This is a genomic window from Pontibacter sp. SGAir0037 (genome assembly GCF_005491705.1).
GTDB lineage: Bacteria > Bacteroidota > Bacteroidia > Cytophagales > Hymenobacteraceae > Pontibacter.
This window is the reverse complement of sequence record NZ_CP028092.1, coordinates 3,862,430-3,976,490: the sequence shown is the minus strand read 5'-3', so window position 1 is coordinate 3,976,490 and position 114,061 is coordinate 3,862,430. Positions and strand designations below refer to the sequence as shown.

Below are 114,061 nucleotides of genomic sequence, written 5' to 3'. Positions count from 1 at the left end.
ACCAATAATCATTTAAAGCCAAAACTATGAAACAGTTTAAGCCAACCAGTTGGTCTATCGATAATAGAACCAGTATCTATATCATTACCATTATCATTTCACTGGCGGGTATATTTTCTTATATCGGTCTGCAGAAAGAAAACTTTCCGGATATAGTTATCCCTACTGTTTTTGTGGGTACTATCTATCCGGGTACCTCTCCGTCTGATATCGAGAACCTGGTAACACGCCCAATCGAGAAGCAGCTGAAAGCTATTTCGGGGGTTAAAAAGGTTAGCTCCAACTCCATTCAGGACTTCTCTATGATCACTGTAGAGTTTAATACCGACGAAGAAGTATCGGAGGCAAAGCAGAAGGTAAAAGATGCTGTAGACAAAGCTCGCACCGACCTGCCTACCGACCTTGACCAGGACCCGAATGTGCAGGAAGTGAACTTCTCTGAAATGCCGATCATGTATATCAACGTGTCTGGTAACTATAGCCTCGACAGGTTAAAGAAGTATGCAGAAGATATTCAGGACCGCCTGGAGGCAATGCCCGCTATTACAAGAGTAGACCTGGTGGGTGCGCTGGACAAAGAAGTGCAGGTAAATGTAGACATGTACAAAATGCAGTCTGCCAAAGTTACTTTCTCTGATATTGAGCGTGCCATTTCGATGGAGAACATGACCATCTCCGGTGGTAACATTACAGTAGGAGAAATGAAGCGCTCAGTACGTGTGGTAGGCCAGTATGTAGACCCGAACAAGATAGGCGATATTGTGGTGAAATCGGTGGCCGGCGCTAATATCCAGCTGAAGGAAATTGCACAGGTGCAGGAAGGGTTTGAGGAACAGGAAAGCTATGCCCGTTTAGACAATGCCCCTGTAATAACCTTAAACGTGATCAAGCGAAGCGGCGAAAACCTGATAGAAGCTTCAGATAACATTAATGCAACGCTGGAGGAAATGGAAGGAGCCGTGCTGCCGGCAGATCTGAAAATTACCGTAACAGGCGATCAGTCTACCATGACGCGCCATACCCTGAACGACCTGATCAATACCATTATTATCGGCTTTGTGCTGGTAACCGTTATCCTGATGTTTTTTATGGGAACCACCAATGCAGTGTTTGTGGGTTTATCGGTTCCTATTTCTATGTTTGTGGCGTTTATCACGTTTTACTTCTTCGGCGTGTCGCTAAACATGATCGTGCTGTTCGCCTTCCTGCTTGCCTTGGGAATAGTGGTAGACGACGCTATTGTGGTAATAGAAAATACGCACCGTATCTTTCATCAGTCTAACCAGGGAGTGGTTAAGTCGGCTAAATTGGCCGCTGGGGAGGTATTTGTGCCGGTGCTGGCAGGTACACTTACGACTATTGCCCCTTTCTTCCCGCTACTGTTCTGGCCTGGTATTGTTGGTAAGTTTATGCAATTCCTGCCTATTACATTAATTGTTACTTTGCTTTCTTCGCTGCTGGTAGCCTTTATTATCAATCCGGTTTTTGCAGTTTCTTTCATGAAGAAAGATGAACAGAAAGAGGTATCGCCAAAAGCACGCAGAACCTTTGTTATCTCGATGCTGGTTGCACTGGCAGTAGCAGTGCTATGCTATATAGCCGGATTCTACGGAACAGCCAACATACTTGTATTGGTGCTGCTGCTCATCGCCCTGAACAAGTATGTGTTCACTGGTTTGATTGATAAGTTCCAGAACCGCGTGTTGCCGAAGTTTATGAACAGCTATGAAAAATTGTTGCGCTGGGCATTGGTTGGCTGGAGGCCTGTAGGTGTGTTTGTGGGCATTATCGGTTTGCTTTTCCTGTCTTTTGTAATGGTTGGAATCCGGTCTCCAAAAGTAGTTTTCTTCCCGGATAGCGATCCGAACTTTGTATACACCTACATTCAGATGCCAGTTGGTACGGATCAGGTGGTTACCGATTCGATCACCAAAGTGGTGGAGAGCCGCATTTACAAAGTAATAGGAGCCCGTAATCCGGATGTGGAATCTGTAATATCTAACGTGGCCATTGGGGCAGGCGACCAAAACGACCGTAGTGCGACAGCACAATCCCATAAAGGCAAGGTTACTGTGGCCTTTGTAGAGTACATGGATCGTGTGGGTGATAAAACCTCTGCTGAGTATCTTTCAGAAATTCGTGAGGCAGTAAAAGGTATTCCGGGTGCCGACATTACGGTAGATAAAGAGCAGAACGGCCCGCCAGTAGGCAAACCTATCAGTATAGAAATCGCAGGCGAAAACTTCTCAGAACTGATCATGCTTTCGAAGAATGTGGAGAAGTATATCAACGATCAGCAGATTGGGGGAATAGAAGGTCTGAGATCTGACCTGGAAGACAGCAAGCCTGAAATTGTAGTGAATGTCGATCGTGAGCGAGCCAACCGTGAAGGTATCTCTACGGCACAGATTGGTTCCGAGCTTCGCACAGCTATCTTCGGTAAAGAGGCTTCTAAATTTAAATTAGAGGAGGATGAGTACCCTATACAGGTGCGGTATGCAGCGCCTTATCGCAAAAACATTGATGCTCTGCTGGATATGCGTATTACCTACCGCGATATGAACTCAGGACAGGTACGCCAGATACCGCTTTCTTCTGTGGCAAATGTGGCATACTCTACTACTTATGGGGGTATTAAGCGCAAAAACCTGAAGCGTATGGTTACGCTGGAGTCGAATGTGCTGGCTGGCTACAATGCCAACGAAGTAGTGGCTACAATTGAGCAGGCACTGCAGAATTTCGAAACTCCTGAAGGTTACGAAGTGAAAATGGGTGGGCAGCAGGAAGAACAGCAGGAAACAGGTATGTTCCTGATAGGTGCTTTAGGCGCTGCTTTCTGCATCATCTTCTTAATCCTGGTTACACAGTTTAACTCGGTTTCTAAGCCTTTTATCATTCTTTCAGAAGTGCTGTTCAGTATCATCGGGGTGCTTTTGGGCTTCTCTATTTTCGGTATGGATGCCTCAATTGTAATGACAGGTGTAGGAATTGTGGCTTTGGCAGGTATTGTAGTAAAAAATGGCATCTTAATTGTGGAATTTACTGATATACTTCTGGCCGAAGGTAAAGAACTAAGAGAGGCTATTGTAGAAGCAGGTAAAACACGTTTGAACCCTGTTTTGCTGACAGCAGTGGCTACTATATTAGGATTGGTGCCTTTAGCGTTAGGTATAAACCTTAACTTTTATACATTATTTACAGAATTTAAACCACATTTCTTTATGGGCGGTAACAGTGCCGCTTTTTGGGGACCACTGGCATGGACAATTATTTTTGGGCTAAGCTTTGCTACTATAGTAACCCTGTTAATTGTTCCGGTTATGTACCTGCTGAACGAAAAAGTAAAAGACAGAATCATAGGCAAGAAGAAGAGAGCAGATGCTCTTCAGGTGAAACAAGAGGAATTACCAGTTAACGGAAAAGTTAGAGAATACATTTACTAATATGATAGTTACCAACAAAGCTATAGAGAAGGAGGTTATCCGTATCATTAGCAGAACAAAAGAAATAAAGCCTACACGCTTACAGGCAGAAGCCCGCTTATCCCAGGATTTTGGTTTTGATACGCTTGATCTGGTGGATATTATCCTGGAGCTGGAAAAAAACTTCGGTATTACAATTCCGGATGAAGTTCCTATTAATACTGTAGGCGACTTTATTGATTATGTAGCAAGTAATACCATGCGTGCTGCCTGCTAAAATAAGTTGAAACTATAAAAACAGCGCGCGCAAGGGGTATCCCTTGCGCGCGCTGTTTTTATAGTTTATAAGCGTTGAAGGCGCTTTCTGATTAAGTAGGTAGGTAGAGTTGTATAATAGGCAATTGGTTTAATAAATAGAAATACGGAAAGCTTTTAGTTTCTGGTCAAGGACTTTAGAATTCACACACACCTTCTCCAGAAGAGCCCAGAAGCCCGGACCATGGTTTTTCTCTATCGTGTGTGCCAGTTCATGCAAGATTACATAGTCGCAGAGGGCCTCTGGCAGGCGCATCAGGTGCAGGTTCAGATTAATGTTGTTAGTATATGAGCAGCTGCCCCAGCGCGATTTTGCGTTTTTGATGAACACATTCTGGTACTGAAAGCCAAATTTCTTTGCAAAGTACTCTACACGCTGTGGCAAATATTGCTTCGCCTCGCGTCTGTATGTTTCTTCAATCGATTTACGAATAAACTTCTGCACATCGTTATCCTGCACATCTTTAAAAGCAGGATAAAAAACGTTAATGTACCCGTCCTGAATAACGCAACGCATATTGTACTGTGCATGCGTTAACAATCTCAAAGTATGGTAACGGGTTTTAAATTCCTGGTCAGGATGGTAGGTCGTAACTTTCTCCTCATGCTGCTGCATGCGGGCCTGGTGTTCTTTGATCCAGTCAGCTTTGGTATAGATGAACTGCTCAGCTTTCTCAAAACTAATGCCCGGAGGAACAGCTACACGAATACCTTTTAAAGGCCTAACGCTAATACTAACACGTTTGGCTTTGTCGCTTCTTTCAATAAGAACCTTTCCGATACCCTCGATGTGCAGGTTAACGGAAGTTAAACGTAAAAATTGTGAAGACACTTTGGCTAAAAGTTTAAGTACAAATTTTAAAATCAAATATAAGTAATAATTTTCTTATAAAACCAATGGTAACAGTGCTTTTATCTGATTTTATTTAAATTTATGTATGTGAATTGTACTATATTTTGGAATATAAGACTTCTAATAAATACGCTATTTTTAACTGATTTTTTCAAAAAAACTTTAAAAAGTACAATAAAAAGAGCAGCAGAAGCCATTGTTATAGCCTCTGCTGCTCTTCCTGTCGGTTAAAAAATTATCGTATGTTTCCGCCGGTCGGTCCTTCGTCGTTGTCAGATTTAGGCATGCGGGTACTATCTCTAGTAGCCGATCTCAGGGTAGGCTCACGGGTATTGGTAGCTGTTCCTTTGGCATCGGTAGTATGGCCCTGAGAAGAATGTTGCCTGGAAGGATGGTTCCCTTCTTCACTTTCCTCTTCTCCCTTCGCTTCTGCTCCGGCGTGGCTGGCAAAGGTTTTTACCTCTTTCTTGCCACGGTTAGCAATCGCTTCGTCGCCTGTCTCTTTCCAGTAATCTTCGTTCTCTTCCATAGTTGTTTGTTTTATGTGTTCGGGTTCTGATTCACCTCAACAGTGCCCGCAGCTTGGTTGCTGCTTTTTGGAGTGCCGAAAGAGGCATCCGCATTTTGTAAAGGATCTGTTTGTGGTGGTGTAGCCGGTTCTGTAACCGGTTCTGATGCAGAGGGTGCAGGTCGGCTGGCTTCCCAGTCCTTAAACTTGTCGAGCTCTGTTTTTATACTTGCCATAAACCAGGCTAACAGACTGGCGTCGTCGAGCAGGCCAATTACAGGTATAAAGTCAGGTATCAGGTCTATCGGGCTCAGGAAGTAGATAAACACAGCTATACCTCCTATAATAGTTGCGTTCGGGATGCCCTGGTATTCACCGGAAACAGCGGCTTTGATCATGCGGGAAAGCAGGAGCAGGCTCTCCCAAACTTCGGCTGCCAAATCTCCAACGCTTTTCTTGGCGCTTGCCTTCTGAAACGCGTCATTCAAAAGCTGCGTTATTTTTTTCGGATGCTTTAGGTATGTTTCTGCCTTTTTTAGAAAGCGCTCAAAAAAGGGGCTTTGTGCTACTCGTTTACCGTCGGGTCGCTGATTCTGATTCTCCATCTGGATGTTTGTGCTATAAATTGTATATTCCTATTAGTGTGCATCTGCCATAAATCAGGCAGCGCTTAAATCAGGTGCAATTTGGTTTATCTTGCACCAACTTTCCTATACTTTATACGAGGAAAATTGTTGTATAGCATAAAAGGCCAGGAGGTGCTGTAGTCTGAGCTACAGCACCTCCTGGCCTTTTATGATGAAAAAGATTTGCGAATTAATTTACTCTGCCAGCTGCGAAATAATAATTTCTGTAGTAAGGCTCCTGCAAAGAATTAACCATTACGCCGCCGTTTGTGGCGGCATGTATAAACTTCCCTTCTTTCAGGTAAATGCCAACATGGAAAATAGGTAACTTAGGGCCTCTTCGGAAGAAAACCAGGTCGCCTGTCTGGATGCTGTCTTTCTTGATGCGTTGTACATCCTGAAACATAGAGCTGGAACTTCTGCTCAGATCGATGCCATATACTTCTTTATAGATAGTTGTTACAAAGCCAGAGCAATCGGTGCCTTTCTTAGAGCTGCTGCCATAGCTATAGGGAGTACCAACCCATTTCGAAACAGTTTCTATTAGTTTCTTATTATTGCTAGGCCGGAAACGCAACCCCAACTTTTTTGCAAAGTAGCGGGGTTCTTCTGGTTCCGGAACTTCTGCAGGTGCCGGAAGCTGAAATTCCAGGGTGCGGATAACGTCTTCCGGTGAATTTATAGCGTATGGAGTAATGATATTAGCTTCTGGAGATGCTGCTTCGGATGGTGTTACTTCGTAGAAGTAGGATAGCAGGAGCGATGCAAGGGCAAGGGCGCTCAATATGATAGTCTTCGTCATAGGTTTAGCATGTTTTTACCTGCAAGTGCGGGTAAATCGGTTCACCGTTACAGCTCAGTACCTGTTTAGGAATAGTACTTTAAAGCTAACGCAAGTTGTTCTGGATGTTGCCACATCTTAAACAGGTACAAACTTAAGTACAAATGTGCTAAAAGCCAAATTTAAAAAACCAGAAGTAATTGCTGACAATGAGGGGTTTATCAGGTTTCTGAAATAATGATAGCTGCTTGAAGGCCTTCTCCGGAGCAGGAATCAGTAAAATAGAATACAATTTAAGCAAATAAGGTAATGGACTTTAAAATAGTAGAAAACTCTTTATTTGCCCGTGTGGCCCGAATGGTGCTTAAAAGCAGCAATGTGGCGATGGTACTCGGTAATAAGATTCACCTGAGTGGAGTGAACGGGGAAACGTTTTTAAAGCATGAGCAGTGGGTAGCGCATGAGTTATGCCATATCAGGCAGTTTAAAGAACATGGCTATGCCCGGTTTCTGTGGCTTTACCTGCTGGAATCTATGCGCAAAGGATATTACCAGAACAAATATGAGGTAGAGGCTCGTGAAGCAGCTCTAAACTACAAAAGACTTCACCTTAATAAGAAAGGATTGGCCTCTGATCCATTTAAGCCAGCCGTTGTTCCGGTACCGGCAGACAAAAACCATAACGGCGACATAAGCAGAAACACTCAGTAAGATTTTATTTTATTGGCTATCGGAGACGAAGACAATACCTGATTCTGAGACTCCTTTACAGGCAGGTTTTCCATACTTGCCGCTTTGTTGGTAGATGGAGCGTTTTTTCTGAATGTCTTACCTAAATAGCGTAACAATATGGCTTCTGGCACTATTTTCCCTGCTAAGGCCATAATTTTATTTTCCCAGCCAGGTATGATCAGGAACTTGCGCTGTAGCATCTTATCTATGGCTATCTCGGCTACTTCTTTTGCACTTTTGGTAAAGTAGCGAGCTTTCCAGCCAAGGTTGCGGTTGGTCTCCTGTACCTGGTCGTTGGTGGCCGTAGGGCCGGGGCAGAGGCAGCTTACCATTACCTGGTCGTTTTCGAGCTCGAAGTATAAAGACCTGCTAAAAGAGTATACAAAGCTTTTGGTGGCAGAATAAATGCTTTTGTAAGGGAGAGGGAACATGCCTGCAATGCTGCTCACATTTAAGATGTAACCATTGCGGCTTTCTTTTATCTGGCGCAGAAACAGCCTGGTCAATCCTACCATCACGTTCATGTTCAACATCATCTGGTATTGTATAGCATTGTAGGAACACTCTTCAAAAGCGCCTACATTTCCGAGCCCTACGTTATTGATGAGCATGTTTACATGCCAGTTTTCTTTCCGGCTGGTTTCGTAAATGGCAATGCTGGCTTCGGGATCGGCCAAATTAAGCACAATTGTCTGCACCTGCACACCATACTCCATTTTCAGCTGCTGGCTGTAAGCTTCCAGTCCTGAATCCGGCAAAGCAACCAGGATCAGATTCATGTTGCTAGAGGCGCATTTCTTCGCTAATGCTTTGCCTATTCCCGAACTGGCTCCCGTGATAAGTGTGTAATGTAGATTCTTCATGCTCGTTGTTTAACCAATTTAGTGTTCGCTTTATGCCCTCATCCAGTGGCGTAATGGAGTACCCTAATTCATTTATTGCTTTCTGGCTGGATACTTCCCAATGGTAAAGGTATTTTCTCACCCATTTTGGGGTTATAAGGGGTGCTTTCCCTGTGATGGAGGTCCACAGTAGCATTAGCTTACTGGTGAGCAGCATTACGCTCAGTGGCAGGTGAATAAATCGCTTTCTGATCCCGGACAGCCTTGCCAGTTTCTCGAAGAAAGTGTCGTATGATGCGTTTTCACCTCCCAAAAGATATATTTCGCCCGGGGTGCCTTTTTCACATGCCAGCAGGTGCCCTCTCACCACATCATCTACATACACATAGTTACCTTTGCCACTGCCATCGCCTGGTATCCAGCGCCAGCTGCCCTGCACGTATAGCCTGATCATTTTAGTAACGGCATTACTCTCGCTTCCAAAACCTGGCCCGTATACCCTCGAGGGGTTTACTACCATAACATCTAATCCATTACGGGCATATTCCTGGCAGATTAATTCTGATGTTCTTTTCGTTTCTTCATATTCACTAAAAGGAGGAAGCTCCCGCTCTGTTGCTTCATTCACAGGCTCGGCTCCGGAAGGACCGAAAACGCCGGCTGTAGAAGTAACCACCACCCGCTGCACTTTATTTTTAACGGCGGCTTTCAGTACATTCTCTGTGCCCTGCACATTTATCTGTTCGTAGGTAGCAGGGTCTGCAGCCCATACACGGGCATAAGCTGCCAGGTGGAAAATAGCATAGCACCCTGCAGAACCACTTTCCAGGGCATCGGTATCCGCCAAAGTTCCTTTAATGAAGTTTATATTCGGATGCTCCAGGTGCTGCGCTTTTTCAGGCGATCGCACTAATGCATTTACGGTGTGTCCGGCCTCTGCTAATAATAGGGCCAGTCGCTGGCCAATATAACCTGTGGCGCCTGTAATGAAATACTTCATGTATTTTCTTACTCTGTTAAGAGGATAAATGTTAAAGATCTTTTAGCGGTAAGAGTTTTTAGCCATGCCTTTCTGGCATCAGCTACCAGGTAAGAAAAAGCTAAAAGCTTGTAAAATAGAAGGTAATAGGTTACTACCTATTTAATAATTTTTTCCGGATAAAACTATGCTTTTTATAGATTTCTGGATGCGGGAGACATAAAAAAGGCAGGGGCGAAATATCTGCTCAGAACCTTTCGCCCCTGCCTTTTTTGTAATGTAAGTGAACTCAGGCTTCGCGCCACTTAATGGTGCAGCCAATTGCCTTGGTGCTTGGCTGGCTGATTTGTTTACCGGCTACCAGTTCATCTATTGCCGTTTCAGCATATCTTTTCTGAACCTTGTCGGCTTCTCGTGAATTATCATCAATGGCTCCGATATAGGCTACCTTAAAGGTATTATCTTTCTGCCTTTGTACAACATACACATGTGGTGTGCGGCTGGCTCCGTAGGCTCTGGTAATTTCCTGGGTTTCGTCCTGCAGGTATACAAACGGAAAACGCTTGTCTTTGGCGCGTTGCTGCATATCGGCATAGGAGTCTTTAGGAGATGCCGTTACGTCGTTTGGATTGATGGCGATAACAGGATAGCCTTTGGGCGCATATTTTTTGTGAAGGGCGATAATGCGGTTTTCGTATGCCACGGAATAAGGGCAGGTATTACAGGTAAAAGTAACAATAAAGCCTTTGGCATCTTTGTAATCGGCCATGGATACCATCTTGCCGTCTACATTCTTCAGTTTAAAGTCGCGGGCTGTATCGCCTACCTGGTAGCCTGTTTCGGCCGGAATGGCAGAGAGTAGTACGCTTATCAAAAGCAGGCATACTACATAAACGAAAGGTAATCGGACATTTTTCATAGACTTATTTATGGTTTATGTTGTTGAATCAGCTGCTGTAATTGTGCTTCTTTCATTTCCCCCTCAAAAAAAACGTACTGCTTCCGCTTGTTATTAAACATTATGGTGGCAGGTATAGCACCAGTCCACTTAGGCTCCAGCTTATCTATCCAGGAGTTGCCGTCTACTTCATCCAGTAGATACAAACGCGACTGCAGGTTGCGCTTCTTTACAAAGTTGGTTACCTTCTTGTCCAGGTCCTGCACTGCATCCATACTTACCAGTATTACCTTTACCGGCTGATCTTTGTATTGCTGATTGGCAGCCTCGAAATAAGGTAACTCTTTTACGCAGGGGCCGCACCAGGTAGCCCAGAAGTTTACAATGTATAAGGTGTCGCCTGGAGCCTGCCGTAGCTTCTCCAGTCCTTCATATTTAATTACTTTTACCTCCTGTGCAGAAACATGGAATGTAATCAGAACTGTAAGTGCGGCTGCCAACAGTAAAAACCTGGATTTTAAGATCGCTATCATATTTAAAAAACGGAATACTAGATTAATGTATTGTTTAAGCCGGATTAAGTTCCTGTTACCCAGCCTTCGGGAAGTAATAAAGTAATATGCAAAGAGTTTTGCAGGTTTCAAAAGCAAAAGGCTTAAGACGTAAATCATTAGCCTACATGAAGATCTATGATTTTAGCTTACCGCCAGTTTCGCTTTGGCCTTCTTCTTATTTCTCTTTTTAAGCTTGTTGATCCAGATAAAAGTGCCAGTTACAGGAAGAGTGGTAGCGATAAGGCAGGTAATGAAGTAAAGGATTTTAGAGAAAGTACCGAACACATCGCCTAAGTGGAGTGGCCTGATCAGCGTAACAACTTGCTCGTTAAAGGGTTTGTCTGCAAATATCTCTGCCTTCAGAACTTCACCGGTATATTGGTTTAGCTGTATTTTATCAGAAGCAGCCAGGGCAAAGAAACCAGTTTTATTTTTAGCCACTAGATAAGAGCCTGCAGAGTCGGCCGGGAAAGATACCCGCACATCTCCTTCATAAGGCAGTTCCGTATTCGCTTTCTGAATAAAGTCTGTTAAAGTCAGGGTCGTAGTTCCTGCTTGTGCCGGGTCAGAAGGCAGTGGTTTCTCGCCTCTGCCTTTAAAAACTTCGGCTCCCATCACACTGCTAACCCCCTCCTTGTACCACTCAAATGACCAGCATAAGCCAGTGAGACTCATTATGAGTAGCAGCAGGAATGCGTAAAAACCTAGGGTATTGTGTAAATCGTGGTTAATGCGCTTCCAGTTGGCATTAGTTTTCACTTTTAAATTTTGCTTCCAGTTCTTCAGTTTCGCCGGAAACCACAATACGAGGCCAGACAGCAGCAGGAAGGTGAAAATTATAGTTGAGATGCCTACAATTATCCTGCCTGTGTCTCCTTCTATCAGCAGCCAGCGGTGTAGCTTCATTACTGTTGTAAAGAACTCAGAGGTCGGGCTATCAGTGCTTCCTTTCACAACACCCGTGTAAGGGTCTACCAGATATGTTTTTGGTCTTCCGCCACCGCCATGGCCTCCACCCTGTGCGCCTGCTGGTTTGCCCTCCTGGCGTATGCCTACCTGGTATGTGCTGGCTTTATTTTCCGGAATCGAAAGAGACACCACTTTGCCTTTCAGTTCTTTTTCCAGTTGCTGAACCAATAACTCGGGCTTGAGCGGCCGCGCATCAGCTGGCACATGCGCATGGTATTTTTCCGGTTCTGCCATTTCCTCAATCTCTGTGCGGAAAGTATATACAGTACCGCTCAGGCACACAATAAACAGCACTAAGCCACTGCCAATGCCCAGCCATAAGTGCAAATCGTTGAAAAACTTCCGGATTGAATACTGCTTTTTCATACGAATGGTCTTAATCTGATTAAAGCCTGATATAATTATGGTAACTGCTTGCTGTTAGGCATGAGCAGCTACAGGTTAATCTAAGTGAACTGTTAGGCTAGATGTAGCGCCTATAGTAGCGGGTTTGCCTGCTGTTTCAAGTGTGAAAGAAACAATTTCGTTGCCCAATAGCGTAATGCCCGGCTGCTTGTTTACTGTAAAGGTTACCTCACTGCTGCCGGTAGGAATGGTTAAAAATATGGTACCGTTTACCTCCTCCGGGTTGGTGGTGAAGTCTTCGTTGTAGGTAAGGCCATTTGCCTGATATCTGACTGTTACAGGTATATTGTCTTCTGCCGGCCTTTCCAACCGGAGCTTTATGGTTGCCTGGGTCGCAGCAGAAGCAATAGTCAGCGTATTGGTCTCAAATTGTAAAGGGTTTTCAAATTCTTCTTTCTCACACGAGCTAAGTGCCACTGCAAAAATCAAAATCAGGATAAAAGAGAATAGTCTGTTCATGCGCAGATACTTATTTAGAATGATAAATCAGCGCTCTCAGCGACAGGGATGCTAAGGAAGACGCCGATTGTTTTACATCTTCAAATTTAAGTTTATTTAGACTGAATACAAACTGTGTAAGTCTAAATTTCCCTGTACATAAAAAAGCAGCTCCTACCTGAATGGTAAGAGCTGCTCTGTATTCTCAGGAAATAACTGCTATTAGAAGCGGTATGTAACTATACCTGAAAAGCTTCTTGGGTTAGTCTGGTTTATCCAGGAAGTACGGTAAGCATTGTAGCCAATTTCGTTTGCAATGTTATCAGCTAAAAGTCTTAAACCTATATGCTTATTAAAGTTATAGCTTGCCTGCAGGTTAATAGTGGTGTAGGCTTCCACGTCAAAAGGTTTCTGCCCAGGTACAATGCCCTGGTGCGTTACAGTTCTGGCCCAGTCGTTGTTAGGGCGTTCTCCTACGTAATATACACCACCGCCAAGCGATAAGCCGTTCAGGATGCTGCCTCTTACAGTGTAGTTGGCCCATAGGTTAGCCGTGTGTTTCGGTGTATTGTTAGGTGCCGAGTTATAGTAGTAAGAAGCGTGCTCTTTGTACTTGGCATCTATCAGGGCATAACCTGCAATTACCTCCAGGTTCTCCAGTAAGCGGCCTGTCAGTTCTGCTTCTATACCTTTGCGTTCGTCGTTACCGCCTTTCTGGAAGTAGCCTGTTTCGTTCCAGTTGATGTCGTACACAGGCATGTTCATGTTTCTGTTGTTGATCTTGTAAAGCGTCAGGTTAAATCTTAAGCGGTTGTTAAGCCACTCTGATTTAATGCCTGCCTCCACCTGATCGATTCGTTCGTTGCCAAGAGGCTGCCCGTTTTCATCTACACGTGTGGCACTTCTTGGGTCGGAGCTGTTGGTGTAAGAGGCAAACAGGTTAATTCCTTCTGTCGGAGTAAGCATGATACCTAACTGCGGGTTAATAGCATCGGCTCTGGTAACACCTGTTTCAGCTCCGCCACCGGTATTTTCAGAAGAACTATAGCGAAGGCCTAAAAACAGTTTCGACCAATCTGTAACTGAAATAACATCCTGCGCCATTAAGCCATAAGAAGCATTTCTGGTTATAACAGGGTTGTTGGTGTTAAGGCTGAAAGCTGCCGCGTCTGTGCGTGCAGGTGTAACTACCTGGCCTTCTGCATTTCTTACAGCAGGCACATATACAAAGCCTCTGCCCGGCAGCTGGTTATTGATCGGAGAGAAAACATCAATTATATCTATGTAATTCAGATTCCCCATTGAGCCATTGGCCGTTTCTAAATAAGTGGTTCTAAAGTCTATACCAACCTGGAAAGTATGCTTGATAAAACCTGTGTAAACATCTTTGCCGATCAGGTCAAACTGTAGAACAGAGTTATTGTCTACTCTGGAAGAAGAACCTAGTGTTCTGTAACGAAGATTAAGGTCGGAGAGCCTTGGTAAACCTGATCCGCCGGTACCAGAAGATAAGCTGGCACTTACAGAGTTATTATCCAGGTTAGATACAAAATAAGCTGCTCTTACATTAATCTTCTCGTTTAATTGTCTTGTAAAGCGTGCGGTGTAAGTTGCATTTCGGGTAATGGCGCGGTCAGAGTCAAAGCCTAGGAACTGATCGTAAGGCAAACCGTAGATAGCATTTACATCGTTGGTAGCCAGGTTAATGGTACCCAGGTCTGGTGTGCGGCTGTCGTTCAGGAAGTCCATTTCTAAAGTGAAGGCAGTTTTATCGTCAGGTCTCCACTCCAGTGATGGGTTTATGTAAAATTTCTCCAGCGAAATGCCTTTTCTGTAGCTATCGGAGCGCTCGTAAGCACCTGCCAAACGGAAAGCAACTGTTTTAGATTCGTTGATAGGGCCGTAAACATCGAAAGTTGGTCTTACCTGTCCCCAGCTTCCTACACGCAGCGAAACGGCACCGCCTTGTTCGAATTTAGGTGTTTTGGTAACAATGTTAATAATACCGCCAGGGCTGCCTAAATCTGTTGCAACACCTTGTGTAATGGCTGCCGCTCCTTTTAAAACCTGCATACTCTCAACACCTGCTACGTCGGTAAGTACACCAATACCACGGAAATCTGAATTAATGCGTACACCGTTTTTCAGGATCGGAATACCACGAAAACCTCTCGAAGACATACTTTCGCGCTGGTTGCCATAGGTGGCGTAAGTATACACGCCCGGTACGTTACGGGTTGCATCGGAAATGGTAAGTGCACCCTGCTGCTGTATAAGCCTGTCGGAGATAATAGATATACTCTGAATCTGGTCGCTCGGCCTTAAAGGCAGCCTGGTAATGGTTTCGAGTTTCTCCGGCTGAGTGTCTTTCGCACCGAAAACTTCGACTTCAGCCATTTCATTAGAACGTGTAGGCAGGTTAAAGCTGATTTCAAGGACTTCATCTGCTCTTAGTTCTACTCTGCGGGTAATGCTCTGGAAGCCGATTCGAAATACTCTTGCCTGGTAAGTACCTGATGGTACGTTTAGAATTTCAAAATTCCCGACCTCATCTGTATAAGCGCCAAAGGCTGTGCCTTCCAGTACAACATTGGCCGTGGCAATTGCTTCGCCACTTTCGGTGGTAACGGTGCCCCGGATGGTAGAAGCGTGGCGGTTATTATAGTTAGGACGTTGTGCCCACACGAACTGGGTTAGCAGAGCGCACAGGAGGAATAATGTAAATCTTTTTGCCATTGTAACAGGGTTTTATGTTTTGCCATTAACTTGTTAAGCCTTGCCGATTCCCAGACCTGTGCTTGCTGTGCAGAGGGCTCATTCAACAAAGGGTGGTACAAGAGATGCAGAAATTTTATTTAGACTTATTCTAAACTGGTGCAAACTTAAGGCTTTGTTTAGAATAGTTCCAAATAACTTGTATTAAATTTTATCGATTTTACTGTGTGTGAAAAGTTGAAGTAATTAAATGCTTGATATGCAAAAGTTTAAATATTGATATTGAGTTGAAAAAATCTTTTCCCGGTTGATGCTGTGTAAGAAAAGTAAGAACTCTGAAGAAGAGGGTTATAAGAACAGGAGGAAAAGCATGCTAAGTAAATGCAGCGCTTTACTGTATACCAGATCGCCTTACCAATGGCTATACTGGAGCCGGATTAACCATTTAGGTTTCGAACCGTTATTTATAAATGTGTTTAAACCTAAAGACGAATTTAAAATGGCAAATACATTAGAAGGAAAAAAGATAGCAATATTAGTTGAAGAAGGATTTGAGCAGGTAGAGCTAACAGAGCCTAAAAAAGCTTTGGAAGCTGCTGGTGCCATCACTCATATTATTTCTCCAAACAAGAACAGCGAAATTAAAGGCTGGAACCATACTGAATGGGGAGATAAGTTTAAAGTTGATAAAAAGCTGGCAGATGTGAAGGCCGAAGACTATAACGGCTTGCTGTTACCTGGTGGGGTTATGAACCCGGATAACCTGCGTGTAAACGACGAAGCCGTTGCTTTTGTAGATAAGTTTATGGAAAGCGGTAAGCCTGTGGCAGCAATATGCCACGGCCCCTGGACGCTGATTGAAACCGGTAAAGTGAAGGGGAAGAAAATGACCAGTTATCCTACACTTAAAACTGACTTAAAAAATGCAGGTGCCGAGTGGGTAGATCAGGAAGTGGTCGTAGATAACGGACTTGTTACCAGCCGTAATCCGGATGATATTCCTGCTTTCAACAAAAAAATGATAGAAGAGTTTGCCGAAGGTCGCCACGACCGGTAAGCGTAATGATTTACAAAAAGCCGTACCTGCAGCATGAGCAGGTGCGGCTGTTTTGTTTATTGCTTTGCCACGATATCCAGCCCGATATTCACATCCGAGTGTATGGTCTGGTTGCCAAGAGTCTGATCAGCTCTGTAAATTAAGCCCCACTGCGTGCGATCAATGTTAAAATTGGCTTTAGCTTTTAAGGTGTTGTCCTCTACAGTAACTCTGGCTGGAAAAGTGATGCTTTTCTTTTTTCCTTTAATGGTCAAGTTACCGGTGATGCGGTGCGTTGGGTTTTTTATGCGAAGCTCGCTATAACTACTGGAGCGGGTAGTATTATTCTGATTTGCTGCAGTGCTGTCGTAAGGCTCTGATGAGGTAAAATCAAAAGTAGCCGTGGGATGTGATTTTACATCGAAAAAATCTGGTGAGCGGAGGTGAGTGGTTAGCTTTTTATTGCTGGCTGCATCTATTGTTTTATCGGTGGAGCGTGTGGAGGCTATGTCCATGATAATGGAACCACCTGTCATGCCTTTTTCAGAAAGTAAAATCTCTCCTGACTGGATCGGGATGACACCATTGTGCCTGCCTGTTACTTTTGCTCCGATCCAAGTTACAGAACTTTTAGTTGTATCAATTTTAAAAGTGGATACCGAAAAGCTGTCTGCACCTGCATTGCCTAAGTTCTCTATGGCTTCGCCAATTTCAGCTTTGTCGGTTTTAATGCTGGTATCGCAGGAGGCCAGTGTGAGTAAGGCTATAAAAAACAGAACGAGTCTGTGCTGTAAATTAAGTTTGGTAGTGTTCATAGGGCGTAGGGTGAACAGCTATGCAGTATAGCTGTTGGCATTGGTTAGAAATACAGATACGATATATTGTAAAGGAATGATTTTAATTATTTTTTGAGTCATTGCATTCTCCAGGTGAGGGAACAGGCCATCTTTAGCTCTTTTTGCCCTATTTTCAATAAATACATAGTCTAAAATTTATACACAGCAAAATTATGGCTAAACAGGTTTTTGTTATGCTTTTATTAAGAAATTGTATGTGTATTAACAGCAAATTAACAACTGGTGGTGGATAAACATGTTGAATCAACAAAGTTATCCACATTTATCAACAGCTAAAGCTACTTGTAAACACAGATTTTTGAAAGGTTACACCAACTTATGCACCTTATTTTTGAGACAAAAAGTTGAAAGAAGATTGGTTGTAAATTGCACTATTATAGTAGATAAAGCTACAGGTACTTATTTTAAATTACTTCCTAAACCTCTGCTGGCTCGTAATTGTTAGCTATGTGTATGTTGAAAATAGCCTGGTCCGAAATATTTGCTCATTCCCTGCCAGAAGGCCATCGTTTTCCGATGGCCAAATACGATCTGTTGCCTGAGCAACTGTTATATGAGGGTACTATTGTGCAGGATAACCTGTTTGCGCCAAAGCCACTGCCACAGAAGTATATTCTGGAGACACACGATGCAACCTATTGGCAGCGCCTTAGCAACCTGCAGCTTTCGGCTTCAGAAATAAGGAAGACCGGCTTTCCGCATTCCAGAGAACTGATAAACCGGGAAGTAGTTATCATGAACGGCACGGTGCAGGCCGCACTATTTGCACTGGAATTCGGTATAGGTATGAACATAGCCGGTGGAACGCACCATGCTTTTACAGACAGAGGAGAAGGCTTTTGCCTTCTGAATGATATTGCCATCGCCGCTAACTTTCTGCTCAACCATAAAAACATTAAAAAGGTATTGGTGGTTGATCTGGATGTGCATCAGGGAAACGGAACAGCCCAGATTTTTGAGCGGGAGCCAAGGGTGTTTACCTTTAGCATGCACTGTGGCCATAACTATCCATTTCATAAAGAACGATCTGACCTGGATATACCTTTAGAAGTAGGCACAGACGACCAGACATACTTACACATTTTAGCTGAAACTCTTCCCCGCCTGCTGGATGAGCAAGAGCCTGATTTTGTGTTCTTTCAATCCGGAGTAGATGTGCTGGCTACAGATAAATTAGGAAAGCTGGGTATGAGCATTGCCGGATGCAAAGCACGGGATAAGATGGTGCTGGAGCTATGCCATAGAAACAGATTACCTGTAACAGTGAGTATGGGCGGAGGCTACTCGAAGCAGATTGCGCATATTGTAGAGGCCCACGCCAATACATTCAGGTTGGCACAGCATATTTACTTTTAATGCGCCTGCGGTTTTAGCTTTAAAACTAATCCCTTGTTTTAAGCTTATCGTCTTTTGTTTTTCTGCCCGGGAGAATCAGTTTTAAAAGGAGGTATACTACAGGTGCCAGAGCCAGAACGAGTATAACATATATAATCAATTTCAGCACTTTAATAAACACAGAAACAGCTAAGGCTGAAATGACCAATGATATGATAAATAAAAGCCAGAAGTTGAGGGTACTTTTGTTCATAGCAAAGGCTTAAGTTTTATAGCTTATACACCAGGTCGGCTGTATTGGGTTGCAGCTATTTTTGCATTAACACCTGCCATCTGAATGCCCACATCCAGCGAAGGCTATAGTTGGCAACCTTTGCCTGTTGTAATAAACTGATAATTTCCCGTTTTTTAAAAGCACGCCATACCGATAAGGCGGCATCGTTTCTTACTAACGGTGAGCGTGAGAATACAGCTGTAATATATTTAATAGAATAGTAGGCAAACCAGTGCCGGTGCAGGTCGTTGATAATTACTGCCAGCTGTGATTGCCTGTGCAACTGCTGAAACATGTAAATCAGTTGTTCATCTGTAAAATGGTGGCAAAACAAGCTGCAAATGGTTATGTCGTAAGGTTGCTGCGCGAAGGCATCAGAAAACACATCGTGCTGTTCGAAGCTTATTTCTGGAACCCCGGCACAGCGTTCGCGGGCATACTGTACAATATAATCGTTGGCATCTATACCTGTTAAACGAACGCGTATGCCTTTGCGTCTGGCCCACCTGGCTATGTGCAACAGCGTGTCACCACCGCCGCAACCTATATCGGCAATGTGTAAAGGCTGTGGCAGGTGAGCTTTTTTACGGGTTAATTTATTTAAGGCATTCAGCACCACCTTATGCCCTCCAAGCCAATTGTTAATCACCTCCAGCTCCTCCAGCGTTTTGCGCATATCTTCGTTTGAGAGGCTGAGGTCGTCCATCAGTTCTGCTTCATTAGATCGTTTCTCCAGCATAGCGTACCTTTAATAACATAGATTCTAATGTAAGGCCGGGGCCAAAAGCAAAGCTGAGTACCGATTCATCTTTTTCATGTGGTGTCAGGCTCTGCATCAGCTCTTGCAATACAAACAGCACCGTGGCCGACGACATATTGCCAAAGTCGCGCAGCACCTGGTAGGCAAAGCGATTATCTTCTCTTGTTAAGCCCAGCTCAGCTTCTATTGCTTCTAAAATTCGCCTCCCGCCCGGGTGGATAGCATATAGTTTAATTTCAGAAATTGAAGTTTGCAGCCCTTTCAGCAGCTTGTTTGTTAAACTTCTTATGCCTGATTTTATCAGATCTGGCACATAAGAGGAGAGGGTCATTTCAAAGCCTGTGTCGCCAATATGCCAGGCCATGTCTTCTTTGCCTGCCGGTGCCAGGTCGCAATGGAACGATTGCAGCTCCAGGCTCAGCTGCCCGGAAGGTTGCCCCTGCATCAGGACGGCAGCCGCACCGTCTCCGAAAATAGCATTCGAAATTAAATGGTCCTGCTCTGTTTTCTTTTGAAAATGAATCGTGCAGAGTTCAGTGCAAACAAGTAAAACGTTAGCCTGTTTGTTCGCTTTGCAAATTGCATCTGCCAGCTTAATGCCGTTAAAGGCGGCGTAGCAACCCATAAAGTTCACGGCAGTACGTTGCACATTGCTGGGTAACTGCAGGCGCTCCACCAGTTCTATATCCAAGCCTGGCGCATACATGCCTGTGCAGCTTATTGTAATCAGGTGTGTGATTTCCCGGGCAAGTACAGTTGCTTTTGAAAGGCAGTTCTGAATAGCCTCTTCCGCCAGTTGTACGGCATATTCGCGATACACATCCATGCGCTTCTCTACCGTTGGGAAGGGTTCCAGCGTGGGGGTATTCGGGTAAAAAAGAAATTCTCCGTTCTGCTTGGTGTAATCATCAAGTACACTGTAGCGGTGCTCGATGCCTGACACCCGGTAAATTGCTTTTAATTTTCTGCTTTCCTGTTCGTCCATCTGAAGTGCGGTAGCCATAAATTCTGCTACTTGCATCTGAGGTATTTTATTAGGTGGATTAGCTGTACCTATCGCGCATATATAACTTTTCATGTATCTGTGGTCCTGTTTTGGGCTTTTGCTGCAGATGTTGTGCTTGGGCGTGTCTCAATTTTTAACGCTCGATCGGGTAAAGCTGCTCTGTAATCAGCCTTTGCTGTTGGTTGCCTCCTCTCGCAGAATGCCTCCAGACACACTCAACCTGTCAGCAAATTTTAGTACGGGAATCTGACTGTAAATGATATAGCCTTTGTATTTTTTGTATTATTAGAAGGGTTGGCCATGGGTGTTGCGCATAATAGCCTGTACCACAGCCGGAGAGTATTTTAGTGCACCTACAGCTATTTCGGATAGGGTGGTGCTGCCGAACAGGTGCTGTACAGCCCGTCCCACTTTTAGCCTGTTTTCAAAAGCTGCTTTCCAGTTCAGGCTGTATTGCTGCTCCAGCAATTGCCTGTTGCGCCCGCTCTCGAAATAATGCAGTACGGTTTCTGCTGCTATTTTGCCTGCGTGTATGGCTATAGCCATGCCGTTTCCGCAAAGAGGTGTAATCATACCGGCTGCATCGCCACACATAAGTATATGATGCTCAATGCAGGATTTGGTCGCAAAAGATACTTCGTTTATTACTTCCGGCTGATCATACAGAAACTCGGCCTCGTTCAGAATCTGCCGGAGCAAGGGGTTCCGCGAGAGCACTGCTTTTTCCATGGCCTGTATAGTGCCGTGTTTTTTAAGATTCTCCCGTGTGGTGAGGTAGCAAAAGCAATAGCGGTTATCTTCTATTGCTGAAATGCCGGCGTAGCCATCCTTGAAATTATGCAAGGCGATCAGGTCTTTGGGGTAGTCCAGCTGTATATGGTACTTAACACCGATGTAGGGAGATCGGTGGTGGAAAAAAGGCCGGTTTAGCTGGCGGTCCAAGTTGGTGCGTTTGCCGTATGCACCCAGCACTATGTCGGCTGTAATGGTCTCTCCGTCAGATAATTTAAGGTTAAAGGAGTCTTGTGCAAACAAAACTTCCTGAACTGTAGTATGTAACTTAAAGCTCACTCCGCGTGCTTGCGCCAGCGTGTACAGGTAGTGATCAAAAGTGTAGCGGCTAAGGCCGAATCCTCCTAAATCCAGAGCTGCTTCTATGGTTTTACCTGCCGGTGATGAGAGCATGAAACGGGAAATGGTGGCAGGCTGAAGAGGTGCAGGATCGGCATGAAGCGATTTTAGGTAGGGCAGTACTTCGTTAGAAATATACTCCCCGCAAACTTTATGAAACGGGTATACTTTCTTCTCGATCAGAGTAACAGGTATTCCTTTGCTGGCCAGATGAAGGGCAGCCACTAAGCCAGCCAGTCCACCTCCTATAATTGCTACACTCTTCAAAATTTTTATATATATTTAGTGCAAAATTTATGTTGTAAAAATTGGTGAATGCACCCTTTTAATAGGGTAAAATGCAAGAACAAATAAATGTTGCCTGCGTTTTAATAATGGAATGACATTTGTAGTATAGGAATAAAAACATTACTTAATTATATATGAAACAGTTTATACTTTTATTCTTTGCCTGTTTGACTGTGCTGCTTGTGCAGGCACAGGTAAGGGTGCCTGTTGTAGGGCAAGTGCCGCAGACAGAAAAAGAAAGTGCCCTGGCTGTTGAACAGGAAGAGCAGGATATTTCCGTGTATCCTAATCCTAGTACGGGAATTTTTACTGTTTCGCTAGCTAATACAGATGCAAAAACAGCTGAATTGCGCATCATGAATGTAATCGGGAATGAAATATACCGGGAGAAGCTTGTTCGGAACGATGCACAGTTTTCTAAAACAATAGACCTGAACAGCTTTGCAAAAGGTTTATACTATGTGAAACTGGAGGCAGATAACTTTAGCGCTATACGGCGTGTAGTGGTAAAATAGATATTGTACTAGTGTGAAAACAGGAAGGGCAGCCTAAAAGCTGCCCTTCCTGTTTTAAATATACTTTCAGCTTATTCGGGAAGTATTGCTTTCGCAATAAAGCCTGTTATCTCTGTTGTGTCTTTGGCTATCCGGGCTTTTATAAATATGGCATCTGTTGTGTCTAATACCTGTATTTCCTGCGAAGCATCAAACCTAACCAAAGATGTACTTTCAAAACTGGGCTGGTTATAAAGGTCACCGCTGATAAGTGGTTTGGTGGTAAACATAACATCCGCAGGCACCTCTGATCCGTCGGCAGTTGTTACAAGTTGATTGCCGTTCTGGCCACAGCTGCTCAACACCAGCATTGCCAGTAAGCCGATCAGAGATAATGCTTTCATGGTAGTCTTACTTATGATTTAATCATACCATACAGCATTCAGGCTGTTTGAGTTTACTTCTGCTTTGCGTATTTCTTTAGAAGCGCCTGGCTCTTTAATCCGGAAGGTTTGATATCTGCTTTTTTCCAGTTGCCATCTGCTTTAGCGCTCGGAAGCAGAATAGAGCAGGTTTCATCTTTATCAGATACCGACCAGGTTATCCAGCTAAGCTTGTTTTTTTCTGCCCATGCTATCCATTTCTGCCATTCTTCTTCGTTTAGAGGCCCATCTCCGGTAGCTTCCATACCAGCAGATTCCGAAATAAAGAGCGGCAAGCCTTTGCTAAGAGCATAGTCGCCGCGGTCGCGGAGCGATTGCTTATGAGTGGCTGCATAAAAATGAAGCGTATACATGATGTTGTCAACACCTGTAAGAGGGGCGTCCGCAGCAATATGCACGTCCTGGTCCCAACGTGGCGTACCTACCAGTATAATATTATCGGGATCAATTGCCCTGATCGTAGAGATAACTTCCGTAGCATACTGCTTTATCTCCTCCCACGACTCTTCATCCGGCTCGTTGAATACCTCATAGATCACATGTGGGTTTTGTCCGTAGGTCCAGGCCATTTCTGTAAAGAATTCTTTTGCTTCTTTCAGGTTGATGTTGTGGCTGTGCCAGTCGATGATCACATAAATATCTTCTTTTATGGCTGCCTCTACTACCGCTTTAATTTTTTCTTTAGACCACTCCGGCTTCTCCAGATAGCCGTTTCTGGGCTCTACACCCATAGCGGCACGCACTACTGTGCTGTGCCAGTCTTTTTTTAGAGTCTTAACTGCGCCTGCATTGTAAAAGCGGGGCCAGAAGTTATGCCAGCCAAAGCTCATGCCCCGCAGTACTATATCATTTCCGTGCTGGTCTTTCAGTTGGGTGCCATCCACTTTTAATTGCCCATGTTTCCGAACTGTCTGGGCATTTGAAATCAGGCTGCCAGACAGGAAAAGCAGCATGGCAAGCATTAGCGATAATCTCATGTTAATTCTACGATTGTATTATCAGCTAAGGTATAGCGGTGGCAACTTAAAAGAAAGCGCGTAGTTTGACGGTATTTATCATTTATTAGTACAATCATTTCACTACCTGTACCTTTTCGGTAGCGTAGGCTTTTGATTTGCTCTTTACTGCAGCTTTTCTCTCTTTTTTTCTGCGCCCCCACCAGAGCATAAATCCTGTAACCGGCAGGCTGGAGGCAAACAGGCTGGCAAAGAAGGCAATAATTTTTCCTGCGATGCCACCTATTGCTCCTACGTGTACATCGTAGTTCATGCGCATGATCTTATCGGCCACAGTCGTGTTTTTAAAGCGCCCGTATGCGTGTGTAACCGGAATCTCCTGCAAGGTATACTGGTCGTAGTACTGGTAGTCAGATTTCCAGTACGTGCCTGGATCGGGGTTAATGGCTGTTTCGATAGAACCTTCTTTGCCCTCCGGCACGTGCACTTCCAGGCTGGCTTTGGTGTTGCGCAGCTCCGGGTATTTCATTTGCCAGAGGCGGTCCATAGCCGGTACGGTGCTGCTGGCAACGGAGGTGGTGTCGGAGTGTGGTTCGTAAAACTCTACCATCTGCTTTCCTCCTGAAGCTGCCCAGTACACCGATTTGGCAAACCACTGAAAGCCCATAATCAGGCCTGTTATGGCTATGAAAATACCTATCCAGGTCATGTAAAAGCCAAGCACATTGTGCAGGTCGTAATTTACCCGGCGCCACTTTGCATTCCACTTGATAGAAAAGCGCTGCTTTCGGGCAGCTTTATTTTTGGGCCACCACAGCACCAGGCCGGTTATCATCAGGATCACAAACAGCAGTGTGGCAGTAGCCAGAATGGGTTGCCCGATGTGAGGGGGGAGCCACAGGTAATAATGCCCCATAATCACGATCCGGAAAAAGTCCTGGTCCATGTTCTTTACCTTCAGTACCTGCCCGGTATAAGGGTCCAGAAAAACAATATGATAGTATTCCGGATCAAAGCTAAAGTAGCTTACCTGCGACGCCTTGCCTTTGGTATAACTCACACTATGTGCCTTCAGTCCGGGCAGTTCCAGGTCGGCAATGGCTTTAAGCTTTGAGGGTGGGAGCAATGCCGTTTCCTGGGCCTCCACAAATTGGTAAGGCTGTGTGGCATTTTCAATTTCTTTCTGGAAGGCAAGTATACAGCCCGTGATACCCAAAAATAGCACCAATAGCCCGGATGCAAATCCGAGCCAAAGGTGTAGTTTTCCAATGATTTTTTTGACTGTCATGCCTAGAATCTATAGCCTATACTTACACGATAATTTCGGGGAGCTTCTGTTTGCCAGTAGAAGCTGTCGTTGGTGCCATCATAGTTGAAGTCGTAAGGGCCACCTGAGTAGAGGTATTTATCTAAAATGTTGTTAACATTTACACCGAGACTGATTTTTCTAAACTGATAAGAAACGGCTCCGTCTAATCTGAAGTAGTCGGGTAGGGTGGAGTCTGAGCTCCCGTTAACAAACCAAGGATAGCGGCCCAACTGCCACTGGTAACCTGCCGAAAAGCCTAAGCCTTGTAGTTTGCCCTTATACAATCTGTAAGAGAGCCAGGTATTAGTAATGTGTCTGGCGAAACCAGGTACATAATTTCCTACTAGAAGAGGATCTATATCTTTTGTGATCTTAGAATCAGTATAAGCATAGTTGAACATAGCGCTTAAGCCTGGTGTTATGTCTCCTCTGATATCAAACTCAACGCCTTTTGTCTGTGTCTGTCCAAGCTGCAAAGATAAGGTTTGGCTTGGATCGCTAGGATCTCCGATAAGCTGGTTATTTTTTGTTATCTGATAAACGGAGACTGTTGAATTCCAACGGCCGCCAAACCAGTCTCTTTTAGCACCTACTTCTAAATTATTTCCTGTAATTGGTTTTACTGTTGCTTCGTTAGCTAGTTTGCCAATTTGTGGGATAAAGGCCTGATCGAATAAAGCGTAGACAGTAGTAGCCTTATTCAAGGATGCACTTACACCTACACGTGGTGTAAACTTCTCGTTATTAACGATAGAAGTATATTGATTAGTTTCTGCTTTAGTATAACGACCAGCCAATGTTAGTCGGAGGTTATTTTGAAAGAAGCCGAGCTCGTCCTGTACATAAATAGCACCGTATTTCTGGGCCAAGATATTTCCACCAGCACGCTCTTCAAGTGATTTAGAACGATCTATAACTGGAATAGCATCAGTACCTAATCCATACACAGGTGCGTAGATATTGAAAGGTGTCCCAGAATCCAGCACGAAATACTGGTTCCAGTCTGCCAGGTACTTTTTATTGCCTAAATCAAGACCTCCTAATACCTTATGCGTAACAGCACCTGATTTGAATTCTCCATTTATAAACAGCTGTCCAAACTTGCTTATATTTTGTGCGTCCCAACTGCTAACTGTTCTTTGCATATCACCGTTGGTTGCCACACCTGTTGCCCAAAGCGAACTACCAATTTGGTTATAGTTAAAGTAAGCCGTCTGAGCTGTCAGCTTCCATTTGTCATTAAACTTGTGTTCAAAAGTAAGGAAGGCGCTGTTATCTCGCATATCTGATGGTTTCAGGTTTGGATCTGCAAGGGTGAAATTACGGGGAAGATCTTCAAAGCCCCGCGCAGAAAACACATAAGCAGAACCAATAGTTGACATGCGGGAGTACTGGTGCGTATATTCAGCCGTGAGTGACGTTTTATCGCTGAACTTGTAGGTAAGAACAGGAGCTATGGAGTAGCGGTCGTTATACTCAAAGTCTCTCCAGGAATCTTTTAGCTGCCCCATTACATTCAGGCGATACAGAAGTTTACCGTCAGCTGATAACTGCCCATCTAAATCGGCCGTTGCTCTGAAAGTATTAAAGCTACCAAAGGTAAAGTTTACTTCCTGCCGTGTTCTGCCTGTTGGCTTCTTGGTTACTACATTGTAAAAACCTGCCGGATCTCCATTTGCCAGCATAAAGCCCGCCGGACCTTTCACAAATTCTATTCTTTCTACAAAAGACATATCTTCTGATAAAGGCCCCCAGGTAGACTCTATATTCATGCCGTTTCTGAAAGGAGCTACTCTGGCACCGCGCATGTTTACACGGGTGTAGTTGCCCCAGTGTTCCAGCATTGTAACACCGCTTACGTTCCTGGATACTCCTTCTGACATATCAAATATTTGCTGCCCTTTAATCAGGTCACTTGATATAATTTGTATGTTCTGAGGCGTTTCCAGTATAGGAGTAGTTAAGCGGAGTGTTTCAGAGGGGTTGTCTACTTTAAAGGTTCTCCTGCTGCCTGCTATCACTACTTCCTGTAGCTGAGAAGCACTTTCGTTCAGGGTGAAGTCTACTGTAAAAGTTGCTTCATCAGGCACAGCTACTACTTTCTCTATCGTTTGAAGCCCTATAGCACTAACCCTGAACGTGTAGGTGCCAGGCTTTACTTTTTCTATTTTATATATACCGTTTTTGTCAGTTGTGGAACCCATGCCTGTTCCTCTCAAACTTACAGATACTACTTCTGCTGCTGTTCCATCTGCAGTTGTTACGCTGCCTCCTACCGTTACCACTCCCTGGGAGAGGGCATGTGCAGAGGCCGTAATTATAAAGAGTAGAGTTATAAACGATAGCTTCATGTTATTTAGATTGATTATAAATTGTTGCAAAGGAATATAGGAAAGTCCAATATTCAAAGCTTATTTGTAATTAATCTAAATAAATTTTTTAACAGAGTCTGTACAGCTATAAACAATAGAGAAGAGGTACTAAGCTTTGTGTTTTTGCGTGAAGTGTTTGCTCTTCATATAAAATGGAGGCTTATTGGCATGAGTAAATACAGAAGCAGGACACACTACTGAACTTCGTTCTCAGAAAATACAGCACATGAGCTTAATAGACAAAATTGCCTGGTTAGAAATAAAGAACGGCCGGATTTTGAGCACCAGGAGCAAAGACAGGGCAAAATATTATATTCCGGGAGGCAAAAGAGAAGCAGGCGAAACAGACCTAGAAACGCTTTGCAGAGAAATAAAGGAAGAACTGGATGTTGATCTGATCAAAAGCACAGTATCCTTTAAGGGCGTTTTTCAGGCGCAGGCCGATAACCACGCGGAGGGGGTGCAGGTAAAAATGACCTGTTATGCCGGAGCATACAACGGAGAAATAAAAGCTGCCGGAGAAATAGAAGAAGTGGTATGGTTAAGCTACCAGGACAGAGGCAAAGTATCGCCAGTAGATATGCTTATTTTCGATTGGCTTCACGAGCAGGGCTTACTTGTATAGCAACAAACCCTAAATAAAAACTAGAATGCTTGGCTATGACTAAATCAAAGCTGCGAAAGTGAGGTGCTTTCAGGAAAAATCAGAATAAAAGCTCTACACGGGAGCTTTAGAGTTATATACTACCTGATGCCTGTCTCTAGCCATTTAAGCGCTTCGTCGGAGCTTGTAAAATTCTTGAATGCAATAGCAGCGGTGTTGTTTGTTTTTACAAGTTCCTGTACCTGGCCCTCTCTGATGATATTGGAGCTTTCCAGTCTGGCTAGCTTCTCTAGCCTTGTCTGCAGCATTTCTTTCGCAAATTCTGTAGACAGCACTGTATACTTCTCATTGTCTATACTTACAACGGTTTTTCTGGAGTCGATTAAAAGCCTTTTTACATCATAGTAGCGGATAGCCTTTATAATTTCAGACAAAGATTCTTTTACTTCTGCCAATGTATAATTATGGACATCCGGCCATTCCACGGTCAGCACGTCAGAAGAGGGATTGTAATCAAGTCTAATAAACGTGCTTGGTATAATCATTCTAATCTTTCTTTCTCCTGTATCAACTGTAAAGATATTTAAAAGATTCCAGTACCGATTGTGCACCAGGTTTATTCTCTTTCGCTGAAGGTAGCGCATATAACGTTACTTTCTGCCGCACCTGCTTTAAATCAGCTGGTTATCAGAAAGTTAAAATGTAAAAAGCCACTGCAAAAATTTAATTTACAGTGGCTTGTGGCCGCGCCGGGACTCTCACCTTTTTAACGTTGCTTATTCATGCTTTCTTTAGATTATCGCTAAATATTTATTTATAGGGCAATTATGAGGATTAGAAAGTAATTGAAAGTAAGTAAAGGTAAAGAAAAGTAAATTTTACCGTCCGATATATTTCCGAAGTTTCGGACAATGCGTATCTTTAAGTTATAACAGAGGCAACTGTATGACACTAAATTTTTACTTGGATAAGCCGAAGTCCGAAGGGGATACGGCTATCTACCTGTACCTGCGTACCGGTACTCAAACAATCAAGATAAAGACGGGGCAATACATTACCCCCAGGCACTGGAATACTAAGGCGGATAAAAGCGGCAACCACGTGAAGCGGTCATATATCGGCAGCCTAGAGTTTAACGGTTGGTTGGCTGGATTCAAGGCAGACATCCACAAGCTTTATAACAAGCTTACCGCTGGGAATAGCGCAGTCACTATGCAGGAGCTCAGAGAAGCAATCGAGGATTTCCAGCTTAACAAAGAGCCCGCTGCAGCCTCGGGCTTCTTTGACCACTTTCAAAGTTTTATCGATATAAATACGACTGAACGCAGCAAAGCTACTATTGCAAAATACAAGGTTGTGAAAAAGCACCTGGAGAAGTTCTGCAAGGACCAGCGATATAGCTTAAGCTTCGATACTGTTAATTTACACTTTTTCGACTTGTTCAAAACTTTTGCAATCCAGACACTCAAGCATACCGATAATACGCTTTGGAAGGATTTCGCCATTGTAAAGACTTTCATGAATTGGGCACTGGACCGGGGCCTACACCAGAACCTTATTTATAAGAAGTTTAAAGCACCACAAAAAGATGCTGAAACCATCTACCTAACTGAGGCTGAGCTGATGACATTGTATAATGCGGATCTGTCAAAGGATAAAAAGCTTGACCAGGTGCGTGATGTTTTCTGCTTTGGGTGCTTTACCGGGCAGAGGTACTCTGACATAGCAAATCTTAAGCGTACTGACATCAAAGGAGACCGTTGGGTGCTTCGTACGGTAAAGACTGATAAGCCGCACCAGGTACCTCTAAATGCGTTCGCTCTGGCCATACTTGAAAAATATAAGGATGAACTAAAGCCTCTGCCTGTGATCAGTAACCAAAAGACAAACGAATATCTGAAGGATCTAGGGGAACTGCTGGAGATCGATGAGCCTACAACCTTATATAAGCGCCGTGGGAATGAAAAGCTATCTAACATGCAGCCTAAGTATAAGTTCATCGGTACCCACACTGCCAGGCGTACCTTCATTACTCTGTCTCTTGAGAAGGGTATGCGGCCGGAGGTGGTAATGCGTATTTCCGGCCACTCCAATTACAGCTCCTTTAAGAAGTATATCAAGCTTTCGGAGAAGGTAACAGAGCAGGAAATGAATCAGATCTGGCAGTTGCCGGCGCAAATGAAGGTGGTATCTTAATTTGGGATGTATGGAAAAATATAATGTAGGAGGGCTCATACAGTCAGATTTTGAGCACATAGTTAACTTAAATGACTTCTTTACCACTCAACCGTTAAGCATATATAGTAAAGTTAACATGGCTATATATGATGAGTTAAACATGATCCGGGTGAAAGCAGGTTTTAGGACAGGCTTTTGGGAGCCATTAAATTTTTTTAATACACTTTACGATCAGTTTTATATTATCATGGAATATTACCTAGAACCATATACCGTTTTAGGTCATCTCTATAGTTTAGAATTAGATACATATCAACTTGCTTTCCTGTTTAGTTCTTTAAGTAAGTTTCAAGTCATACAATACAGTGTTACTGAATCCGCAACTACTGAAGAAATAGAGCAGTGCAAACAGGCAATGCTTTTTATGTTGTTTCTGGTTGGTAAAGAATGCGATAGGCTATGGGATTTTATTCAGGAGGGGCAAAATGATAAAAGTAGATATGCTTACACATTTGAGTTAACAGAACCTGTGTTGGAGCATTTTACGACCTTGCAAGAAAAAATTAACTTCCTGCATAGCCAAATAGATTGCTGTGAGCAGGAAGTAGCTCAGGCACCAGAGAAGTTTACAGATAACGGACGTGTATATATTGAAAGATGCCTTCTCAAAATTAAGTACTTTAAAAGGCTAATGGCAGAAGAAAACAAAACTTATACTGTTGATAGGGGCGAAGAACAACTAGCAGGGGAAGAATACCCTCCTAAAGAAGATCCTTCTTTTGAATGGCTTTTCAGAGATAAGGGAAAAATAAGCCCATTAATTAAAGCACTCCAGGCAAGAGGTTGTTTAGATAAGAATGAGTCTTGGATAGATGAGCCTACTCACATTGTACGTCTTTATACAGCTTTATTAGATGCTAAAAGAATAAAGGAAATCAAATTGACACCTTTAGGTCGTATCTTTTGTAAAAGATTTAAAATTGAGCCTAAAGCTTTTAGTGATAGGACTGCACGAACAAGAGTATATGATGATATATATGATGAATTTTTTAAGTTAAGTACTAATATTTGATATTGTTTACTTCCGATATTTGATATTGTTTACTTCCGATTACTTCCGATTACTTCCGTTCGGAAAGTGCGGAAGTAATCGGAAGTAAAGATTAAATTCCTTTGCCTCATAACCTAACTTAAATAGTTATGAATGTAAAGGAATTTTCTTTTATAGCAACACTTTCTCCAGATGAGCGACAATTGTTAGTGCAGGAAGTTGTGGAAGCGCTTACGCCATTATTGTTAGCTAAAGCAGATGCTACAATACTTGAAACTGAGCAACCAATCTCTAAGGTTGAGGCATGCCGCTTGTTACGTTGTTCCCAACCTACAATGACGAAATGGATGGCTGAGGGAAAAGTGCCGTTTTATCGTAAAGGGCGCCGTGTTTATTTCTTCAAGTCTGAAGTATTATCCTCTCTTGAACAACCATTTAAAAGAGCATAGGAGGCCATATGGGAAAAGGATCATGTTTGCAGCAGAAAAGGGGGCGATATGAATAAGGTATCAATCTTCCCTAAAATCAATGTTACAAGGAATGGGTCAGATGTAGAGTTGCTTTCTATTTTAAATGATATCTGTGATGGGCGCTGGCGGGAAGTAATAACAACTTTAAGGAATTTAAAGACCGAGGAGGAACAGAAGCAGTTCAAAAGTGACATGCTCCCTTATTTTACGGTTTCGGGCACATTTAGGCATAGAGACCAAAAGGGCTTAGAGCAGCATAGTGGTTTCGCCTGTCTTGATATTGACAAAAAGCAAAACCCAGGGGTTAATTTCAAGGATCTCCGTAAAGTAATTGAAAAGGATAACTATACTTATTCTTGCTTTCTGAGCTGCAGGGGGTGGGACGGCGGTCTTGCAGTAATTGTAAAGATCCCCACTAAATACCACGAAGCCAGTTATCGTGCTTTAAAGGAATATTTTGAAACAACATATAGTATTGCGTTAGACAAGACCTCTAATGTTGCCTGGCCACGATATGTGAGCTATGATCCTGAATTATATCTGAATCATGATAGTGAGACTTTCGAAGAACTGCAGGAGGAAGAAGCTGCGTTAGTAGAAAGCCAGACCAGTCCATGCAAAGCCCCTATTTACCCAGCACCTACAAGGCCGACTAATTATGGGCACACAGCATTGCAAACCGCAGTTAGGAAAATACTTGATGCTCCACAAGGATCAAAGCACCATATGCGTAGAGATATGGCCTATTTATGTGGGGGGTATGTTGCTACTGGTCTTCTCTCAGAACATGAGGCGCAGCAGGCATTAGAACAAGCTATCATGCATACTAGCCCTAAGTCTGCATGGAAAGTCGCTTTTGCTACCGTTAGGTCTGGAATAAAAAAAGGGCAGGAAAAACCGATTCTCCCAGAGCCTTTGGCCTATATTGCTTATGAAAGCAAGTCGCACGGCGACCAAAAGGAGTTGGTGGCGCAAAAGATAGCAGTTAGTCACGGAGGCAATGCCCAAGCAATACAGGCGGCAGTGGAAGCAATTTATGAGGAACGGGAAGAAACGATTCTTGCATTCTGGGATGTGCTTTATGATGAGAAAAAGGACATCTATAAGTTGCATTTATCCCACGTTAAGTATGCTGAGTTCCTTGATGGGGCCGGATTCCGGAAGTATCGAAGGGGCAAAGATGTATCTATTGTTCGGGTGTCGAACAACATTGTTTCAGAAGTGGTCATGGACCAGATTCAGACATTCATTTTGGACTATCTGAATGAGCTACCTTTTCATTTCGACCATGTGTTTCGCTCACAGGTTATAGACCAGGTAATGCGGGAGCACCGGCATTTCTTCGACGAGCGCAAGATGGGGTTTCTTCGTGAATTGCAGGATGAGTTTCTTCGGGATGATAAAGATACGGCTTACTTTTTCTATAGGAATGGCTTTGTTACAGTAAAACCGGAAGCTATCTCTTTTGCATCTTATACAGAGCTCCCAAGCTTTATATGGCAAAAGCAGATACGCGATAGAGATATTCAGCTCATGCCTGCGGATGAGGTAGGCAATTGTGATTTTAGTAGGTTCCTGTATAATTCATCGGGTCAGAATCAGGAGCGATTACTTTCTTTGTATACACTTATAGGTTATGAGTGCCATGGGTATAAGGACCCATCAAACACAAAAGTTGCTATTCTTGTAGATCAAGCGATCAGCGAGAATCCGTCCGGCGGTACAGGTAAATCATTAATTTTTAAAGCAATTGGTAAGGTAGTGCCCATGGTGCTGGTGGACTGCAAGACTATGGATTTTAAAGATAAGTTCTGGTCTCAGGAGGTTAATGAATTTACCCGTGTTGTTTTCTTTGATGATTGGGACGGACGGCGCTTACCTTTTGATAAGCTTTTTGTAATGGCCACTGGTGAGATGAAGATAAACCGGCTCTACCAGGGGCAAACAAGTTTAGCTTATGAGACCTCTCCTAAGATTGGGATTACCACCAATGATATGATCAGTGGTGCAGGAGATAGCCATGCTAGGCGAAAGTTCGAATTTGAGATAGCACCCTATTATAGTAAAGACTTCAATCCTAAAGACGAGTTCGGGCGCAATTTTTTTGATGACTGGGAAGAAAGCGAGTGGAATTCCTTTGATAACCTAATGATGGGATGTTGTCAGTTATTCCTCAAGCGGGGACTATTAGAGCCTGCTCCAATAAATCTCAACAGGCGCAAACTTTTGCAGGCCACCAGAATAAGAGGTCAACAAACCGGTTTTGCCTCTTTTATGGATGCAAAGCTTAAGGATGATAAAGGGTTATGGCTCTGGGCCGGAGGGGAGTATGTTATATCTAAACCAGGAACTTTTGAGGATTTCAAATCGCAGGAAGGTATCCCTGACGGAGCCCTCTCTGCAATGGAATGGGACAAGTGGCTTAAACTATATGCTCAATTTGAGGGGCTGGATGTAGATACTAAGAAGGAGAAGAGAGACGATATAGGCAATAAGTTCAGAGCTGCTATATTTAGCCAAAAAATCCTATAATGAAGTTGCGACACATCTTGCGACAGATAGCTAAGGGTGCGACAAACTTTCCTTAGTGTGTCGCAGGTGTCGCAGGTTTGGATATTAATGTCGCAGATAAATATGCACAACCTGCGACAGCAAAAACCTCAATTTAAATAAATAGATGAATCTACTTCTCCATTTGTCGCAAGGTCGCAACTAGAATATGAAAAAATTTAATGATCCATCGAAATTCTAAAATAACCAATATTTAATTGTATAAAATAAAGATAGATGGTGAGATAATAATTATATAAAGAAATAACACCTAAAGGTTGCGACACTGCGACAAAGTTTATAAAATACAAATCATTTGCAGTCAAATGGAATCACTTACACTAGCCAAACCGCTAACAATTATTAATAGAATTTCTTTTGATAAGGAGTTCAATAAGTATCCGGATCCTTTCCCAAGATGGGGAAGAGAAACCCTCCAAACGCTTAAGGACTCAATAAAAGAATGTGGTGCGCAGGACTCTTTTCTCATAAAAGTAGCCAATCAAATAAGTCATTTTGAGTTTATTCATGAAAACGAGGACGGCTTTTTCTACAGTCATGAGGTAACTTATAAGCATTAGAAACGATATAGTATCTGTTTTAGCGCGTTCTATAATGCCTAAGTCCCTTTTCCGCAGCCCTGTGGAGGGGCTTTTTTTATTTTAGGTTATTATGAAAGAGCAAGGGGAAATAACAACAGATCAATTTAGATATCAAGCAGGAAGACCCAAACCCGGGAACAATACAACCAAACAAATATTTTGCTTGAAATCAGGGTATGGTGTACAACTGGTACTCTTTACAGATTTGCTTCCTAATGGTAAAAAGCAAGAATCAAACCGACGTACCTATACGACTCATGATATCAGAATGGTTAAGCAGGACTACACCCACGGCTGGATCAAAGGCCCCGAGATGGCAGAGAAGCTGGGTGTGCCTTACCCTTCTTTCAAGCAATTTGTTAAGCGCAACCCTGATCTTAAGAAAGGATACCATACCAAGCTAAGTCCCTTTTCCGCAACTTGACAGAAATGCCTTTTTATTTTCGGGTATTATGGAAGAGCAGAAGAAACTCACCGCAAAAGAGCAGCGCTTCGTGGAGGAGTACTGCAAGGATTGCAACGCTACGCAGGCCGCCATCAGGTCGGGCTACAGCCAAAAGTCGGCATATTCGATAGGTTGGGAAAACCTGAGAAAACCTGAGATTTCTGAAGCGGTAAAGGCAAGGCTCAATGAGCTCGCCTTGCCTGCCGAAGAGACAACAAAGCTGATAACCGACATTGCCAAGGGTGACATAAAGAACTATTACACCATCACGGAAGTGGAAGAGTCGACGCGCATAAAGGTGCCGCTTTCCCATGTGATCGAGAGCATCCGAGAAGAGATGGCATTCGAGGAGGAGTACGCCGCCCGCGCTGAGCTGGACGAAGATGAGCTGAAGAGCCACAAGGCAGCGCAGGCCAAGCGCCGCCGGCAGATCATTCGCCACCATTTGGAGCTAGAGCGAGACCCGCAGGCCACTGGCTATGTGCAGGGTCCACCGCAGAAGGTGAAGCGCACTGAACTAGACATGGTGAAGTTGATAGAAGATAAGCAGGCTGGGCGCATTAAAGCTATTATCCCCTCAGAACACGGGCTGAAGGTGGAGCTATATCCAGCGGATGCAGCTCTTGACAAGTTGGCCAGAATGCATGGTCTTTACGAAAAGGACAACAACCAGAACATCAGTCTCACTTGGCACGAGGAGCGCACCTATGAAGCTAACGATCAAGCAGACTAGAGCACTCGACATATTGGAGGACACCACCACCACGGAGCTGCTGTACGGCGGCGGCGCGGGCGGTGGCAAATCTGCACTGGGGTGTTACTGGCTGCTGAAAAATTGCCTTCGCTATCCTGGTACCCGCTGGCTGATGGGCAGGTCGAAACTCAAGAGCTTAAAGGAAACCACCCTCAACACTTTCTTTGAAATCTGTAAGCTCCAGGGAGTGAGTACCTCGGTTTACCGATACCACCAGCAGGACAACATTATTTATTTTTCCAACGGATCCCAGATCATTCTGAAGGATTTATTCCTGTATCCCAGTGACCCGAACTTTGACAGTCTGGGCTCGCTTGAGATCACAGGAGGGTTTGTTGATGAGTGTAATCAGATTGTGCAGAAAGCATGGCAGATTGTTAAGTCTCGTATTCGTTACAAGCTTGACGAGTTCAACCTGATACCTAAGTTGCTCGGCAGTTGCAACCCTGCGAAGACGTGGGTTTACACTTACTTCTACAAGCCATTCAAGGAAAAGGCACTGGAGCCTTTTAAGGCCTTCATTCAATCTTTGCTTTCCGATAATCCGCACGTCTCGAAACACTACCGTGATAACCTGCTGACACTGGATAAGGCTAGCAAAGAGCGTTTGCTGTTTGGTAACTGGGAGTACGATCAGGACCCCGCTAAACTCATGGATTATGAAAAAATTATTGACTGCTTCACGAACGACTTTGTGCCTGGTGGCAAGAAATACATTACTGCTGATATTGCTCGCTTTGGAGCTGACAGCTCTATCATTCTGCTATGGGATGGCTTTCGTGTCGTGGGAATTAAGGTGCTTAAAGGTGCATCGGTCACTGAAGTTGCAGCGGCTATACGTGAAATGGCGAGACAGCATCATATACCGCTATCGCAGGTTGTTGTCGACGAAGACGGTGTGGGCGGTGGTGTTAAGGATATACTGCGTTGCAAAGGTTTCCTGAACGGAAGCAAGGCACTGCAGGGGGAGAACTACGCCAACCTGAAAAGCCAGTGTTACTTCAAAATGGCTGAGCGTGTGCAGGCGGACGGGCTGTATATCCAGTGCGAAGATCCAGCGCTTAAGGAGAAGATCATTGAGGAAATGGAACAAGTGAAGCAAAAGGATATGGATAAGGACGGCAAGAAAGCAGTGATTCCTAAAGAGGAAGTGAAAGAAATACTTGGTCGTTCGCCTGACCTTTCCGATGCGCTAATGATGCGCGAAATTTTTGAATTAACTAAGTCATCTTTTGGATACGCATAATGAAGAAACACAAACTAACCCCCGCAATGGACGACGCTTTGAAGCAGTTTGCTGAGCGCCTGCCGGTACCCGAAACCAAATACCGCACCCCTCAGAAGGGGCACGTGCTGCTGGCCGACGACCCGAACCTGTTGGATGCTAAGGGCAATCCGCTGGATCCGGAAAAGGAGTATTACATCGGCTCGCCCACCAACGCCACCAACCACCTGCGCAGGCTCCGCAAGGCGTTCCGGGATGGCGGCAAAGATGCGGTGGTGGAGTACCTGCGCCCTTACGAGAGCTTTCTGGCGCAAGAATAAAAACCCCTATTGAGGAGGGGCTTTTATATCTACTTTTTGGGCTTTGATGGTGGTGTTGGTATCCTGGGCGGTGGCGGTAATGGTGTCCCTTTGGTCCCTGGTTTGGGTTCGCTCGGTTTTGGCAGTACTGGTCTGGGTGGAGGTGGTTTGGTCATTTTTTTGAGGGTTTAAAACATTTGTAGATGAAAAATAAATAAGAGAACATACACCAACTAAAAGAGTTATTAGTGGAGCATATGTTGTAAAATTTGAATTGTCGTCAAATCTTTTGGTGAGGTCATAGTGGCTTCGAAACATTTCCATTACTTCATCAGAACTCTGCTCAATTTGTCTCAATTTTTTTAATCTATCTTTTGCTGATAAAGTCTCTTCATGGTCATTAAAGTCTAAATTACTATACTCATTAGATACCTTTACCCAAGAGCGTTCAACAACGGTATGCACGTGTATTGACCATATAGTAGATGCAAGGCTTAACAGGAGCGTCAAACCAAGGAAAATCCATGGTGTTACAAGATATTCAATATTGATAGGATTGTTGCCAACAATTTTTTCCATCAAAGCCATTGATAAAACTAATCCTCCTGATGATATCAATATTAGTGTTTTCTCATACTGTTCATGAGCTTTTAAGAGCCCACTCCTTAACTGATCACTGTAATGTTTGAAATCTATTTTTAGATCTTCTTTACTCATAGCCTAAATATTTATAAGCAATATAATTAAAATATTATATATGAAAAACATCACCCTAACCGACGACACTGGCACCATCATCACCGGCCAGATACCACAAGGCTGGCACGAGGTGCCGCTCTCACAATGGCTTCAATTCGATTTACTAAAAGAAGGTAAGCCAGCAGGTTTGGATGTGGCTATGTTAGTCTCATCGCTTACCAGTTTACCATCTGAAATATTGATGGATGACGTATCGCTGGTGCCTATTATTTTTAATCAGATGAAATGGCTGACAGCCATGCCAGCTCCAAAACCGGCTCTTTGCTTTAATCACTTAAACACAGCTTATGAGCATGTAGGTAATCTGGATAAAGTAAGCATGGCTCAATTCGAGGCATTGCATTCTTTTTTGGAGCAGGCAGGAGATAGCTATATTCAAGCTGCTCCAGATCTCTTGGCGGTGCTTTACAAACCTAAGGGCAGAGCACAGGATCTGGATACTATTAGAGAGTCTAGCGAAGCCTTTCGAAGCCTATCTATGGATAAAGCGTGGAGTGCTATCGCTTTTTTTTTGACCAGCTCAGAGCCATACGCGACTCGCATTCAAAGCTATTCCCAAAGCCGAAAAAAGATGCTTCAGGTGATGACCCTTACGGAGAGAGCACTTGCCACAACACATTCACGGAAGCTATCCTTACGCACAGCCGTCTGGTTGGGCCGGATATATATACGTTACGCGAGAAGGCTGCTGTTGACGTTCTAGAAGTAATGGAGTTTGAGATGCGTCGAGATGACAATAAGGTAATTCGTTAAAGATGATGAAGCGTGTAAAAGCATTATGGAGTCTGCTCACATGTAAAGAGTTTCTTTTGGTGACACTTCGTCCTGATATAAAGAATAATTCTTTCCATACAAAATACATACACAATATGAAGGAGAATGAGGTTAAAGGCATGATCGCAATTATGTATTGCCATACTAAATCAGAAGATGTACTACAAATGGCTAGCGAGTTGCTAGCTAAAAGCATTATCAAAAATTAACCTTTAAATGATGGAGACTTTGGAGCAGACTGTGAGAGTTATATATGGAGGATCAATATTTCTTCTTCCCGACACAGGAGAGGAAACGATTGGGCAGCTTGTATTAAATGTAAAAAAACTTAGTGGAGATGTATGCGAATCGAATTTAATAGCTCGTGATCATAACGGCAGATTATTGGATCAAGGAGAACGATACTCTGAATCTTTTGGCCTTGTCATTTTAAAAGCTAGTTAGACTACTTTGAACAGTAGGAGGCTATTTGTAGCTTTTAACGCCAAAACTGTCCTTTACTTCCTGCCTAATACGTTGTATCAAATTGTAAGCTCTGGTAGCCGTATAGGATGTTAGGAATGCAATCTCACGGTAAGTGAGGCCGTGGATGTGCAGGTCGAACACTTCGTATTCATGTGGCGGGTAATGAGAAGAGACAAATAGCTTAATAGTGGTGGCTATTGCACTACGAGCCTCAGCATCATCTTCTGCCTCTGGAATTTCATCAGCTATCGTATTTGAAAGCGGCAAAATATATTTTTTATCTCTCTGTGCATGATAAAAATTATACTTTATAGCTGATATTAAATAAGCTATAAAGCTTCCCGTGAAGCCATGGACAAGTATCCTATCATAGCATTTAATTAGAGCATCAGAATATAGGTCGTGCGCCTCGTCTTGATCTTTCGTCAAAGATTTGGCATACCTGGTCAGTAACTGGGTGTGTTGAGCGGCTGCGCGCATAAAGGACTGCGCCTGTTCTTCGTGCATCATTAGTTTAAGGTTGTCCTCTAATTTATATGATGCCCTTTTAGCAGTTTTGTAAAGGGTACTTATACTACAACTTAGGATATCAGGAAAGCTTTCTAAGCATGTTGCTCTTATTACTTTGTTTTTAAAATATTAACCTGTGTTGGACTCTATAAAATGCTAACTAAAGGCAGGATATTAAACTTATTTTATATATTGCTCCAGCTCTGGCGGGTGGTGGGCGGCCTGATCAGCAAGTTCCCGAACACCAGGTACGAGTGGCGCAGAAAGATGAGCCACATGGAGGCGGACATCTTCGAACTGCGCCAGGAGATCAAGAACATGAAGAAACGGCTGGGGGAGTAAATATATGTGAAAGGGACTGTAGAGAGTTGGAGATTAATGAATTCGTAAACTTTTTATCTAATTATACATCTAGCAAATTTACTATGGGTGGAAGAAACCTACACGAAAAAGCCTTTGACGAAGCCACTCTAGCCAAGCTGGAAATATTTGAAAATTATACCAAGTCTTGGCTACCAACTTTTGTAATGCAGTCTTCTCCAGTCATCTGTATTTTCGACCTGTTTGCAGGTACAGGCTACGATATTAATGGTGTACCAGGTAGTCCTATTCGAATTCTTCAGGTTATTAAGCAGTTTATAGGTGAAATTTTCAGAAAAAACGTAAAGTCTATAAGGCTTTATCTTAATGAATATGAGGAAGAAAAATATGTTTTACTAAAGGCGGCTATTGAAAAATTTCTCGCTGAAAATAAAGACGTAGGACGGATAGTGACTTACCAAATCGATCAAAAAGATTTTAATGTCATTTATCCAGAACTACTTCCAATTATATCTCAATTCCCAAGTTTGGTATTTTTGGATCAGAATGGTGTTAAATTCACGAATATAGAAAACCTGCTAAAACTGGAAAAAACCAGCCAGACAGACTTTCTTTTCTTTATATCCTCTTCATATTTTAAAAGGTTTGGGGAAACAAAAGAGTTCTCTAACTATCTTAAAATTGATGCTGCAGTTCTCAAGAGCAATCCTTATAAGTTTATACATGAAGTTGTTGTTAAAGCAATTGCTCAACAGTTGCCTACAAATACCAAATTGAGACTTTATCCGTTTTCGATTAAGAAGCAGACTAATATTTACGGTTTGGTATTTGGCGCGAAGCATCCAAGGGCTGTTGAGAAGTTTTTAAATGTTGTGTGGGAAAAAAATCCAATAAATGGTATAGCAAACTTTGATATAAACGAAGACATTGCAAAATCAGGTCTTCAGTTTAACTTGTTTGCTGAGCCAAAGAGAACTAAAATAGAAAAGTTTAATGAGCTCCTAGAAAGCACTCTTCAAGAACATAAGTGCGTCACTAACAAGTTTATGTATTTATTTACTCTGGAGCAAGGCCATCCACTTAAGCATGCAAATGCACACCTAAAATATTTAAAGAAAGTAGGTAAAATTTACTACGATACACGAACTCCTAAACTGGGCTATAAAGAAGCGTACAAAGGGGATGAACCTGTATCCATTAATTGGGTTAATGTGAAATAATGCTAAAATAATTAGACAATAACTAATATAATTAGTAATTTAGCAATAGTTATAGCTAAATTCGATAAACTATAAGATGGCAGAATCAAGCATAGAATGGACAGAGGCAACTTGGAATCCAACTACTGGATGTACAAAGGTGTCGCAGGGTTGTAAGTTTTGTTATGCGGAGGTAATGCACAAAAGGCTTCAGGCTATGGGTATTCAGAAGTACAGCAACGGATTTCGTACTGTGACAACCCATCCCGAAGTCCTCAACCATCCTAGAAAGTGGAAGCCTTCCATAATATTTGTTAACAGCATGAGCGATCTTTTTCATGAGGAAATTCCTTTTGATTTCGTTCAGCAAGTTTTTAAGGTAATGAATGAGTGTCCTCAGCATACTTTTCAAGTGTTGACTAAACGCGCTGAGCGACTGGAAGAACTGGCTCCTTTACTTACTTGGACACCTAACATTTGGATGGGTGTATCTGTAGAGGATGGTAGTGTTACTGATAGAATCAACCATTTGAGAAGAACTGGAGCTGTGGTAAAGTTCCTTTCCCTAGAACCGCTGATAGGCCCTTTACCAAGCCTAAACCTCAATAGCATTGATTGGGTTATTGTAGGAGGCGAATCTGGCAGGAACCCTAGGCCAATGAAAGCTGAATGGGTTGTTGATATCCAGCAACAATGCGACGTGGCTAGAGTAGCATTTTTCTTTAAGCAATGGGGAGGAAAAAATAAAAAAGCAGCTGGAAGAGAACTCAACGGCAGAACTTACGATGAAATGCCAGTAGCAACAATGTAATGCAATAAAAAAGCGGCTGGTGGGCCGCTTTTTTATTGCCCTTGCTTCTCTAACAAAATTAGCATCAACTATTATTATTAGCATTCGTTTCGTTTCTTTGCTTAAAGACAACGACAACTATGGCAGCCACATTCAAACCCGTACTGAAGGCGGAGAAGAAGCAGGACGGCACCCAGGCGGTGCGCATACGGGTGACCAAGGAACGGGTGGTGCGCTACTATAATCTGGGTATTATTAATACTATTGAGGAAGATAAATATTATCTAGCCCATGCAGCTCAGACTGTCAGAGTATAATTCTAATAAGTTACAGCAAAAATGCGACGTGCCAGCCGCATTTTTGCTGTAGTCAAACAATATTATGCTTACAAGTAGGTATTGCTAAATTATCGCCTTGGCTTACGCATTCGCTTACTTTTCTTGTAAGCCATTAGAGAAGCACGAGAATATCTTACTGATCGCCCTATTTTGCTATAAATTATTAGCGTTCCAGGTCTGTTGCGTTCAATTTCTAGAGTTTTTACACTCACGCCCGTAATTTTGCTAGCCTCTTTGCTAGTTACCTCCTCATCCAAGAGTTCCCCCAGTTCTTCCACTCTTTTTGAAAGCATCTCAATTTTGGAAATAAGCTCGTAAAATTCAGCTTTTTCAAGTAGTATGACCTCTTGCATATTATGGAATTAGTTAAAGTATGTTTATAGACATTTAAAATTAGTATCAGTAGTGCCAAAACTATGATTTGCTAACAGTGTGTTGCTGAGGCAATGGAGGCAAATGCTAAAGCATTCCTCTAGAGCACTCACCGAGATACTAGTAATCCATTAAGCCTATCAGCTAACTACATATACTCCTAGGACCTGGTGGAGTGGATTCAGAGTAATTACTGGAGCACGAATAGAATTAAAAAATAACTAAAATCGATAGGTAATTCATTAAAGTACCCTAAAAAGATGAAATAGAGCCATTAAAGTTAGTTTTAAGTTAAGCTAAAAGTGAAAGGCTATAACTGATTAGAAGGCAAAATGGCACTAACCAAAACCTACACCATCGAGATACAGATGGACGCTGCCCAGCAAAAACTGGCGGATGCACAAAAGAAACTTAGAGAGTTGGATCAGGAGCTGGAGGGGCTCAACCGTGATTCCCCTGCAGCCAAGGCTATTGTTGCGGAAATGGCAAAGGTGGCTAAGGAGATTGAGGGGATAACCAATCAGACAGAAACTTTCAGCAGACAGTTAGATGCCCTAAAACCCGGCTCACTGGGCGCATTGAAAAAGGAGGCTAAAGACCTTGAAGCTTCTCTCGATGGCCTAGTGGTAGGCTCTCAGGATTACGAAGATTCACTTAAACGACTTGCTGATTTAAAAGTACAGATTAACAGCCAACCAGCCGCTGAAGTATTTAAGCAAGGCTCTCTGGGGGCAATGAAGGAAGAGGCTGAGGCACTGGAGAAAGAGTTGCAACAACTGGTAAAAGGAACGCAGGAATTCAAAGATAAAACGCTGGAATTAGGTCGTGTTAAAGGCTCGATAAAAGAAATCGAAGATGCAATAGACGCTTTGGATCCAAAGGCACAGGCAGGTGCATACTTAGATTTTGCTAACGGCATGACAGGCGCTTTTGGAATCGCTACGGTTGCTGCTGAAAACTTCGGATTAGCCTCAGGAGGAAGTGCTGAGGCTGTAGAGAAGAAGATGCTGCAGTTAATGACTGTAATGCAATCTTTCGAGGCTATACATAAAGCCCTTAATTCCGAGACTCAGGCAGCAATGAAAAATATGTTTAGCTCGGTTTCTTCCAGTATAAAATCAATATTGGGGATGGGAAATAGTTGGACCATTGCTGGAGTAAAAGCTCGGCTCTTTGGAACCACTACTAGGGCGGCGTTGACTGCAACCGGTGTCGGACTATTTATTGTGCTCTTAGGTACTTTGATAGCCAACTGGGACTGGGTTACAAAAAAGGTTGGTGAGTTCAGGAATAGTGTTGCAAAGTATCTTCCCGCCGTAGGAGATTTTATTGATGGAGTAGTGGCGAAGGCTCGGGACTTGGCAAATGTGTTCACCTTTGGATTTATAGATGATGCTGTTACCGCTGCCGTCAAAAAGTTAGAAGAAAAAGAAAGGCAGCTTACCGAAGCTCGTATCTCCAATAGGAAACGGTATATTGCTGAAGAGGAGGCTGCAGGACGCAGTGTGTATGTTTTAAAGCAACAGCAGCTAGCTGATGAGCTTAAGTTATTAGAGAAGGGCTCACAAGAATATATGGATAAGCTCTCGGAAATTCGGGTTCTAAAGGCATCACATGATAGAGCCTTAGGGGAACAGGAGGCAAAAGCAGCTAAGGAAGCCGCCGATAAACGTAAGTCCGAAGCAGTTAAATTCAAGCAAGAGGCTGAGAAAGCGGCTGAAGATGTTTACAATTTAATAAGGCAGGCAGAGGCCGACGAGTTTAGTGCACGTGCTGAAGCCAGGGGTAGACGCTACGAAATGGCCAAGGCTGCTGGAGCAAGAGAGCAGGTGTTGCTTCAGATCCAAATTGATGCCTATGGTGAACAACAACAGGAGTTGCTTGATCAGGGTAAATATCACAGCGAGGAATGGTGGAAGCTTGAAAACCAGAAGCTCGCTAACCTGAAATCCATCCAAGACCTAGATAAGCAGGAGCGGGAGAAGGCCCAGTCCGACCGGGAGAAAATGCGTCAGGATGAGCTTGATAAGATGGATACCGAATACCAGAAGCAACGGGTAATCCTAACGATGCGGCAAGCAACTGTCGAGGAGTTTACAAATTTAGAGTTGTCTCACCTTAAAGTTAGAGCAATAGCACTGGAGAAAGCCGGCAAGCAATTCACAAAAGAATATGAGGATATCATTAATGCCATTAGAGAAATAGAGGGACGATTGGTAGAGAAGAAAGGTGGAATACTTCAAAGGCTCTTTGACGGGTTATTCGGCCATCTGTCTCAAGAGCAGCAGGATATTGTAAAGGAGCAGCTAGCATCAATTGTTCAGAATGCCTTATATGTAGCTGATTCACTTCTACAGGAGGCATTTATTAGACTCGATACTCAGGCGGAGGTGCTGGATAGTCGGCTTATGGATCTGCAGGAGCGTAACCAGCAAATAAATGATCAATTGAATGAAGCTGTTAGGCGTAGGGAGGATTTAGAAAGCCTATTAGATAGTTCACTCGGAGCCAAACGCGAACACCTGATACAGCAAATCGCGAAGGAAAGGCTCGAGGAGAAAAAGCTTATAGATGAGAAAAAGAAAGCCGCGGCTGAGGAGTCTAAGATTGCAAAGCAAAAGGAGGAAATCGAGCAGAAGCGCCAGGAACTGGAGGCCAAAGGAAGGACATCGCAAGAAGCAGGAATTGCTATTTCACAGACTGCAGCTGCTTTTGATGCAGTTGCGGGCGCTGTAGCAGCTGTTAAGTCCGGTGCAGGTGTCCCATTCCCTGGGAACCTTGTGGCCATTGCAGCAGGTATTGCCTCGGTTGCAGCTGCTGTTGCGTCTGCAAAAAAGCTGGCCTCTACAGTTAAAGCTGCAAAGTTCGAGCATGGTGGATCGCCTAAGGAGGTTAGCGGTTTGGTGAAAGGGCCAAGTCACGCACAAGGTGGCGTTCCCTTTACGGTAAAAGGTGTACCTGGCTATGAAATGGAAGGGGATGAATTTATTGTGAGTCGGTCTGCCTATGCCAACAATCGAGAAGCCATTCAACGCATCAACGCGATCGGGCGAAGCGTACGTTTTGTGGCCATTCCGGAACACCAGATCAAGCGCAGAGCGAACGGGGGGGAGTCTGAATCAGGGGCAGGGGCGGCTTCTGCTCAGGTTGCCGTGGTGGGCGATTCAGCGCCATTGGCGGCTGATGAACTGGCGGCTATCCGTGGGTTGTTGGAGCGAATAGAGCAGCATTCCGCCATCACGGCAGATAAAGATCTAACGCTTCATATTGGGTGGAGTGAAGCAAAGCAAATAGACGATATAAACACTCAAAGGAAACAGGACGAACAAGCAGGGAAACTATTTGGATAATAGATATTTAGAGTATATTTAAGAAAAAATATAAAACTTATGGAAGAAGATAAAGAAATAACAAAATCAGTAAGATTAGATGAGAAAGACTGGTTCCTACAATCTCTAGTAAGAACTGTTACCGGAACAGACCATAGAATTGGAATGACTTTTTTAACTGGTGGCCTCTTGGTGTCAGGCTATGTCGTAAGTGGGCATAAGTACTTTGAGGCTATAGCAAAATTATATTCATCGAAAGAAGAAGTGCAACAAAGCATTGCAAATCTTGCCGAAGGGTATCTTCCAAATGAATCAGGAGAAATTTTGGCTATGCAAGACCTACCCGCTTTCATACATTTACAGGATGCAAAATACTATAATACATTTGGTCAACCAATACCTGGTAAAGAGGGAGTTTGGTGGCGTGGAACTTTGTTAAACATTAACGGATACAACTTTGGTGTTTTGGGGTTCCCAAGTAGAGATGATCAAGTAGAGCAATAATAAATAAAATAAGGACGAGAGGGCGGCAAAAATATTTCAAATGTATTCGATCAGGTTTCTTTTAAACAAAAAGGGCTTCCTTTCTTCTGCAGATTGGTAGCCCTTTTTTTCACATCAGAGGCAACTAATGTGTTAGTTAGCAAAGATACATAAAACTAATGAAGCAAGCGATTTTAAAGGGTTCGAGTCCATCAAAGAGAAAGGAAAGATTTGTTAAGTGCCTTCTAATAAAGAAAAATTGAATAATCGGACACAGTTCGGACATAATATAGAGGTTAGGAATAAAGGGAATTGTGAAATCATGCTTTTACCAGTCTGCATCTTGTGCTCCTATACCCGCTAGCTTGTTGGCTTCCGCTTTAAGAATAATATTCATTTCCTGCATATTCTTATCATGAATCTTGGCGGTTTTTCCATTTTTAATTTTAGCAGGAAAAAAGCTTTCTAAGGGGGAAGAGCCCGATGACCAGGATACAACGAAATTATTTAGCATGTATCGATATCGTCCATCTTTGAATTCCATTAGGAAATCATACTTGATTATCGTTGTAGAGATTGTTTTAACTTCATTTCTGCCACTGATGAATTTACCAGGTTGCTGCTCCCATATCCTGCCCTTGTTGTTCTGCGTAAGCCAAAAAAGTGCAGTGTTATATAAATTTTCAGCGCTTTTTTCTTTAGTTTCTATCACGCCTTCATAAGTAACCATTCCTGTCTCTGTATGCAGGGGGAAATTATAGAGGCCTATATATTCATAGGACTTGGTTTTTTGGGCGAATGCTTCGCTCGCAATAAAAACAAGTAGAAATCCAATCCCAACAATAGTTTTTCCCATATCTGTATATACTTGATTGCTCAAATATAGTAAAATAGGGGCTGACAAAAAGCTAGTCCTCTAGTACCTGAGCAAATTCTAATACTTGGCCTGTTTTTGGGTCTAAATAGGCTATTATACCTATCACCTCTATAGTCCTGAAGGAGCGCCACTGCTTTTTAGTGTAGTCATAATATGTCTTCACCCTGCTATTGTAAGCTCTAAAGCTTTTAGGATGCTTTGATTTAGGAACTAATTCAAGATTCCTGGTACCATCCGCGAGTCTTATTCTTCCTTTTGGGCTTCCACCCTTCCCTGACCCATCAGTTACAGTACGATAAGTAAATCGGACTGCTGTCTTTCCAAGCAGACGCACTAAATAGTCTTTAGCTGTCCATCCTTTACGAGTATGGAGCTGTAGTCTTTTATATATCTGTTCCAACTGGTAGTTTTTTTGGTGTTCCAAGTGTTTCGCGCGCCTGTTCATCTGTCAGCCCGTAAAAGGTTTTCAGTATGCCAACAGCGGCTTCGTAGTCGATCACCTGTTTGCTGACTCTTTCCATTAAATCCATAATCGCGGTTATACCCCCTACCGAACCGCGAAGGGCTGCCTGCGCCTGGGCGTTGGGATCATTGGCAGATACAGGGTTGAGCGGGTTGCCCTCATCGTCCTCCTCCACCTGACGCGGTTTCATGTCAATCATGGCACGGAGTTCGTCTTCATCTGTGATATCCTGGAGCAGGCTTTCCGAAAAGGTAAACTTTACGGGCAGGTTCGTTACAATGTCCAATGCTGGCGTGTCGGCATCGCCTTTAAGCTCCACACCTTTAACATGGCTAAGCAGCTCCTCAAACCCCTCAATAATGTCCACCTGTTCCGGGCGCACTACCGTGTTGTAGTATAGTTCATAGGCGGTGCGGATGGTGCCAGCGTCACCGCCAAGAGAAGCCCCTCCTGGTAAGCCCACAATAACAGGCGATGGAACCCTGTTAGCAGCAAGAATTTTCTCGACACACAATTCAGAATAGGTGTTGTAAAGCGTGTCGTTGTTTTGGGCGTTATAGCTAAGCACTTCAGCGCCATTGTCACCTGTGATACCGAACAACACCATAAGCTTCTTCCCTTTCGGACCTACGAAGTTCTTTTCCACCTCCTTTTTGAAGGCGTTTCTTTTCTCTTGGGCGGTGCCGGTCGCGTCGTCCTGTGGATCTTCGGGCACAGTGAGTATATTGCCCAGTGCGAAATTGTTCTGCACGTTGGAGAGGTGGAATTCTGCCAGATCGCCTTCAAGCTGCATGTAAGAAAGAGCTGCATCGCATTCCGGTTCAGAAAAGTAATCGTTGCTGTCCGAAGGAGTCATACTCACGTAGAGCTGTACTTTGTCTTGTCGGGCAGTTTCAGGATTAAAGCCCCGGATACGGACTGGCTTAAACTTGGCGTCGCTGCTTTTGCTCCAATCACGGCATAACCAATAGCTTTCAATCACGCCGTTGTCATTCATTGGCTCGGGAGCTACGGTGCGTATAGCCTGGTGATGGATTTCAGCAATGCTGTCACCAGCCTTATTCCAGATTACCTGCACAGCCCAAGCGTTCAGGAAGGCCTGGTCTGCCGCAATGCTGGATAGCTGACGGTTAGCGTGTTTGCCCTCTCCAGCCATATTGCGCATGAATTCATGCAGAGCGGCATTATCCTCATCGTAGGAAAAGCCTTCGCCTCGCAACAAGGCTGTTTTAGTGGCCGTGATGGAGCGTTGCGTAGGGCTGTTTTTTTTAAGCTTGATAAGGTCTCCCCAGTAGCTGTGCTTCCTCCCATACTCAACCCAGCCTTTGCTGGTGTTGACTTTTACCTCTGGCGGCGGGGGAACGCTAAGAGAAACAGATATGTATTCAGCGTGCATAGATTGCTACATTCGTATATTTTATCAAATATAACTGACTGTGCAAGCTATCAAAGGAGAAGGGTACTTCATTAATTTCAATAAGAGCATATTAGGGCAAGCACCTAATATGCTCTTATTGAGTTGGTCCAGGAGCTCCATGTGCCTCCATGTAGAGTATTTGTTTATTACGAAGTACGTGTGCCTACCATCGAGTACCAAGTATTTAGTTTCGAATTGGCTGTAGGTATTCGGGTTAATAGTGCAATCAATTTTAGTTACATGATCGGGTATGGTTTCGCCTATGGTGGTCCACTGGCCGTCATAGCTGGGATTATTAAGAATCTTCAGCCTTTCTCTGAAATGAGCTGATGCGGCGGCATTAAAGATATACTCCTGTCCTTCAATCTCTGCTACAACTTTATAGGCATCATTATATCGCATCAATATAGGTATACCTCCTTCCTCATGAGACCGGCCAATTAAGAGTCCACCTTTGGTACCATCCACTGCATCCCCGCTATCTAAAAAACGTTTTACTGCTTCATGCTTAAAATGAGTAATACCCCAGAAGTTTAATGGATGGTTCATTTTATAATTCCATGTTTTATAAGAAGAGCCTCTAATGCCTCGGTTTTTTTCCGTTCTGCCTGTAGCTGATCTTTCTCAGCTTGTAATAAAGGCCAGCAATCTTCGCCATTATTATTCTGACTTACAAACATTGCTCCCCTACCTGTTAATAGCCAGTTTGCATCAAGATGAGGAAAGACAGAACAAAGCCTAACGCATCCCTCTATTGTTGGCAATGCCTTGCCATTTTCAATGCTTGACACTTGTCCACGGCCCACACCAATAATATTTCCAAGCTCCTCACCGCTTAGTTTTTTTTCTTTTCGAAAGGCTTTGAGCCTGCTGCCAAATGTGGTTTGTTCGGTCATATAAAACAAAAGATATTTGAATGTTAGTTATAAATAAACTTTTTGTTGATTTGTATTGTATAAGCTTATATATTTGTTGCATATTAGCAAACAAAGTTAGCAAAGTATTCTTTAATATAACAAAAAGTTAGTTATGAAGATTGCGGCAAATTATTGTCACACTATTGAAGTAGCTCAATATACAGCCAGTTTCAAGAGCTACAAGCTTAACGGTGTGAAGATGCGCGAGGTGGTAGTGTACCAAAACGGGCAATGGATTTATCGTGACAAGTTTAAGGCAGAAGAGAGGGAGAAGCATGAAACTTACGCCCAAAATTTCATAAAGGCAATGCGGTTGCATGATACAAAGCAATATATGGCTCAGCTTGAAAACATGAAGGGGGTTTAAGTAATGTCACTCATACTCAGTATTGGAAAGAACGGCGGTCTGTATTACCACAATGGCTATACAAAAAGAATCTGCCTTTGGAGATTATCCATAACATTCATTCCCCGTGATATCGACGAGGTGCTAAAGCAACTATGACCCTACAAGCCATACAATCGCTCCTGTGGGGGGCTCTGATGAACTTAAAACAGTCAGGCCAATTAACGGAAAGGGAAGCCGCCAGTATTGCCCTGGTGCGCTTCACCTGGACACGGGAACAAGCCCTGCAAAAACTGAACAAATTATCAAATCAAATACCAGCAACAAATTTCTAAAAACTTAAGCCATGCTTTTAAATTCAAACCTTTCTACAACTGGCACTAACAATATGCTGATCTTAAACCTGCTAATGCAGGAAGGCAAGCAAGCCCACACCACGGAAAATCTAGGCAGCTTCAACAACACAAGCCGCTTCAACTACAACACACCAGAAGAGGAATTAAAGAACTACCAGATACAGGAATTTATCAAATACATCCAAGGTACAAATAGAAGCCACAACGCCTACAACGATCCAAAGTTATTGCAGAGAACACTAGCAGGTGCAGCTATCATAAGCCAGGACTCCTTCTGCTGGCTCAATGGCAAGGTAAGCAAAGGACTAGCTACTGGCCGTCAGTGCGGGGATCGGGCGGATGTTATATCAAGCTTCGAAACTCTTTTTAGTTATATAGGCTATATGGAGCAGTTTCCAGTCCTGTTTGATAGGAACTGGCGCATTATTGACGGCTACCAGAGGTGTCTGGCCGCTCGGAAATTCGATACAATGGAAGTCCCTTATATTATGTACGATATAAGCCTTTAAGGAATCCTATTTTAGAAAGTTATGATTACTTTCCTTTGATTATAACTAAAGACTACTCTAGCTTTTCTCGTAGTTCTGCTTCAACTTTTTTAAGTCGCGAGAGCTTGTTTGGATCTAACTCTTTACTTAAAAGGTGTAAGGTGTAGTAAAGTGCAGTTGTTAATTCTTGGGTGTCAAGCTCATCAAACTTCGCATTAAATACTGCATACTCTAAGATCTTATTCATCTTCAAAACTATTTGTTCATTCTTTCTAACGCTCATATTGAGCATTGTTTATACTTAAAAGCCTGATGGTGTACCTAATAGTACTTAGTGTTAAACCGAAAACTTAAAGAATTATCATGCCTATCCTAAACTATACTACCAAAGTGCCAGCCACAAAAACAGTTGGTGAAATTCAAGAAGTGCTGGCAAAAGCCGGTGCTTCTAAAATCATGATAGATTACATAGATAGAGAACCAGTGGCAGTTTCATTCCTCGCTATAATGCAGAATGGTACAGAGCTTTCATTTCGCTTGCCATGTGATTGGGAGGGAGTACTGGCTGCTCTTGGACGTGATAAGGTAGAACGTAAGTTTCTTACACCTGAGCATGCAAAAATGGTGGCCTGGCGCACGGTGAAGCAATGGGTAGAGGCACAGTTAGCTTTCATAGAAGCAGAGCAAGCTACGATGGCTCAGGTATTCCTGCCATACGCAGTTACCAGTACAGGAGAAACAATGTATGATCGGCTAATTAACGACAGTAAAAGACTTTTAACTTAACAACATTGATTCTGTACACAGTAAAAAGTCTTCATAAAAGAAAAGGGCAGCATCGCGGCTACCCTTCTCTAAACCTTTTTATTTACAAATTTTAGCAAATAAACAACTTGAAGCCTTTGAAAGCAATTTGTTCTTCAATATTCCTGACACTGTCAATCCCCTACCAGCCAATCCAAGGCTTGCCCCTTGTCTGTAAAATCCTGCAGCTCAAAAGGGGTATAAATAAATTGACTGGCGGCCTGTTTGATGCTTTCCTCTATCCTGGCCTCCGTTGCAAAGTCCGCTGATCGTATGCGCGCCAGTTTAACCAATCTGGTTTTCACCAGCCCTGTAGCAAAATACATGATAAGCTCCCTGCTTTCTTCAACCGTTATATTGCTGGTAGCGGCTGCAGTTGAATTAAACAAAACATGCCTGATGTTGTAGTTCCGAACGATGTCCAGCACAATATCCATTGTGTGCTTTACTTCCCGAAGAAGGTAATCCTGAAGGTCCGGGTAATCAATTTCAAGAATGTCAGAAGCTGGATCGTAGTCGAGCTTAAACATGCTGTTCTCAAAGAGGATCATTTGGGAAGGTATTAAGTGTTTTCATTGGTATGGCGCAAATATTAATCAAACTTAATAAATTAATATGATTTGCCTGCCCTCTTTCTATAAAAACACATTATCCAAATGTGAATCCTGGTATAGGGAATCTACAGCCTCCGCTCGCTTCGCTTGCGCTCGTCGATTTTCCTTTGGAGCCGATGGGAGGTGGTGTGGTTTTCGTGGGCGTCCCACTCCCGGAATGCCTCCGCTGCTCTTTCCAGGTACTGCGCCTGCAGCTCCGGTGTCAATGCCTGCCAGCGGCTGGTATACTCGTTTCTTTCTTCGCAGTCCTGTTCATAAAAGTTATGAGCAATAAAAGCCATCAATCTTTGTTCTTCTATCATATAAGTAACCAAGTGGTTCGCTAACTACGATACTGCAATAAATATAGGTTTTTATTTATTGTTTCCATTCTTGAAGCTAAGTAAGTTATTGTCTCGGTAACCTAGGGTTAAAAAAGATCAAATAACATTCTCCTAAAATACTCATTCCATCTAAAATAAGTAGCTGGTGGTATCTGTACAAGCCTTTCCCTCTTATGGTCATTAGGTTACCTCGCTACTGAAAAATTGAGAAGCGCTATGTTGGTAGGTTTTCAGAGTATAGCCTCAAGTCAATTTATGATCTTTTGATCAATAGAGGTGCAGTTGATATTTAATTCCCCAGCATGTACTAAACGAGGAGGTACGTCTAAAAACCACCCCCAGCCGAAATTACAGGGAAAGTCAAAAGATAGAAAGGATTCGATTTTTTGTTTGATTAGTATTAACTATAGTACAAGAGACTATTATAATTTCATATTGTGACTTAAAAATAATAGCCGCCCTTACTGGCGGCTATTATTTATTTCTTTGGACTTGATGGTGGTGTCTTGGGTGGCGGCGGTAGAGGCATTCCTCTTGTGCCTGGGTTGGGGTTGCTCGGTGGTGGGCTTGGTGGTTGTGGTGTTTGCTTTGCCATCTTCTTTATAATTTAATGTGCTTAAGGTTACAAATATTACTAAGGCAAATACTCCTATCCAAAGTGAAATGAAGGACGCAAAATTGAGACGCTTTATTAGCCTATTATAATGATACATTTTATCAAGCAATTTTAGGTATTGCTTACCCAGTTCTTCTGCTTCTTGAAAATCAATACTATCAAGCTTTTGATATTCAAGATATGTTGATTCGTGATATTTGCTAGAAAACCAGTGGGAGGTAAGGCTACCCATCAGTGTTAGTGTGAAAGTAATCCAAGAGCAGATCATGAGCCAAATGTATGGTGAATCTGCTCCTCCTAGTTTTTCAACAAAGGTTAGGGAGAGGGCTAAGGCACCTGAAGATATAAGTGTGAGGTTTTTGTCAAAAGCCTCTACACTTTTTGCCCATTGGCTTTTTAGGTCCTTGACAAATTCTATATGCTGTTCTTCATTCGTCATAATAGAAGTTTGTTATCACCGTCCGAAATATTTCCGATAGGTTAAAAAAAAGCCCTTAGAATAGCTCTAGGGGCTTTTTTATGTGGCCGCGCCGGGAATCGAACCCAGATCTAAAGTTTAGGAAACTTCTATTCTATCCGTTGAACTACGCAGCCAAAAAGAATAATCTGCCGCAAATTTAATGCAAATATGGCGTTATTCAAAAAAGAAGATGAACAAAGCCATTGTTTAATAATAAGCTACAGCAACGGCAAAGGCTGCAACTGTTAAAACCAGCCCTACCATAAATATAGTATAGGAAATACGCAGTATTTTATACTTGCGGTTAAGCACATCTCCTAAATAATAAATATCGGTAATCATGTTGGTGTAAAGCGATTTTTTGTCGCGCATGATCTCGTGCATTCCGTTCTGAAAATCTTCCAGGCTCAGGTTAGTGAAGTTGCCGAAGAATAATAGGTTTACTTTACGGGTATCGATCTTCTTTTTATTAAGTGTAAAGCTGGTAACATCGGGCTGGGCCGATACAATGGCAAAAACAATAGAAGCAAGCGTAGTAAGGAGTAGCATGCCTACCGGAACCAGCAAAGAGCGGTGCTGCGCAAATTCTGCTCCTGTTACCGAAGTTTTGGCACTTAAATAAGTGATAACCACCGATATGATAATAGCATTCAGGCTGATCATCATGTTGGCTTTATTGTCGGCAATGGCGCTTAGGTTAAGGTGGGTGCGGTAGGTGTTGCGAAACATGGTTTCGATACCCCTTTTCGGCTGAGCCAGCGTTTCCCGTTTCTTTTTGGCTTCTTTTTTATGCTTCTTGGTTTCCTGGTGCAGGCGGCTGCGCTGCTCCTGAATATTCAGGCCAAGCTGCTCTGCAAATTTCTGTTGCGCATGATGCGTGCGAAATGTAGTGGAAAGTAAGAAGTCTATCTGAAACTGGGCCCATTCCCGGTCTGTAAAAAACCTGTTCTGGAAAATCTCCAGTTCTACCCGTAGTAGTTCCGCAATAGAGAAAAAAGACTTCTTCCCGATATTTGATATATCGGCATCTACGAGTATTTCTTGCAGCAGCCCCTGTGGCTCTGTGCCATGCCTGGTTGCTAAAATCAGGTTGTTGATCAGCTCAATGCGCTCCTGCGGGTACTGCTGTGCCTCGAGCCATTCTGTAGCAAAGCGCACGCTTTCATCCTCGTGGCCGCTATAGGTATTAATATAACCGGTGTCATGAAACCATGCAGCCAGCACAAGGTCCTGCAGGTCATCAGCAGATAGCTGGTACCGTTGGGCCAGGTCTCTGGCTTCTTTAACCGTTTCAAAAGTATGTCTGTAGTTGTGGTAAACAAGCTTTTTAGATAGTCTCTCTTTAAAGAGCCTGAAAATGTATTCGCTGGCTTGTTTTACGATGTCCTGATTTTCCATAATGTAACTATTCAGCCTGAGAGGGCCACAGGTTAAAAACCTTTGCACCTGCTGCTGGTAAGAGGAGGAGCTTATGTATCTGCGGTTACGGCAAATACAACATTTTGTTAATATTTGAACTGCACAGAAGCAATTTTAGGGAGTATATCAACAACTAAATATTTGCACGACACGTTTAGGAATGTCAGTCCTGCTGCCTTTAGGTACAGCACCATGTATAGAGGCAAAAGGACCGCTGCAAATAAGGCATATTGAACCGAGTATTCCTGCCCCGGCTAAACAAGCAGATTTCTTATTGAAAAGCCTGATAGAACCAAGTTGTAAGGTACTGTGGCAGACGTTATGGGTTTCGTAAGCATTAAGCAGCTATTATCTGCTCTATTATATATGAGAACTAGACACATACTGCGACAATTTGTACGCTCCTTATACCTTCCCTTTCTTTTGCTGGCTGCCTTTGCATGTGCGCCTACAACACTCTATTACAGCCCCCAGGTGCGCGATTGGGAGCAGGTAAAACAAAATCCGCAGAACAAACTGCTCTATACCGTTTTCCTGATTGGTGATGTGGGAGCACCTTCTCTCGATCCGCAGGAGCCCTCTCTGAAACTGATGCAGCAGCAAATGCAGGAGGCAGGAGCACAAAGCACCACAATTTTTCTGGGCGATAACATCTATCATAACGGACTGCCGGAGCCTGGTAAGCTGGATCGTGAGATATCGGAAAAGCGTATTAATGCGCAACTGGATGTTTTAAAAGGATATCCGGGAGAGAAATACATGATACCTGGCAACCACGACTGGAACCACAGCGGGCGCGGTGGGCTGGAGGCCATTCTGCGGGAACAACGCTATGTAAACGAGTATTTATCAGAAGAGAATATAGAAGCCGGAGGCGATTTTTTTGTTCCTGGAAATGGTTGTCCTGGCCCGTATGAAGTAAAAATAAGCGACGACCTGGTATTAATTGCCATCGACTCTGAATGGTGGCTGCACCCGTTCGACAGGCCCTATGGTACAAACACAGCCTGTGGCGCTGCTACAGAAATAGAGTTCCTGGTGCAGTTAGAAGACATCATTAAGAAAAACAGCGGCAGTGATATTATGGTGGTGGCCCATCACCCGCTAATGAGCAGGGGGGCGCACGGAGGCTTTTTTTCGTTGAAGGATCATATTTTCCCGCTTACGATGCTGCGCGACTGGATGTACCTGCCTCTGCCTGTAATAGGCTCCATTTATCCTTTCGCCCGAAAATACGGTGGTATACTGCAGGATATTCCGCACCCACGCTACCAGGCGTATAAAGATGGGCTGCTTGCCATTTTTGAGAAGTACGATAACATAACCTACGCAGCAGGCCATGAGCACGCGCTGGAGTATTTTAAGTACAACGATCTGCCGCATATTGTAAGTGGCTCTGGCTGCAAAGTGCAATACATAAAGCCAGGCGGCGGAGTAAGCTATGTGCATAAGGAAAAAGGCTTTGCCAAGGTACTGTACTACGAAAATGGCGAAGCCTGGACGGAGTTCTGGGTGCCGGAAGGTGATGGCTCTACCGGTAAAATTGCCTTCAGAACGCAGCTTTATACCAAGAAAAGAGCGAAGGAAGAGCCACTGGTGCAGGATAATAAGGACTATACCGATAGTACAATAACGGTAGTGCCCAACAGGAATTACCTGATTACAGGCTTGAAAGAAAAGCTTTTAGGCAGCCATTACCGCCAGGAATGGACTACGCCTGTAACGGTGCCGGTGCTGGATATGAAGCGGGAACTGGGCGGGCTGACGCCTTACCAAAGAGGTGGAGGCACCGAGACAGTTACCTTGAAAGTAAGAAACCCGGAGGCCAGAGAATATACCTTGCGTACCGTTAACAAAGACCCTACTTTAAAATTGCCCGAATACCTGCATGAAACACCTGCCAGAGCTTTGCTGCAGGACCAGATATCGGCACAGCATCCGTATGCAGCCCTTGCTATTCCTAAACTGGCCGATGCCGCTCATATCTTTCACACGAACCCGAAATTAGTATATGTGCCGAATACGCCTTACCTGCGGCAGTACCAGGAGGAGTTTAGCAATACGCTTACTTACCTGGAAGAGGATGCAGACGAAAACCACGAGGATGTGGCCAGCCTCGGGAATGCTGAAAACCTGGTAGGTACCGATAAGGTGTTGCAGGAGCTACAGGAGGATAACGATAACCAGGTAGATGAGCAGGCTTACGCGCGTGCCCGCCTCTTCGATATGCTGATAGGCGACTGGGACAGGCACGAGGGACAGTGGCGCTGGGCAGAGCAGAAGAAAGAAGGGCCTGGCAAGCTCTACATTCCTGTTCCCGAAGACCGCGATCAGGCTTTTTTTAAGGCAGATGGAGTGCTGCCCTGGCTGGCCATGCGCAGGTGGAGTATCCAATATGTGCAGAACTTTGGCTACGAGATAGATGATGTGATAGGCCTGAACCTGAATGCCCTTACCCTCGACCGTACGCTCACATCTACCCTTACCCGGCAGGATTGGGTGCGCCATGCCCAGGAAATTAAGGCAAGTATAACAGATGCGGTTATAGAGGAGGCTATTAACCAGTGGCCGAAGAATATTGTAGCCTTATCAGGAGAAGAGATAAAGGCAAAATTAAGGGCGAGGCGGGACCAGCTGCCACAGGTTGCGGCACAGTTTTACGAACACATGGCTGTTATGGTAGATGTGGCAGGCAGCAAAAAGCATGAGCATTTTGTAGTAGAGCGGCTAAACGACAGCGAAACCAGGCTTACTATATACAAAACATCCAAAGAGGGAGAGGTGCGTGATACACTTTACCGGCGCACTTTTTACACCAACGAAACAAAGGAGATCCGCTTATATGGCTTAGGAGGCTTGGATCAGTATGATATAACAGGAGATGTGAACAGAGGAATTATTGTGCGCCTCATAGGTGGCTATGAGCAGGATCGCATTACCGACATCTCAAGGGTAAGCGGCCTGAAAAGGCATACGGTTATCTACGATTCCAAAGAAGGTAACCAGATCAGTTTCGGGCCCGAGTCAAAAGACAAAACTTCTACATACCTGGATGTGCATTTCTATGACAGGGACAACTATAAATTACCTAAAAAGGGACCAACGGTATCACTGGAGTTTAACAAAGACGATGGCCCCTTTTTAGGTGCTGGTTACCGCATTCGCACGCAGCAATTCCGCAAAAGCCCTTATGCATCGGAGCAAAAGCTGGAGGCTAACTATGCTTTCTATACCCGGTCTTTCAACTTTGCCTATAAAGGCGATTTCAGGGAGGTTTTCCGGAACTGGCACCTGAATGTAACGGCGCTGGTGCAGGGGCCGCAATACCAGCGCAATTTCTATGGCTTTGGCAACGATACGCAGGGCGACGACAGAAGTAGCGCCGGTGGCGACACGTTCTACAGGGTCAGGTATAACCGTTTAGGATTAGATGCTTATTTATACCATGAGCTGGCAAAGTTCTTTAAAATAGGTATAGGCCCCACGTATGATCGCTTCAGGGTGAGAAATATGGGCAATGAAACTTTCCTGGTGCAGGAGGCCAGGGCAGGAAGGCTGCAGCCGGGCACCTATAACCTGGAAGAAGGCGGTTTTAATTCGCAGCACTATGTCGGGCTGGCTGCCTTTGCCAATTTAGATGTTCTCGGCGATCAAAACGAGGCCAACCCAAGAATAGGCATGCGCTGGCACAACCGAATCAGCTATAATAAGCAGGTAGATGCAGAGCAGCTTTCCTATACCAATATCAGTTCGGCGTTCAGTTTCTACCTCACCCCTAATTTTCCTTTCAGGTTAACCTGGGCAGGGCGTGTAGGCGCTTCTCACAACTTCGGTGATTTTAGATTTTACCAGGCTAATGCCCTGAGCGGGCAGGATAACCTCAGGGGATATCGCCGTACCCGCTTTTCGGGCAGAAGTGTTATCTATGGGAATGCAGAAGCAAGGCTTCAGCTGTTTGATGCCAATCTGTACCTGACTCCCGCCAGGTTTGGTGTTCTGGCGCTGTTCGATGCAGGTAGGGTATACTACGAAGGAGATAAAAAGCAGCCGTTCCTGCGGAGCTTACATACTGGTGTAGGCGGTGGTATATGGGTCGATCTGCTGGATAACAATGTCGGAACGCTTTCTTATGCCGTAGGCGAAGGCACCAGCCAGTTGCTGGCAAGCATCGGCTTTCTTTTCTAGGAAGTAGAGCGGGAAGAGTTAAAGAAGTAGAAAGCTAAAAGGTTAGAATGTATAGCCATGCCCTGCTATACATTCTAACCTTTTAGCTTTCTGAATTTTTACCTTTCTATCTTCTCCGGCTTTCCTTGGTTTTCCAGATAATGATAGGTAGCGTATTGTGCCCGTAAGTGTGTTGGGGCTACAGGTTGGGCATAGGTATTGTCTACATTACGGGCTTTCATATCGTCTGCCAACTGGAAATCTATCAGAGCGCGCATTTCTTTTCTGATGTCTTCCTGGTAAATAGGGAAAGCTACTTCCACACGCCTGTTCAGGTTGCGTGTCATCCAGTCGGCTGATGCTATGTAATATTCTTCTTTGCCATTGTTATGGAAAATGTATACCCGCGCATGCTCCAGGTAACGGTCTACGATGCTCCGTACCGAAATAAGCTCGCTTAAACCTTCTATACCTGGTATAAGGCAACAAATGCCTCGCACAATCAGCTGTATTTTCACACCTGCCTGGCTGGCCTTATATAGCTTCCTGATCATGCTTTCGTCTTGCAGGGCATTCATCTTTAAGATCATGGATGCAGGCAAACCTTGTCTGGCGTTATTTATCTCTCGGTCTACCAGCTCTGCAAATTTTTCGCGCATCGTTAGCGGAGCCACCAGCAGGTGCTCAAAATTTTTGTCTGGCTGCTGATCTATAAAGTAATTAAATACCTTCTCAACATCCTTGGTAAGCCGCCTGTCGGAGGTAAAAAGGGCATGGTCGCAGTATATTTTAGAGGTGTCTTCGTTGTAGTTGCCTGTGCTCAGGTATGCATAGCGGGCAAGCTTTCCGTCTTCGTTTCGCACAATCAGGCCGAGCTTCGAATGAACTTTCAGGTCTGGCACCCCCAGAATAACATTGGCTCCGGCTTTCTGTAGTTTTCCGGCCCAGAATATATTTGATGCTTCGTCGAAGCGGGCTTTAAGTTCTACCACTACTGTTACCAGTTTGCCGTTTTTTGCAGCTTTCACCAACGACTTGGCAATAGCTGAATTATCGGCTACTCTGTAAAGCGTAGCACTGATGGCCGTTACTTTCGGGTCGTGGGCGGCCTCGTTGAAAAGACGTAACACGTAATCGAAAGACTGGTAAGGGTAGTGCACCATGTAGTCTTTCTTTTGCATGGCCTCTAAAATGCTTGGTTCCTGCTCCAGTTGCGGGTGCAGCAATGTAGGCTGCGAGCTATACTTCAAGTCTGGCAGGTTAAAATCAGGAAACTGAAAAAAATCGCGGAAGTTGTGGTATTTGCTGCCTGCTACCAGTTCGTCTTCTGTTATACCTGTATGGGCAACAATAGCCTTTAACAAGTCCTGCGGTGTCTCCGGATCGTAAAGTAAGCGGGCGGGATAACCTGTCTCACGTTTTTTTAGGCTGTTCCTTATTTTAGACATCAGGTCGCCCGACAGTTCATCTTCTATATCCAGTTCGGCATCGCGCGAAACTTTTATGGCATGCGACTGAAATACAGTATACTCCGGGTACAGCGCGGGCAGGCAATAGCGGATAACATCATCTATAAACATGACGTAGCGCTGTTCGCCTACCGTAGGCAGTTTTACAAAGCGGCCTCCATGTTTCCGGGTAGGTACCTCCATCAGTATAAACCGCCTCTCCTGCACAGCAGTCTGCGCTGGCTCCGACATACAGATGGCCAGGTAAATAGTCTGGTCCTTCAGAAAAAAATTGGTCTCTGTATCATCCAGTAGCATAGGCGATAGCAGGTGCTGGATATGCTCTTTAAAATATTGCTGTACAAATTCTTCCTGCTCCGGGCTTAGGTCGTGCTCTGTTAGCAGATGAATGCTGTTCTGCCGCAGGTCGGGCAAAATACCGTCTCTGAATACTTCGCCTAACTCTTCCTGCTGGCGCCTTACCTCCTGCATTACTTGGTCAAACGTATCGGTAGGGTCGTGGGAGAGCTGCTGGCGTGTCTTTTTCTTTAACTTGATCAGGCGCTTCAGGGTAGCCACTCTTACTTTAAAGTACTCATCCAGGTTAGACGAGAATATAGCCATGAACTTAATGCGCTCCAGCAGTGGTACCTGCCGGTCTTTGGCTTCCTGTAAAACTCTGTAATTAAAAGCGAGCCAACTCAGTTCCCGGTTCAGAAGAGGGTATGACTTCTGTTTATCGGCGGTGTTTTTTTCCATGGTGTTAATACCTGTTGTGATAAGGGTTGATGGGAGCAGGTAGTTTATTCTTTATGGTTTTTAGGAAAGTCTACAAATAGTAGTTGTGCATTCTCACGTCTGATGTCGTACCAGCTTTCGCAGTCGAAGTAAAGAGCGGCAATACCTGCAGTTGGCAGGTTTGCTAACGGTTCAGGCGAAAGCAGGTTAGTAAATTCAGAGATGGCATCGTTATGGCCGATCAGCATCAAGCTATTAGCTTCGGCCGGGGTTTCCTGCACTACTTCCAGCAAGTCTTCTTTGGTAGCGCCATATACGCGTTCGTCTATACGGATATCATCTGCATCATATTCCAGTTCTTTGGCAATAAGGCTGGCAGTAGAAATAGCGCGTACAGCAGGGCTCGAAACAATAATAGCGGGCTTAATTTCTTTCAGGGCAAGTTCCTGGCCCATAAGTGGCGCATCATTTCGGCCACGTTTATTTAATGGGCGATCGTGGTCGCTTAGGTCTTCAAACTCCCAGCTCGATTTGGCATGTCGTACAATGTATAGGGTCTTCATAAGTCATAAATTACAAAAGCCACTGTGGCTACATAGCTGTAGCCGCCGTGGCTTTTGTATCTTACTGTAAGCACCCGAAAATAGTTGTCTCAGCTTATACCTGGCTATTACAGCCTCCGGTTTGCGGCCAATACACTGCTTTATATATTGTTAGGATAGCGCTCAAAATGTATTTCCGCTACACGTCGCTGCAGCTCATTACGCAGCTCCTCTATGTTAATTTTATTTGTAGCAGAGATAAAGAGGGCGGGAGCATGTATCTTAGCCATATATGTTTCCTTCAGGTCGTCCAGCGAAGGGCGGACATGTACTGCGCCTTCTTCCTGTAGTTCCTGCTCACGCTGTGCCAGGTACTGATCTATCTTGTTAAACACCAGCAGCACAGGCTTATCGGCCGAGTTGATGTCTTTTAAGGTATCATTTACAACGGCAATGTGGTCTTCGAAAGAAGGATGCGAAATATCCACCACGTGCACCAGCAGGTCTGCTTCCCTGATTTCATCCAGCGTAGATTTAAACGACTCGATCAGCTTGGTAGGTAATTTACGAATAAACCCTACCGTATCTGATAACAGGAAAGGCACATTGTCCAGCACCACTTTGCGCACGGTGGCATCTACGGTAGCGAAAAGCTTGTTTTCGGCAAATACATCCGATTTGGAGAGCAGGTTCATAATAGTTGACTTGCCCACGTTGGTATAGCCCACCAGTGCTGTTCGCACAATGCCACCCCTCGATTTTCTTTGCTCGAAGTTCTGCTTCTCGAACTTGGTCAGCCTGTCTTTCAGCAAGGAAATTTTATCGCGCACAATACGACGGTCAGTTTCAATCTCTGTTTCTCCAGGACCCTTCATGCCGATACCACCTTTTTGTTTGGAAAGGTGAGTCCAGAGATTGGTCAGGCGAGGGAGCAGGTATTGGTACTGCGCCATTTCCACCTGTGCGTGTGCCTGGGCTGTTTTAGCGCGCAGGGCAAAAATATCCAGTATAAGCAAGCTTCGGTCTACAATTTTTACCTGTAGTTCACGCTCAATATTGCGCACCTGCGAAGGGCTCAGGTCATCATCGAAGATCACCATATCTACATCAAACTCCTTTACATAAGCCTTTATCTCTTCCAGTTTGCCGCTACCAACAAAGGTGCGGGTATCCGGCTTATCAAGCTTTTGCACAAAGCGTTGCACTGTTTTGGCTCCAGCCGTTTCTGTTAAAAAAGCAAGCTCGTCGAGGTACTCAGCGGTCTGCTCGTCAGATTGGCGGTAGCTAGGCACGGCCACTAGTACAGCCGTTTCCTGTGGTTTTGCGGTTTCATAAAACTGTTGTTTCCCCATTCAGTAGTTTATTAATATCATCTTATAAGCTGCCGCCTGTACTGCCATACTTCTTGTATAGAATGGCCTATGGTAGGGCAGGCTGTAACTAATTCGTTTTTATAGCAGCGTATTTCTTTACGTAAATAAATAAGGCTTTGGCTACACCTGGCTGTCTGTTAAAGCAGCCATATTTCAGTCAGCCCCAGCATATAGTAACATGTTTGGTGGCCGGATTGGTTGCAAGTTAGTTTATTTTTTAAGAGGATGTGCAAATTCACCGTTTTAGGCTTTCATAAGCAGAAGAGCCTTATCTTTGTCTTCTGCCAGTTTGTTTCCTGAATCTGTATGCGTGTTGCAATTGTAATCAACTCTTCCTGGAACATCTATAACTTTCGCATGAGCCTGTTAAAAGCGCTGCAGGCAGAGGGGCACGAAATAATAGCAATTGCGCCGGCAGATGCTTATTCGCAGAAGCTGAAGGAGGCAGGTTGTCGTTTTGTGCCGGTTAAAATGGGTAACCATACCAACCCGTTTCAGGATATATGGCTTACCTGGCAACTTTACAGCGTGTATAAACGTGTTAGAGCCGATGTGGTGCTGCATTATACCATTAAGCCTAATATTTATGGTACACTGGCTGCGCGCATGGCTGGTATCCCGTCGGTCAATAATGTGTCAGGCCTGGGCACTGTGTTTTTAGCCATAGGCTTTGTTTCAGCTGTTGCCATGCAACTATACCGGCTGGCTTTTCGGTTTCCGGCAAAAGTGTTTTTCCAGAACAACGACGACAGAGCACTTTTCCTGAAGAAGGGGCTGGTAAAGCAGGAGCGGACTGATCTGGTGCCCGGTTCTGGGGTAGACTTGCAACGGTTCCGGCCTGCGACAACATTTGTCCGCCATGAGCCATTTACTTTTCTGATGGTGGCAAGGCTGTTATATGATAAAGGAATAGCAGAATATGTGGAGGCGGCGAAGCTGGTAAAAGAGAAGCATCCGGATGTGAAATGCAGTATACTAGGGGCCATAGATAAGCAGAATCCTTCCGGGGTGCAGCCCTGGCAGCTGGAGCAATGGATAAAGGAAGGATGTATTACCTATGTAGGCAGTACCGATGAAGTAGCTCCCGTTATAGCGCAGGCCGATGTGGTGGTACTCCCTTCTTATAGAGAAGGTACTCCGAAATCGTTGCTGGAAGCAGCGGCGATGGCAAAACCTCTTATCGCTACCGATGTTCCCGGCTGCAGAGAAGTGGTGATGCACCAGAAAAACGGATTTCTGTGTAACGTCCGAAATGCCGGCGACTTGGCTGATAAGATGCTGCAGATGCTTGACCTGAACAACGAAGAGCTGGAGCAGATGGGAAGAAACAGCAGAGCCATTGCCGAACACAGGTTTAATGATAGTTTTGTAATTGAAAAGTACCGTTGTGCCCTGAAAGCAGTGGCAGCTGGTAACAGATAAGAAATCATTATAGACTTTAAGATGGAACATAACACCTTTCCGATAGAAGGATTGATCGAATTTGTACCTCGCGTTTTCAGAGACGACAGAGGCTTTTTCCTGGAAACGTTCAGCATGAAATGGTTTGAGCCTTTTGGCATTCAGCCAAATTTTGTGCAGGATAACCAGTCTGTATCCGCAAAAGGCGTACTGCGTGGGCTGCACTTTCAGAAGCCGCCTTATGCCCAGGGGAAGCTGGTGCGTGTATCCAGCGGAAGGGCATTAGACGTAGCAGTTGATCTGCGGAAAGGCTCTCCTACTTATGGCCAGTATGCCACTTGTCTGCTGGATGCAGCGAAGCTGAATGTGTTCTATATTCCGGAAGGATTTGCGCATGGCTTTGTGGCCCTGGAAGACAATACCACTTTCTTATACAAGTGCACCGACTTCTACAATCCTGCATCTGAAGGCGGCATTATCTGGAACGATCCCGCTATAGGAATAGACTGGGGAGTTGCCACACCGTTAGTATCGCCTAAAGACGAAGTACTGCCGTTACTAAAAGACTTTGAGTCACCATTTTGATGAATATACTAATTAGTTAATGTGCTAATATATAAGTGTAAAAGGTAGTGTAGCTTGCAAAATTGATATTGCTAAGTACCTCTGACGTCTCATTTATAATAAATTAGCACATTAACTAACTAATAAATTAGCACACTAAAACAGCTCCACCAGTGTTTCCAGGCCCATGCCCCGGGAGCCTTTTATCAGGATATAGCTTTCAGATACAGGGTGTTCCTGCAGCCATTGCTGTAAATCGGCTTTGGTTTCGAAGTGTAGAAAGGTTTCTTTAGCGGTGGCGGCATATCGCATGTCTTTGCCGCAAAGCAAAACAGTATCGAAAGGTTGGGCTGCTGCTATTTCGCCTATGGCACGATGCTCTGCCTCACTTTCTGCTCCCAGCTCGAACATATCGCCTATAATAACCACTTTTCTGGGGGCGTTCATGCCTCCGAAGTTGCGAAGTGCTGCAGCCATAGAGGTTGGGTTGGCATTATAAGCATCGAGCAGTAACGTATTGCTGCCTTTTTGCAATACCTGCGAACGGTTGTTAACAGGGCTATAGCCTGCAATAGCTTCGTTAGCCTGCTCCAGTGGCACCCCAAAATACTTGCCTATACAGGCAGCTGCAGCCATGTTTTCATAGTTATAGCTGCCTACCAGTTGTGTCTGTACGGTGTTGCCTTCTTCATCGCGGTAAACAACAAAAGGCGATGCTTCCAGTAATTCGCTGTGGTAAAAGTCGTTGGCGGCAGGAAAGGTAATCTTTTGCGCTATGCGGCGGCTCATGCGTACCAGGTGCTCATTACCAGTATTTATAAACACTGTTCCGCTGTACTGGTCGAGGTGCAGGTACAATTCGCTTTTTCCACGTGCAACACCTTCCAGGCTGCCAAAGCCTTCTAAATGTGCTTTGCCAATGTTCGTAATCATGCCGTGCGTAGGCAGTGCTATACTACAGAGCAGTGCAATTTCACCTATATGGTTAGCGCCCATTTCGATAATAGCCATTTCATGCGCTGGTTTTATGCGCAGGAGAGTGAGTGGCACTCCAATGTGGTTGTTCAGGTTGCCCTGCGTATAAAGCGTATTAAACTTTTGGCTGAGCACAGCATGTACCAATTCTTTAGAAGTTGTTTTGCCGTTACTGCCTGTAATGCCAATAACAGGTATGCTAAGCTGCTGCCGGTGGTGCCTTGCCAGGTCCTGCAAAGCTTGCAGCGTATCTTCTACTACAAAGCAATTAGCAGAGGCCATAGCAGGATCGTCTACAACAGCATACCGGGCACCTTTCTGCAAAGCCTGTTCTGCAAATTTTGCTCCTTTAAAGTTGGGGCCATTCAGGGCAAAGAACAGGCTTTGGTCTTGCTCGGCACGCGAATCGGTGCTTACATGGCGGCACTCCAGGTATTTTTGATAAAGAAAGTCGATACTGTGTGGCATGAAATGCTTAATTTTAGCTTGATGAAACGCTATAACACTGCTTTCTGACGTTAAGAATAAGCAGCAGCTTATCTGGCAAATATACGTTCAAAACCGCAAAAGCTGAAAGCTGCAAGTCAGCTTGCACGAATTAAAAATATACACCCGGTTTTACTGGAGCCATGCGATATACAATATGAAACACCTGTTTACCCTGCTTTTCTGGTTTTGTACTGCCTCTCTGAGTGTGGCACAAAATTCACTGCAGTTTCGGCAGCGCCTGGATATACCCTTAACACTAGCAGCTAGTAACATTCCCATGCCCTGGAGCGGGGGGCTTAGCACCCCTCAGTTCTCTGCCATCGATCTGAATAAAGATGGCCGGGAAGATCTTTTTGTATTTGACAGGATGCAGGGCAAGGTGTTCACCTACCTGGCAGTGCAGCAGCAGGGGGAGTGGCGTTACCAATACGCACCGGAATACGAGGCGCTGTTTCCCGGTGATCTGGAGTATTGGGTCCTGTTGCGCGACTATAACTGCGACGGCCTTAAAGATATTTTTACCAATGGTTTGGGAGGTATAAGGGCTTATAAGCAAACTATAGGAGAAAACGGGCAAATCGCTTTTGTGCTGGATAACCCGGAGTTAACTTATGCAGGCTCCACAGGCAGGGAAATTAACATGCTGATGTTGAGCGATGACATTCCTGCTATAGTGGACATGGATGGAGACGGAGACCTGGATGTGTTGATTACAGAGTTCTCGAGGGGAACTGTGCTGGAGTATTACCGGAATGTGCAGGTAGAGGAAGGGTTAAGCTGCGGCACTTTAAAGTTTGTGAAAGAGAGTGAACAGTGGGGTGGCATATACGAATGCGAAAACCAGAACTGCAACAACTTTATGTTTCATGTGGAATGCCGTGTGGCAGCTCCTTTACATTCTGGCCACGACGGTTCTTCTTTACTCACAATAGATCTGAACGGGAACGGGGTGAAAGACCTGCTGATTGGCAGCGTAGAGTGCGATAACCTGGTGATGATGGAAAACAAAGGCAGCAAAACGGTAGCCTATATGGATAGCTTTGAGCCGCTTTTCCCGCTGAACACTTCGCCTGCCCAACTCAATCTTTTTCCTGCTGCCTATTACGAAGACGTAACATTTGATGGCATTCCGGATTTAATTGTGGCCTCTAACAGCAGTAATAACACTGAAAACAAAGTAGAGCTGCAGCGTTCTGTATTACTGTATAAAAATAACCGCACGGCAGATCATCCGGATTTTGTGTATGAGCAGAACAATTTTCTGCAAAAAGAAATGCTCGATTTAGGCGATGGCGCTTACCCGGCTTTTGCCGACCTCGACGGTGACGGAAAGCTGGATATGCTGATAGGTAACCGCAGCTCTTATAGGAATGGAGGCTACACAGGCAGCCTGGCCTATCTGCGCAATGTTGGCACTGCCAGCGAACCGGCTTTTACCCTCATATCAGATAATTACCTGGGGCTGGCCGGGCAGGGGTTTGTAGATATAAAACCTGCTTTTGCTGATATAAACGGCAATGGTGCGGCAGATCTAGTCTTAACTGTTTCAGATAAACAAACGGGAGCTACTCAGATCATTTATATTTCAAATACAGGTGAGCCGGGGCAGGAATGGCAACTGGACTGGGCAAACAGATGGCCTCTTCTCGCGGTAACTCCTGGCGATTCTCCATGTTTTGCAGATGTAGACGGAGACGGAGACCTGGATATGCTTATTGGCAAAACGTTGGGATTTCTGGAGTTCCACCGGAATACGGGCAGCATCAGTAATCCGGTTTTTGTAAAGGAGAGGGATGACTTAGGCGGTATCAGCTACAATGTTTTCCGGTATAGCCTTTATCCTGCTATAGCCGATTTAAACGGCAACGGCACTCCCGACCTGGTAACGGTAGATAACAGTGGCGCAATACGGGTGTACACAGACTTCACGAAAGACCTGAACGCTTTGTTTGAGGCGCAGACGAACCTGCTGGAAAACAACCTGACAAAACAGGTGCAACCTACTAAACTCGGTAAGAACCTGGGAATAGCCATTGGTGCTTTAGGCGATGAAGGGAAGCTGTTTGCGGCCATTGGTACACAGGGAGGAGGCTTATATCTGTTAGAGCAAACCGCAGGAGGAGACAATAATCCTGGTGCGGCAGAAGAAGCGTTTCATTTACTGGTGTACCCGAATCCTGCCGATGTAACCCGCGCAGAAGAAACTTTCAGGGTGCAGGCAACCGTGGATGTCGCGGTGGAGGTATATGATGCTGTTGGCAAAAAAGTTTACTCGTCAGGTAGCAGATTGCAAAAGGTGCATAGCCTGAAGTTGCCTCAGGTAAGAAGTGGTGTATATTTTCTGAGGGCTACCTCACAGGAAGGTAAGCACCAGGTTAGAAAGGTGGTTTTAAATTGATGCGCGCTTTTATACTTGTGCATATAGCAGACTCAGGAGCTATTACCTTTGGTGACCCTATGCTGGATTGGGTAAAGCAGCAGTACGCCAACGTAGTTCCGTTCGATCTGGATGCACAGTCGGATGAACTGATGCAGCAGTATGCGCTGCGGTTATTACGCGAAGCAACGGCCAGTATCGTCTGCCTGAAAGCAGAAGGTCAGGCGGCTTTTGGCAGAGTAGTGCCATTGTTGCAGGAGCTGCTTATGCCCCACCTCAACAGGCTGGTTGTACTACAGGGGGAGCATTTGCGGCTGCAACGGGTTTTTGAAGCAAGGCCTGATATGAAATTTACAACTATACGCAGCAACGCAGAGTTGAAGGCAGCAGTGCAGCAGTTCTTTTCAGCGTAGTATGAGCTTTACATTTACATCGTAAAATCATCTGCATCCAGGTGTACCGGAAAGGCTTCTCTAAAGCTTTTCAGTTCCTGCCAGCTTAAGGTAACAGTGTGTATTCCTTCCTGTTCGGTTGTTTCTAGCAGCTTGTAACCTTTGGGGTGAATAACAGCAGAATCGCCGGAGTAAGGATGGCCGTTTCCATCTGTGCCTACACGGTTTACACCCACCACATAAGCCAGGTTTTCTATAGCACGCGCCTGTAAAAGAGAACGCCAGGCCACATTGCGGGGCTTAGGCCAGTTTGCCACATATAAAAGCAGGTCATAGCTGTTGTTCCTGTTGCGGCTCCACACCGGGAAACGCAGGTCGTAGCATACCAGCGGGCATATTTTCCAGCCATTTAGCGCTACCAGCAGCTTCTCTTTGCCTGCCGTATAGGTATGGTGTTCCTTAGCCATCCGAAACAGGTGCCTTTTATCGTACCTGGCATAGCTGCCGTCCGGCCTTACCCACAGCAGGCGGTTATAGTAGTGTTCTCCTTCTTTTACAATCAGGCTGCCCGTTATAACTGCCTGGTGCTGCTTTGCCATTTTCTGCATCCACGCCAATGTTTCTCCTTCCGGTTCTTCGGCAAGAGAAGCGGCCTCCATGCTAAAGCCGGTCGGGAACATCTCTGGCAGTACAATTAAATCGGTTTTAGGAGCAGCCGTGGCTAATTTGTCGGTAAACATCTGCCGGTTGCTGGCTGCATCATGCCAGTGTAGCGTGGTTTGAACGATGGTAACAGTTAAGTCTTGCATGGGTGGTTGCAGAAGTAAGAAATTTAATTCCTGATCTCTAAATTACTCATCCCCTTGGTTTGATGAAAATTTTTTAGCAATATAGTTATGCTTTAGAGAATGACCTATGCTTAAGAAAATCCTGCTATCCTTTTTAATGGCCTTGCAAAATACAAGGGCGCGCCTGTTGCATACTTTACTGTCAGTTTTGGGTATTGTGATAGGTGTGGCAGCATTGGTTGTTGTACTGTCGCTGATTGATGGGTTGGAGAAATATGCGCATGAACAGATATCGAGTACTACTTCCCTTAATTCTATCATGATCGCCACCAATACAAATAAAAGAGTAAACAATGTATGGCTGAAAAAGGAAAATTACGCTTACTTCACACATAACGACTTTGCGCAGCTTGCCGCTTCCTTATCTTATCCTGCAAGCGGCTTTATTGGGAATAGACAAAATGCTGAAGTTACCATAGCAGAGCAAGGTTTGGCGGTAGGAGCTTTGCTTGTCGGGAAAGGTGCCAGCAGTTGGCATGAAGCAGCTATATGGCATGGTAAACCTTTTTCAGAGAATGATATTGCAGAACGTAATCCTGTAGCGTATGTAAATTTTGCTTTTGCCAGGCAGGTATTAGGTAAAGATTCGGCTCAGTATATTCTGGGAAGAACTATAGTCTTCAAGGAAAAACAACTAAAAATCATAGGTGTCTTAGTTGATGATAATACACAAACGCCAGAGGTTTATTTTCCGATTACGATATTAACGGATGAGGAGCTGAAGACGGTGCCACCAGTTTGTATGATTGAAGCCAAAAGCGTTGAGAATGTACCTGCTTTAAAAACAGAGGTAGAGGCTTGGCTAACAAATCACTTTAAAAGCGATAGCACAGATTTTAATGTAGGAACAAATGAGGCGAGAGTAGCACAGGCGGCACAAGGATTTCTTCTTTTTAGGGTTGTAATGGGGCTGATTGTAGGTATATCTGTACTTGTGGGAGGTATTGGCGTTATGAATGTGCTGCTCATCTCTGTTACAGAACGTACGGTAGAAATAGGAGTGAGAAAAGCTATGGGGGCCAAGAAATCTGATATTATGCTGCAGTTCCTGTCGGAGTCAGTTACAGTATCTTTTTTAGGTAGTATGCTGGGATTGGCAATGGGCATTGCTCTTTCTATGGTGGCTGTGCCCATTATCAAATCAATTGCAGATGTACCCTTCGAGGCAGCTTATACCTGGAATACCTTCATCGTAATTACTATTGTAGCCATTATAATTGGTATTGTTTTTGGCACCTATCCTGCCATGAGAGCTGCTAAACTAGATCCGGTCGAAGCTATCCGCAGAGAGTAAAATCTATAGCTGTACCAGCCTTTCAGCCGCTTTACGCAGCGTATCTTCTCCTTTGGCAAAACAGAAACGAAGATACTTGTGGTCGGCTTTGTCGTGGTAAAAAGCTGATACAGGTATAGCGGCAACGCCAATCTCCCGGGTTAGTCTTTTGGCAAAATCCACATCGTATTCATCTGAAATAGCGTCGTACTTCAGCAACTGGAAGTATGTGCCGGCAGAAGGGATTAACTCGAACCTGGAAGGCTGTACCAGCTCCATAAACAGATCCCGCTTCTGCTGATAAAAGTCTGGCAGACGGAGGTAATGTTCTTCGTTCTCCATAAAATCGGCAATGGCTAATTGCAGGGGAGTAGGAGATGCAAAGGTAAGGTACTGGTGTATCTTGCGGAGCTCGTTGGTAAGTGCAGGTGGAGCTATGGCATATCCTATTTTCCAGCCGGTAGTATGGTAGGTTTTCCCAAACGACGAGATGGCAATGCTTCGCTCCCGCAATGCCGGGTGCTGCAGCACACTGGTATGCTGTCTTTCATCAAACACCATATGCTCGTACACCTCATCACTGATCACAAAAATATCAGAGCCATTGGTTAAAGTGGCTAAAGTTTGCATATCCTGCTGCGTCATAACGGCACCTGTCGGGTTATGGGGCGTGTTCATGATAATCAGCCTGGTGCGGGATGAGATACGCTTTTTTACCTGCTCCCAATCCACATGGAAATCCGGCAGCGCAAGTGATACATAAATAGGTACGCCGCCGCTTAAACGGATTGCCGGAGCATAAGAGTCGTAGCAGGGCTCCAGCACCACTACCTCATCACCTGGCTTTACAATTGCTGTAATAGCTGCAAACAAAGCTTCCGTTGCTCCAGAAGTAACGGTTACTTCTGTTTCAGGATTTGGACGGTAGCCATATAGTTTCTCTGTTTTCTCGCTGATCTTCTCGCGCAGGTGCAGCACCCCGGGCATAGGCGCGTACTGGTTATAGCCTTCGCGCATATACTTCGCCACCAGCTCTACCAGTTCTTCCGGGCAGTTAAAGTCCGGGAAACCCTGCGACAGGTTAATAGCTTGCTGCTCGTTAGCCAGAGCCGACATAACAGTAAATATAGTAGTGCCTATATCAGGTAATTTGCTGGAAGGGTAGTTTATCATCGGGTGAATAGCTAATGCTCAAAGGTATTAAGATCAGCGTTATAATTTATCTGTTGAAGATGCAAATAATTCATTATACACTCACTCGCAACGGTAATTCTACAAGTGAGTTTACTGCAATAAGTATTCTGTTGTTTTTCTAAGCGCTGGTACTGCCTCTGCTTCGAACCATGGGTGCCGTTTAAGCCAGAACTGGTTACGAGGCGAAGGGTGGGGCATGGGCATATAGTGAGGCAGATACGATTGCCAGGCTGCAACGGTTTCTGTTAAAGTGCCTTTTGCAGTGTGCCCCAGAAAATAATCCTGTGCGTATTTGCCAACCAGAAGCGTTAGTTCTATTGCAGGAAGTTGCGCTAAGAGCAGCTGATGCCAATGTTGAGCGCATTCCGGGCGGGGAGGCAGGTCGCCGCTTTTACCTTTGCCGGGGTAGCAGAAGCCCATCGGAATAATGGCAACCTTAGAAGTATCGTAAAAAGTAGCAGCATCAATGCCCAGCCATTGGCGTAGTCGTTTGCCGCTCTGGTCGTCCCACGGAATGCCGCTGGCATGTACCCTGGTACCGGGCGCCTGCCCTACTATAAGCAGCTTTGCCGTAGCGGCGGCTCTTACTACCGGGTTAGGGCCTAAGGGTAGGCTTTCTTCACAAATGCGGCAGGCACGAACTTTCGCCAATAAACTTTCCAACTGCTCCATGGTTACTAATGCAGGTAAACGAGATGGCAAAGATACAGCAGGAGAGGGGAAAGTTGAAAGTTAAAGAAAGGCCTGATATGAACAACGCAGACTATTCGTGAGAGCTGTTTCTGTGCTTTATATTAACTTAAACAAGGTGTTCTAGTATAGCAGGAGTATATGTTAAGGAAAAAGCTAGTTTTATTAGTTATACTTTGCCTGTGTTCTGCTGCAGAGCAGGTACTGGCCCAGCAGGAGGAGTTAATCTACAAAAATGCTTTTACGGTAAAGATGTTTGGTTTAAGTGTGCATCTGAAGCAGAGCCCTTATCCTGAGATTTTTCCTAACAGAGTGGATGATAACGGAGTATTGGTGGCTAATTACGGTGCTATAGTGGGCTACGACAGGTTCTTTAAGCGTGATGTAATGAGCATTCGGGTGGAGCAAGGGCTTTATGGAGATTGCGCTGCTTCGCTGGCAGGCTTTACGCATATCGGTTGGCGCGGGCAGATTTTCAAAAAAGGGAAACATTCGTTGAATGGGGGTATAGGCCCTACTCTTGTATACCGACGCGACTGGAACCGCCTGGAGGGATACCGGGATGACGGCTATTTCAGAAGGCGTGGCGACTGGCAATATAAGTTTTACTGGTATGGAGGTGAGTTTGAGTATAATTATAAAGTTTCAGCTCAGAATGATTTGTCTGTAAACCTGGTGCCGGGTTTGCCGGAGCTTATCTCTTTCGGAGTGGGTATAAGGCACCGGTTCTAAAAAAAGAAGGCCAGCGCTAAAGCGCGGGCCTGTATTATACATTTGAGAGCCGGTGCGGCTGCATAGGCTACAAAAGAAGAAAGCTTAAGTTGCTAACTCCTGTCTGCTATAGCTTCAATCGTTTCTTTCGTGTTCTTCGCCATTACGGTAGCCTTGCCTGTTGCGTAAACGGTTGCGTCTTTGTTCAAGCTCCCATCTGTAGCGCTCATACTCTTCCCGCTGGCGCTCAGGGTGTGGCATGTAGTTGTCCTGAGACCACCGGTCGTTGGCATGCTGGTTCTCCTCGTTAAAATCTACGTCTTGTCTGCGCCAGTTGGGTTCCTGCCCGGAGCCATCATACCTGTTGCCTTCTTGTTCTCTGTAATCCTCTCTGCGGTTTTGTGGGCGCCATTCCTCTCTCCGGCGAAGGTCTTCGGGGTGGCGCTGGTTCATGTACTCGCGGAAAGGCTGGTCGTCATTTTCATAGAAGCGTCGGCGCTGGTTCCTGAAAAGAGGTACAGGTTCATCCCAACGGCTTCTGAAGTCGTTAAACTCTTCTCCTTCTCGTGGTGCTCTTTCACCTCTGCTATCTCTGTGCTCGGGGTGTTCGTCGTAATCCTGTTCTCTTTGGTCTTCTTCCTCGTAACGCATTTCTAAAAGTTTTAATTTTGTGAATACCAGGGACTAAGCTATTTCTGAATGTACGGGTGTACACTTGAGTTGTTCAGCAGAACAGATGTCAAAATGAAAACAATCAAGTAGAAATTTGCTATATCAATATAAAATAAGCAAAGTTTTTGCTATAAAACAAATAAAGCCAGCTTAATGCTGGCTTTATTAAAAAAATCACTTAAAAGTAATCTACTACCAAATCTACCTAATCTGGTTTTGTATACGATTTATCTACGATAACGTTGGTTGCGATCAGAATTATTGTAGTAATCATCATCGCCTGAGTCTGTTTCATCTGCCCAGCGCGGACCACCTTCATACCCGTTGTTGTAATTTCTGTCGCGGTACTGCTCACCACCATAACGTTTTCTGCTGCTTAACTCTTCTGCCTGGCGCTCATTGCCACGATTTCTTGGCTGGTAATCCGGGTCATCTGAGTGCATAATGTCGTTCCAGCCGTCGCGCACTTTGTCAAAAAAGCCTCTGTCGTCGCGCGACTCTCTTTCTTCATCCGGTGAGTAACGGTTCTCTCTGTACCAATTGTGGGAGCCGCTGCCATAACGGTAGTCTGATTCTTTGTAACGGCTTCGGGTGCCCGGGCCTTCGCGGTGCAGTTTATCCGGTGAAGAAGGCAGCTCGTTATAGTTGCCCGGCTGAGAACCGCCCGCATTGCCATGCATGTACTGGTTCTGATTATGCCCGCGGTCGCCATGGTTCAGGTAAGATCGCTCATTCCGGTAAGGGCTGTCGGAGCGGCTGCCGTAGTGGTCGTTCAGGTGAGCATTTTGCCCTTGCTGGTACGAGCTGTTGCTGCTTCCGCCTCTGTAATGCTCCCGGTCGTAATCGCGTGGGTGGCGCTGATCCTGCGCACCACGGTTACTTGGTCCCGTATGGAAGAAGTTGCCTTCGTCCCAATCTCTCTGAGAAGGGTTGCCTCTGTAGCCATAGCGGCTTTGGCCCTGCCCATTGTCTTCGTTGTTTCTTCTGTCCTGGTTATATAGTTCCTTGCCGATCTGTTGGTTCTTAGCTCCTGGCCGGCCTCGGTTTTCTTCGCGTTCCATCATAGTTTTATGGTTTATCTTGTGTAATTAACATTAACTAACAAGCGTGAAATGTTTTCGGGAGCACCGGAATGAATGGCAGTGTTAGGCATTCTTCGTTTTGGGTGCTAACCTCGCCTCAGACAGAAGCAAAGTTGAAAACATACAGACTGCTTGTGCTTACACTTTAGCGGTATAAGCTATTCTGTTTACGAAGTTTTCTGAGGTATTGTTAGATAGCTGCCGCAAAGCCGGAGCATCGGGGGTATAAAGCAACAGGCGCCTCTTGTGCAGAAGCGCCTGTTGCTTTATAATGTGTATCGTGTCTAGAAGTTTTCAGCCAGAATTTCCCGTACGTCGGCTTCGGCCAGGGGCTTGGAATAATGTTTGCGCACCTCCGGATACTTTTTAAGCCGCTCCAGGTCGTAAAAGCTGGCGGAGGAGGTCAGCATCATCATCACAGTCTGATTCTTATCGTCTTCATCGAATTTCTGATACTCATCCAGAAACTCAAAACCATCCATCACCGACATCTTAATATCGACAAAAATCAGGTCGGGCATCGGATACTCCACGCTTCCGGCAAATGCCTTTTGCAGGTACTCCAGCGCCTCTTCACCGTTAGTTACCACACGTATTTCCTCTGCAATGTTCATGCGCGAAAGAAGACGATGATTCAAGTAATTTGTTGTTTCGTCGTCGTCTATTAAAAGTATTGTTGTGAGCGGCTTCATATTCCTTAATGTGGATACTGCTGGTTAAACTTTCTTTTTCTTGAAATAAAGGTAAAAGGTTGTCCCTTCATTTAAAGTACTTTCGATATTAATATAACCTCCATTGTTGGTTATCAGCCTGTTTACAATATACAAACCTAAACCTGAACCGTTTACATGATTGTGGAAGCGTTTGAACATCTGAAACAGTTTGCTCTGATGTTTGTTCATATCGATTCCTAAACCGTTGTCCTGCACTTTTAGCTCTACAAAGTCGCCTTTAACTTCTGTACTGAGGTGTATTTCCGGCTGGCGCTCATGCGAACGATATTTAATAGCGTTGCTGATCAGGTTGTAAAAAATGCTTCTCAGGCTCGATCTGGAGAATGCCAGCTCCGGTGCAGCTTCAAAGTTAGTAATAATAGTGGCATTAGAATGCTTTAGCATGTCCTGTATGCTTAACTTTACATTCTCGGTGAGCTCTTCCAGGTTAACGAGTTCCTGCTCTTTGGATTTTGCTTTCTGTACTTTTACTACCTCGCCCAGGTCGTGAATGGTACCATGTATCTGTTCCAGCGACTTGTTAAACATAGCCACCATTTTAGGAGCATCAGGATCTTTAAAATCGGCAGACTGAATAAGTTCTTCAAAGATACCCGCCATGTTGATGATAGGCAGTTTCAGGTCGTGAGAGGCTGTGTATACAAAGCTATCCAGGTCCTGGTTAATGCGTTCCAGCTCCAGGTTCTTCTCCACCAGCTCCTCTTCGGCTTTTTTATGGTCTTCTATATCGGTACAGGTTCCAAACCACTTCACAATGTTGCCCTCGCTGTCCCGCATCGGAATGGCCTGCCCCAGAAACCAGCGATAGGTGCCGTCATGGCCATTCCTAAAGCGGTACTCTACTTCATAGAATACTCCTGTTTCCAGGGAGTGCAGCCAGCGGGTCTTAGACCTTTCACGGTCGTCGGGGTGTACCAGTTTGCTCCATACCATGCCCATGCTTTCTTCCATGGTAAGGCCGGTGTAATCCATCCAACGCTGGTTAAAGTAGTCGTGGTAGCCATCGGGGCGCGTGGTCCAGACCATCTGAGGAATAGACTCGGCCAGAAATCGGAATTGTTTCTCTGATTCCTCCAGCTGCTCCCTCAGTAGTTTTTGCTCGTGAATGTCGGTGGCGGTGCCAAACCATTTCATAATTTCGCCGCCGTTGCCGTACATAGGTTCTGCCAGCAAAAGAAACCACCTGTATGTTTTGGCCTCGGTATCCTGAAAGCGAACTTCCATTTCGAGCTTTTCACCTGTCTGAACACAACGCATCCAGGTATCAATGAGCAGTTGGCGTTCATTAGGATGTATAGCAGGTGCCCAGCCGAAGCCCAGCGACTCCTCATCCATTTTGGAGTATTCGTACCAGCGGTGGTTGGTATAGTCAATATGGCCATCCGGGTTGGCGCTCCATACCATTTGAGGAATAGATTCGGCTAAAAATCTAAATTTATCCTTGCTTTCCTGGAGAGCCAGTTGAGCCTGCTTATGATCTTCAATATCTGTAAGTGTGCCTACCCACATGGTTAAGTGCCCATTGCTGTCGCGGATAGGAAGGCTTCTGGCCAGAAACCAGCGGTATTTTCCTGTGCTCATGGAACGCCACCGGTTTTCTGCCATATAATCCTTGCCAGTGGCAATGGCTTCTTCCCAAAGCTTCAGCGTTGCCGGGTAGTCATCAGGATGTATACTTTTGGCCCAGCCCCATGCGCCAAGTTCTGCAAAGCTTAAGCCCGTATAGTCGTACCAGTTCTGATTGTAGTAGTTAACAGCGCCATCGGGAGTAGCTGTCCAAGCCAGGTGTGGCAGCGATTCGAGTATCTGGCGGGCCATGGCCAGGTTATCCTCCAGTTGTAGCTCATACTTCCTGTTTTCGGTAATATCGCGCATGGCACCCAGCATTCTCACTGGCGTGCCTTCATTGTTGTGGATTACATGCCCTGAATCATGAACTATTTTGTAGGAGCCATCAGCGCAGCGGAACTGGTATTCGCACTCCCAGGATGTATCGCCTCCGTTTATAACCTGGTAAATACTGCCTTTTACCCGTTGCATATCATCAGGATGCAGGCGGCCGGTCCAGGAAATAACAGTTGGCTCTATGTCTTCTTCTTTGTAACCGAATAATGTTTTAAAGCCTTCGTTCCACCAGATAGTGTCATCCAGGAGGTTCCAGTCCCAGATAACGTCATTGGTTGTCATGGCCACCAGCTCGAAGCGTTTCTGGCTTTCCTGTAGTTCCCGCTCGTAGTCTTTTTGCCAGGTTACATCTACCATAGTGCCAAACATGCGCATAGGCATTTTCAGGCTGTCGTACAGAATATACCCATGGTCTATCACATCGGCGTAGGTGCCATCTGCTTTTCGGTAGCGGTATTCTCCCATCCAGGTTTTGGCTTTGGACCTGACGGCTACATCTATGTTGTGGCGTATCAGGGGCAAATCGTTCGGGTGCACCAGCTCATCCCAGGTAGTAGGGTCTACTTCCAACGAGCTGTCTTTGTAGCCGAATAAGTCTTTGTAGGATTCGCTCCAGATAAGTTTGTTTCTGGGTACATCATACTCCCACACGGCACCACCGGCAACTTTAGCCATGCGCTGCAGGCTCTCCTGCGCTGACTTTGCCTGCTGCTCCATCAGGTATTGCTCTGTAATATCGCGGGCTTCGTGTATAATATAGGCAACCTCTCCGGTTTCGTTTAAGATGGGCTTGCTTGTCAGGTGCCAGTAGTGTTGTTCTATGTGCCCTCCGCCTTCAGGGTGATGTATATCGTACCGCACAGCCGGAGAAGAATGATCTTTTTTGTACTTCAGCGCATAGAGCATCGAGTACTCAGGTGATTCTTCGGGTTTGCGGGTGCCGGGTGCGGCAGTGTCCGGGAAAACATCCATGATATGCCGCCCTACTAGCATAGCACGGGACGAATGAGTAGCTTTTAAATAAGCATCGCTTACGGCCAGTACCTCCAGTTCAGGCGATAAAATAATATACTGCCCCGGCAGTGCCTGAAAGAGATGTTCAAAATTTAATTTATCCTGCAAAGCCGAAGTATTTTCCATTTACATACAAAGCTATACTGCCTTTATGAATAAATATAAGCAATTATAATGATCAGAAAGAAACAGGAGGCGATTTGTGTTCTAGTTTTTTGCAGGTAGGAAAGCACAACATAGCTTTCGCTAATGTTCTGCTCTCCTTCTTGCATAGTTGTATATGGCTCACGCTATGCCTTCTGCTTTTCCGAAGAAAACACCAGCCAGCACGTTTTACCCCTCGTTCAAATCCGAAACGTGTAATATACGCATGCCAGCTGTATGGTTTTAATAAATTTTTATTTCCCGGAAAGGAAAAAATCAGGCAACTGCTTCCACCCCTAAGCCTTCAAATACTTCTTTGGCGTCTTTTATATTGCGGATGTCTTCTACAATAACAATAAGCTTATTCTTAGCTTCCTTCAGGCGTGAGCGTCGTGAATGTTGCTGCACATACTTCAGGATATTGCCAAATACTTCTGACTGAAAATAAGCATCGTTGTTCTCGGAAGGCAGGTAGCCCTTCATCACTTCTTTTTTGATGGTGAGCTTCTCGAAACCAAGCTGCTGTGCCTGCCAGCGTAGTTTAACAATCTCAATCAGCTTTTGTACCTCCTCCGGCAGCGGGCCAAAGCGGTCTATGATGCTGTTTTGCAGCTTTTCCAGCTCCTGTAGGTCTTTGGTGCTATCGAGCTTGCTGTAAAGGTTCAGGCGTTCAGAAATGTTACCGACATAGCTTTCCGGTATCAGCACCTCCATATCTGTTTCGATATTACACTCCCGCACCGGCTCTATGAACTGCTCCAGGTTATCGCCCAGGAACAGCTCCCTGAATTCTGTTTCTTTCAGTTCTTTGATGGCATCGTCGAGCACCTGGTGGTACATTTCAAAGCCGAGGTCGGTAATAAAGCCACTTTGTTCGCCGCCCAGCAGGTTGCCTGCCCCACGAATGTCGAGGTCGCGCATCGCAATTTTAAAACCTTCCCCAAGATCGGAGAATTCCTCTAGAGTGCTCAGGCGCTTGCGGGCATCAGAAGGCAGACCGGCTACAGGTGGTGTCAGGAGGTAGCAATAAGCCTTTTTATTGGAACGGCCAACACGCCCGCGCATCTGGTGCAGGTCGGAAAGTCCGAACATGTGCGCGCGGTTAATGATAATGGTATTGGCATTCTCGATGTCAAGCCCTGATTCTATGATATTGGTAGATACCAGCACGTCGTAGTCGCCGTTTACAAACTTCATCATGCGTTTCTCCAGCTTCTCAGGGTCCATTTGCCCGTGTGCGTAGGTTACTTTGCAGTCAGGCACGAGGCGCAGGATCATACCGGCTACTTCTTCGATGTCTTTAATGCGGTTGTGCACAAAGAACACCTGTCCGCCCCGTTTCATCTCATGCACAACGGCATCACGAATAAGTGCTTCGTCGAACACATGTAGTTCTGTTTTTACAGGCTGGCGGTTCGGTGGTGGTGTGGCTATTACAGAAAGGTCGCGGGCTCCCATTAGCGAGAAGTGCAGTGTACGAGGTATAGGCGTGGCTGTTAGCGTAAGCGTGTCCACATTTACCTTCATTTCTTTCAGCTTGTCCTTTGTTTTTACACCGAACTTCTGCTCTTCGTCTATAATCATGAGGCCAAGATCCTTAAACTTCACATCTTTGCTCACAATGCGGTGTGTGCCAATCAAGATATCTACCTTGCCTTCTGCTACACGCTTAAGGGTTTCTTTAGTGTCTTTGGCGGTTTTAAAGCGGTTAATGTAGTCTACCGTAATCGGGAACTGCTCTAACCTGTCGCGGAAGGTTCGGAAATGCTGCATAGCCAGAATAGTGGTGGGCACCAGCACAGCCACCTGTTTTCCATCGCAGGCGGCCTTAAAGGCGGCACGGATGGCGACCTCTGTCTTACCAAAGCCCACATCGCCACACACCAGGCGGTCCATCGGGTGTGGCTGTTCCATATCGGCCTTTACATCTTCGGTTGCCTTGCCCTGGTCCGGTGTGTCTTCGTAAATAAACGACGATTCCAGCTCTGCCTGCAGAAAGCCATCACGGCTGAAAGCATAGCCCGGTGCAGCTTTTCGCTTGGCATACAGGCTGATGAGCTCATGTGCTATGTCTTTAACTTTGCTCTTAACCTTCTTCTTCTTGTTCTCCCACTCCGGCGAACCCAACTTGCTCATACTGGGCGGGCCGCCTTCTTTGCCGCTGTACTTGCTTATTTTGTGCAGCGCATGGATGCTCACATAAAGCAAGTCATCGTCGCGGTATACCAGCCTGATTGCCTCCTGCATACGCCCGCCTACTTCCACCTTCTCCAGGCCGGCAAAGCGACCGATGCCATAGTCGGTGTGGGTTACGTAGTCGCCGGGCTGCAGCGAGCGCAGCTCTTTCAGCGTCATCGCCTTCGACTTAGAATGCCCTTCTTTGGCTTTGTGCTGGTAAAAACGGTCGAATAACTGGTGGTCGGTATAGCAGGTAACTTTCAGCGTCTGATCTATGAAGCCTTCACGTAAGGAGATGGGCAGGTGCTGAAACCGCACATCGTGGTCCAACTCATCAAAAATCATGGTGAGGCGGTTGATCTGGCGTGGCGAATCGGTAGCGATTACGTTCACGAAACCTGCGCCTTGCTGCTCGTGCAGGTCCTTCACCAGACGTTTAAAATCTTTGTTGAAAGAGGGCTGAGGCTTAGACTGTAGTTGCATAACCTCGGCGGTACGGAAATGAAAACGTTTGCCCATTTCCACCACATTATAGTTTTCGAGCAGCTGCTTAAACTGTTTCTGTGTCTGGAACAGCTGTTCAGGGTCAGACACAATCTGAGTGCCACCGCTGCCAGCCAGCATCTTCTCAAAAGCATGCGACGCTTTGTCAAAATATTCCTCAATCACATCGAGTGTCTGCCGCACATCTTTAAACCAGATGTTGGTATTGTCGGGCAGGAAGTCCAGGAAAGCTTCACGCGTTTCCTGGAGCAACTTGGTTTGTACGTTTGGAATAATGGAAATAGCTTTCTTGGCCTCCACCGAAAGCTGTGTTTCCGGATCGAAGGTCCGAATGCTCTCTATTTCATCGCCAAAAAGCTCGATGCGATACGGCAGGTCATTGGCATAAGAGTATACATCCACAATACCACCGCGCACGGCATACTGGCCAGCTTCATACACGAACTCAGTACGCTCGAAGCCATACTCTGCCAGCATCTCGCTCAGAAAGTTTACATCCAGTTTCTCGCCTTCCTTGGCACCCAGTGTGTTTTCTACCAGTGATTTTCTGTTAATCACTTTTTCGGTTAGCGCTTCCGGGTAAGTTACAATTAGTTCGCCTTTGCTCGATTTCTGGTTGAGCCGGTTAAGCACCTCAGCCCGCATCAGGATATTAGCATTCTCGGTTTCGTCGAAGCTGTAAGGCCGCTTGTATGAAGTCGGGAAAAGCAGGATATCCTTCTCGTCGCCGAGCAGGTTCTTGATATCGGTAAAAAAATAGGCAGCCTCCTCTCTGTCGTGTAGTACAAAAAGTTGGTGCTTCGGATTTATGGTATAAACTGCCGAGGCTATTACAGCATCCAGACTGCCAGACAAGCCTTTTAATTGCAGGCGGTATTTCGTATCAGCCTTCAGCCGTTCAGCAATGGTTTGCACCACGCTGTCGAGGCGGTACAGTTCTAAGAAATCTTTAACTTTCAAAGTAATTCAGTTCCTGGTTTTACTAAGGCACAAGCACCTGTTTGGATGTTAAACAACAGGCGCTACATATTAGACTTTTTACGCAGTAATATATTATATCACTGTCCAACGTGTTATACTTGGCGACCAAGTTTTAGGATGCTTTGCCTTTTATAGTTCTTATACAAAGATACTATAAGAAAATGTTTTATCAGAACAGAAAGGAGGGGGAGGAGGTTGTGAAATGCCTGCGGCAATTAAGAATTAGAAATTATGAATTATGAATAGGGGAAACAGTTGTTTTCTGCTTGCCCGCTCATCCGTTCTTCCGGATTTGCAATCCGACCTTCAAAGGCGATGGATGGCTTCAGGTGTGGCAAAATTGCTGTAGCAAGAATATAAAAGTGGATTACAAATTATGATAATAGTTGTCTTCGGATTGCAAATCCGAAAAAGCGGCTTGATATTAAAAGTATAAAATTAACTCATGAAGAAATCAGTACTTCGTTACACCACAGATTCACCCGATGCTACCGTTAAATTAATAGGTGTTGTGATGTTTGCGGCTGGAGTCTATGTTACGATTCATACTTCTTATTTTGGAATAGTTCTACTGGTATTGGGCTTTATCCCCTTCATACTGGCGAGGCAGGTAGAGTTTGATTTGTATGGCGGCTTGTATCGTGCTGGCTATAGTATAGCAGGAAATCTTATTGCCGAAGAAAAACCGTTTCCTGGAGTAGATTGCCTTTATCTGAAGAAAAACAGGTATACCAGAACGATGCAAAGCAGAGGCTCCTCCACTACAACGCATACTTATTGTTTTGATGGATTCATTCAATTAAGTGATGGGGTAAAGTTTGCTGTCGTGCAGGAAGCAGATAAAGCCAAGGCGCTGCAAAAGCTTCAGCAAATGGCAAAAGATTTAGAGGTTGAGGTAAGGGACCTAACCAGATGATAAAGGTCATAATCAACAATTATTATGGCATCCCAATATAAATGGCTGTTACTTCCTCACCGGGAGGATGAACCGTAATGGCGGTACATACCTGCTCCTCGTTTATCTCAAAAGCAATGCCGCGTTTCACATCATCATATATGATGCTGTTTCGCTCCTCTAAATCCTGATTTGGTGCTTGTTTCATATCCGGAAACTGCTCAGAAATTTGCGGGAGTGTAGCTCCAACCTGTATGCCTTCTTCTGTTCTGAAAAAAGGAGACGTAACCCTGGCCTGCTTTACCATGTTTGCTTCGTCGCCCACACCCATTTGCCTGGAGGTGAAAACCGAAGTGCTATAACGAGTAGTGTCGGTTGTGCTGTTTGGGGCTTTGGAGTACCAAATAGACCAGGCCTTGCCCATCGCTGCATCACCACCGTCGGGCTGCCCTAAGGTGGCGAAAACAGTTTCTGCTCTGTCGTTTACAGAGATTTTGCCTATACCTTTCCCGGGTCGTATCAACTGATCTGGAGTAGAGCCTTGGCTCTGTGCAGGAGCTTGTGTGGTTTTTGTTTCCGGTGCAGTAGCCGAGGTGTCTGCTTCTTGTCTTTCAGGCTGGCAGGCAACTGTTAGCAAACCTGCAAAAATTATGAAAAGGTGTTTTTTCATGATCATTGGCTCTTATATTTTAGCTCCTCCAGTAGCTCCGCCGCGGCCTGTTGCAGCTGCTTTTCTTCTTTTGGCGTTAGCGCAGGTTTTAGCAGCAGGTCGAATGTTGGCCACTGTGCAGGAGAAAGCCTGGTTCTTACAGCACGTTGTTTTTTCCGGTCCATGTGCTGAACCAGCGCCCTGACTTCCTGCCATGCATGCTGTTCCCCGGCTGCAGCCTGGTAAGTATATGAAATAATACAGCCGCTGCATTGGCTCTGCTGCTCCTCCGACTCTTCTGACGGACCTGAAGAAGTCTCAGCGCTATCTATCGCTAAATAAATGCTGCGCCCATCAGGAGAGAAGGCCAAGTCTCGGTAACGGGCAGGTGCTTTAAAGTACGTGAGAGTATCGCCTGTAACACCGTTGCCGGAAGCATTTAATTTCAGGCGAACCAGCCGTTTCTCTTTCAGGCTTGTTATCAGTAAGGAGTTTTGCCAGCCAGGTATAGCCGAAGCAGTATACACACTTATGCTGCTGGGAGCAAGGGCGGGCCATTCAGGTTTGGCATCTTCGCTTTGCCTGCTCTTAGTTAGAAGGGCTGTAAGAACCGAATTAGAAGCTGGATAAAAGCTGTAAATAGGATCTTTGTAGTTTTCTGTACCGATCGCTTTAACATTGGCTGCTTCCGATTGAATAAAAGGATAAGTTGTATGCCATTTCCCAGGCAGGTATTGGTGGCTGGTAACGCCGGCGGCCAAGCCGTTGTAGTTGCCATCGTTGTACCCGATTACCAGTGGGTGCCCATAGTTTTTACCTTTCTCAATAATGTTGATCTCATCGTCGCCAAACGGGCCATGTTCTGCTGTATAGATGCGGCCGCTATTTCCTGCTATTGCATAAGCTAATCCCTGTGCATTGCGGTGCCCGTAGCTCCAGACGGCATTCTGACCGTTCGCGGTAAAAGGATTGTCGTCTGGAATCCATCTGTCGAGCTTGCCGGTATCTTTATCGGGCTCCAAGTTAAACCTCAGAATTTTTCCTTCATACTTGTTGATATTCTGAGCATTGTTTTCACGACCTGCATTTTTAAATTGTCCTGCTCCCATATCACCCACCGTGTAAAAAAGGTAATCTTTGCCATCTACGGGAGCAATAAGTAAACGCCCGGAGTTATGATCGTTGCTGCCCGGAACAGAGTCGCAGAGAACAAAGGGTTTGTGAAGCTTTTGCTGCTGTAGATCATATTCGTAGCGTACCAGTTTAGTTTTAAAGAAACAGCCTCCATATTTTGTGTCACAACCTTCTCCTTTCTCATCAGCACCCTCGAAACGATAAATGTAGGCCAGGTACACGTAAGGTTTGCCATGAAGAAGTTGCGGATGCAGGGCAAGCCCCATTAAGCCACCTTGAGGCCAGGGCTTTCCCTCGCTTAGCTCTTCCGGCATTTTATCGTATCTCGGGAAGTTCTTTTCTGTACCCAGATCAAGTATAACTGTTTTTTTCCCGTTTTCGGGGTTTATGCGGCTCACACGATAGCCTTTTGCCTCGGTTACCCATAAATGATTATCGGGGCCATACGTAATTTCCCACGGATCGCTTAAACCTTTGGCAACTACCTTTGCTTTGAATTGCTCTCCTTGAGGGCCAGTAATAGTTTGAGCAACAACGGTGATACGAGCCCATGTAAACAGGCAAATAAAAAGAAGATACTTCGAGTACATAAACAACAAGATCTAGCAACACAATTCTCCTGTAAAGGAAGCCTCTTGTTTAACTTCAAATCTGAAATTAGGTTGTTCAAAATAATTCCTGATTGGGTATGATAATCTTTGCATCCGGATATAGGTTCTGGTGTAGGAATTACCTTTAAATGCTATAGTTTTACCAGTTGAAAAAAATGAATAGTATGGAACATGTTTTTGCTATAATCAGGGGTGCCAGAAATAATTTTCTGCAGCTGGTAAATCATCTTACATTGGAACAGTTAAACCATGTTCCTGCAGGTTTTAACAACAATATCATCTGGAATTTTGGGCACATTATTTCTACACAGCAGTCGCTATGTTATACGCTTGCCGGGCAAAAGCCACTTATAGCGGAGGAGTATATTGTTAAATACAGAAAAGGAACAAGGCCAGCAGTATCTGTAAGCGCCGAGGAAGTTGAAGTGCTGAAACAATACCTGCTCAGTACAGTAGAGCAGACAGCTAAAGATTTTGAAAGTGGTCTCTTCACAAGTTATTCACCTATCACTACAAGTATGGGTATAGAAATATCTAATACCGGAGATGCTGTAAAAGCCATTTCGATGCATGATGGCTTGCACCTGGGATATGCGATGGCACTCCGAAAGCTGGTGCTGTAAAAATAGTAGAAACACATCATTTGTAATGAATAATATACCAGGAGCTATGGCTGAAAGTGTTGCGGTCGAAATTTGCGTTGATTCAGTAGAATCCTGTATCGCTGCCCAGGCAGGCGGTGCTACAAGAGTAGAACTATGTGCAAACCTGTTTGAAGGAGGAACAACGCCAAGTGCAGGTATCATACGGGAGGCCAGGAAGAACATCAGCATTGGGTTGCATGTTATTCTGCGGCCTCGTGGGGGTGACTTTTGCTATTCTGACTCAGAGTTTGAAAGTATATGTTACGACCTGCAGCTGGCAAAAGACTTGGGCGCAGATGGCGTGGTGATAGGTGTTTTGCAGCCAGACGGGCACATCGATAAGAAACGTATGGCCAGGCTTGTAGAGCTGGCCAGGCCCATGAAAGTGACTTTACACCGGGCATTTGACATGACGCCGAACCCGTTGCAGGCTTTGGAAGATAGTATAGCGCTTGGCATCGATTTGATTTTAACGAGCGGCCAGGAAAGAAGTGCTGTAGAGGGAATCCCATTGCTGAAACAGCTGGTGCAGGTTGCTCAGGGTAGAATCAGGATCATGGCCGGAGGAGGCGTTTCGGAGCGAAATGTGCGGCGTATACTGCAGGAGACAGGTGTGCAGGATGTGCACTTGTCTGGCCGCAGACGTGTGGAAAGCAGTATGGAGTACAGGCAGGAACATGTGTTTATGGGAGGCGACCTGCGCCTGCCTGAGTACACACGCTTTGTGGCCGATGCCGAAAAAATAGCCAAACTTACCGGGCTAATAGCCGATTAGAATTTCAGGCAAGAAGTTTATTTAAGTTAACTGTAACCAGGAAGCAGCTATACTTGATAAGCTTTATGCTTCTGTTTGCTTTTTAAAGCATAATTTCTAATTTTTAGTTTCTAATTACATCCATAATGTCCAGCAGAAGAAAATTTCTTATAAAGTCTTTACTAAGCACCACCTTTTTATCTGGTGTGGCACCCTTGTTAAGCACTGTAGCCGGCCCGCTTACCGCTAAAGCTCCTAAAAAGCCACTTGTAATTTCCACATGGAACCATGGACTGGCCGCTAACGAGGCCGCCTGGAAGGTGCTGCAGGCAAAAGGCCGTGCCCTGGATGCAGTAGAGGCAGGAGTACGGGTAACAGAGGCTGATCCGAAGGTAACTACCGTAGGGTATGGCGGCTGGCCAGACAGGGAGGGAAAGGTAACGCTGGATGCCTGTATTATGGATGAAGAAGGGAATTGCGGCTCGGTGGCTTTTTTGCAGAACATCATGCACCCGATTTCGGTGGCACGTTTGGTAATGGAAAAAACACCGCATGTGATGCTGGTAGGAGAGGGCGCGCAGCAGTTTGCCTTAAGCCAGGGCTTTAAAAAGCAAAATCTGCTTACAAAAGAAGCAGAGAAGGCCTGGAAAGAGTGGCTTAAAACTGCCAACTATAAGCCTGTTATCAATATAGAAAACCACGACACGATTAGTATGCTGGCCCTGGATGAAGCAGGTAATATGTCTGGCGCCTGTACCACCAGTGGTGCTGCCTGGAAAATGCATGGCCGTGTAGGCGATTCTCCTATTATAGGAGCCGCTCTGTTTGTAGACAACGAGGTGGGGGGTGCCTGTGCCACTGGTCTGGGAGAAGCCGTAATGAAAACAGTTGGCAGTCACCTGGTAGTGGAGCTGATGCGGCAGGGGTATCCACCACAAAAAGCATGTGAAGAGGCTGTGAACCGCATTGTTAGAAAGCAGAAGAATTATAAAGATTTGCAGGTAGGTTACCTGGCGCTGAATAAGCAGGGAGAGTATGGCTCTTACTGCATCCATCCGGGCTTTAACTATGCGGTGCACGATGGCAAAACAAACCAGCTGATAGACTCCAGTAGTTATACCAGGTAAACTGATGTGCTTGCTCATGCTTTGGTGCGCTTTACATCCTTTCTGTTAGGTTATACTTTATACCGCGTTTCCGTTTGAACAAGAAATAGTTAAAGTCGTTAAGTATAAAGTTATAACATACAATACCTAACGACTATGGAAAATGGACAAAAGTATGCCCTGATAACAGGTGCAACCGAAGGCATTGGCTATGAACTGGCCAGAATATTTGCAGAGAACAAGTATAACTTAATTATAGTAGCTCGCAGCGAAGATCAGCTTTCTAAAACAGCCACAGAGCTACAGCAGCAGTTTAGAATAGAGGTAACAACTATCTCGAAAGACCTGTTTAAAAGAGAAGCGCCTTTTGAGGTGTATGAGGAGGTGAAGTCAAAAGGTATTCGGGTAGATGTGCTGGTAAACGATGCGGCACAGGGAGAGTATGGTGAGTTTATAAAAACCGATATTAACAAAGAGCTGGATATGCTGCAGTTGAACATCGGCGCTTACCTGGTGCTGACGAAGTGTTTCCTGCAGGAAATGGTAGCCCGCAACGAAGGTAAAATTCTGATGGTAACATCTGTCGCAGGCGAAATGCCCGGTCCTCTTCAGGCTGTATATCATGGCACTAAAGCCTTTGTTACTACTTTTACAGAGTCTATTCAGAACGAGCTAAAAGACACTAACATCACCATCACTAAACTGCTTCCTGGTCCTACTGACACTGAATTCTTCTCGAAAGCAAGTATGGAAGAATCTAAAATAGTGCAGGACGGAGACCTGGCTGATCCGGCTAAAGTGGCCAGAGATGGGTATGAGGCTTTAATGGCCGGTAAACTGGAGATTATATCGGGCCTCAAGAACAAAGCTATGGTAGGTGCTACTAAGGTAATGCCGGATAGTATGGTAGCTGAAACAATGCATAAGCAAGCCGCACCAACCGACAAGAGCGATAAAGAGTAAAAATACCTCCGGAAACAGTGCCCCAGCCAGTGCCGGTTGGGGCATTCTTATAGGCTGATACCCGGTGTAGCAGCAGAGGCTCGCCTTGTGATATTTCAGCCATTCACATGCAAAAACAAGTTGTTTGTAAACCAAATGCAGAATATCTTAGAGAGAGTGGTAGCTTTGAATTAAAACCTGCCTGTATCTATGAAAAAGTTATCGTTTCTGCGAAAGCACGTGGAGCTGTTGCTTCACCTTACTTTCTGGTTTGTGGTTGCCTTGCTTATTTACTTTAAAACAAGAACCGAGTTTATACACGACCCATATCTCGCTGATTTTGGTATTTTCTCCAGCCTGCACAAAAAGCAGTTGCTGCATTATTTCCTGCTGCTTGTTTTCAAGGCAATCTTTTTCTATGTAAACATATTGCTTATTTTCCCCAGGTACAGGGCTTCCGGCTATCAGCGGAAGTACCTGCTGCCATTGCTGGTGAGCTTAGGGTGGTGCTTCACCATTGAGGTGCTGATGTTTACCTGGGGCACCAACAGTATGCTCAACATGCTGTCGGAAGACTATTACATCAGGTTTGATTACTCACCAGTCTCTGATGGTTTCTTTGTGTACCTGGCTGTTTTACTGGCTTCGTATGCCTACTGGGCTTCCAAACAGTGGCTTCTGGATAAAGAGGGCTTGCAGAAGCTTGATGTGACGGCGGCAGAGCTGGCGCTGCTGAAAAATCAGGTGAACCCGCACTTTCTGTTTAATACGCTTAACAACCTTTTCTCGATGGCAATAGAAAAGAATGCCGATGAACTGGCCGAAAGTATAGCACAGCTTACGCACCTGATGCGCTATTCTATCTATGAAAGCCATGTGCCCTTTATCGAGCTGCAGCGGGAGGTAGAGTATATAGAAAACTACATTAAGCTGCAGAAACTAAGGTTTTCAGGCGAGGAAGAAATCACTATTCGCTTTGATGTGGAGGGAGACAGGCAACAAGTGCGTATTTCGCCTATGCTGCTCATCAACTTTGTAGAGAATGCGTTTAAGCACGGGGTAAGCCTGAAACAGGAGTCGTATATCCTCATTGAGCTAAGAATCACTGAAAGTGAGCTTTTCTTTACTGTAGAAAATACTATTTACCGGCAGAACAAAACTGCTGCGGTAAAACATGCCGGTTTTGGCCTGGAGCACGTTAAAAAATTGCTGCAACTACAGTACCCTGGTCGCCATAACCTCTCTATTACTGAGGAAAACAATATCTACAAAACTGTTTTGCGACTGGAACTCCAGAAAACACAGGTAGCTATAACAGCACTTCAATAAGGGAAAAGAATTTAGAGTTTTGAGCTTAGACATTAACTTTGGTTTATTGATCCCAGGAGCACGGCGTTTTTCGGACAGAGATTTTACAACTTAATTTATGATTTCTAATTTACCGCAAATATGAAATGCATTGCCATAGATGATGAACCGAAAGCGCTTGCCGTGATAGCACATTATGCTGCTAAGGTGCCTTCTGTGCAGTTGGCGCAAACTTTCAGGAGCAGCATCGATGCCTTGGCATATTTGCAGCAGGAGCAGGTAGATCTTGTTTTCCTGGATATTAACATGCCCGACCTGACAGGTATTGAGTTTTTGAAGGCACAGCAGCAGCCTCCGCTGGTAATATTTACCACGGCTTACTCCGAATACGCTGTAGAGAGCTATGATTGGGAAGCGGCTGGTTACCTGCTCAAGCCTATCGATTTTCAGAAGTTTTTAAAGGCAGTAAATAAAGCGGCTACCTTGCTTAAACTGAAAGGCAGGCCGCAGAAAGATACAGGTAGTAACAAAGGAGAAACTATACTGGTGAAAAGTGGCGTGCAAACATATCAACTGAAACTGGAAGAAATTCTATACCTGGAGGCTTCGGGCAATTATGTAACGTTTGTTACCAAAGATAAAAAAGTAGCCACATTAAATAGCTTAAGCGAAGTGCAAAGCACTCTTCCTGCCGACAGGTTTGTCAGAGTACATAAATCTTATGTGGTGGCGTTGCCGCATATCGATATTATAGAGAGCTACCAGGTGCGCATAGCCGGCACAGAAATTCCGATAGGCCGGACTTACCGGGAGGGTCTGACCTCTGTTTTCAAGTTTTAATTATTCTGGAATTATATTTTTTCAGGTATTTTCTCTTACTTTATCAGGATCAAACTAACTATAAGGGTATGAGAAAATATGTAAGCCTGTCGTTTGTTATTGCTGCTTTAATGAGCTTTTGTTCACTTTCGGTATCTGCACAGCAAAAAATTAAAGTAGCCTGTGTAGGCAACAGTATCACCGAAGGGTATGGCTTGAGCAAAACTTATCCGATGGCGCTGCAGGAATTAATGGGTGAAGAATATGTGGTAAACAACTACGGGCTGGGCGGCAGAACACTTTTAAAGAAAGGCGATCATCCTTACTGGAACGAAGAAAAGTACCAGGAAGTGCTTAACTGGAATCCAGATATAGTTATTATCAAATTAGGTACAAATGATTCCAAGCCTCAGAACTGGCAGCATGAGAAAGACTTCAAAAAAGATTATACGGAGTTTGTAAAATCATTTCAGAATCTGCCATCGAAGCCCAAAGTGTATATCTGTTATCCTATACCTGTGTTTGAAGATAAATGGGGTATTACCGAAAGTATCGTAAAAGAAGAGATCATTCCAACATTAAAAAAAGTAGCCAAAAAAACGAAAGCACAACCCATCGATCTTTATACTCCTTTTATCGGTAAAGCTGATCTAACATACGATGGCGTGCATCCCAACGATGAAGGAGCCGCATTACTGGCAAATGAGGTGTACCAGGTATTGCAGGTAAAGTCTGAAATGCGGGCAAAAAAGTAAGGTTGTGCAGCTTTGGCTGGTGTATTCAACTACCGTATCTCTTTCAGGAAGTCCCGCAGGTACTGCGGATCAGTAAAATGGCGTAAGTCCTGCTTTAGCTGTACCAGTTCGAGCTGGAGATCTTCTTTGGCGTACCTGAACTTTTGATTCATTTGTTTCGCAGAGCCGCAAAAGCGGTGATAGAACGCGGCATCAGGTCCGTATTCGAAGCTATACTGTTCCTCCTGAAGCTCCTTTATCTGCTCCTGAAGGATTTTTACATAATACTTTAGCTGGTCTTCAGGCACACTGTCTAAAGCCTTATCCCGGGTCTGTATAAATTCCATTTGTAGTTTCAGGAGCTCGAAGAAGTCGTTTTGCTTGTAAGCGTGCGTTACTTTTTTCATGGTTTCTTCTTTCTGAGCTTTTATGGCCTCATCCTGTTCTGTATCGGGATGCAGCTGTTTGGCAAGTTCAGTATACACGCGGCGGCTGGCTTTGCTGATGTTGCTCAGCTCTGCCTTTATTTTATCTTCTTTAGCTTGTTGTGCTTTGGTTTTGCGGGCTTTCTGGCGCTGCTGCCTTTCTTGTTCCCGTTGCTCCATCTCCTTGTCCAGTTGTGCCTGTATCTGTTCAAAGTCATTCAGATCATTGATCTCTATATCCACGCCAAACATGTTTCTTAACATATCCTGTGCTAAGTCTTTTATTTCTTCTTCGTCCTGAGCTGTGATTGCCGCACGCGCCTGTTCGGCGTATTTGTCGTGCAGGTCAACCAGTTCTTCTTTGTCGTAGGCATCTATCAGTTCTTCGGAGATACTTACTATAAGATCAGCTAGTTTCTGCTTTTCTCTTTTTCTGAAAAAGCTCATGTCGTAGGAGCTGTCCAGCAGGTATACCAGCTCTACCCGCTTTGCCACAATCTGAGCAATAAGTGGCTGGAGCTCTTTTTGCATGTGTTTTCGCCCCTGTGCAAGAAGTTCCTCCCGCTCCGCCATCGCCTGCTTGAGCTTGTTTATCTGGTTAATTTTTTTGTTAAACTGCTGTTGAAGTTTAGATAGCTGCTTTGTTGTCTCATCAGTTCCGATCTGAGGGATAAGTGCTGAGGCAGCGGGATTTACTTTTGACATAGCACAAGAGGTTTAACAGGTAAAGGTAGCGCCTTATATTTTACTGTTGAGGCCGGAAGTTGTTGTATAAGAAGCAGTTTAACGATTAAACAAATTAAGCTTGTTATTAAACTATTCCTGTATGTATATATATAAAATTAAGATAGTCTGCAAATATTCCTTGATGCATAAAAATACTGGTCTTTAACCTTAACCTAACTTCTAAAACTAAGGTATTGTATAGAAATAAACGGATTATACTATAAAATTTCAGATACTCCAATATAGAGTGAAGTCCTGTGCAAGCAGGAAGATACGTAGATACCGAGGGATACTTGTAGCATGAACAGATTTTTATTTTTAGATTCCTTAAGAGGATTTGCTGCGCTTTTTGTTGTTCTTTTTCATTACACAGCCACTTACCGGGATGTTTTCGGCCATAACTTCTCACCTGCCTTTGATATTAATTACGGAAACTATGGCGTGGAGCTCTTTTTTATGATAAGTGGGTTTGTGATCTTTTTCAGCTTCAGAAAAATTACCAGTAGCAAAGAATTTCTGATAAAGAGAGCCGGAAGGTTATACCCGGCTTACTGGATAAGTGTGTTGGCTACTTTCCTGTGTGTACAGCTTTTCGGGCTGCCTGGGTTTGAGACTTCCTTTAGTGAAATGCTGGTAAACTTGACGATGTTCCAGAAGCTGGTAGGGGTGCCAAACGTCGACTGGGTATACTGGACCCTTTTTCAGGAGTGGATGTTTTACCTGATGCTGCTCGGGATTTTTATGGTTAAGAAGCTGGACAAGATGCTGTACATCGGAATAGCCTGGATGGCTTTGAGCTTCATAAACGTGCATGTTTTCGAAATAAAACATTTCAATGCCATTCTGAACCTCTACTACGGGGTGTTCTTTTATTCCGGTATCCTGTTTTACCTCCTGAAATTTGAGCCAGAAAAAAAGAAGACAATCTTAGCCTGTCTTGCTCTTTCGCTGGCCCTTGCCCTGTCTATTTATGCAAAAAAAGGATTAGCTGATATGGCGATAGTGGCTGGTATCTATGCTATATTCTATCTTGGTATAAGTGGTAAACTGGATTTCCTGATTAATAAGCCCTTTACTTTTTTGGGTAGTATCTCTTATTCGCTGTACTTATTCCATCAGTTTATTGGATACATCATTTTAAACTATACAAAAGAATATTTCGGAAACAGCGTGTTCGTAATTGTACCGCCAATTCTGTTCAGTATAGCCTGTGCCTATCTTATTACTACCTATGTGGAGCAGCCATCCATGCAGTTGATTAAAAACTGGTATGGTAGAAAAACAGCGAAACCAGTTGTTGCAGGAGCCGAAGACAAAGTGCCAAGCAGTGGCTTTGCTAAACAAGAAACGGCACTTTAACAGCGTATATACTATTATAAACATAGAGTGGCAGTAGCAGCTAAGTTATAGCCCATAAAAAAGCCTCCTCAAGATTTCTCTTGAGGAGGCTTTTTGTTGCTGTAGGGGGAGGAATCGAACCTCCACGGAGTAGTTAGGCAAATATCTTGGTACTAGTGTTAGTTCAAAAGTTGCTTTATCCCAGATTCTCCACCCCCGAGATAGGAGGGCTTGTCTGCCAGTTTCAACACCCTACATTGTGTTGTTTTATTCTGATGATGTAAAGGTACACACTGAAATCGTAATTGCAAATATTTTAACAAAAATTATTTAAAATTATTTTTGTTTCAACAATAAGTAAACATGCTTAACATATTTATAAGGATGTTGAAACAAGGAGGAAAATTAATGGGAAGAGTATCTAACTCATTGTTTTATAAGTGATTAATTGCTCACGTTGTATAACTGGTAAAAGTCTGAAAGGAGGAATAAAGTAGTTTGTCGAGCTTGAAAGATTGAAATTTTTTTTACTGAAAATGGTAAACTGTAAAATCATTACAGGTACGAAAGGTGGTATGCGTTCGAACAAAGGTGCTGCAAAAGCATGAGTTGTTGAGTAGCTTCAGATAATATATGGTGTCTGGTGACGGATTTCTGATAAGAAAGCTCTATCTTTTCATACAAATTCAAAACAAAATAAACCATGAAGAAGAACTCTGTTTTAAGTTTTGCAGCAGTACTGCTGGTAAGTATGCTGCTCACTACTGTATCGTGGGCTCAGAATGCTAATGCAAGCAAGCCAAGCCCTTCTGCTTCCGCTTCCGGTAAGGTTGGGGAAGCTAACATAACTATTAACTATAGCAGCCCAGGTGTAAAAGGCCGTACTGTATGGGGAGAACTTGTGCCGTATGGTAAAGTTTGGCGTGCAGGTGCTAATGAGGCAACTACCTTTACTGTAGACAAAGATGTAATGGTGGAAGGTGAAAACCTGCCTGCAGGTACATACAGCCTGTATGCCATACCAGGCGAGGCCCAGTGGACGATTATCTTTAATAAAGTAGCAAAGCAGTGGGGCACACAGTATGACGAAAAGCAAGACCAATTGCGGGTAACCACTAAACCCCGTAAAGCGGCCTCTATGAGCGAAAGACTTGCTTACGACGTAACGAATAACGGCTTTGTGCTGCGCTGGGAAAATCTGGAAGTGCCTGTTTCAGTGAAGTCCGGTAATAAGATATAGCCATTGATACAGGTGAAGACGTAAGTTGTAATGCTTACATAAAAGAGCAGGCATGTATAATGCCTGCTCTTTTGTTTTTATAGAAATTGTGAAGTAGAATCCACTTAAAGAATAAACTTATTTATACTTTTTTATCGTTTTTGTGGAGAGGCTGTAATTTTACAGGCAGGTATTTTATCTATGGAAGTAAAAGCGATGAACACTTATTTTTGGTTAATGTACGCCATACTGGCAGCTCGCTATATAATTGTGGCCGGAGGGGCCTTTTTATTGTTTTATATCTTTTTTCCGTCAAAGTTTTCCAGGCTCAAGATTCAGTCCTTGTTTCCGAAACGCAAGGATTACATGCGGGAAGTAGGTTATTCTTTTCTTACCTTCTTTGCCTTTGCCACTATAGCAATCATACTTTCATCTTCAGCGGTAAGGCCATACACAAAAATCTATACCGATCTAAGTGAGTATAGCTGGTGGTATTTTGGATTAAGCATTGTGCTGGCCCTGCTGATCCATGATACGTATTTCTACTGGACCCACCGCCTGATGCACCACCCCAGGCTTTTTAAATGGTTTCACCTGACACACCACCGATCTGTTAATCCTTCGCCCTGGGCGGCATTCTCTTTCAGCCCGCTGGAGGCACTGGTAGAAGGCGGAATTATTTTTGTAATTGTGCTGCTGATACCCATGCACACATACGCTATACTGGCCTTTCTGCTTTTTATGACGGTGTATAACGTGTATGGCCATTTAGGCTATGAGATTTACCCGCGCTGGCTGGTACATAGCCGTCTTGGCAAGTGGCTTAATACTTCTACCAATCATAACATGCATCATAAGTATTTCAAAGGCAACTATGGGTTGTACCTGCGTGTTTGGGACGAACTTATGAAAACCACGCATCCTAATTATGATAAAACGCTGAACAGGCTGGTAAATCAGCCGGAAGAGCAACCGGAAAAGAGTGCTAAGGTATAGTGCCTTCAGAAAGCCGTAGGTAAAGTAGCAGCTTTCAGCTTTACATCTTCCAGTTTAAACCGTTGCAGAAAAGTATTTGAGTCTGTTATCGGGTTTTCCTGCCAGCCCAGCAAGTTTCCTAAAGTTTGCCAGATATCAGCTGCTTTTAAACCGTTCCGGCGCATCTGGTTAATCGAAAGCGAGCCATGGGATTTGGATAGTTTGTTGCCATTTTCTTCCTGAATAAGGGGGTGATGTATAAAATTAATCGCAGCAAATGTGGCTGTGCCAGTCTGCCGCGCAATAAAAAGCTGAGCTGCTGTAGAGGTAAGTAAATCGCTGCCCCGTACTATCGTGTTTATACCCATCAAAACATCATCGCAAAAAGAAGCTACCTGGTAAGAAGGGAGTTTGTTTTTACGGCGTACCACAAAATCTGGCATTTTGTTAAACAAAGGCACAGTTGTTTCGCCTAGCAAAAGGTCTTGAAAGGCAATTGTTGTGTCTTCCGGTATAAGCAGGCGCCAGGCACTGTTGGGTGTATCCAAGGCAAGTTGCCTGGAGCGGCAGGTGAGAGGATAATCGCCTTTCGCAGAGCGAACCTTTATTTGGGTGCGGGAATAGAGGCAGGCATAAACCAGGCGTTGCTGAGCCAGTTGGTCAAGGGTGTTATTATACAGGTCGAGGCGGTGGTGCTGTGAGTAGTGCCGGTAGAAATCCGGCGCATCTATAGGGCCTTCGTCGTAATCAATGCCTAAAAAATCCAGCGTTTCGAAGATGTCCTCTACATAGGCTGACCTTACCCGTTCATTATCAATATCATCTATACGAAGCACCAGCTCTCCCTGCTGCTGGCGTGCGAGTGCCCAGGTAATGGCAAAAGACAATACATTGCCGAGGTGCAGGTAACCACTGGGGGTAGGGGCAATGCGTGTTTTGAGTGGTGCTTTTGTCTGTAGGTGTGCTGGGTGTTCCACTTTGTTTAAGCTGCTTTCTGGAGTACCTGTTACAGATACAATATAACAGCTTGAGTTGTTATTTTAAATTGATTATCGGGAATAGTTTGTTATGGCAGTTTTCTGATAATGGGTTAATGAAAAGGCCGCCTCACTGTAAGTGAGAGCGGCCTTTCTGCTGTAGGGGGAGGAGTCGAACCTCCACGGAGTAGTTAGACAAATAGCTTGCTTTATTCTATGACCTCCACCCCCGAGATAGGAGGGCTTGTCTGCCAATTTCAACACCCTACACTGTTGTTTAGGTGTGTGCAAATGTATTTGTTTTATTTTCATTGTCAAAATTAATGTCGCTTATTTTTATATAATTGATTATTTATAAATAATTTTAATGAAATTTTAATAAGCGTCAGCCTGTATGGATTAGCATGATGCAAAATGGCTGCTGCCGTTTAATTCGTTACATTTAGCTGGTTGAAGGTAGCTAATACCTGGTTGTAAATCGTATGCTTCACAAAGAGTGGTATAAGCATGGGAGTATTATTTAAAGAGCAGCTACAGACAGAAAGGCTCCGGCTAAGAGTACTGGAAGAGCGTGACGTAGGTTGCTGGCTTAGCCTGGTGGAAAAGAACAGAGATAGACTGCGGGAAAGTTTTCCGGTAACTGTTCATAAAATGAAGAACAGGGAAACGGCGCTTGCTTACCTCAAGGAGTTGAAAGAGGAGAATGATGCAGGAGAATCGGTATACTATGGTGCCTGGTATAAAGGGAAGCTGATCGGTGAACTTATACTGAAGAATGTCGACTGGAACATTCCTAAAGGTGAATTAGGATATTTTATATCTGGAGAATATGAGGGAGAAGGCCTGGTAACGGAAGGGCTTCGTGCCCTACGGGCTTATTGTTTCGATGAGCTGAAACTGCTTAAAATTTACGCCAGAATAATTCCAGCCAACAAAAAAAGTATAGCTGTGGTAACTAAATTAGGTTTTGAGCTGGAAGGAACGCACAGGCAGGAGTATAGGAGTGGCCGTGGAGTGCTGCTGGATATCAGGCATTACGGGCTGGTAAATAAAGCCGCGCTTACCGAAGCCAAAACGGAAGAGGAATAGCCTTTCCTGCACTTACACAGGAAAGGCCAGGTTTTATTTTGCCTGTAGCGCTAATTGTAGCACCTGGGCCGACCGCTCTGTGAGCCATTCGTAGCCTTGCGAAGTTGGGTCTTTTTCGAAAAGCTTTGAACCAAGGCCAACGGCAGTTACACCTGCGCCAAACCATTCGTTCAGGCTGTCGGCAGTTGGAGCAACGCCGCCAGTAGGCATAAAGAGCAGGTTCGGGAACAGCTCTTTTATCGCTTTCAGGAACCCGGAGCCAAGCACATTACCCGGGAACAGTTTAACAAGAGAAGCGCCTGCTTTTTCGGCTTGCGCAATTTCAGTCGGAGTCATGCAGCCTGGTATCCAAAGCAGGCCATGTGCCTGTACCGCCTCCGCAACAGAGATATCAGTAATAGGGCTCACAATAAAATCGGCCCCAGCGGCCACGTATTCTTCAGCACTTGCAGCATCCTTTATAGTGCCGATGCCAAGCTTAAGATCCGGATAGCGCTCATTGGTAACCTCTTTCAGAATTTTAAAGTTTTCCAGCGCCTTTTCACCTCTGTTGGTAAATTCAAAAACACGCATGCCTCCTGCATAGCAGGCATCCAGTACTGCTTTGCATGTTTCCGGATCTGCATTATAGTATACAGGTATGGCCGGGGTTTCTTTAATCTTCTCTAGTACTTGGTTTTTATCTGTTGCCATTTTTTAGGTGGTGGGTTTTATACTTTCTTTTATCTGTTCTGCAGTGTGAGCACCAAAATCGCCAGGAACAAAAAGCTTCTGGAAAGCAGCAGCAGTTGCGTAATCTACTATATCCTGCCCGGCAAAGTTTTTATAAATACTGTACAGTAATCCGGCCATAAAAGCATCGCCGCTGCCAATGCGATCCACCAGCTCAAATGTTTCGTAAACCGCAGAATTATATTGCCTTTTTCCATCGTAATAGGTGCCATAAAAGAGGTTATGGCTGGCGCTATCCATAAACCGGAAGGTATAGGCTACATGCCTGCACTGCGGAAATTGTTCCATCACAGCTCTGGCCGATTGTGCTGCATGCTCCAGATACTCGTTTACACTTGTGTGGCGGTTTAAATGATCTGCCACAGGTGTGCCCAGCATTTTATTAGCCGCCCAGATGTTCCCCATAATCACATCACAATACTGCGTCAGCTCAGGCATTACATCGATAGGCTCTTTGCCATAGTCCCAGAGCCTGTTTCTGTAGTTAAGGTCAACAGAAACTGTAAGGCCTTTCTTTTTGGCAGCTACCAGAGCCTCTTTGCAAACAGCGGCCAGGTCAGGGTTAAGGGCCGGTGTAAGTGCGCTCCAATGGAACCAGCTAAAGCCTTCCAGCATTGCATCCCAGTCTATCCTGCCTGGTTTTAGCTGGCTGAAGGAAGAATATTTGCGGTCGTATACTACCTGTCCGGTGCTAAGCCCATTTGCAGAAAGCAGAAAATACAGGCCTACCCTGTCGCCCTGCCGCAGCACCAGGTCAGTTGCTGCGCCACAGCTGTTTAATTTTGCCAGAGCTCTGTCGGCCAGCTCATTGTTGGGAGCGCAGGAAAGGTAAGAGCATGGTACCTGCCATAAACCTAAGGAAGCAGCCACATTGGCTTCTGCCCCGCCAGGGTTCATCTGCAGTAAGTTTTCGGCATTTGCTAAACGGCTGTCGGCGGCGGCAAGGCGCCACAACAACTCGCCAAAGAGGAGTACTTTCCCGTCGCTCATGTGTTGTTCATAATCTTTAGTTAGTGCTGTTTTCTGTACCTGAATCTTCTTACAACCAAATTTGCTCATAAATATCACTTTTTGCAAACGATTGCACAAAGTATTAACCAGTTTAAACCTGAAAGGTGGTGCCGCAAAAGGAGCATTGGCTGCTCTTCTGAATGCTGCCTCAGTGCCTGTCGTTTTTGGTATTACCTGTCTTAAGAGAGGTAAATTAGATTAAATTTCCTTCTCTAGATGAAGATTATTAAACAAATTATGCAAAAGAGCTATCTTCGCCCTTAAATGATTTTTGAACCTAACCGGGTATTTTAGAAGAATGAGTAGCTTTAGCAAAGGGAATTTGTGGGGTTTGGATATGGGTGGCACCAAGATAGAGGGTGTAATATTGAAGTCTGTTGATGAGCCGGAAGTCATCTTTAGGGACCGGGTGCCCACAGAAGCAGCTTTAGGGTATGAGCACGTGATGGGGCAGGTACAAAAACTGGTAAATAAAATGGAAGCCGCCGCTGGATATAAAGCTGCCAGAATAGGCATGGGAACACCAGGTGTTCTGGTTCCAGGCACAGGCCTGATGAAAAATTCCAATACCACGATTCTGAACGGAAGGCCTTTTAAAGCGGATCTGGAAAAGTACCTCGGAATTGAACTGGCATTTGCAAATGATGCGAACTGCTTTGCCCTTGCAGAAACGCATCTGGGGGTAGTGAAAGAAAAATTTCCTGGAGCTAAAGTGGTATTCGGAATTATTTTTGGCACTGGTGTAGGTGGTGGCGTTGTGATAAATGGCCACATCCTAAACGGGCACCACGGCAACGGTGGCGAGTGGGGCCATAACTATTTGCCCGGAATGGAAGGCAGACAGTGTTTCTGTGGCAAAAAAGGCTGTAACGAAAGTATACTGGCGGGGCCTTCGCTGGAGCATTACTACAACGAACTCACAGGGCAAAAACTGGGGCTGAAAGAAATTGTAGAAAGGGCTGAAGCTGGAACAGATGAGGCAGCCACTAAAACACTAGACAGGTTGATAGAAGGCTTCGGAAGAGCGATCAGCAATATTGTCAATGTTATTGATCCGGATGTGATTGTTATTGGCGGAGGTGTAGGTAACATTGATAGGCTGTATACCGATGGGGTGGAGGCAATCCGCAAATTTGCGCTGGACAATATCTTTGATGCACACGTGGTAAAACCTTCTTTAGGAGACAGCGCAGGCGTATTTGGTGCGGCTTACCTGGTAGCTTAACCATGGATCAGAAATAACGGCTTATCAACTTCTGACCATGCCGATAAATAATTGGAAGAGCACTGGTGCGAAATAAACGGAAGCATAAGCGGCATAATATCTTCTTAGCAGCGGAGGCGTATGATGTAGAAAATACCTTAAAGTTTAGGAAAGATAACATCAACGATAATGGCTGCAAAAAAGCATAAATCAACAGTACTCATTACAGGCGCATCCGGAGGTATAGGTATGGAACTGGCAGAGGTATTTGCCAGGAACGGCCATAACCTGGTACTGGTGGCGCGTTCGGAAGATAAACTATACCGGTTGGCGATGCGCTATGCCACCAACTACAAAGTATACGCTAAAGTAATTGCAGCAGACCTTTCTGATCCTGCTGCGCCGCAGCGCCTGTTCGATGAGCTGAAGCAGGCAAACATGGTAGTAGATGTGCTGGTAAACAATGCTGGTGTAGGCAATTATGGCCCTTTCAGAGAAACAAACCTGCAAAAGGAGCTGGATATGCTGCAGCTGAATGTGGTGGCGCTAACGCACCTGAGCAAGCTTTTCCTGTACCAGTTGCCTGCGGGAACTCCTGGTAAAATTCTGAATGTATCGTCTGTTGCAGCTTTTTTATCGGGCCCTTATATGGCGATATATTATGCCAGCAAAGCATATGTGCTTTCTTTTTCGGAGGCGATAAAAGGTGAGCTGGAGAAGCACAACGTTACCGTAACCACCCTCTGCCCTGGCCCAACCGATACAGATTTTAAGGAACGTGCCAATCTGGATAGCTCCAGCAGGTTCAGCGCAATGTTTAAAGAAGATGCCAGAGAGGTAGCCGAAGCTGGTTATACCGGATTAATGAAAGGGGAAAACATTGTACTCCCTGGCCTAAAGAACAAAGCTTTGCCCCACCTGCTGAAGCTGGTGCCGCGCTCCATTTTGCGAAATATGGTTCTAAAGATTCAGGAGAGCCGGCAATAGCCTGCATGGCTCACCTGTGCAAACACCGGGCTTGGATGGCCTGCTTCGTTTAAATCTTAAAGAAAAGTTAAAGTCGGGCAAAAAAGGCTGAATGAACTGCAAGTACCTTATTTTTATGTAAAATTAGATTTATATAAAAACTGGTGCTGTTATTTAGGCAGCCCCCGATGCTTATGAAAAAGATTCTGCTTCTCCTGCTGCTTCTGACGGTACATGTAGCTGCATGGGCACAATACGAGCTGAAAGGAAGAGTAGTAGATGAAAACACCAATGAACCGCTGGGCTTTGTTTCGATATATCTGAATACAACTACCAGGGGAACGGCAACAAACGAGAAGGGTGCGTTTGCTTTAGCTGTGCCTGCCGGAAAGTATGAGGTAGTGGTTTCCTTTCTGGGTTATGAGCCCATTATTTACCCCATTGATACAGAAAATTTACCGGGTTCTGTTCTTTTTAAGCTAAGGCTGAAAGAGAATAAGCTGGGGATGGTAGAAGTAAAGGGTAAGCGTGATGAAATGTGGTACAGAAACCTGGAGGTTTTTAAAGAGTCTTTTCTGGGAACCAGTGCTCTGGCCGGTACCTGCAAACTGCTAAATCCGGAGGTGCTGTCTATCCAGTTCGATGCAGCCACATCCGTTTTAACAGTAAGTGCTGAAGTTCCGCTTATTATAGAGAACGCTGGTTTAGGGTATAAAATAGAATACCTCCTGACAAATTTTGAATACAGGGCTAAAGAAAGTTATATTTCATTTGTCGGCTACCCAAAATATGAGTTGGCAGAAGGTGGCAAAGGAAAGCAGCGACGGTGGGTTAAAAACCGCGAAGCCTCTTTTAATGGTTCCTTGATGCACTTTTTCAGGGCACTGCAAAACAAAAGACTGGAAGAAGAAGGGTTTAACCTGCGCCGGCTTTACAGAACCCCCAACCCTGAAAGACCAAGCGAAGAAGAAATTACTGCTGCCAGAGCTTATCTCAGAGAGCAAAGTTTGCAAGGGAACTACATTACGATTAAAAGCAAAGGAAACAGCCCTTTGCTCACACGTGCCGACTCTGTTGGAGATATTATTTCCCGTGCGGGTCTGCCTAAAGTAGTAGAGCAGCTGGATATTAACCCGGTGCCTTACAGCGAGTACCTGTCTTTTGATGGAGGATATGCAAGGCTGGCATTCAAAGGATATTTTCAGGTAGTCTATACAGGTGAGAAAGAAGAAGCAGCTTATATCAGGTACAGAAGAGGCGGCTCTATTACGCCTTCGTACCAGACATCGGTTATTTCTTTAACTACTGATGCGGTGTACCTGGAGAAGAATGGCAGCACAGCTAACCCGCTGGATGTTTTTCTGGAAGGCTACTGGGGCTGGGAAAAGATGGCTGAAATGCTGCCATTGGATTATGGCTTATAGCCGGGAGGGCAGACAGCTACTTTTTATGCTGTAGCAGCCATTCGTAAATAAGCGGGTTGCTATAGGTTTCGGTCCAGGAGTCGTGGTATAGGTCAGGGTAAACAGTGAGTTGCGGTTTCCCGCCGGCCTGTTCTACTGCATCAACCATTTCCAGGGTATAGTTTATTGGTACAATATCATCTTTCGCTCCATGAAAAGCCCAGATAGGTACAGACATAAGCTTTGCTGCCAGGCCTCTGTCGCCGCCTCCGCAGATGGGAATAATGGCGGCAAAACATTCAGGATGTGTGGCAGCCCAATACCAGGTGCCGAAGCCGCCCATACTAATGCCTGTCAGGTAAATTCTGGATTTATCGGCTCTTACCTCCTTCAGAACCTGTTTTAGCCACTCTTTCAGAAAAGGGATGGTCCACTGCATGCGGTAGGGGCACTGCGGGTAAGCCACTACAAACGGAAAGTCATTTTTTCCGACCAGATATTTAGGCAAGCCCTGGCGTTTTACCTTTTCAAGGTTATCACCTCTTTCACCTGCCCCATGTAAAAACACGATTAGTGGCCACTCTTTCCCGGGCTGCTCGTGGTATGCTTCCGGGTAGTAGATGTGATGTTGATAAATGCTCATACCTAATTGGCTAACGTATTCAGCTATTTAACTACGTACGGATGAGGAAGAAAAGGTTTGAAGGAGTTAATACTTAATTGTCGCTTATTATCAGAAGGTTAATGTGCAGGAAATGCATAAGTAATTTTAGGAGTAATGGGTGGCAACATACGGTGCCACTCCAGAATCCTTAATGTTAAAAGCAGCTTTGGTCCATCCTGCGCATCTTATTTACAGGAAAGCCTTTACTGGTAGCTAACTGCTCCAGGCGGTTTATAGTAGCTGTATCGAGTGAAGGTGTACGGGAGAGAAACCAGAGGCTTTCTCGGTCCGGGGAGCCAACCATCACATACTGATAGTTTGGATCGAGCTCCAGAATCCAGTAATCGCCTTTAAATGGCCAAAAGAACTGGACTTTTAATTTGCTGTTGCTGCTGCCTTCTACAGGAAATGCTTTGCCTTTTGCTTCGTCTACCTCTCCGTCTGGTCCTCCTTTGCGGCAAATATTAAGTACTTCTACATAACCTTCCGGGTTTAGGCTATACTTAGCCTGTACGCAATGGCAGCCTTTCTCGAAGCGCTGCGGCAAAGCGGCAATTTCGTACCAGGTGCCAGCGTAGCGTTTCAGATCTACTGCAGGCACAGTTTCTAAAGGAGCATTGCTGCTGGAGCAGCTACTGATCAGTAGTGCACCCACTAATATGGCTCCGGCGCCTACCAATAATTTGCTTCTGTTGCTTAAAATCATAAGATAACTAGTATTACAGCTGCTTTAGCATTTTATAATGCTGAATGCTATTAAAAAGCAGGTATGTTTTTTCTACTACTTCATACCCGTTGCGGCGATAAAAGTTTACAGCATTTTCCCTGGCCTGTAAAGTGATGTAAGTTGCTCCGAGCTCCCTGGCCTTGCTCTCCAGGTGCTGCATCAGCAGGTCTCCCAAGCGCTGCCCTTGCATATCTGCCCGAATGCCCATAAAGCGTAACTGGCCTTCTTCGGGTGAGTTCAGGTGAAGCCGGCAGATGCCAAGGGCTTCGCCTGCGTCGTTTAAAAGCATGGCATGAATGGCGGTGGCATCATCGTCTACACGCTCGCTACCCGCTGGCTGGTTCCAGGGCTGGCGCAGCGTTTCGTATCGCAGGCGGTAATACTTCTCAAAATCTTCGGGTGTTCGAGGCTCTATGATCTGCATAGCGGGTAAAGGTATGGTTCATATAGGTTAACTGCTGCGCCGGAGTTTTAATGCAGGCACTGTGTCTTATGCCTAAAAGAAATAACTTTGTGAGCACTAAAACGTGTAAATCAATTTTAAGGACAAAGAAAAACGAATATGGCATCTTTCGACATTATAAGCAAGGTAGATCCTCAGACCATGGACAATGCTGTAAATACAGCCCGCAAGGAAATAATGAACCGCTATGACTTCCGTGATACTAAAGGTAGCCTCGATTACGATAAGAAATCCAATGAAGTGCACATTTCGATGGAAAACGATATGCGGCTGCAGCATACAGAGGATGTGCTGATCAGCAAAATGGTAAAGCAGGGGCTTGATGCAACTGCCCTCGACTTTTCTAAAGAAGCGTATCAGTCGGGCGCGATGGTGAAGAAAGACATTAAAGTGAAGGCCGGTATAGACAAAGAGACTTCAAAAAAAATCATGAAGCTGATAAAAGACAGCAAGCTGAAGGTGTCGGCCGCCATGATGGATGAAACCATACGGGTAACAGGTAAGAAAATTGATGACCTGCAGGCTGTTATGGCAATTATGCGTGGCAACAGCGAAGAAATAGGTATGCCGCTGCAATATGTAAACATGAAGTCTTAGGTTAACGTATTGCTAAAGATTTGAGAAGGGTAAAGCAGGTGCTGCTTGCCCTTTTTTTGTATAAAATATTTAGCTGAAGTGTGAGACGCGAACAAAGATTTAATACTTACATTTGCTTCTTACGCACAACATCAAAATGAAAATCTATGGAAATCTTCGCTAATCCGGATACCTGGTTAAGCCTCCTGACACTAACTTTTATGGAGGTGGTGTTAGGCATCGATAACATCGTGTTTATTTCTATTGTGGTAGGCAGGCTGCCCCACGACCAGCAGGGGAAAGGCCGTACGATTGGCCTGTCTATGGCGCTTGTTTTCAGAATTATCCTGTTGTTATTTATCTCCTGGATTGTAGGTGCCGATAAACCTCTTTTCACTATTAACCTGCCCTTTACACCTGAGGACTTTGCTGTTTCGTGGCGGGATATCATTCTCTTTGCCGGTGGCCTCTTTTTATTGGCTAAGAGTACAACCGAAATCCATAACAAACTGGAAGGCGAAGAAGAAGGACATGGTGCTGCGGCGAAGGTTGTTTCGCTCTCGAAAGTACTGGTGCAGATTGTGCTTATTGATATTGTGTTCTCCTTCGACTCTATCTTAACGGCGGTTGGGCTGGCGCAGCACGTGGAGATCATGATTGTTGCCGTTATCCTGGCAATGGGTATTATGCTAATCTTTGCCAAGTATGTAAGCGAGTTTGTAAATAAGCACCCGACCGTAAAGATGCTGGCGCTTTCGTTCCTGATCCTGATAGGCTTTATGCTGGTGGTGGAAGCATTGCACATGCACATACCGAAAGGCTACATCTATTTTGCGATGTTCTTCTCGTTAGTGGTAGAAATGCTGAACATGCGCCTGCGCAAACCTACTGATCCTGTTAAGCTACGGCAAAGCGAGGTGAAGGAAAACGCAGACCAGCTACAATAGGCAGTAAAACATAAAAAAGGCGGCTTTGGAGAAACAAAGCCGCCTTTTTTATTTAAATAACTTATAGCTACAGCATTAGCTTTAAATTAAACAGTTATATTAGTTAAGCAAAATATTTAAAGCCATTTTACTCTGTCAGAAGGCATGCTCAAAATTAACCAAAGCTTACTTTCATTCCTGTTGTTACTGGCTTTGGCTGGTATGGCTGTGCTTAGTGTCTACCTGACTCTGCCTCCTCAGGCACAACCTGCCGATGCTCCGCAGGATGAGTTCTCCGCGACGCGGGCTATGGCTTATGTACGGGAAGTAGCCAAGGAACCTCATGCCATGGGTACACCGGCACACGCGCGGGTAAGAGCGTATCTGCTTCAGGAAATGCAGAAGCTCGGCCTTAACCCACAGGTGCAGGAAACAACAGCTGTGCTGGAAGCAGGGCAGGTTTGCTATGCCGGTTATGTCTATAATGTTTTAGGCAGGCTGAAAGGCAACCGGCCAGGTAAAGCAGTGCTGCTCGTTGCCCACTACGACTCACAGCCCAATACACCCGGTGCCGGCGACGATGCAACAGGTGTGGCTGCTTTGCTGGAAACAGCCCGTGCTTTAAGGCAGGGCGAACAACTGCAGAACGATATCATTTTTCTGCTGACGGATGGTGAAGAGTATGGTTTACTAGGAGCCAGAGGGTTTATGCAGCACCCGTGGGCTCAGGAGGCAGGTGTAGTTATAAATGTGGAGGCACGCGGAAACAGCGGGGCCAGCGCTTCTTTTGAAATGAGTTCTGAAAACGGCTGGGTAGTGCAGGAATTTGCCAAAGCGGCGCCTTATCCGATGGCGGGCTCTATTATGTATGAGGTATACAAGAAGATGCCGAACAGCACCGACTTTACTGTTTTTAGCGATGCAGGAATTACAGGCGTGAACAGTGCCTTTGTGGAGGGCTTTGTAAACTATCATAGTATGACGGATACGCCAGAGAACCTGAACCAGAACAGCTTGCAGCACCATGGCAGTAATATGCTGGCGCTGGCCAAACACTTTGGCAGTATTCCTTTGGACAATACCAAAGCACCGGATCGGGTGTTTTTTAACCCGGTTGGTAAATGGCTGGTGCAGTACCCGGTAGGGCTTAACATGCTGTGGGGCGGTATTGTAACACTTTTGCTCGTGGTGGTATGGGCTGTTGGCACAAAACGCAAAGCATTTACAGGAATGCGTGCCCTGGCAGGAGCCCTGGTATACGTACTGGTGCTGGGAGTCGTAGCAGGACTGTTCCTGCCGATCAACAACCTTGTAACGGGCGCGATGCCTTATTTTACCGAAAGCGGTACTTATAACATATACCTGTTTCTAGGGGCCTATTTGCTGTTAGGTATGGGGCTTTTCCTGCTGCTATACAGGTTGGCACAGGTATGGCTAAAGCCTTTGGCACTGGCTATGGGCGCTTGCCTCATTTGGTTTGTGGCATTTGCTGTGGTGATGATGTCAGTCCCTTCGGCAGCGTATCTCTTTCTTTTCCCGTTGATGTTTTGCCTGGCCGGACTGTTGTTCGTAACGAAGGGGCGCTCTTTTAAAACTCCGGGTTCTGTTGCCTATCCTCTTGGCTTGTTGGTGGCGGCACTTCCTGCTCTGTTTATGTGGACGCCTGTTGTACAATTACTCATGATCATTTTTGACCTGAACATGCCTGTAGCTATGGTAAGTGCTTTGGCTGTTTTAATGGGTTTGTTGCTGCCCTTGCTACTATACATAGAGGGAGGTTTCCGGGTAAGGGATCTACCAGTTTTGCCTGCCTTACTCATACTGGCAGGAGCCGTTCTTACAATGGCAGCGATTAATGCAGAAAAGCCAGGGCCAGGGCAGCCGTTTAAAACGCAGCTGAGTTACTATCTTAATGCTGATACAGGAGAGGCTCTTTGGGCATCAGGAAACTCACGGCACGACAACTGGACCGGCAGCTTCTTCACAAAGAACAGTACCAAAACAGCGTTGACCTCTCTATACCCACATGCCAGTTTACAGTACCATATCACCAGTGCTCCGCAATTGCCTTTACAGGCGCCCGAGGCGGAGGTAGTGCAGGATTCCACTGCCGGTAACAGCAGAGTTGTTCAGGTACAGCTGCGATCGGTGCGTGGGGCACAGCACCTGGAACTGGTATTGCAACCAGAAAATGCGGAAGATATAAAGGCTATCAGGCTTAACGGACAGCTTTGCACGATGCAACCACTGGATACAGCAGAAGGAGCAATTTATATGCTTCGGCTGTATGGGTTGCCGCTCTCTAAAGAAGCCATACTGGAAGTTGAAGCTACACCGGGAAGTAAGGTAGGCTTGCTACTGTACGATCAGTCTATCGGACTGCCACAGCAGTTATTACCTTCCCCTATGCCTGCCGATGTGGTACCTGCACAAGGAAGGTTCAGTAACCTGGTGGTGGTGCGGAAGAAGTATGAATTTTAATGCCAGAGATCGGCAGCTTTCTGAGCCATTCGAAAGAACAACTCTTTTTCCAGCCCTGCTACCTGTCTTGCCTCGGCTTCGTTGTAGCCGTTTTCCATGGCATTCAGGTAATCGTAGTAAAGCTGGGCAAGCTCCAGGGTGTCATCCTCAAAAGTTTCTGCCAGGCTTTCAGGGCTACGTCTTTCCGGCTCAAATACTTTGGAAGGGTAAAGCTTATCAAGCTGATAAATAAGGTACTTAGTGGAGTTATTGTTCGATGGGCCGCCCAGCAAATGTTCCAGCGGCAAATCGTCGTCATCTTCTATCTCTTCAAAATCATCTTCTACGGCCAGCGGCTCATACACAATAATATCGAAGCCCGAAAGCTCCAGGTATTCGTCAAACCTTTCTTTTACAGGAATAAGCGTAGGCACATCATAAGGCTTATTCAGAATATCGGCCATATGCAGGGCTATTTCCTTTCCTTTTTCTCCGGCACCAATCAGTACCTGGTTAAACTGCGTAAAATCGCAGCCCAGGTAGATAAACTTGTATTCATCATCTACAATGCTAAAGCACCAAAGCGTAATAAACTCAGTATCGTCTATAACTACTGTGTCTATGTATAGTTCGTTCAGCTGTATGTAACGCGGAGAATATTCAGGAGTGTCCATGGCTTCTTAAGCTTATAATGAAAAATTTGTTAAAGCAGCCTGGGCGACTCCATGCAGGTGCTGTTAATACATATACGCAATTTTGTATTCTATGGCAGACTATCTATATATAATTTGCACGCTGTAAATAATATGGCTGCACTTGCTCACCAGTTATGTATTTCAATAATACCAAGTAAATAATTATGGTTCAAAATATTAGCCAGATAACAGCATTGCAAACAGCAGGGAGTATCCGATTAAGTTAATGAACTAGATTATTTTAAGTTTAAGTATGAGCGAATGTTTAACTCTCTTTTATCTGATTAAGATTAAAAGTATAGTTAACTTTAAATATAAATAATTTTTTATTTAAAGTTCATAATAATCGGCGGCTTTTCTTTAAAATTTTAGCTGTTCGATTATCCGGCTTGGTTACGCTGTGCTTTGTATCCTGGTAATGCAGCAGCTACACTCTTGATTATGACCACAGTTTCTGTATAAAACGTTGAGCATTTTTATAAGCAAGCTTCTGAAGTTGCTCGTCTGATAGTTCCTGCGTCAGGCGATTTAGCAGGGTTGTATAGCTACTGCCTGCCTGCTCATGCTCTTTAAAATAAAAGGGAACACGGCTGGGATCGGTATTGCTCAGGGTATAGAAGTAATCTGCACCAAAAGCAATAGTATCTTCGGCCCCATGTGCAAAACCGTATTTTATGTGGTGTGCCAGTGCTTCCGGATCTTCGGTGTTCAGAAAGGCCCGAAGAAAGTTGATGCCAATCAGGCCCTCTCGCCGGATTACTTCCTGCACGAGTTCATCAGGTAAATTACGCTCATGCTTCCACACCGATCTGAAGTTAGAGTGGCTGGCTATGATGGGAATATTTAAACCGGCAGCATCGATGTGGTTTAAAATATCATGGGCCAGGGTGTCGCTGGTATGGGAGAGGTCTACGGCAATGCGGCGATCGTGCAGGTACTCCAGCAATACCCGGCCATCGCTGGTAATGCCCATATCGGTGGCGTTGCCTCCGCCAAAACGGTTGGCTGTATGATGGGTAAAACTGATGTACAGCAGCCTCCCTACATTTTCAATAATCTTTTCCAGCTTCTTAAAGCCAGCATCTAAGTGGTCGTCTTCCTCGCAGAAGCCAGCCGCGTTTTCGATGGCTGCTACCATACCTATGCCTTGCTGGTTTTCCAGTGCGTGTTGCAGCGAGGCTGTATCGGCTACAGCATTTAAGCAATGTGCTTGTTCCTGAACTAGCTTCTGAAAAACCTGGCTCTGCAAATAGGAATAGTGCGAGCTGCCCGGTTCTGTCGGGCAGTAAATAGCCATTACCTGTAGTTTCACATTTCCTTCGGTTAGAGCCGGTAGGGCACAGCCTATCTCAGCTATATTATCAATGGTAGCACCTGGTACATCAGAAAGGTAAACCAGCAGGTCGCAATGCAGGTCAATTATAGGGAGCCGGGAAGTCATGTTGTTTGTCATAAATGCCTATGCACGTGTTATACTCGAGCCTTTGCTGAGAAAACGATATTATCCGCTTTTAGTTTATGTTCTGTAAAGGCGGATAAAGATACAGGTGCCGTGCATCCATAGCAACGACGAAGGCATT

At 44.8% G+C, this 114,061-nt stretch carries 108 protein-coding genes, 1 tRNA gene and 1 pseudogene (1 of these 110 only partly in view); 52 read left to right on the top strand and 58 right to left on the bottom strand.

Features of this window, described 5'->3' with window-relative positions; genetic code table 11:
* The 3 genes in view from C1N53_RS16365 to C1N53_RS16355 are tightly spaced (at most 18 nt apart) and all read left to right on the top strand, a layout consistent with a single transcriptional unit that may run on beyond the window.
* A protein-coding gene (locus C1N53_RS16365) for an efflux RND transporter periplasmic adaptor subunit (RefSeq protein ID WP_137760339.1) crosses the window boundary here: on the top strand, positions 1-8 show its end. Its footprint begins 1,147 nt before the window's first position; 8 of the gene's 1,155 nt are visible here — the last part of the coding sequence; its start codon lies off the left edge, out of view; its stop codon occupies positions 6-8.
* Between the two features lie 18 nt (positions 9-26).
* Positions 27-3,443 carry an efflux RND transporter permease subunit gene (locus C1N53_RS16360; protein WP_137760338.1) on the top strand — a complete coding sequence of 1,139 codons (3,417 nt, stop codon included), beginning with the start codon at positions 27-29 and terminating at the stop codon, positions 3,441-3,443.
* Between the two features lies 1 nt (position 3,444).
* Positions 3,445-3,699: an acyl carrier protein gene (locus C1N53_RS16355; protein WP_137760337.1), complete on the top strand. Its 255-nt coding sequence runs from the start codon at positions 3,445-3,447 to the stop codon at positions 3,697-3,699.
* Positions 3,700-3,828: 129 nt separating this feature from the next.
* On the opposite strand, the gene C1N53_RS16350 is transcribed toward C1N53_RS16355, so the two are convergent.
* The 4 genes and pseudogenes from C1N53_RS16350 to C1N53_RS16335 all read right to left on the bottom strand — a co-directional run bounded on the left by C1N53_RS16350 (position 3,829) and on the right by C1N53_RS16335 (position 6,526).
* Positions 3,829-4,569 (bottom strand): M48 family metallopeptidase, encoded by a 741-nt coding sequence (locus C1N53_RS16350; protein WP_137760336.1) that lies wholly within the window; start codon positions 4,567-4,569, stop codon positions 3,829-3,831.
* A gap of 256 nt (positions 4,570-4,825) precedes the next feature.
* Complete coding sequence (locus tag C1N53_RS16345; protein WP_137760335.1) at positions 4,826-5,119, bottom strand: hypothetical protein; 294 nt, start codon at positions 5,117-5,119, stop codon at positions 4,826-4,828.
* Between the two features lie 224 nt (positions 5,120-5,343).
* Positions 5,344-5,496, bottom strand: a pseudogene (locus C1N53_RS23000) (YkvA family protein); the annotation flags it as partial.
* 418 nt (positions 5,497-5,914) lie between these two features.
* Positions 5,915-6,526, bottom strand: a complete 612-nt coding sequence (locus tag C1N53_RS16335) for a C40 family peptidase (RefSeq protein ID WP_137760333.1) — start codon at positions 6,524-6,526, stop codon at positions 5,915-5,917.
* Between the two features lie 288 nt (positions 6,527-6,814).
* Here C1N53_RS16335 and C1N53_RS16330 point away from each other — a divergent pair, with 288 nt between their 5' ends.
* Positions 6,815-7,216, top strand: coding sequence for a hypothetical protein (locus C1N53_RS16330; protein WP_240773246.1), 402 nt, complete (start codon positions 6,815-6,817; stop codon positions 7,214-7,216).
* Here C1N53_RS16330 and C1N53_RS16325 read toward each other — a convergent pair.
* The 7 genes from C1N53_RS16325 to C1N53_RS16295 form a co-directional block, all read right to left on the bottom strand.
* A complete protein-coding gene (locus tag C1N53_RS16325; protein WP_137760332.1) occupies positions 7,210-8,100 on the bottom strand; it encodes an SDR family oxidoreductase in 891 nt (296 codons plus the stop codon). The two genes, C1N53_RS16330 and C1N53_RS16325, sit on opposite strands and share 7 nt — an antisense overlap.
* Positions 8,021-9,079: an SDR family oxidoreductase gene (locus C1N53_RS16320; protein ID WP_137760331.1), complete on the bottom strand. Its 1,059-nt coding sequence runs from the start codon at positions 9,077-9,079 to the stop codon at positions 8,021-8,023. Before C1N53_RS16320 ends, C1N53_RS16325 begins: the two co-directional genes overlap by 80 nt.
* 268 nt (positions 9,080-9,347) lie before the next feature.
* Entirely contained in the window at positions 9,348-9,977 is a 630-nt protein-coding gene (locus tag C1N53_RS16315) for a thioredoxin family protein (RefSeq protein WP_137760330.1), read from the bottom strand.
* 8 nt (positions 9,978-9,985) lie between these two features.
* On the bottom strand, positions 9,986-10,489 hold the full coding sequence (locus C1N53_RS16310; protein ID WP_137760329.1) for a TlpA disulfide reductase family protein: 504 nt from the start codon (positions 10,487-10,489) through the stop codon (positions 9,986-9,988).
* A 162-nt stretch (positions 10,490-10,651) separates the two neighbouring features.
* Entirely contained in the window at positions 10,652-11,845 is a 1,194-nt protein-coding gene (locus C1N53_RS16305) for a PepSY domain-containing protein (protein WP_137760328.1), read from the bottom strand.
* Between the two features lie 75 nt (positions 11,846-11,920).
* Positions 11,921-12,343 carry a hypothetical protein gene (locus tag C1N53_RS16300; protein WP_137760327.1) on the bottom strand — a complete coding sequence of 141 codons (423 nt, stop codon included), beginning with the start codon at positions 12,341-12,343 and terminating at the stop codon, positions 11,921-11,923.
* 201 nt (positions 12,344-12,544) lie between these two features.
* Positions 12,545-15,058 (bottom strand): TonB-dependent receptor, encoded by a 2,514-nt coding sequence (locus C1N53_RS16295; RefSeq protein WP_137760326.1) that lies wholly within the window; start codon positions 15,056-15,058, stop codon positions 12,545-12,547.
* 478 nt (positions 15,059-15,536) lie between these two features.
* Between C1N53_RS16295 and C1N53_RS16290 the strand changes: the two genes are divergently transcribed.
* Complete coding sequence (locus tag C1N53_RS16290) at positions 15,537-16,094, top strand: type 1 glutamine amidotransferase domain-containing protein (RefSeq protein WP_137760325.1); 558 nt, start codon at positions 15,537-15,539, stop codon at positions 16,092-16,094.
* 56 nt (positions 16,095-16,150) lie between these two features.
* On the opposite strand, the gene C1N53_RS16285 is transcribed toward C1N53_RS16290, so the two are convergent.
* Positions 16,151-16,888 carry a YceI family protein gene (locus C1N53_RS16285; RefSeq protein ID WP_137760324.1) on the bottom strand — a complete coding sequence of 246 codons (738 nt, stop codon included), beginning with the start codon at positions 16,886-16,888 and terminating at the stop codon, positions 16,151-16,153.
* Between the two features lie 495 nt (positions 16,889-17,383).
* Here C1N53_RS16285 and C1N53_RS16280 point away from each other — a divergent pair, with 495 nt between their 5' ends.
* Positions 17,384-18,286: a histone deacetylase gene (locus C1N53_RS16280; RefSeq protein WP_137760323.1), complete on the top strand. Its 903-nt coding sequence runs from the start codon at positions 17,384-17,386 to the stop codon at positions 18,284-18,286.
* Positions 18,287-18,311: 25 nt separating this feature from the next.
* Here the strand turns inward: C1N53_RS16280 and C1N53_RS16275 are convergent, their stop codons facing one another.
* From C1N53_RS16275 to C1N53_RS16260, 4 genes are all read right to left on the bottom strand, one after another.
* The gene (locus tag C1N53_RS16275) at positions 18,312-18,518 is read right to left on the bottom strand and encodes a hypothetical protein (protein ID WP_137760322.1); all 207 of its coding nucleotides are present in this window, start codon (positions 18,516-18,518) and stop codon (positions 18,312-18,314) included.
* A 55-nt stretch (positions 18,519-18,573) separates the two neighbouring features.
* The gene (locus C1N53_RS16270; protein WP_137760321.1) at positions 18,574-19,278 is read right to left on the bottom strand and encodes a methyltransferase domain-containing protein; all 705 of its coding nucleotides are present in this window, start codon (positions 19,276-19,278) and stop codon (positions 18,574-18,576) included.
* The gene (locus C1N53_RS16265; protein ID WP_137760320.1) at positions 19,259-20,377 is read right to left on the bottom strand and encodes a type III polyketide synthase; all 1,119 of its coding nucleotides are present in this window, start codon (positions 20,375-20,377) and stop codon (positions 19,259-19,261) included. The genes C1N53_RS16270 and C1N53_RS16265 overlap by 20 nt, the downstream gene beginning before the upstream one ends.
* Before the next feature lie 213 nt (positions 20,378-20,590).
* Entirely contained in the window at positions 20,591-21,703 is a 1,113-nt protein-coding gene (locus C1N53_RS16260) for an NAD(P)/FAD-dependent oxidoreductase (RefSeq protein WP_137760319.1), read from the bottom strand.
* Positions 21,704-21,858: 155 nt separating this feature from the next.
* Here C1N53_RS16260 and C1N53_RS16255 point away from each other — a divergent pair, with 155 nt between their 5' ends.
* Positions 21,859-22,239: a T9SS type A sorting domain-containing protein gene (locus C1N53_RS16255; protein WP_137760318.1), complete on the top strand. Its 381-nt coding sequence runs from the start codon at positions 21,859-21,861 to the stop codon at positions 22,237-22,239.
* 71 nt (positions 22,240-22,310) lie between these two features.
* Here C1N53_RS16255 and C1N53_RS16250 read toward each other — a convergent pair whose 3' ends face one another.
* From C1N53_RS16250 to C1N53_RS16235, 4 genes are all read right to left on the bottom strand, one after another.
* Positions 22,311-22,622 (bottom strand): hypothetical protein, encoded by a 312-nt coding sequence (locus C1N53_RS16250; RefSeq protein ID WP_240773245.1) that lies wholly within the window; start codon positions 22,620-22,622, stop codon positions 22,311-22,313.
* A 53-nt stretch (positions 22,623-22,675) separates the two neighbouring features.
* Positions 22,676-23,638, bottom strand: coding sequence for a glycoside hydrolase family 5 protein (locus C1N53_RS16245; protein ID WP_137760317.1), 963 nt, complete (start codon positions 23,636-23,638; stop codon positions 22,676-22,678).
* 94 nt (positions 23,639-23,732) lie between these two features.
* Entirely contained in the window at positions 23,733-24,905 is a 1,173-nt protein-coding gene (locus tag C1N53_RS16240; protein WP_137760316.1) for a PepSY domain-containing protein, read from the bottom strand.
* Between the two features lie 2 nt (positions 24,906-24,907).
* Positions 24,908-27,277, bottom strand: a complete 2,370-nt coding sequence (locus C1N53_RS16235) for a TonB-dependent receptor (RefSeq protein ID WP_137760315.1) — start codon at positions 27,275-27,277, stop codon at positions 24,908-24,910.
* A 247-nt stretch (positions 27,278-27,524) separates the two neighbouring features.
* Between C1N53_RS16235 and C1N53_RS16230 the strand changes: the two genes are divergently transcribed.
* Positions 27,525-27,923 (top strand): NUDIX domain-containing protein, encoded by a 399-nt coding sequence (locus C1N53_RS16230; protein ID WP_137760314.1) that lies wholly within the window; start codon positions 27,525-27,527, stop codon positions 27,921-27,923.
* Positions 27,924-28,042: 119 nt separating this feature from the next.
* On the opposite strand, the gene C1N53_RS16225 is transcribed toward C1N53_RS16230, so the two are convergent.
* Positions 28,043-28,447 carry a hypothetical protein gene (locus C1N53_RS16225; protein ID WP_137760313.1) on the bottom strand — a complete coding sequence of 135 codons (405 nt, stop codon included), beginning with the start codon at positions 28,445-28,447 and terminating at the stop codon, positions 28,043-28,045.
* A 400-nt stretch (positions 28,448-28,847) separates the two neighbouring features.
* Here C1N53_RS16225 and C1N53_RS16220 point away from each other — a divergent pair, with 400 nt between their 5' ends.
* The 8 genes from C1N53_RS16220 to C1N53_RS16185 all read left to right on the top strand — a co-directional run bounded on the left by C1N53_RS16220 (position 28,848) and on the right by C1N53_RS16185 (position 37,497).
* Complete coding sequence (locus tag C1N53_RS16220; RefSeq protein ID WP_137760312.1) at positions 28,848-30,098, top strand: site-specific integrase; 1,251 nt, start codon at positions 28,848-28,850, stop codon at positions 30,096-30,098.
* A 10-nt stretch (positions 30,099-30,108) separates the two neighbouring features.
* The gene (locus C1N53_RS16215; protein WP_137760311.1) at positions 30,109-31,152 is read left to right on the top strand and encodes a hypothetical protein; all 1,044 of its coding nucleotides are present in this window, start codon (positions 30,109-30,111) and stop codon (positions 31,150-31,152) included.
* A gap of 128 nt (positions 31,153-31,280) precedes the next feature.
* Positions 31,281-31,580, top strand: a complete 300-nt coding sequence (locus C1N53_RS16210; protein WP_137760310.1) for a helix-turn-helix domain-containing protein — start codon at positions 31,281-31,283, stop codon at positions 31,578-31,580.
* A 48-nt stretch (positions 31,581-31,628) separates the two neighbouring features.
* Positions 31,629-34,133 (top strand): BT4734/BF3469 family protein, encoded by a 2,505-nt coding sequence (locus tag C1N53_RS16205; protein ID WP_137760309.1) that lies wholly within the window; start codon positions 31,629-31,631, stop codon positions 34,131-34,133.
* A 783-nt stretch (positions 34,134-34,916) separates the two neighbouring features.
* A complete protein-coding gene (locus C1N53_RS16200; protein WP_137760308.1) occupies positions 34,917-35,177 on the top strand; it encodes a hypothetical protein in 261 nt (86 codons plus the stop codon).
* Between the two features lie 28 nt (positions 35,178-35,205).
* Complete coding sequence (locus tag C1N53_RS16195; RefSeq protein WP_137760307.1) at positions 35,206-35,931, top strand: terminase small subunit; 726 nt, start codon at positions 35,206-35,208, stop codon at positions 35,929-35,931.
* Complete coding sequence (locus C1N53_RS16190) at positions 35,906-37,198, top strand: phage terminase large subunit (RefSeq protein WP_137760306.1); 1,293 nt, start codon at positions 35,906-35,908, stop codon at positions 37,196-37,198. Before C1N53_RS16195 ends, C1N53_RS16190 begins: the two co-directional genes overlap by 26 nt.
* Entirely contained in the window at positions 37,198-37,497 is a 300-nt protein-coding gene (locus C1N53_RS16185; protein ID WP_137760305.1) for a hypothetical protein, read from the top strand. Before C1N53_RS16190 ends, C1N53_RS16185 begins: the two co-directional genes overlap by 1 nt.
* Positions 37,498-37,503: 6 nt before the next feature.
* Here the strand turns inward: C1N53_RS16185 and C1N53_RS16180 are convergent, their stop codons facing one another.
* Positions 37,504-38,193, bottom strand: coding sequence for a hypothetical protein (locus C1N53_RS16180; RefSeq protein ID WP_137760304.1), 690 nt, complete (start codon positions 38,191-38,193; stop codon positions 37,504-37,506).
* Between the two features lie 40 nt (positions 38,194-38,233).
* Between C1N53_RS16180 and C1N53_RS16175 the strand changes: the two genes are divergently transcribed.
* Positions 38,234-38,938, top strand: coding sequence for a hypothetical protein (locus tag C1N53_RS16175; protein ID WP_137760303.1), 705 nt, complete (start codon positions 38,234-38,236; stop codon positions 38,936-38,938).
* 536 nt (positions 38,939-39,474) lie between these two features.
* Here C1N53_RS16175 and C1N53_RS16170 read toward each other — a convergent pair.
* A complete protein-coding gene (locus tag C1N53_RS16170; RefSeq protein ID WP_137760302.1) occupies positions 39,475-39,984 on the bottom strand; it encodes an RNA polymerase sigma factor in 510 nt (169 codons plus the stop codon).
* Positions 39,985-40,137: 153 nt separating this feature from the next.
* On the opposite strand from C1N53_RS16170, the gene C1N53_RS16165 reads away from it, so the two are divergent.
* The 4 genes from C1N53_RS16165 to C1N53_RS22585 all read left to right on the top strand — a co-directional run bounded on the left by C1N53_RS16165 (position 40,138) and on the right by C1N53_RS22585 (position 42,611).
* Complete coding sequence (locus tag C1N53_RS16165; protein WP_137760301.1) at positions 40,138-40,326, top strand: hypothetical protein; 189 nt, start codon at positions 40,138-40,140, stop codon at positions 40,324-40,326.
* Between the two features lie 83 nt (positions 40,327-40,409).
* Positions 40,410-41,525, top strand: a complete 1,116-nt coding sequence (gene tcmP, locus C1N53_RS16160; RefSeq protein WP_137760300.1) for a three-Cys-motif partner protein TcmP — start codon at positions 40,410-40,412, stop codon at positions 41,523-41,525.
* 76 nt (positions 41,526-41,601) lie between these two features.
* Positions 41,602-42,315 carry a DUF5131 family protein gene (locus tag C1N53_RS16155; protein ID WP_137760299.1) on the top strand — a complete coding sequence of 238 codons (714 nt, stop codon included), beginning with the start codon at positions 41,602-41,604 and terminating at the stop codon, positions 42,313-42,315.
* A 119-nt stretch (positions 42,316-42,434) separates the two neighbouring features.
* Positions 42,435-42,611, top strand: a complete 177-nt coding sequence (locus tag C1N53_RS22585) for a hypothetical protein (protein ID WP_168194046.1) — start codon at positions 42,435-42,437, stop codon at positions 42,609-42,611.
* 89 nt (positions 42,612-42,700) lie between these two features.
* On the opposite strand, the gene C1N53_RS16150 is transcribed toward C1N53_RS22585, so the two are convergent.
* A complete protein-coding gene (locus C1N53_RS16150) occupies positions 42,701-42,985 on the bottom strand; it encodes a helix-turn-helix domain-containing protein (protein ID WP_137760298.1) in 285 nt (94 codons plus the stop codon).
* A 351-nt stretch (positions 42,986-43,336) separates the two neighbouring features.
* Between C1N53_RS16150 and C1N53_RS16145 the strand changes: the two genes are divergently transcribed.
* Positions 43,337-46,354, top strand: coding sequence for a hypothetical protein (locus tag C1N53_RS16145; RefSeq protein WP_137760297.1), 3,018 nt, complete (start codon positions 43,337-43,339; stop codon positions 46,352-46,354).
* A 39-nt stretch (positions 46,355-46,393) separates the two neighbouring features.
* Entirely contained in the window at positions 46,394-46,837 is a 444-nt protein-coding gene (locus C1N53_RS16140; RefSeq protein ID WP_137760296.1) for a hypothetical protein, read from the top strand.
* A gap of 307 nt (positions 46,838-47,144) precedes the next feature.
* On the opposite strand, the gene C1N53_RS16135 is transcribed toward C1N53_RS16140, so the two are convergent.
* From C1N53_RS16135 to C1N53_RS16115, 5 genes are read right to left on the bottom strand one after another with little or no spacing between them, the layout of a single operon-like run.
* On the bottom strand, positions 47,145-47,672 hold the full coding sequence (locus tag C1N53_RS16135; RefSeq protein ID WP_137760295.1) for a hypothetical protein: 528 nt from the start codon (positions 47,670-47,672) through the stop codon (positions 47,145-47,147).
* 52 nt (positions 47,673-47,724) lie between these two features.
* Positions 47,725-48,093, bottom strand: coding sequence for an SH3 beta-barrel fold-containing protein (locus C1N53_RS16130; RefSeq protein WP_137760294.1), 369 nt, complete (start codon positions 48,091-48,093; stop codon positions 47,725-47,727).
* Positions 48,077-49,552 carry a hypothetical protein gene (locus tag C1N53_RS16125; RefSeq protein WP_137760293.1) on the bottom strand — a complete coding sequence of 492 codons (1,476 nt, stop codon included), beginning with the start codon at positions 49,550-49,552 and terminating at the stop codon, positions 48,077-48,079. The genes C1N53_RS16130 and C1N53_RS16125 overlap by 17 nt, the downstream gene beginning before the upstream one ends.
* A 24-nt stretch (positions 49,553-49,576) precedes the next feature.
* Entirely contained in the window at positions 49,577-50,122 is a 546-nt protein-coding gene (locus tag C1N53_RS16120) for a hypothetical protein (RefSeq protein ID WP_137760292.1), read from the bottom strand.
* Positions 50,119-50,469 (bottom strand): helix-turn-helix domain-containing protein, encoded by a 351-nt coding sequence (locus C1N53_RS16115; protein ID WP_137760291.1) that lies wholly within the window; start codon positions 50,467-50,469, stop codon positions 50,119-50,121. The genes C1N53_RS16120 and C1N53_RS16115 overlap by 4 nt, the downstream gene beginning before the upstream one ends.
* A gap of 133 nt (positions 50,470-50,602) precedes the next feature.
* Between C1N53_RS16115 and C1N53_RS16110 the strand changes: the two genes are divergently transcribed.
* From C1N53_RS16110 to C1N53_RS16100, 3 genes are all read left to right on the top strand, one after another.
* The gene (locus C1N53_RS16110; RefSeq protein ID WP_137760290.1) at positions 50,603-50,857 is read left to right on the top strand and encodes a hypothetical protein; all 255 of its coding nucleotides are present in this window, start codon (positions 50,603-50,605) and stop codon (positions 50,855-50,857) included.
* A gap of 134 nt (positions 50,858-50,991) precedes the next feature.
* Positions 50,992-51,171: a hypothetical protein gene (locus C1N53_RS16105; RefSeq protein ID WP_137760289.1), complete on the top strand. Its 180-nt coding sequence runs from the start codon at positions 50,992-50,994 to the stop codon at positions 51,169-51,171.
* Positions 51,172-51,182: 11 nt separating this feature from the next.
* Positions 51,183-51,701, top strand: coding sequence for a hypothetical protein (locus tag C1N53_RS16100; protein WP_137760288.1), 519 nt, complete (start codon positions 51,183-51,185; stop codon positions 51,699-51,701).
* 52 nt (positions 51,702-51,753) lie between these two features.
* On the opposite strand, the gene C1N53_RS16095 is transcribed toward C1N53_RS16100, so the two are convergent.
* Positions 51,754-51,963, bottom strand: coding sequence for a hypothetical protein (locus tag C1N53_RS16095; RefSeq protein WP_137760287.1), 210 nt, complete (start codon positions 51,961-51,963; stop codon positions 51,754-51,756).
* An 80-nt stretch (positions 51,964-52,043) separates the two neighbouring features.
* On the opposite strand from C1N53_RS16095, the gene C1N53_RS16090 reads away from it, so the two are divergent.
* On the top strand, positions 52,044-52,466 hold the full coding sequence (locus tag C1N53_RS16090; protein WP_137760286.1) for a hypothetical protein: 423 nt from the start codon (positions 52,044-52,046) through the stop codon (positions 52,464-52,466).
* Positions 52,467-52,618: 152 nt separating this feature from the next.
* Here the strand turns inward: C1N53_RS16090 and C1N53_RS16085 are convergent, their stop codons facing one another.
* The 5 genes from C1N53_RS16085 to C1N53_RS16065 form a co-directional block, all read right to left on the bottom strand.
* Entirely contained in the window at positions 52,619-53,035 is a 417-nt protein-coding gene (locus C1N53_RS16085; protein WP_137760285.1) for a hypothetical protein, read from the bottom strand.
* A 128-nt stretch (positions 53,036-53,163) separates the two neighbouring features.
* Entirely contained in the window at positions 53,164-53,400 is a 237-nt protein-coding gene (locus C1N53_RS16080) for a hypothetical protein (protein ID WP_137760284.1), read from the bottom strand.
* A 482-nt stretch (positions 53,401-53,882) separates the two neighbouring features.
* Positions 53,883-54,476 (bottom strand): hypothetical protein, encoded by a 594-nt coding sequence (locus C1N53_RS16075; RefSeq protein WP_137760283.1) that lies wholly within the window; start codon positions 54,474-54,476, stop codon positions 53,883-53,885.
* An 83-nt stretch (positions 54,477-54,559) separates the two neighbouring features.
* A tRNA-Arg gene (locus C1N53_RS16070) sits at positions 54,560-54,631 on the bottom strand.
* Between the two features lie 73 nt (positions 54,632-54,704).
* Positions 54,705-55,895: a Pycsar system effector family protein gene (locus tag C1N53_RS16065; protein ID WP_137760282.1), complete on the bottom strand. Its 1,191-nt coding sequence runs from the start codon at positions 55,893-55,895 to the stop codon at positions 54,705-54,707.
* 387 nt (positions 55,896-56,282) lie between these two features.
* On the opposite strand from C1N53_RS16065, the gene C1N53_RS16060 reads away from it, so the two are divergent.
* On the top strand, positions 56,283-60,101 hold the full coding sequence (locus C1N53_RS16060; protein ID WP_137760281.1) for a metallophosphoesterase: 3,819 nt from the start codon (positions 56,283-56,285) through the stop codon (positions 60,099-60,101).
* Between the two features lie 98 nt (positions 60,102-60,199).
* Here the strand turns inward: C1N53_RS16060 and ppk1 are convergent, their stop codons facing one another.
* The 3 genes from ppk1 to hflX form a co-directional block, all read right to left on the bottom strand.
* The gene (ppk1, locus tag C1N53_RS16055) at positions 60,200-62,287 is read right to left on the bottom strand and encodes a polyphosphate kinase 1 (RefSeq protein ID WP_137760280.1); all 2,088 of its coding nucleotides are present in this window, start codon (positions 62,285-62,287) and stop codon (positions 60,200-60,202) included.
* Positions 62,288-62,331: 44 nt separating this feature from the next.
* On the bottom strand, positions 62,332-62,829 hold the full coding sequence (locus tag C1N53_RS16050; protein WP_137760279.1) for a histidine phosphatase family protein: 498 nt from the start codon (positions 62,827-62,829) through the stop codon (positions 62,332-62,334).
* Positions 62,830-62,969: 140 nt separating this feature from the next.
* Positions 62,970-64,160, bottom strand: a complete 1,191-nt coding sequence (gene hflX, locus C1N53_RS16045) for a GTPase HflX (protein ID WP_137760278.1) — start codon at positions 64,158-64,160, stop codon at positions 62,970-62,972.
* A gap of 327 nt (positions 64,161-64,487) precedes the next feature.
* Here hflX and C1N53_RS16040 point away from each other — a divergent pair, with 327 nt between their 5' ends.
* Positions 64,488-65,603: a glycosyltransferase family 4 protein gene (locus C1N53_RS16040; protein WP_137760277.1), complete on the top strand. Its 1,116-nt coding sequence runs from the start codon at positions 64,488-64,490 to the stop codon at positions 65,601-65,603.
* Between the two features lie 21 nt (positions 65,604-65,624).
* Positions 65,625-66,167: a dTDP-4-dehydrorhamnose 3,5-epimerase gene (gene rfbC / locus C1N53_RS16035; protein WP_137760276.1), complete on the top strand. Its 543-nt coding sequence runs from the start codon at positions 65,625-65,627 to the stop codon at positions 66,165-66,167.
* A gap of 135 nt (positions 66,168-66,302) precedes the next feature.
* Here the strand turns inward: rfbC and murF are convergent, their stop codons facing one another.
* Positions 66,303-67,589: a UDP-N-acetylmuramoyl-tripeptide--D-alanyl-D-alanine ligase gene (gene murF / locus C1N53_RS16030; RefSeq protein ID WP_137760275.1), complete on the bottom strand. Its 1,287-nt coding sequence runs from the start codon at positions 67,587-67,589 to the stop codon at positions 66,303-66,305.
* Between the two features lie 175 nt (positions 67,590-67,764).
* Between murF and C1N53_RS16025 the strand changes: the two genes are divergently transcribed.
* Positions 67,765-70,008 (top strand): T9SS type A sorting domain-containing protein, encoded by a 2,244-nt coding sequence (locus C1N53_RS16025; RefSeq protein ID WP_137760274.1) that lies wholly within the window; start codon positions 67,765-67,767, stop codon positions 70,006-70,008.
* Positions 70,008-70,400, top strand: coding sequence for a hypothetical protein (locus tag C1N53_RS16020; RefSeq protein WP_137760273.1), 393 nt, complete (start codon positions 70,008-70,010; stop codon positions 70,398-70,400). Before C1N53_RS16025 ends, C1N53_RS16020 begins: the two co-directional genes overlap by 1 nt.
* 14 nt (positions 70,401-70,414) lie before the next feature.
* On the opposite strand, the gene C1N53_RS16015 is transcribed toward C1N53_RS16020, so the two are convergent.
* Entirely contained in the window at positions 70,415-71,188 is a 774-nt protein-coding gene (locus C1N53_RS16015; protein ID WP_137760272.1) for an amidohydrolase, read from the bottom strand.
* A 106-nt stretch (positions 71,189-71,294) separates the two neighbouring features.
* On the opposite strand from C1N53_RS16015, the gene C1N53_RS16010 reads away from it, so the two are divergent.
* A complete protein-coding gene (locus tag C1N53_RS16010; RefSeq protein ID WP_137760271.1) occupies positions 71,295-72,521 on the top strand; it encodes an ABC transporter permease in 1,227 nt (408 codons plus the stop codon).
* A gap of 3 nt (positions 72,522-72,524) precedes the next feature.
* Here the strand turns inward: C1N53_RS16010 and C1N53_RS16005 are convergent, their stop codons facing one another.
* Both C1N53_RS16005 and C1N53_RS16000 read right to left on the bottom strand, forming a co-directional pair.
* Complete coding sequence (locus C1N53_RS16005; protein WP_137760270.1) at positions 72,525-73,673, bottom strand: pyridoxal phosphate-dependent aminotransferase; 1,149 nt, start codon at positions 73,671-73,673, stop codon at positions 72,525-72,527.
* Between the two features lie 111 nt (positions 73,674-73,784).
* Complete coding sequence (locus C1N53_RS16000) at positions 73,785-74,366, bottom strand: uracil-DNA glycosylase family protein (protein WP_137760269.1); 582 nt, start codon at positions 74,364-74,366, stop codon at positions 73,785-73,787.
* Positions 74,367-74,525: 159 nt separating this feature from the next.
* Here C1N53_RS16000 and C1N53_RS15995 point away from each other — a divergent pair, with 159 nt between their 5' ends.
* Positions 74,526-75,116 (top strand): hypothetical protein, encoded by a 591-nt coding sequence (locus tag C1N53_RS15995; protein WP_240773244.1) that lies wholly within the window; start codon positions 74,526-74,528, stop codon positions 75,114-75,116.
* 114 nt (positions 75,117-75,230) lie between these two features.
* Here C1N53_RS15995 and C1N53_RS15990 read toward each other — a convergent pair whose 3' ends face one another.
* The 5 genes from C1N53_RS15990 to mfd form a co-directional block, all read right to left on the bottom strand.
* Positions 75,231-75,746 carry a hypothetical protein gene (locus C1N53_RS15990; RefSeq protein ID WP_137760268.1) on the bottom strand — a complete coding sequence of 172 codons (516 nt, stop codon included), beginning with the start codon at positions 75,744-75,746 and terminating at the stop codon, positions 75,231-75,233.
* A 248-nt stretch (positions 75,747-75,994) separates the two neighbouring features.
* Positions 75,995-76,831 (bottom strand): hypothetical protein, encoded by an 837-nt coding sequence (locus C1N53_RS15985; protein WP_137760267.1) that lies wholly within the window; start codon positions 76,829-76,831, stop codon positions 75,995-75,997.
* A gap of 302 nt (positions 76,832-77,133) precedes the next feature.
* Entirely contained in the window at positions 77,134-77,541 is a 408-nt protein-coding gene (locus C1N53_RS15980; protein ID WP_137760266.1) for a response regulator, read from the bottom strand.
* A 24-nt stretch (positions 77,542-77,565) separates the two neighbouring features.
* Positions 77,566-80,628, bottom strand: a complete 3,063-nt coding sequence (locus tag C1N53_RS15975) for a PAS domain-containing protein (RefSeq protein ID WP_137760265.1) — start codon at positions 80,626-80,628, stop codon at positions 77,566-77,568.
* A gap of 294 nt (positions 80,629-80,922) precedes the next feature.
* The gene (gene mfd / locus C1N53_RS15970) at positions 80,923-84,288 is read right to left on the bottom strand and encodes a transcription-repair coupling factor (RefSeq protein WP_137760264.1); all 3,366 of its coding nucleotides are present in this window, start codon (positions 84,286-84,288) and stop codon (positions 80,923-80,925) included.
* A gap of 466 nt (positions 84,289-84,754) precedes the next feature.
* Between mfd and C1N53_RS15965 the strand changes: the two genes are divergently transcribed.
* A complete protein-coding gene (locus C1N53_RS15965; protein ID WP_137760263.1) occupies positions 84,755-85,225 on the top strand; it encodes a hypothetical protein in 471 nt (156 codons plus the stop codon).
* A 22-nt stretch (positions 85,226-85,247) separates the two neighbouring features.
* Here the strand turns inward: C1N53_RS15965 and C1N53_RS15960 are convergent, their stop codons facing one another.
* Together C1N53_RS15960 and C1N53_RS15955 are read right to left on the bottom strand one after the other, a co-directional pair.
* Positions 85,248-85,874, bottom strand: a complete 627-nt coding sequence (locus C1N53_RS15960; protein ID WP_137760262.1) for a hypothetical protein — start codon at positions 85,872-85,874, stop codon at positions 85,248-85,250.
* A gap of 2 nt (positions 85,875-85,876) precedes the next feature.
* Entirely contained in the window at positions 85,877-87,577 is a 1,701-nt protein-coding gene (locus C1N53_RS15955) for a PQQ-dependent sugar dehydrogenase (protein ID WP_137760261.1), read from the bottom strand.
* 185 nt (positions 87,578-87,762) lie between these two features.
* Here C1N53_RS15955 and C1N53_RS15950 point away from each other — a divergent pair, with 185 nt between their 5' ends.
* The 7 genes from C1N53_RS15950 to C1N53_RS15920 all read left to right on the top strand — a co-directional run bounded on the left by C1N53_RS15950 (position 87,763) and on the right by C1N53_RS15920 (position 93,926).
* Positions 87,763-88,221, top strand: coding sequence for a DinB family protein (locus tag C1N53_RS15950; RefSeq protein WP_137760260.1), 459 nt, complete (start codon positions 87,763-87,765; stop codon positions 88,219-88,221).
* Positions 88,222-88,246: 25 nt separating this feature from the next.
* Positions 88,247-89,017 (top strand): copper homeostasis protein CutC, encoded by a 771-nt coding sequence (locus tag C1N53_RS15945; protein WP_206077581.1) that lies wholly within the window; start codon positions 88,247-88,249, stop codon positions 89,015-89,017.
* A gap of 125 nt (positions 89,018-89,142) precedes the next feature.
* Positions 89,143-90,123 carry a N(4)-(beta-N-acetylglucosaminyl)-L-asparaginase gene (locus C1N53_RS15940; protein WP_137760259.1) on the top strand — a complete coding sequence of 327 codons (981 nt, stop codon included), beginning with the start codon at positions 89,143-89,145 and terminating at the stop codon, positions 90,121-90,123.
* Between the two features lie 135 nt (positions 90,124-90,258).
* Positions 90,259-91,065 (top strand): SDR family oxidoreductase, encoded by an 807-nt coding sequence (locus tag C1N53_RS15935; RefSeq protein WP_137760258.1) that lies wholly within the window; start codon positions 90,259-90,261, stop codon positions 91,063-91,065.
* 189 nt (positions 91,066-91,254) lie between these two features.
* A complete protein-coding gene (locus C1N53_RS15930; RefSeq protein WP_137760257.1) occupies positions 91,255-92,373 on the top strand; it encodes a sensor histidine kinase in 1,119 nt (372 codons plus the stop codon).
* Between the two features lie 120 nt (positions 92,374-92,493).
* A complete protein-coding gene (locus C1N53_RS15925; protein ID WP_137760256.1) occupies positions 92,494-93,192 on the top strand; it encodes a LytTR family DNA-binding domain-containing protein in 699 nt (232 codons plus the stop codon).
* A gap of 68 nt (positions 93,193-93,260) precedes the next feature.
* On the top strand, positions 93,261-93,926 hold the full coding sequence (locus C1N53_RS15920; protein WP_137760255.1) for a GDSL-type esterase/lipase family protein: 666 nt from the start codon (positions 93,261-93,263) through the stop codon (positions 93,924-93,926).
* 29 nt (positions 93,927-93,955) lie between these two features.
* Here the strand turns inward: C1N53_RS15920 and C1N53_RS15915 are convergent, their stop codons facing one another.
* Positions 93,956-95,035, bottom strand: coding sequence for a J domain-containing protein (locus C1N53_RS15915; protein ID WP_137760254.1), 1,080 nt, complete (start codon positions 95,033-95,035; stop codon positions 93,956-93,958).
* Between the two features lie 321 nt (positions 95,036-95,356).
* Between C1N53_RS15915 and C1N53_RS15910 the strand changes: the two genes are divergently transcribed.
* The 3 genes from C1N53_RS15910 (at position 95,357) to C1N53_RS15900 (ending at position 98,609) form a co-directional block, all read left to right on the top strand.
* Complete coding sequence (locus C1N53_RS15910) at positions 95,357-96,415, top strand: acyltransferase (protein ID WP_137760253.1); 1,059 nt, start codon at positions 95,357-95,359, stop codon at positions 96,413-96,415.
* Between the two features lie 682 nt (positions 96,416-97,097).
* Positions 97,098-97,634 (top strand): DUF2911 domain-containing protein, encoded by a 537-nt coding sequence (locus C1N53_RS15905; RefSeq protein ID WP_137760252.1) that lies wholly within the window; start codon positions 97,098-97,100, stop codon positions 97,632-97,634.
* A gap of 195 nt (positions 97,635-97,829) precedes the next feature.
* On the top strand, positions 97,830-98,609 hold the full coding sequence (locus tag C1N53_RS15900; RefSeq protein ID WP_240773243.1) for a sterol desaturase family protein: 780 nt from the start codon (positions 97,830-97,832) through the stop codon (positions 98,607-98,609).
* A gap of 5 nt (positions 98,610-98,614) precedes the next feature.
* Here the strand turns inward: C1N53_RS15900 and C1N53_RS15895 are convergent, their stop codons facing one another.
* A complete protein-coding gene (locus tag C1N53_RS15895; protein WP_137760250.1) occupies positions 98,615-99,565 on the bottom strand; it encodes a glutamate--tRNA ligase family protein in 951 nt (316 codons plus the stop codon).
* A gap of 507 nt (positions 99,566-100,072) precedes the next feature.
* Here C1N53_RS15895 and C1N53_RS15890 point away from each other — a divergent pair.
* Positions 100,073-100,654 (top strand): GNAT family N-acetyltransferase, encoded by a 582-nt coding sequence (locus C1N53_RS15890; protein ID WP_137760249.1) that lies wholly within the window; start codon positions 100,073-100,075, stop codon positions 100,652-100,654.
* A 33-nt stretch (positions 100,655-100,687) separates the two neighbouring features.
* On the opposite strand, the gene C1N53_RS15885 is transcribed toward C1N53_RS15890, so the two are convergent.
* Positions 100,688-101,347 carry a bifunctional 4-hydroxy-2-oxoglutarate aldolase/2-dehydro-3-deoxy-phosphogluconate aldolase gene (locus C1N53_RS15885; protein WP_137760248.1) on the bottom strand — a complete coding sequence of 220 codons (660 nt, stop codon included), beginning with the start codon at positions 101,345-101,347 and terminating at the stop codon, positions 100,688-100,690.
* 3 nt (positions 101,348-101,350) lie between these two features.
* Positions 101,351-102,445 carry a sugar kinase gene (locus C1N53_RS15880; RefSeq protein WP_206077580.1) on the bottom strand — a complete coding sequence of 365 codons (1,095 nt, stop codon included), beginning with the start codon at positions 102,443-102,445 and terminating at the stop codon, positions 101,351-101,353.
* Between the two features lie 250 nt (positions 102,446-102,695).
* On the opposite strand from C1N53_RS15880, the gene C1N53_RS15875 reads away from it, so the two are divergent.
* From C1N53_RS15875 to C1N53_RS15865, 3 genes are all read left to right on the top strand, one after another.
* Complete coding sequence (locus C1N53_RS15875; RefSeq protein ID WP_137760247.1) at positions 102,696-103,622, top strand: ROK family protein; 927 nt, start codon at positions 102,696-102,698, stop codon at positions 103,620-103,622.
* Positions 103,623-103,790: 168 nt separating this feature from the next.
* Positions 103,791-104,588 carry an SDR family oxidoreductase gene (locus C1N53_RS15870; RefSeq protein WP_137760246.1) on the top strand — a complete coding sequence of 266 codons (798 nt, stop codon included), beginning with the start codon at positions 103,791-103,793 and terminating at the stop codon, positions 104,586-104,588.
* A gap of 173 nt (positions 104,589-104,761) precedes the next feature.
* Positions 104,762-105,991 carry a carboxypeptidase-like regulatory domain-containing protein gene (locus C1N53_RS15865; RefSeq protein WP_168194045.1) on the top strand — a complete coding sequence of 410 codons (1,230 nt, stop codon included), beginning with the start codon at positions 104,762-104,764 and terminating at the stop codon, positions 105,989-105,991.
* Positions 105,992-106,007: 16 nt separating this feature from the next.
* Here the strand turns inward: C1N53_RS15865 and C1N53_RS15860 are convergent, their stop codons facing one another.
* The 3 genes from C1N53_RS15860 to C1N53_RS15850 form a co-directional block, all read right to left on the bottom strand.
* Positions 106,008-106,613, bottom strand: coding sequence for an alpha/beta hydrolase-fold protein (locus tag C1N53_RS15860; RefSeq protein WP_137760244.1), 606 nt, complete (start codon positions 106,611-106,613; stop codon positions 106,008-106,010).
* A 175-nt stretch (positions 106,614-106,788) separates the two neighbouring features.
* Positions 106,789-107,340: a lipocalin family protein gene (locus tag C1N53_RS15855; RefSeq protein ID WP_137760243.1), complete on the bottom strand. Its 552-nt coding sequence runs from the start codon at positions 107,338-107,340 to the stop codon at positions 106,789-106,791.
* A gap of 13 nt (positions 107,341-107,353) precedes the next feature.
* Complete coding sequence (locus C1N53_RS15850) at positions 107,354-107,785, bottom strand: GNAT family N-acetyltransferase (protein WP_137760242.1); 432 nt, start codon at positions 107,783-107,785, stop codon at positions 107,354-107,356.
* A 138-nt stretch (positions 107,786-107,923) separates the two neighbouring features.
* Here C1N53_RS15850 and C1N53_RS15845 point away from each other — a divergent pair, with 138 nt between their 5' ends.
* The 3 genes from C1N53_RS15845 (at position 107,924) to C1N53_RS15835 (ending at position 111,807) form a co-directional block, all read left to right on the top strand.
* Positions 107,924-108,421 carry a YajQ family cyclic di-GMP-binding protein gene (locus C1N53_RS15845; protein WP_137760241.1) on the top strand — a complete coding sequence of 166 codons (498 nt, stop codon included), beginning with the start codon at positions 107,924-107,926 and terminating at the stop codon, positions 108,419-108,421.
* Positions 108,422-108,567: 146 nt separating this feature from the next.
* Positions 108,568-109,347 (top strand): TerC family protein, encoded by a 780-nt coding sequence (locus tag C1N53_RS15840; RefSeq protein WP_137760240.1) that lies wholly within the window; start codon positions 108,568-108,570, stop codon positions 109,345-109,347.
* A 144-nt stretch (positions 109,348-109,491) separates the two neighbouring features.
* Entirely contained in the window at positions 109,492-111,807 is a 2,316-nt protein-coding gene (locus C1N53_RS15835; protein ID WP_137760239.1) for a M28 family peptidase, read from the top strand.
* Here C1N53_RS15835 and C1N53_RS15830 read toward each other — a convergent pair.
* Positions 111,804-112,460: a hypothetical protein gene (locus tag C1N53_RS15830; RefSeq protein ID WP_137760238.1), complete on the bottom strand. Its 657-nt coding sequence runs from the start codon at positions 112,458-112,460 to the stop codon at positions 111,804-111,806. The genes C1N53_RS15835 and C1N53_RS15830 overlap by 4 nt on opposite strands.
* A gap of 460 nt (positions 112,461-112,920) precedes the next feature.
* Entirely contained in the window at positions 112,921-113,922 is a 1,002-nt protein-coding gene (locus C1N53_RS15825; RefSeq protein ID WP_137760237.1) for a dipeptidase, read from the bottom strand.
* Positions 113,923-114,061: the final 139 nt, after the last annotated feature.

What these genes read in the sequence shown, in the direction of transcription:
- C1N53_RS16360 (WP_137760338.1), top strand. Translation starts at nt 27, where the DNA reads ATGAAACAGTTTAAGCCAACCAGTTGGTCTATCGATAATAGAACCAGT.
- C1N53_RS16355 (WP_137760337.1), top strand. Translation starts at nt 3,445, where the DNA reads ATGATAGTTACCAACAAAGCTATAGAGAAGGAGGTTATCCGTATCATT.
- C1N53_RS16345 (WP_137760335.1), bottom strand. Translation starts at nt 5,119, where the DNA reads ATGGAAGAGAACGAAGATTACTGGAAAGAGACAGGCGACGAAGCGATT.
- C1N53_RS16335 (WP_137760333.1), bottom strand. Translation starts at nt 6,526, where the DNA reads ATGACGAAGACTATCATATTGAGCGCCCTTGCCCTTGCATCGCTCCTG.
- C1N53_RS16330 (WP_240773246.1), top strand. Translation starts at nt 6,815, where the DNA reads ATGGACTTTAAAATAGTAGAAAACTCTTTATTTGCCCGTGTGGCCCGA.
- C1N53_RS16325 (WP_137760332.1), bottom strand. Translation starts at nt 8,100, where the DNA reads ATGAAGAATCTACATTACACACTTATCACGGGAGCCAGTTCGGGAATA.
- C1N53_RS16320 (WP_137760331.1), bottom strand. Translation starts at nt 9,079, where the DNA reads ATGAAGTATTTCATTACAGGCGCCACAGGTTATATTGGCCAGCGACTG.
- C1N53_RS16315 (WP_137760330.1), bottom strand. Translation starts at nt 9,977, where the DNA reads ATGAAAAATGTCCGATTACCTTTCGTTTATGTAGTATGCCTGCTTTTG.
- C1N53_RS16310 (WP_137760329.1), bottom strand. Translation starts at nt 10,489, where the DNA reads ATGATAGCGATCTTAAAATCCAGGTTTTTACTGTTGGCAGCCGCACTT.
- C1N53_RS16305 (WP_137760328.1), bottom strand. Translation starts at nt 11,845, where the DNA reads ATGAAAAAGCAGTATTCAATCCGGAAGTTTTTCAACGATTTGCACTTA.
- C1N53_RS16300 (WP_137760327.1), bottom strand. Translation starts at nt 12,343, where the DNA reads ATGAACAGACTATTCTCTTTTATCCTGATTTTGATTTTTGCAGTGGCA.
- C1N53_RS16295 (WP_137760326.1), bottom strand. Translation starts at nt 15,058, where the DNA reads ATGGCAAAAAGATTTACATTATTCCTCCTGTGCGCTCTGCTAACCCAG.
- C1N53_RS16290 (WP_137760325.1), top strand. Translation starts at nt 15,537, where the DNA reads ATGGCAAATACATTAGAAGGAAAAAAGATAGCAATATTAGTTGAAGAA.
- C1N53_RS16285 (WP_137760324.1), bottom strand. Translation starts at nt 16,888, where the DNA reads ATGAACACTACCAAACTTAATTTACAGCACAGACTCGTTCTGTTTTTT.
- C1N53_RS16280 (WP_137760323.1), top strand. Translation starts at nt 17,384, where the DNA reads ATGTTGAAAATAGCCTGGTCCGAAATATTTGCTCATTCCCTGCCAGAA.
- C1N53_RS16275 (WP_137760322.1), bottom strand. Translation starts at nt 18,518, where the DNA reads ATGAACAAAAGTACCCTCAACTTCTGGCTTTTATTTATCATATCATTG.
- C1N53_RS16270 (WP_137760321.1), bottom strand. Translation starts at nt 19,278, where the DNA reads ATGCTGGAGAAACGATCTAATGAAGCAGAACTGATGGACGACCTCAGC.
- C1N53_RS16265 (WP_137760320.1), bottom strand. Translation starts at nt 20,377, where the DNA reads ATGAAAAGTTATATATGCGCGATAGGTACAGCTAATCCACCTAATAAA.
- C1N53_RS16255 (WP_137760318.1), top strand. Translation starts at nt 21,859, where the DNA reads ATGAAACAGTTTATACTTTTATTCTTTGCCTGTTTGACTGTGCTGCTT.
- C1N53_RS16250 (WP_240773245.1), bottom strand. Translation starts at nt 22,622, where the DNA reads ATGAAAGCATTATCTCTGATCGGCTTACTGGCAATGCTGGTGTTGAGC.
- C1N53_RS16245 (WP_137760317.1), bottom strand. Translation starts at nt 23,638, where the DNA reads ATGAGATTATCGCTAATGCTTGCCATGCTGCTTTTCCTGTCTGGCAGC.
- C1N53_RS16240 (WP_137760316.1), bottom strand. Translation starts at nt 24,905, where the DNA reads ATGACAGTCAAAAAAATCATTGGAAAACTACACCTTTGGCTCGGATTT.
- C1N53_RS16235 (WP_137760315.1), bottom strand. Translation starts at nt 27,277, where the DNA reads ATGAAGCTATCGTTTATAACTCTACTCTTTATAATTACGGCCTCTGCA.
- C1N53_RS16230 (WP_137760314.1), top strand. Translation starts at nt 27,525, where the DNA reads ATGAGCTTAATAGACAAAATTGCCTGGTTAGAAATAAAGAACGGCCGG.
- C1N53_RS16225 (WP_137760313.1), bottom strand. Translation starts at nt 28,447, where the DNA reads ATGATTATACCAAGCACGTTTATTAGACTTGATTACAATCCCTCTTCT.
- C1N53_RS16220 (WP_137760312.1), top strand. Translation starts at nt 28,848, where the DNA reads ATGACACTAAATTTTTACTTGGATAAGCCGAAGTCCGAAGGGGATACG.
- C1N53_RS16215 (WP_137760311.1), top strand. Translation starts at nt 30,109, where the DNA reads ATGGAAAAATATAATGTAGGAGGGCTCATACAGTCAGATTTTGAGCAC.
- C1N53_RS16210 (WP_137760310.1), top strand. Translation starts at nt 31,281, where the DNA reads ATGAATGTAAAGGAATTTTCTTTTATAGCAACACTTTCTCCAGATGAG.
- C1N53_RS16205 (WP_137760309.1), top strand. Translation starts at nt 31,629, where the DNA reads ATGAATAAGGTATCAATCTTCCCTAAAATCAATGTTACAAGGAATGGG.
- C1N53_RS16195 (WP_137760307.1), top strand. Translation starts at nt 35,206, where the DNA reads ATGGAAGAGCAGAAGAAACTCACCGCAAAAGAGCAGCGCTTCGTGGAG.
- C1N53_RS16190 (WP_137760306.1), top strand. Translation starts at nt 35,906, where the DNA reads ATGAAGCTAACGATCAAGCAGACTAGAGCACTCGACATATTGGAGGAC.
- C1N53_RS16185 (WP_137760305.1), top strand. Translation starts at nt 37,198, where the DNA reads ATGAAGAAACACAAACTAACCCCCGCAATGGACGACGCTTTGAAGCAG.
- C1N53_RS16180 (WP_137760304.1), bottom strand. Translation starts at nt 38,193, where the DNA reads ATGAGTAAAGAAGATCTAAAAATAGATTTCAAACATTACAGTGATCAG.
- C1N53_RS16175 (WP_137760303.1), top strand. Translation starts at nt 38,234, where the DNA reads ATGAAAAACATCACCCTAACCGACGACACTGGCACCATCATCACCGGC.
- C1N53_RS16170 (WP_137760302.1), bottom strand. Translation starts at nt 39,984, where the DNA reads ATGATGCACGAAGAACAGGCGCAGTCCTTTATGCGCGCAGCCGCTCAA.
- C1N53_RS16165 (WP_137760301.1), top strand. Translation starts at nt 40,138, where the DNA reads ATGCTAACTAAAGGCAGGATATTAAACTTATTTTATATATTGCTCCAG.
- tcmP (WP_137760300.1), top strand. Translation starts at nt 40,410, where the DNA reads ATGGGTGGAAGAAACCTACACGAAAAAGCCTTTGACGAAGCCACTCTA.
- C1N53_RS16155 (WP_137760299.1), top strand. Translation starts at nt 41,602, where the DNA reads ATGGCAGAATCAAGCATAGAATGGACAGAGGCAACTTGGAATCCAACT.
- C1N53_RS22585 (WP_168194046.1), top strand. Translation starts at nt 42,435, where the DNA reads ATGGCAGCCACATTCAAACCCGTACTGAAGGCGGAGAAGAAGCAGGAC.
- C1N53_RS16150 (WP_137760298.1), bottom strand. Translation starts at nt 42,985, where the DNA reads ATGCAAGAGGTCATACTACTTGAAAAAGCTGAATTTTACGAGCTTATT.
- C1N53_RS16145 (WP_137760297.1), top strand. Translation starts at nt 43,337, where the DNA reads ATGGCACTAACCAAAACCTACACCATCGAGATACAGATGGACGCTGCC.
- C1N53_RS16140 (WP_137760296.1), top strand. Translation starts at nt 46,394, where the DNA reads ATGGAAGAAGATAAAGAAATAACAAAATCAGTAAGATTAGATGAGAAA.
- C1N53_RS16135 (WP_137760295.1), bottom strand. Translation starts at nt 47,672, where the DNA reads ATGGGAAAAACTATTGTTGGGATTGGATTTCTACTTGTTTTTATTGCG.
- C1N53_RS16125 (WP_137760293.1), bottom strand. Translation starts at nt 49,552, where the DNA reads ATGCACGCTGAATACATATCTGTTTCTCTTAGCGTTCCCCCGCCGCCA.
- C1N53_RS16120 (WP_137760292.1), bottom strand. Translation starts at nt 50,122, where the DNA reads ATGAACCATCCATTAAACTTCTGGGGTATTACTCATTTTAAGCATGAA.
- C1N53_RS16115 (WP_137760291.1), bottom strand. Translation starts at nt 50,469, where the DNA reads ATGACCGAACAAACCACATTTGGCAGCAGGCTCAAAGCCTTTCGAAAA.
- C1N53_RS16110 (WP_137760290.1), top strand. Translation starts at nt 50,603, where the DNA reads ATGAAGATTGCGGCAAATTATTGTCACACTATTGAAGTAGCTCAATAT.
- C1N53_RS16105 (WP_137760289.1), top strand. Translation starts at nt 50,992, where the DNA reads ATGACCCTACAAGCCATACAATCGCTCCTGTGGGGGGCTCTGATGAAC.
- C1N53_RS16100 (WP_137760288.1), top strand. Translation starts at nt 51,183, where the DNA reads ATGCTTTTAAATTCAAACCTTTCTACAACTGGCACTAACAATATGCTG.
- C1N53_RS16095 (WP_137760287.1), bottom strand. Translation starts at nt 51,963, where the DNA reads ATGAGCGTTAGAAAGAATGAACAAATAGTTTTGAAGATGAATAAGATC.
- C1N53_RS16090 (WP_137760286.1), top strand. Translation starts at nt 52,044, where the DNA reads ATGCCTATCCTAAACTATACTACCAAAGTGCCAGCCACAAAAACAGTT.
- C1N53_RS16085 (WP_137760285.1), bottom strand. Translation starts at nt 53,035, where the DNA reads ATGATCCTCTTTGAGAACAGCATGTTTAAGCTCGACTACGATCCAGCT.
- C1N53_RS16080 (WP_137760284.1), bottom strand. Translation starts at nt 53,400, where the DNA reads ATGATAGAAGAACAAAGATTGATGGCTTTTATTGCTCATAACTTTTAT.
- C1N53_RS16075 (WP_137760283.1), bottom strand. Translation starts at nt 54,476, where the DNA reads ATGACGAATGAAGAACAGCATATAGAATTTGTCAAGGACCTAAAAAGC.
- C1N53_RS16065 (WP_137760282.1), bottom strand. Translation starts at nt 55,895, where the DNA reads ATGGAAAATCAGGACATCGTAAAACAAGCCAGCGAATACATTTTCAGG.
- C1N53_RS16060 (WP_137760281.1), top strand. Translation starts at nt 56,283, where the DNA reads ATGAGAACTAGACACATACTGCGACAATTTGTACGCTCCTTATACCTT.
- ppk1 (WP_137760280.1), bottom strand. Translation starts at nt 62,287, where the DNA reads ATGGAAAAAAACACCGCCGATAAACAGAAGTCATACCCTCTTCTGAAC.
- C1N53_RS16050 (WP_137760279.1), bottom strand. Translation starts at nt 62,829, where the DNA reads ATGAAGACCCTATACATTGTACGACATGCCAAATCGAGCTGGGAGTTT.
- hflX (WP_137760278.1), bottom strand. Translation starts at nt 64,160, where the DNA reads ATGGGGAAACAACAGTTTTATGAAACCGCAAAACCACAGGAAACGGCT.
- C1N53_RS16040 (WP_137760277.1), top strand. Translation starts at nt 64,488, where the DNA reads ATGCGTGTTGCAATTGTAATCAACTCTTCCTGGAACATCTATAACTTT.
- rfbC (WP_137760276.1), top strand. Translation starts at nt 65,625, where the DNA reads ATGGAACATAACACCTTTCCGATAGAAGGATTGATCGAATTTGTACCT.
- murF (WP_137760275.1), bottom strand. Translation starts at nt 67,589, where the DNA reads ATGCCACACAGTATCGACTTTCTTTATCAAAAATACCTGGAGTGCCGC.
- C1N53_RS16025 (WP_137760274.1), top strand. Translation starts at nt 67,765, where the DNA reads ATGAAACACCTGTTTACCCTGCTTTTCTGGTTTTGTACTGCCTCTCTG.
- C1N53_RS16020 (WP_137760273.1), top strand. Translation starts at nt 70,008, where the DNA reads ATGCGCGCTTTTATACTTGTGCATATAGCAGACTCAGGAGCTATTACC.
- C1N53_RS16015 (WP_137760272.1), bottom strand. Translation starts at nt 71,188, where the DNA reads ATGCAAGACTTAACTGTTACCATCGTTCAAACCACGCTACACTGGCAT.
- C1N53_RS16010 (WP_137760271.1), top strand. Translation starts at nt 71,295, where the DNA reads ATGCTTAAGAAAATCCTGCTATCCTTTTTAATGGCCTTGCAAAATACA.
- C1N53_RS16005 (WP_137760270.1), bottom strand. Translation starts at nt 73,673, where the DNA reads ATGATAAACTACCCTTCCAGCAAATTACCTGATATAGGCACTACTATA.
- C1N53_RS16000 (WP_137760269.1), bottom strand. Translation starts at nt 74,366, where the DNA reads ATGGAGCAGTTGGAAAGTTTATTGGCGAAAGTTCGTGCCTGCCGCATT.
- C1N53_RS15995 (WP_240773244.1), top strand. Translation starts at nt 74,526, where the DNA reads ATGTTAAGGAAAAAGCTAGTTTTATTAGTTATACTTTGCCTGTGTTCT.
- C1N53_RS15990 (WP_137760268.1), bottom strand. Translation starts at nt 75,746, where the DNA reads ATGCGTTACGAGGAAGAAGACCAAAGAGAACAGGATTACGACGAACAC.
- C1N53_RS15985 (WP_137760267.1), bottom strand. Translation starts at nt 76,831, where the DNA reads ATGATGGAACGCGAAGAAAACCGAGGCCGGCCAGGAGCTAAGAACCAA.
- C1N53_RS15980 (WP_137760266.1), bottom strand. Translation starts at nt 77,541, where the DNA reads ATGAAGCCGCTCACAACAATACTTTTAATAGACGACGACGAAACAACA.
- C1N53_RS15975 (WP_137760265.1), bottom strand. Translation starts at nt 80,628, where the DNA reads ATGGAAAATACTTCGGCTTTGCAGGATAAATTAAATTTTGAACATCTC.
- C1N53_RS15965 (WP_137760263.1), top strand. Translation starts at nt 84,755, where the DNA reads ATGAAGAAATCAGTACTTCGTTACACCACAGATTCACCCGATGCTACC.
- C1N53_RS15960 (WP_137760262.1), bottom strand. Translation starts at nt 85,874, where the DNA reads ATGAAAAAACACCTTTTCATAATTTTTGCAGGTTTGCTAACAGTTGCC.
- C1N53_RS15955 (WP_137760261.1), bottom strand. Translation starts at nt 87,577, where the DNA reads ATGTACTCGAAGTATCTTCTTTTTATTTGCCTGTTTACATGGGCTCGT.
- C1N53_RS15950 (WP_137760260.1), top strand. Translation starts at nt 87,763, where the DNA reads ATGGAACATGTTTTTGCTATAATCAGGGGTGCCAGAAATAATTTTCTG.
- C1N53_RS15945 (WP_206077581.1), top strand. Translation starts at nt 88,247, where the DNA reads ATGAATAATATACCAGGAGCTATGGCTGAAAGTGTTGCGGTCGAAATT.
- C1N53_RS15940 (WP_137760259.1), top strand. Translation starts at nt 89,143, where the DNA reads ATGTCCAGCAGAAGAAAATTTCTTATAAAGTCTTTACTAAGCACCACC.
- C1N53_RS15935 (WP_137760258.1), top strand. Translation starts at nt 90,259, where the DNA reads ATGGAAAATGGACAAAAGTATGCCCTGATAACAGGTGCAACCGAAGGC.
- C1N53_RS15930 (WP_137760257.1), top strand. Translation starts at nt 91,255, where the DNA reads ATGAAAAAGTTATCGTTTCTGCGAAAGCACGTGGAGCTGTTGCTTCAC.
- C1N53_RS15925 (WP_137760256.1), top strand. Translation starts at nt 92,494, where the DNA reads ATGAAATGCATTGCCATAGATGATGAACCGAAAGCGCTTGCCGTGATA.
- C1N53_RS15920 (WP_137760255.1), top strand. Translation starts at nt 93,261, where the DNA reads ATGAGAAAATATGTAAGCCTGTCGTTTGTTATTGCTGCTTTAATGAGC.
- C1N53_RS15915 (WP_137760254.1), bottom strand. Translation starts at nt 95,035, where the DNA reads ATGTCAAAAGTAAATCCCGCTGCCTCAGCACTTATCCCTCAGATCGGA.
- C1N53_RS15910 (WP_137760253.1), top strand. Translation starts at nt 95,357, where the DNA reads ATGAACAGATTTTTATTTTTAGATTCCTTAAGAGGATTTGCTGCGCTT.
- C1N53_RS15905 (WP_137760252.1), top strand. Translation starts at nt 97,098, where the DNA reads ATGAAGAAGAACTCTGTTTTAAGTTTTGCAGCAGTACTGCTGGTAAGT.
- C1N53_RS15900 (WP_240773243.1), top strand. Translation starts at nt 97,830, where the DNA reads ATGAACACTTATTTTTGGTTAATGTACGCCATACTGGCAGCTCGCTAT.
- C1N53_RS15890 (WP_137760249.1), top strand. Translation starts at nt 100,073, where the DNA reads ATGGGAGTATTATTTAAAGAGCAGCTACAGACAGAAAGGCTCCGGCTA.
- C1N53_RS15885 (WP_137760248.1), bottom strand. Translation starts at nt 101,347, where the DNA reads ATGGCAACAGATAAAAACCAAGTACTAGAGAAGATTAAAGAAACCCCG.
- C1N53_RS15880 (WP_206077580.1), bottom strand. Translation starts at nt 102,445, where the DNA reads ATGAGCAAATTTGGTTGTAAGAAGATTCAGGTACAGAAAACAGCACTA.
- C1N53_RS15875 (WP_137760247.1), top strand. Translation starts at nt 102,696, where the DNA reads ATGAGTAGCTTTAGCAAAGGGAATTTGTGGGGTTTGGATATGGGTGGC.
- C1N53_RS15870 (WP_137760246.1), top strand. Translation starts at nt 103,791, where the DNA reads ATGGCTGCAAAAAAGCATAAATCAACAGTACTCATTACAGGCGCATCC.
- C1N53_RS15865 (WP_168194045.1), top strand. Translation starts at nt 104,762, where the DNA reads ATGAAAAAGATTCTGCTTCTCCTGCTGCTTCTGACGGTACATGTAGCT.
- C1N53_RS15860 (WP_137760244.1), bottom strand. Translation starts at nt 106,613, where the DNA reads ATGAGCATTTATCAACATCACATCTACTACCCGGAAGCATACCACGAG.
- C1N53_RS15855 (WP_137760243.1), bottom strand. Translation starts at nt 107,340, where the DNA reads ATGATTTTAAGCAACAGAAGCAAATTATTGGTAGGCGCCGGAGCCATA.
- C1N53_RS15850 (WP_137760242.1), bottom strand. Translation starts at nt 107,785, where the DNA reads ATGCAGATCATAGAGCCTCGAACACCCGAAGATTTTGAGAAGTATTAC.
- C1N53_RS15845 (WP_137760241.1), top strand. Translation starts at nt 107,924, where the DNA reads ATGGCATCTTTCGACATTATAAGCAAGGTAGATCCTCAGACCATGGAC.
- C1N53_RS15840 (WP_137760240.1), top strand. Translation starts at nt 108,568, where the DNA reads ATGGAAATCTTCGCTAATCCGGATACCTGGTTAAGCCTCCTGACACTA.
- C1N53_RS15835 (WP_137760239.1), top strand. Translation starts at nt 109,492, where the DNA reads ATGCTCAAAATTAACCAAAGCTTACTTTCATTCCTGTTGTTACTGGCT.
- C1N53_RS15830 (WP_137760238.1), bottom strand. Translation starts at nt 112,460, where the DNA reads ATGGACACTCCTGAATATTCTCCGCGTTACATACAGCTGAACGAACTA.
- C1N53_RS15825 (WP_137760237.1), bottom strand. Translation starts at nt 113,922, where the DNA reads ATGACTTCCCGGCTCCCTATAATTGACCTGCATTGCGACCTGCTGGTT.